Source organism: Sphingomonas sp. 1F27F7B (genome assembly GCF_005503355.1).
GTDB lineage: Bacteria > Pseudomonadota > Alphaproteobacteria > Sphingomonadales > Sphingomonadaceae > Sphingomonas.
In genome coordinates this window covers 1-103,953 of the sequence record NZ_SCMK01000018.1, presented here as the reverse complement: position 1 = coordinate 103,953, position 103,953 = coordinate 1, and the positions used below count along the sequence as shown (strand labels likewise).

Annotated in this window: 94 protein-coding genes and 1 tRNA gene; 54 read left to right on the top strand and 41 right to left on the bottom strand. The window is 68.1% G+C overall.

The window, feature by feature from the left end; translation table 11 throughout:
- Positions 1-515: 515 nt before the first annotated feature.
- Positions 516-1,994 carry a lipopolysaccharide biosynthesis protein gene (locus FFS08_RS16575; protein ID WP_137864759.1) on the top strand — a complete coding sequence of 493 codons (1,479 nt, stop codon included), beginning with the start codon at positions 516-518 and terminating at the stop codon, positions 1,992-1,994.
- Between the two features lie 23 nt (positions 1,995-2,017).
- Here the strand turns inward: FFS08_RS16575 and FFS08_RS16570 are convergent, their stop codons facing one another.
- The gene (locus FFS08_RS16570) at positions 2,018-2,446 is read right to left on the bottom strand and encodes a CBS domain-containing protein (protein ID WP_137864758.1); all 429 of its coding nucleotides are present in this window, start codon (positions 2,444-2,446) and stop codon (positions 2,018-2,020) included.
- 65 nt (positions 2,447-2,511) lie between these two features.
- Between FFS08_RS16570 and FFS08_RS16565 the strand changes: the two genes are divergently transcribed.
- Positions 2,512-2,811 carry a hypothetical protein gene (locus FFS08_RS16565; protein WP_137864764.1) on the top strand — a complete coding sequence of 100 codons (300 nt, stop codon included), beginning with the start codon at positions 2,512-2,514 and terminating at the stop codon, positions 2,809-2,811.
- A 56-nt stretch (positions 2,812-2,867) separates the two neighbouring features.
- Here the strand turns inward: FFS08_RS16565 and FFS08_RS16560 are convergent, their stop codons facing one another.
- The 5 genes from FFS08_RS16560 to hisS form a co-directional block, all read right to left on the bottom strand.
- Positions 2,868-3,581: a DUF4167 domain-containing protein gene (locus tag FFS08_RS16560; RefSeq protein WP_137864757.1), complete on the bottom strand. Its 714-nt coding sequence runs from the start codon at positions 3,579-3,581 to the stop codon at positions 2,868-2,870.
- A 269-nt stretch (positions 3,582-3,850) separates the two neighbouring features.
- Positions 3,851-4,666, bottom strand: coding sequence for a peptide chain release factor N(5)-glutamine methyltransferase (gene prmC, locus FFS08_RS16555; protein WP_137864756.1), 816 nt, complete (start codon positions 4,664-4,666; stop codon positions 3,851-3,853).
- Positions 4,663-4,956 (bottom strand): hypothetical protein, encoded by a 294-nt coding sequence (locus tag FFS08_RS16550; protein ID WP_137864755.1) that lies wholly within the window; start codon positions 4,954-4,956, stop codon positions 4,663-4,665. Before FFS08_RS16550 ends, prmC begins: the two co-directional genes overlap by 4 nt.
- Positions 4,957-4,961: 5 nt before the next feature.
- Positions 4,962-6,032: a peptide chain release factor 1 gene (gene prfA, locus FFS08_RS16545; protein WP_137864754.1), complete on the bottom strand. Its 1,071-nt coding sequence runs from the start codon at positions 6,030-6,032 to the stop codon at positions 4,962-4,964.
- Positions 6,029-7,264 (bottom strand): histidine--tRNA ligase, encoded by a 1,236-nt coding sequence (gene hisS / locus FFS08_RS16540; protein ID WP_137864753.1) that lies wholly within the window; start codon positions 7,262-7,264, stop codon positions 6,029-6,031. The genes prfA and hisS overlap by 4 nt, the downstream gene beginning before the upstream one ends.
- A 309-nt stretch (positions 7,265-7,573) precedes the next feature.
- Between hisS and FFS08_RS16535 the strand changes: the two genes are divergently transcribed.
- The 6 genes from FFS08_RS16535 (at position 7,574) to hemW (ending at position 16,096) form a co-directional block, all read left to right on the top strand.
- Positions 7,574-8,728, top strand: a complete 1,155-nt coding sequence (locus tag FFS08_RS16535) for an efflux RND transporter periplasmic adaptor subunit (protein ID WP_137864763.1) — start codon at positions 7,574-7,576, stop codon at positions 8,726-8,728.
- A 6-nt stretch (positions 8,729-8,734) separates the two neighbouring features.
- Entirely contained in the window at positions 8,735-11,932 is a 3,198-nt protein-coding gene (locus FFS08_RS16530) for an efflux RND transporter permease subunit (RefSeq protein WP_137864752.1), read from the top strand.
- Positions 11,929-13,353 (top strand): efflux transporter outer membrane subunit, encoded by a 1,425-nt coding sequence (locus tag FFS08_RS16525; protein ID WP_137864751.1) that lies wholly within the window; start codon positions 11,929-11,931, stop codon positions 13,351-13,353. Before FFS08_RS16530 ends, FFS08_RS16525 begins: the two co-directional genes overlap by 4 nt.
- A 343-nt stretch (positions 13,354-13,696) precedes the next feature.
- Complete coding sequence (locus FFS08_RS16520) at positions 13,697-14,479, top strand: enoyl-CoA hydratase-related protein (RefSeq protein WP_137864750.1); 783 nt, start codon at positions 13,697-13,699, stop codon at positions 14,477-14,479.
- A 50-nt stretch (positions 14,480-14,529) separates the two neighbouring features.
- Positions 14,530-14,603 (top strand) — tRNA-Gly (locus FFS08_RS16515).
- 362 nt (positions 14,604-14,965) lie between these two features.
- Positions 14,966-16,096 carry a radical SAM family heme chaperone HemW gene (gene hemW, locus FFS08_RS16510; RefSeq protein WP_502702044.1) on the top strand — a complete coding sequence of 377 codons (1,131 nt, stop codon included), beginning with the start codon at positions 14,966-14,968 and terminating at the stop codon, positions 16,094-16,096.
- Positions 16,097-16,460: 364 nt separating this feature from the next.
- Here hemW and FFS08_RS16505 read toward each other — a convergent pair whose 3' ends face one another.
- A complete protein-coding gene (locus tag FFS08_RS16505; protein ID WP_137864748.1) occupies positions 16,461-17,657 on the bottom strand; it encodes a penicillin-binding protein activator in 1,197 nt (398 codons plus the stop codon).
- Positions 17,658-17,669: 12 nt separating this feature from the next.
- Here FFS08_RS16505 and rsmI point away from each other — a divergent pair, with 12 nt between their 5' ends.
- A complete protein-coding gene (rsmI, locus tag FFS08_RS16500; protein ID WP_137864747.1) occupies positions 17,670-18,503 on the top strand; it encodes a 16S rRNA (cytidine(1402)-2'-O)-methyltransferase in 834 nt (277 codons plus the stop codon).
- A gap of 130 nt (positions 18,504-18,633) precedes the next feature.
- Here rsmI and FFS08_RS16495 read toward each other — a convergent pair whose 3' ends face one another.
- Complete coding sequence (locus tag FFS08_RS16495) at positions 18,634-18,813, bottom strand: hypothetical protein (RefSeq protein WP_086130656.1); 180 nt, start codon at positions 18,811-18,813, stop codon at positions 18,634-18,636.
- 90 nt (positions 18,814-18,903) lie between these two features.
- On the opposite strand from FFS08_RS16495, the gene FFS08_RS16490 reads away from it, so the two are divergent.
- The 3 genes from FFS08_RS16490 to FFS08_RS16480 are packed head-to-tail and all read left to right on the top strand — an operon-like array spanning position 18,904 to position 20,867.
- Positions 18,904-19,272, top strand: coding sequence for a YraN family protein (locus FFS08_RS16490; RefSeq protein ID WP_137864746.1), 369 nt, complete (start codon positions 18,904-18,906; stop codon positions 19,270-19,272).
- Between the two features lie 43 nt (positions 19,273-19,315).
- Positions 19,316-20,272: a glutathione synthase gene (gene gshB, locus FFS08_RS16485; RefSeq protein ID WP_137864745.1), complete on the top strand. Its 957-nt coding sequence runs from the start codon at positions 19,316-19,318 to the stop codon at positions 20,270-20,272.
- A gap of 10 nt (positions 20,273-20,282) precedes the next feature.
- Complete coding sequence (locus FFS08_RS16480) at positions 20,283-20,867, top strand: DedA family protein (RefSeq protein ID WP_137864744.1); 585 nt, start codon at positions 20,283-20,285, stop codon at positions 20,865-20,867.
- On the opposite strand, the gene FFS08_RS16475 is transcribed toward FFS08_RS16480, so the two are convergent.
- From FFS08_RS16475 to FFS08_RS16460, 4 genes are all read right to left on the bottom strand, one after another.
- Positions 20,845-21,324, bottom strand: a complete 480-nt coding sequence (locus FFS08_RS16475; RefSeq protein WP_137864743.1) for a GAF domain-containing protein — start codon at positions 21,322-21,324, stop codon at positions 20,845-20,847. The two genes, FFS08_RS16480 and FFS08_RS16475, sit on opposite strands and share 23 nt — an antisense overlap.
- A gap of 44 nt (positions 21,325-21,368) precedes the next feature.
- On the bottom strand, positions 21,369-22,262 hold the full coding sequence (locus tag FFS08_RS16470; RefSeq protein ID WP_137864742.1) for a tyrosine recombinase XerC: 894 nt from the start codon (positions 22,260-22,262) through the stop codon (positions 21,369-21,371).
- A gap of 171 nt (positions 22,263-22,433) precedes the next feature.
- A complete protein-coding gene (fsa, locus tag FFS08_RS16465; RefSeq protein ID WP_137864741.1) occupies positions 22,434-23,087 on the bottom strand; it encodes a fructose-6-phosphate aldolase in 654 nt (217 codons plus the stop codon).
- A gap of 25 nt (positions 23,088-23,112) precedes the next feature.
- Positions 23,113-23,511 (bottom strand): hypothetical protein, encoded by a 399-nt coding sequence (locus FFS08_RS16460; RefSeq protein WP_249341261.1) that lies wholly within the window; start codon positions 23,509-23,511, stop codon positions 23,113-23,115.
- A gap of 83 nt (positions 23,512-23,594) precedes the next feature.
- Between FFS08_RS16460 and FFS08_RS16455 the strand changes: the two genes are divergently transcribed.
- Entirely contained in the window at positions 23,595-24,263 is a 669-nt protein-coding gene (locus FFS08_RS16455) for a DUF2490 domain-containing protein (RefSeq protein WP_249341260.1), read from the top strand.
- On the opposite strand, the gene FFS08_RS16450 is transcribed toward FFS08_RS16455, so the two are convergent.
- Together FFS08_RS16450 and FFS08_RS16445 are read right to left on the bottom strand one after the other, a co-directional pair.
- Positions 24,260-24,664 (bottom strand): ester cyclase, encoded by a 405-nt coding sequence (locus FFS08_RS16450; protein ID WP_137864740.1) that lies wholly within the window; start codon positions 24,662-24,664, stop codon positions 24,260-24,262. The two genes, FFS08_RS16455 and FFS08_RS16450, sit on opposite strands and share 4 nt — an antisense overlap.
- Entirely contained in the window at positions 24,661-25,128 is a 468-nt protein-coding gene (locus FFS08_RS16445) for a hypothetical protein (RefSeq protein WP_137864739.1), read from the bottom strand. Before FFS08_RS16445 ends, FFS08_RS16450 begins: the two co-directional genes overlap by 4 nt.
- 74 nt (positions 25,129-25,202) lie before the next feature.
- Here FFS08_RS16445 and FFS08_RS16440 point away from each other — a divergent pair, with 74 nt between their 5' ends.
- The 3 genes from FFS08_RS16440 to FFS08_RS16430 all read left to right on the top strand — a co-directional run bounded on the left by FFS08_RS16440 (position 25,203) and on the right by FFS08_RS16430 (position 30,632).
- The gene (locus FFS08_RS16440; protein WP_137864738.1) at positions 25,203-27,371 is read left to right on the top strand and encodes a primosomal protein N'; all 2,169 of its coding nucleotides are present in this window, start codon (positions 25,203-25,205) and stop codon (positions 27,369-27,371) included.
- 91 nt (positions 27,372-27,462) lie between these two features.
- Entirely contained in the window at positions 27,463-28,998 is a 1,536-nt protein-coding gene (locus FFS08_RS16435) for a hypothetical protein (RefSeq protein WP_137864737.1), read from the top strand.
- Positions 28,999-29,087: 89 nt separating this feature from the next.
- A complete protein-coding gene (locus tag FFS08_RS16430; protein ID WP_137864736.1) occupies positions 29,088-30,632 on the top strand; it encodes a S1C family serine protease in 1,545 nt (514 codons plus the stop codon).
- Between the two features lie 345 nt (positions 30,633-30,977).
- Here the strand turns inward: FFS08_RS16430 and FFS08_RS16425 are convergent, their stop codons facing one another.
- Positions 30,978-31,445, bottom strand: a complete 468-nt coding sequence (locus FFS08_RS16425) for a DUF1203 domain-containing protein (protein WP_137864735.1) — start codon at positions 31,443-31,445, stop codon at positions 30,978-30,980.
- Positions 31,442-32,482, bottom strand: coding sequence for a bifunctional DNA-binding transcriptional regulator/O6-methylguanine-DNA methyltransferase Ada (gene ada / locus FFS08_RS16420; RefSeq protein WP_137864734.1), 1,041 nt, complete (start codon positions 32,480-32,482; stop codon positions 31,442-31,444). Before ada ends, FFS08_RS16425 begins: the two co-directional genes overlap by 4 nt.
- A gap of 406 nt (positions 32,483-32,888) precedes the next feature.
- Between ada and FFS08_RS16415 the strand changes: the two genes are divergently transcribed.
- Positions 32,889-34,139 carry an MFS transporter gene (locus tag FFS08_RS16415; protein ID WP_137864733.1) on the top strand — a complete coding sequence of 417 codons (1,251 nt, stop codon included), beginning with the start codon at positions 32,889-32,891 and terminating at the stop codon, positions 34,137-34,139.
- On the top strand, positions 34,136-35,755 hold the full coding sequence (locus FFS08_RS16410) for a glycoside hydrolase family 43 protein (protein ID WP_137864732.1): 1,620 nt from the start codon (positions 34,136-34,138) through the stop codon (positions 35,753-35,755). The genes FFS08_RS16415 and FFS08_RS16410 overlap by 4 nt, the downstream gene beginning before the upstream one ends.
- Here the strand turns inward: FFS08_RS16410 and FFS08_RS16405 are convergent.
- Entirely contained in the window at positions 35,730-36,164 is a 435-nt protein-coding gene (locus FFS08_RS16405; protein WP_171012656.1) for a PilZ domain-containing protein, read from the bottom strand. The genes FFS08_RS16410 and FFS08_RS16405 overlap by 26 nt on opposite strands.
- Positions 36,165-36,376: 212 nt before the next feature.
- Here FFS08_RS16405 and FFS08_RS23580 point away from each other — a divergent pair, with 212 nt between their 5' ends.
- Positions 36,377-37,795, top strand: a complete 1,419-nt coding sequence (locus FFS08_RS23580; RefSeq protein WP_171012648.1) for a hypothetical protein — start codon at positions 36,377-36,379, stop codon at positions 37,793-37,795.
- Between the two features lie 267 nt (positions 37,796-38,062).
- Positions 38,063-39,574 (top strand): DEAD/DEAH box helicase, encoded by a 1,512-nt coding sequence (locus FFS08_RS16395; RefSeq protein ID WP_137864211.1) that lies wholly within the window; start codon positions 38,063-38,065, stop codon positions 39,572-39,574.
- A gap of 34 nt (positions 39,575-39,608) precedes the next feature.
- On the opposite strand, the gene FFS08_RS16390 is transcribed toward FFS08_RS16395, so the two are convergent.
- Both FFS08_RS16390 and FFS08_RS16385 read right to left on the bottom strand, forming a co-directional pair.
- The gene (locus FFS08_RS16390; protein ID WP_137864210.1) at positions 39,609-40,268 is read right to left on the bottom strand and encodes a hypothetical protein; all 660 of its coding nucleotides are present in this window, start codon (positions 40,266-40,268) and stop codon (positions 39,609-39,611) included.
- Between the two features lie 69 nt (positions 40,269-40,337).
- On the bottom strand, positions 40,338-41,252 hold the full coding sequence (locus tag FFS08_RS16385; protein WP_137864209.1) for a tetratricopeptide repeat protein: 915 nt from the start codon (positions 41,250-41,252) through the stop codon (positions 40,338-40,340).
- A gap of 271 nt (positions 41,253-41,523) precedes the next feature.
- Here FFS08_RS16385 and FFS08_RS16380 point away from each other — a divergent pair, with 271 nt between their 5' ends.
- The 6 genes from FFS08_RS16380 (at position 41,524) to FFS08_RS16355 (ending at position 47,056) form a co-directional block, all read left to right on the top strand.
- Complete coding sequence (locus tag FFS08_RS16380; protein WP_137864208.1) at positions 41,524-42,078, top strand: F0F1 ATP synthase subunit delta; 555 nt, start codon at positions 41,524-41,526, stop codon at positions 42,076-42,078.
- Positions 42,079-42,088: 10 nt separating this feature from the next.
- A complete protein-coding gene (gene atpA, locus FFS08_RS16375; RefSeq protein WP_137864207.1) occupies positions 42,089-43,618 on the top strand; it encodes a F0F1 ATP synthase subunit alpha in 1,530 nt (509 codons plus the stop codon).
- 10 nt (positions 43,619-43,628) lie between these two features.
- Positions 43,629-44,246, top strand: a complete 618-nt coding sequence (locus FFS08_RS16370; RefSeq protein WP_249341232.1) for a LysE family translocator — start codon at positions 43,629-43,631, stop codon at positions 44,244-44,246.
- A complete protein-coding gene (locus FFS08_RS16365; protein ID WP_137864206.1) occupies positions 44,247-45,128 on the top strand; it encodes a F0F1 ATP synthase subunit gamma in 882 nt (293 codons plus the stop codon).
- A 24-nt stretch (positions 45,129-45,152) separates the two neighbouring features.
- A complete protein-coding gene (gene atpD / locus FFS08_RS16360) occupies positions 45,153-46,679 on the top strand; it encodes a F0F1 ATP synthase subunit beta (protein WP_249341231.1) in 1,527 nt (508 codons plus the stop codon).
- Positions 46,680-46,801: 122 nt separating this feature from the next.
- Positions 46,802-47,056 (top strand): ATP synthase F1 subunit epsilon, encoded by a 255-nt coding sequence (locus FFS08_RS16355; RefSeq protein WP_137864205.1) that lies wholly within the window; start codon positions 46,802-46,804, stop codon positions 47,054-47,056.
- A 123-nt stretch (positions 47,057-47,179) separates the two neighbouring features.
- Here FFS08_RS16355 and FFS08_RS16350 read toward each other — a convergent pair whose 3' ends face one another.
- Positions 47,180-47,608: a DUF6265 family protein gene (locus tag FFS08_RS16350; RefSeq protein WP_137864204.1), complete on the bottom strand. Its 429-nt coding sequence runs from the start codon at positions 47,606-47,608 to the stop codon at positions 47,180-47,182.
- Between the two features lie 83 nt (positions 47,609-47,691).
- Here FFS08_RS16350 and FFS08_RS16345 point away from each other — a divergent pair, with 83 nt between their 5' ends.
- The 5 genes from FFS08_RS16345 to FFS08_RS16325 all read left to right on the top strand — a co-directional run bounded on the left by FFS08_RS16345 (position 47,692) and on the right by FFS08_RS16325 (position 53,746).
- Positions 47,692-48,399 carry an AraC family transcriptional regulator gene (locus tag FFS08_RS16345; RefSeq protein ID WP_137864203.1) on the top strand — a complete coding sequence of 236 codons (708 nt, stop codon included), beginning with the start codon at positions 47,692-47,694 and terminating at the stop codon, positions 48,397-48,399.
- A gap of 69 nt (positions 48,400-48,468) precedes the next feature.
- Positions 48,469-49,947: a hypothetical protein gene (locus FFS08_RS16340; protein ID WP_137864202.1), complete on the top strand. Its 1,479-nt coding sequence runs from the start codon at positions 48,469-48,471 to the stop codon at positions 49,945-49,947.
- A 56-nt stretch (positions 49,948-50,003) separates the two neighbouring features.
- Positions 50,004-51,566, top strand: a complete 1,563-nt coding sequence (locus FFS08_RS16335) for a TadA family conjugal transfer-associated ATPase (RefSeq protein WP_137864201.1) — start codon at positions 50,004-50,006, stop codon at positions 51,564-51,566.
- A 26-nt stretch (positions 51,567-51,592) separates the two neighbouring features.
- Positions 51,593-52,747: an aspartyl protease family protein gene (locus FFS08_RS16330; protein ID WP_137864200.1), complete on the top strand. Its 1,155-nt coding sequence runs from the start codon at positions 51,593-51,595 to the stop codon at positions 52,745-52,747.
- A gap of 105 nt (positions 52,748-52,852) precedes the next feature.
- Complete coding sequence (locus tag FFS08_RS16325) at positions 52,853-53,746, top strand: retropepsin-like aspartic protease (protein WP_137864199.1); 894 nt, start codon at positions 52,853-52,855, stop codon at positions 53,744-53,746.
- Positions 53,747-53,757: 11 nt separating this feature from the next.
- On the opposite strand, the gene FFS08_RS16320 is transcribed toward FFS08_RS16325, so the two are convergent.
- The gene (locus FFS08_RS16320) at positions 53,758-53,946 is read right to left on the bottom strand and encodes a hypothetical protein (RefSeq protein WP_137864198.1); all 189 of its coding nucleotides are present in this window, start codon (positions 53,944-53,946) and stop codon (positions 53,758-53,760) included.
- 51 nt (positions 53,947-53,997) lie between these two features.
- On the opposite strand from FFS08_RS16320, the gene FFS08_RS16315 reads away from it, so the two are divergent.
- Both FFS08_RS16315 and FFS08_RS16310 read left to right on the top strand, forming a co-directional pair.
- Positions 53,998-54,819 (top strand): class I SAM-dependent methyltransferase, encoded by an 822-nt coding sequence (locus FFS08_RS16315; RefSeq protein ID WP_171012655.1) that lies wholly within the window; start codon positions 53,998-54,000, stop codon positions 54,817-54,819.
- 49 nt (positions 54,820-54,868) lie between these two features.
- The gene (locus FFS08_RS16310; RefSeq protein ID WP_137864196.1) at positions 54,869-55,924 is read left to right on the top strand and encodes a methyl-accepting chemotaxis protein; all 1,056 of its coding nucleotides are present in this window, start codon (positions 54,869-54,871) and stop codon (positions 55,922-55,924) included.
- 37 nt (positions 55,925-55,961) lie between these two features.
- Here the strand turns inward: FFS08_RS16310 and phaR are convergent, their stop codons facing one another.
- Positions 55,962-56,531: a polyhydroxyalkanoate synthesis repressor PhaR gene (gene phaR, locus FFS08_RS16305; RefSeq protein WP_137864195.1), complete on the bottom strand. Its 570-nt coding sequence runs from the start codon at positions 56,529-56,531 to the stop codon at positions 55,962-55,964.
- Between the two features lie 88 nt (positions 56,532-56,619).
- On the opposite strand from phaR, the gene FFS08_RS16300 reads away from it, so the two are divergent.
- The 3 genes from FFS08_RS16300 (at position 56,620) to FFS08_RS16290 (ending at position 62,324) form a co-directional block, all read left to right on the top strand.
- Positions 56,620-57,615: a polyhydroxyalkanoate synthase family protein gene (locus tag FFS08_RS16300; RefSeq protein WP_249341234.1), complete on the top strand. Its 996-nt coding sequence runs from the start codon at positions 56,620-56,622 to the stop codon at positions 57,613-57,615.
- Positions 57,616-57,653: 38 nt separating this feature from the next.
- Positions 57,654-58,835 (top strand): acetyl-CoA C-acetyltransferase, encoded by a 1,182-nt coding sequence (locus FFS08_RS16295; RefSeq protein ID WP_137864193.1) that lies wholly within the window; start codon positions 57,654-57,656, stop codon positions 58,833-58,835.
- Positions 58,836-59,099: 264 nt separating this feature from the next.
- Complete coding sequence (locus FFS08_RS16290; protein ID WP_171012654.1) at positions 59,100-62,324, top strand: TonB-dependent receptor domain-containing protein; 3,225 nt, start codon at positions 59,100-59,102, stop codon at positions 62,322-62,324.
- A 53-nt stretch (positions 62,325-62,377) separates the two neighbouring features.
- Here FFS08_RS16290 and FFS08_RS16285 read toward each other — a convergent pair whose 3' ends face one another.
- The 3 genes from FFS08_RS16285 to FFS08_RS16275 all read right to left on the bottom strand — a co-directional run bounded on the left by FFS08_RS16285 (position 62,378) and on the right by FFS08_RS16275 (position 66,372).
- Positions 62,378-63,394, bottom strand: coding sequence for an alanine racemase (locus FFS08_RS16285; protein WP_137864191.1), 1,017 nt, complete (start codon positions 63,392-63,394; stop codon positions 62,378-62,380).
- Between the two features lie 63 nt (positions 63,395-63,457).
- Positions 63,458-65,035, bottom strand: a complete 1,578-nt coding sequence (locus tag FFS08_RS16280; RefSeq protein WP_137864190.1) for an MFS transporter — start codon at positions 65,033-65,035, stop codon at positions 63,458-63,460.
- Positions 65,036-65,109: 74 nt separating this feature from the next.
- Positions 65,110-66,372 carry an NRAMP family divalent metal transporter gene (locus FFS08_RS16275; RefSeq protein WP_137864189.1) on the bottom strand — a complete coding sequence of 421 codons (1,263 nt, stop codon included), beginning with the start codon at positions 66,370-66,372 and terminating at the stop codon, positions 65,110-65,112.
- 182 nt (positions 66,373-66,554) lie between these two features.
- Between FFS08_RS16275 and FFS08_RS16270 the strand changes: the two genes are divergently transcribed.
- Complete coding sequence (locus tag FFS08_RS16270) at positions 66,555-66,857, top strand: fucose-binding lectin (RefSeq protein WP_171012653.1); 303 nt, start codon at positions 66,555-66,557, stop codon at positions 66,855-66,857.
- A gap of 18 nt (positions 66,858-66,875) precedes the next feature.
- On the opposite strand, the gene metH is transcribed toward FFS08_RS16270, so the two are convergent.
- From metH to FFS08_RS16245, 5 genes are all read right to left on the bottom strand, one after another.
- Positions 66,876-69,491: a methionine synthase gene (gene metH, locus FFS08_RS16265; RefSeq protein WP_137864187.1), complete on the bottom strand. Its 2,616-nt coding sequence runs from the start codon at positions 69,489-69,491 to the stop codon at positions 66,876-66,878.
- A gap of 21 nt (positions 69,492-69,512) precedes the next feature.
- Positions 69,513-70,037, bottom strand: a complete 525-nt coding sequence (locus FFS08_RS16260) for a GNAT family N-acetyltransferase (RefSeq protein WP_137864186.1) — start codon at positions 70,035-70,037, stop codon at positions 69,513-69,515.
- A 2-nt stretch (positions 70,038-70,039) separates the two neighbouring features.
- On the bottom strand, positions 70,040-71,086 hold the full coding sequence (locus FFS08_RS16255) for a homocysteine S-methyltransferase family protein (RefSeq protein ID WP_137864217.1): 1,047 nt from the start codon (positions 71,084-71,086) through the stop codon (positions 70,040-70,042).
- Positions 71,087-71,237: 151 nt separating this feature from the next.
- Positions 71,238-72,152 carry a methylenetetrahydrofolate reductase gene (gene metF, locus FFS08_RS16250; RefSeq protein ID WP_171012652.1) on the bottom strand — a complete coding sequence of 305 codons (915 nt, stop codon included), beginning with the start codon at positions 72,150-72,152 and terminating at the stop codon, positions 71,238-71,240.
- Positions 72,149-73,102 carry an ArsR/SmtB family transcription factor gene (locus FFS08_RS16245; protein WP_137864185.1) on the bottom strand — a complete coding sequence of 318 codons (954 nt, stop codon included), beginning with the start codon at positions 73,100-73,102 and terminating at the stop codon, positions 72,149-72,151. Before FFS08_RS16245 ends, metF begins: the two co-directional genes overlap by 4 nt.
- A gap of 118 nt (positions 73,103-73,220) precedes the next feature.
- Between FFS08_RS16245 and FFS08_RS16240 the strand changes: the two genes are divergently transcribed.
- From FFS08_RS16240 to FFS08_RS16235, 3 genes are read left to right on the top strand one after another with little or no spacing between them, the layout of a single operon-like run.
- A complete protein-coding gene (locus FFS08_RS16240; protein ID WP_137864184.1) occupies positions 73,221-73,475 on the top strand; it encodes a hypothetical protein in 255 nt (84 codons plus the stop codon).
- 3 nt (positions 73,476-73,478) lie between these two features.
- Positions 73,479-73,643 carry a hypothetical protein gene (locus FFS08_RS23575; protein WP_171012651.1) on the top strand — a complete coding sequence of 55 codons (165 nt, stop codon included), beginning with the start codon at positions 73,479-73,481 and terminating at the stop codon, positions 73,641-73,643.
- Positions 73,640-74,587 (top strand): aldo/keto reductase, encoded by a 948-nt coding sequence (locus FFS08_RS16235; protein ID WP_137864183.1) that lies wholly within the window; start codon positions 73,640-73,642, stop codon positions 74,585-74,587. Before FFS08_RS23575 ends, FFS08_RS16235 begins: the two co-directional genes overlap by 4 nt.
- On the opposite strand, the gene FFS08_RS16230 is transcribed toward FFS08_RS16235, so the two are convergent.
- The gene (locus tag FFS08_RS16230) at positions 74,588-75,430 is read right to left on the bottom strand and encodes a LysR family transcriptional regulator (protein WP_137864182.1); all 843 of its coding nucleotides are present in this window, start codon (positions 75,428-75,430) and stop codon (positions 74,588-74,590) included.
- Between the two features lie 87 nt (positions 75,431-75,517).
- Here FFS08_RS16230 and FFS08_RS16225 point away from each other — a divergent pair, with 87 nt between their 5' ends.
- Positions 75,518-76,282, top strand: coding sequence for a nuclear transport factor 2 family protein (locus tag FFS08_RS16225; RefSeq protein WP_171012650.1), 765 nt, complete (start codon positions 75,518-75,520; stop codon positions 76,280-76,282).
- 283 nt (positions 76,283-76,565) lie between these two features.
- Here FFS08_RS16225 and FFS08_RS16220 read toward each other — a convergent pair whose 3' ends face one another.
- Positions 76,566-77,702, bottom strand: a complete 1,137-nt coding sequence (locus tag FFS08_RS16220; protein ID WP_249341230.1) for a serine hydrolase domain-containing protein — start codon at positions 77,700-77,702, stop codon at positions 76,566-76,568.
- A gap of 185 nt (positions 77,703-77,887) precedes the next feature.
- Between FFS08_RS16220 and FFS08_RS16215 the strand changes: the two genes are divergently transcribed.
- Both FFS08_RS16215 and FFS08_RS16210 read left to right on the top strand, forming a co-directional pair.
- Positions 77,888-80,257 (top strand): TonB-dependent receptor, encoded by a 2,370-nt coding sequence (locus tag FFS08_RS16215; protein WP_249341229.1) that lies wholly within the window; start codon positions 77,888-77,890, stop codon positions 80,255-80,257.
- A 126-nt stretch (positions 80,258-80,383) separates the two neighbouring features.
- Positions 80,384-80,785, top strand: a complete 402-nt coding sequence (locus tag FFS08_RS16210; protein ID WP_212742028.1) for a hypothetical protein — start codon at positions 80,384-80,386, stop codon at positions 80,783-80,785.
- 7 nt (positions 80,786-80,792) lie between these two features.
- Here FFS08_RS16210 and FFS08_RS16205 read toward each other — a convergent pair whose 3' ends face one another.
- The gene (locus tag FFS08_RS16205; protein WP_137864178.1) at positions 80,793-81,200 is read right to left on the bottom strand and encodes a GFA family protein; all 408 of its coding nucleotides are present in this window, start codon (positions 81,198-81,200) and stop codon (positions 80,793-80,795) included.
- An 89-nt stretch (positions 81,201-81,289) separates the two neighbouring features.
- Between FFS08_RS16205 and FFS08_RS16200 the strand changes: the two genes are divergently transcribed.
- From FFS08_RS16200 to FFS08_RS16190, 3 genes are all read left to right on the top strand, one after another.
- Positions 81,290-81,976, top strand: coding sequence for a helix-turn-helix transcriptional regulator (locus FFS08_RS16200; protein ID WP_137864177.1), 687 nt, complete (start codon positions 81,290-81,292; stop codon positions 81,974-81,976).
- A 100-nt stretch (positions 81,977-82,076) separates the two neighbouring features.
- A complete protein-coding gene (locus FFS08_RS16195; protein ID WP_249341233.1) occupies positions 82,077-83,177 on the top strand; it encodes a DUF47 family protein in 1,101 nt (366 codons plus the stop codon).
- A 9-nt stretch (positions 83,178-83,186) separates the two neighbouring features.
- Positions 83,187-84,200, top strand: coding sequence for an inorganic phosphate transporter (locus tag FFS08_RS16190; protein ID WP_137864176.1), 1,014 nt, complete (start codon positions 83,187-83,189; stop codon positions 84,198-84,200).
- Positions 84,201-84,419: 219 nt separating this feature from the next.
- On the opposite strand, the gene FFS08_RS16185 is transcribed toward FFS08_RS16190, so the two are convergent.
- On the bottom strand, positions 84,420-85,796 hold the full coding sequence (locus FFS08_RS16185; protein ID WP_137864175.1) for a helix-turn-helix domain-containing protein: 1,377 nt from the start codon (positions 85,794-85,796) through the stop codon (positions 84,420-84,422).
- Between the two features lie 190 nt (positions 85,797-85,986).
- On the opposite strand from FFS08_RS16185, the gene aceA reads away from it, so the two are divergent.
- A complete protein-coding gene (aceA, locus tag FFS08_RS16180; RefSeq protein WP_137864174.1) occupies positions 85,987-87,273 on the top strand; it encodes an isocitrate lyase in 1,287 nt (428 codons plus the stop codon).
- A gap of 23 nt (positions 87,274-87,296) precedes the next feature.
- Positions 87,297-87,449 carry a hypothetical protein gene (locus FFS08_RS23570; RefSeq protein WP_167299535.1) on the top strand — a complete coding sequence of 51 codons (153 nt, stop codon included), beginning with the start codon at positions 87,297-87,299 and terminating at the stop codon, positions 87,447-87,449.
- Positions 87,450-87,556: 107 nt separating this feature from the next.
- Here FFS08_RS23570 and FFS08_RS16175 read toward each other — a convergent pair whose 3' ends face one another.
- Positions 87,557-89,017, bottom strand: a complete 1,461-nt coding sequence (locus tag FFS08_RS16175; RefSeq protein WP_249341228.1) for an MFS transporter — start codon at positions 89,015-89,017, stop codon at positions 87,557-87,559.
- Between the two features lie 151 nt (positions 89,018-89,168).
- On the opposite strand from FFS08_RS16175, the gene FFS08_RS16170 reads away from it, so the two are divergent.
- Together FFS08_RS16170 and FFS08_RS16165 are read left to right on the top strand one after the other, a co-directional pair.
- Complete coding sequence (locus FFS08_RS16170; RefSeq protein ID WP_137864173.1) at positions 89,169-90,314, top strand: acyl-CoA dehydrogenase family protein; 1,146 nt, start codon at positions 89,169-89,171, stop codon at positions 90,312-90,314.
- A gap of 125 nt (positions 90,315-90,439) precedes the next feature.
- Positions 90,440-91,228, top strand: a complete 789-nt coding sequence (locus tag FFS08_RS16165; protein ID WP_137864172.1) for an SDR family oxidoreductase — start codon at positions 90,440-90,442, stop codon at positions 91,226-91,228.
- Here the strand turns inward: FFS08_RS16165 and FFS08_RS16160 are convergent.
- The 4 genes from FFS08_RS16160 to FFS08_RS16145 all read right to left on the bottom strand — a co-directional run bounded on the left by FFS08_RS16160 (position 91,225) and on the right by FFS08_RS16145 (position 95,736).
- Positions 91,225-91,539 (bottom strand): UrcA family protein, encoded by a 315-nt coding sequence (locus FFS08_RS16160; protein ID WP_171012649.1) that lies wholly within the window; start codon positions 91,537-91,539, stop codon positions 91,225-91,227. The genes FFS08_RS16165 and FFS08_RS16160 overlap by 4 nt on opposite strands.
- Before the next feature lie 81 nt (positions 91,540-91,620).
- Positions 91,621-93,033 carry a M56 family metallopeptidase gene (locus FFS08_RS16155; protein WP_137864170.1) on the bottom strand — a complete coding sequence of 471 codons (1,413 nt, stop codon included), beginning with the start codon at positions 93,031-93,033 and terminating at the stop codon, positions 91,621-91,623.
- The gene (locus FFS08_RS16150) at positions 93,030-93,404 is read right to left on the bottom strand and encodes a BlaI/MecI/CopY family transcriptional regulator (RefSeq protein ID WP_137864169.1); all 375 of its coding nucleotides are present in this window, start codon (positions 93,402-93,404) and stop codon (positions 93,030-93,032) included. The genes FFS08_RS16155 and FFS08_RS16150 overlap by 4 nt, the downstream gene beginning before the upstream one ends.
- Positions 93,405-93,480: 76 nt before the next feature.
- Positions 93,481-95,736, bottom strand: coding sequence for an NADP-dependent malic enzyme (locus FFS08_RS16145; protein ID WP_137864168.1), 2,256 nt, complete (start codon positions 95,734-95,736; stop codon positions 93,481-93,483).
- Between the two features lie 226 nt (positions 95,737-95,962).
- Between FFS08_RS16145 and mutS the strand changes: the two genes are divergently transcribed.
- From mutS to FFS08_RS16125, 4 genes are all read left to right on the top strand, one after another.
- Positions 95,963-98,542, top strand: a complete 2,580-nt coding sequence (gene mutS, locus FFS08_RS16140; RefSeq protein WP_137864212.1) for a DNA mismatch repair protein MutS — start codon at positions 95,963-95,965, stop codon at positions 98,540-98,542.
- A complete protein-coding gene (locus tag FFS08_RS16135) occupies positions 98,539-98,766 on the top strand; it encodes a hypothetical protein (RefSeq protein WP_137864167.1) in 228 nt (75 codons plus the stop codon). Before mutS ends, FFS08_RS16135 begins: the two co-directional genes overlap by 4 nt.
- A gap of 266 nt (positions 98,767-99,032) precedes the next feature.
- Positions 99,033-100,775 carry a cellulase family glycosylhydrolase gene (locus FFS08_RS16130; RefSeq protein WP_137864166.1) on the top strand — a complete coding sequence of 581 codons (1,743 nt, stop codon included), beginning with the start codon at positions 99,033-99,035 and terminating at the stop codon, positions 100,773-100,775.
- Positions 100,776-100,909: 134 nt separating this feature from the next.
- Complete coding sequence (locus FFS08_RS16125) at positions 100,910-102,496, top strand: FAD-binding oxidoreductase (RefSeq protein ID WP_137864165.1); 1,587 nt, start codon at positions 100,910-100,912, stop codon at positions 102,494-102,496.
- A gap of 43 nt (positions 102,497-102,539) precedes the next feature.
- Here the strand turns inward: FFS08_RS16125 and FFS08_RS16120 are convergent, their stop codons facing one another.
- A complete protein-coding gene (locus FFS08_RS16120) occupies positions 102,540-102,836 on the bottom strand; it encodes an ester cyclase (RefSeq protein ID WP_249341227.1) in 297 nt (98 codons plus the stop codon).
- A gap of 655 nt (positions 102,837-103,491) precedes the next feature.
- Positions 103,492-103,953 (bottom strand): hypothetical protein (locus FFS08_RS16115; protein WP_137871840.1); only part of this gene is annotated, 462 nt, incomplete at its 5' end.

Below are 103,953 nucleotides of genomic sequence, written 5' to 3'. Positions count from 1 at the left end.
CCGGAAGACCCTGGAACGGCTTGTCTTTATCTGAGTACCCGACGCCTAGAAGCCGTCAGAACCCAGGGCCGCCGCCCACATGTCCCTTCATCAAATCAACCATGTCAAAGAGCGACAAAAACCGACGCACCGTCTAACCCCTTTTTCTCGGGGCGACCTGTGCGCCTGGATTTTGGTGACCGCCGCGTCGTTCCGGTGAGGAGCACCGCGTCGGTGGAGTGGCTTCTATGCGTGACCTTTCGACCCGTCAACAGCCTTGTGAAACTTTCTGTCTTTTTTTCGAAACAGAGCCCAGAAACCGCAGAAATCCGCGGTTTTCTATCGATCCGTCCGGCGCCGCGATGACGGTTCGATGACCCTTTCGGGCGAGAATCGCTCGAATCACCCCCGAATCACGCGCGAATCTGCCTTCGAATCCGAATTCCGGATACGGTTCACGCCTGCGAAACTGCGCAAATTCGCGCCTTTCGGGCGGTTTACGGCGCATAAACAGGAACGGGCGCATAGCGCGCGGGATGAGCGATACCATGCGGGCCAGTTCCGAAGCCGAAAGCGCCGCGCTGCGCCAACAGGTGCGCAGCGCCGTGATCTGGCGTTCGGGCACCCAGATCTTCGGCCAGCTGCTCACCTGGGCCTCGACCTTCATCGTCATCCGGATGCTCGGCCCCTCGGCCTATGGCCTGTTCGCGATGACTCAGGTGATCCTGGTCCTGCTCAACATGCTCAACGGCTATGGCCTGGCCAGCGCGCTCATCCAGCGCAAGGACGCCGGCCGCCACGCGCAGCGCCAGCTGTTCGGCATGCTGATCCTGCTCAACTTCGGACTGGGCGCGATCCAGTTCCTCGCGGCGCCCGCCGCCGCTGCCTATTATCGCCAGCCCATGGTGGCCGACCTGCTGCGCGTGCAGGCACTCCTATACATGGCCACCCCCTTCATCGCCCTGCCCCAGGCGCTGCTCTCGCGCGCGATGGACTTCCGCAGACAGGCGCTGGTCAACTTCGTCTCGGCGCTCGCCGGGGCGATCACGGCACTCGCCGGGGCGCTTGCCGGCATGGGGGTATGGACGCTGGTTGCCGCGCCGATCGCATTGTTCTTCACTCGGGCGATCGGCATGACGATCGCGGCGCGCTCGTTCCTGTGGCCGAGCTTCGACTTTCGCGGCGCCGGCGACATTGCCCGCTATGGCGGCGTGATGGCCACCGGCCAGCTCTTCTGGTTCGCGCAGAGCCAGGCCGACGTCTTCATCGCCGGCCGGCTGTTCGATCCGCATATGCTGGGCATCTACACGACCAGCCTGTTCCTCACCCAGATCTTCGTCTCCAAGTTCGTGCCCCCGCTCAACGAAGTCGCCTTCTCCGCCTATGCGCGGCTCAAGGACGACAAGGCCGCGGTCGCCGCCGCCTTCACCAAATCGGCGCGGCTGATCATGGTGGTCGCCATGCCCTTTTATCTGGGCATGGCGGCAACGGCCGACCCGCTGGTCGCAGTGGCGCTGGGGCCGAAATGGCTCGAGGCGGCCCCGGTGGTGCACTGGCTCGCGCTCGCCATGCCGATGATGACGCTGCAAGTGCTCTATGCCCCGGCCAGCGACGCCTGCGGCCGCCCGGGGATCAGCGCCCAGAACGCGGCAACCGGCGCGCTCTGCCTGCCGATCGCATTCCTGATCGGGGTGCATTGGGGGCTGATGGGACTCGTCGCCGCGTGGTTCGCCGCCTATCCGGTCTATCTCGCGGTCTCGACCTGGCGGACGCTGCCGGTGATCGGCGTGAAGCTCGGCGCGCTGCTTCGGGCGATCGCTCCGCCGGTATGCGCCGCCGGCGCGATGGCGCTGCTCGTCACCGGACTCGATTCGCTGCTGCCGCCGCTCCCGGCGCTTCCGCATCTCGCGCTGCTGGTGAGCGCCGGCGGCCTCATCTATGGCGGGCTGCTCTTCCTGTTCGCGCGCCCGGTCCTGATCGAATCGATCAACCTGATCCGCAACCGCCACGGATAGAATGGGCAGGGCCCCGCAAGGGATCACACCGCCTGGATATAGGCGCGCATCGCATCCGCTTCCGATTCGATGCGTTCGATCCGATACTTCACCAGGTCGCCGATCGAGACCAGGCCGATACAGGTATCGCCCTCGACCACCGGCAAGTGGCGGATACGGCGGCGCGTCATCAGCGCCAGCGCGCCGAGCACGCTCTCATCGGGCGAAACGGTGATCGCCGGCGCTGTCATCACCTCATGCACCTGGCGCGCGAGCGCCCCGGCGCCCTCACGATCAAGGCAATAGATCACGTCCCGTTCGGAAAAAATGCCGGCCACCGCGCCACCGGACATCACGGGCACGGCGCCGATCCGCTTCGCGGCAAGCAGCGCGACCGCATCGGCCACCGTCCGCTCGCCATCGATCGAGACCACTTCGTGCCCCTTGCCCCCCAGGATCGCTGCGATCGTCATCGCCATCACTCCAGATTCGGGTCCAGGCGGTTGAGTCTCCCATAGATCGCCCCCAATTGCAAAACATGGACGCGCCGCACGGCCTGGACGATCCCGAATATGCCGCCTTCGCCTGGGCGCGCTATCGCCGCATCCTGGGCTGGATGGCGCTGGCCGCGGCGGCCTCCGCCGCGCTCGCGATCCTGGTCCTGTGGCACTGGCTGGGCTGGCTCAACCTGACCGTGATCCTGGCCACCGCGCTCGGCGTGTTCTTCACGATCCTGCTGGGCGCCATGCTGATGGGATTGATGTTCCTGAGTTCGGGCACCGGCCATGACGCGCAGGTGGAGGATCGGCTGAAGGACGAAATAGAAATCGGCGACTGAGCCTTCGCCCAGCCGCCGATCCCGTTTCGCTGATTTTCAGGCGCGCGCAGCGCCGATCAGGCAGTCGCTTCCGCATCCTCGGCGCGGGTGCGGCGGCGACGCGGCTTCTTTACCGGCTCTTCCGCTGCCTCGGCCGGGGCCGGCTCGATCACGCCAAGCGCGGGCGGGAGCACCGCGGCGTCGATCGCATGGCTTTCCTCGACGGCCTGGGCCTCCTCGCGGCGCGGGCGGCGGCCACGGCGCGGTGCCGGTTCCTCGCGCGGCGCGCGCTCTTCAGCCGCGGCTTCGAAAAGCTCGCCTTCGACGGCATGGCCATTGCCATAGCCATTGGCGCGGCCGTTGCGGTCCTCACGCTCGCGGCGGGGCTGACGCTCCTCGCGCTCGCGGCGCGGCGGCTGCTGGGCACGCTGCTCCTGCTGCTCTTCCGCTTCCTCGGCGCGATTGCCGTCGGCCTCGACGTCGAAATCCTCGTCGTCGCCGTCGAAATCGTCGCGCTGGCGGCGCTGCTGGTTCTGCTCCTCGAAGCGCGAGCGGCTCTCGCTCAGCACGCGGAAATAATGATCCGCGAACTGGAGATAATATTCGGTGTTGACCCGATCGCCCTGCATCTGGGCGTCGCGCGCCAGATTCTTGTACTTCTCGAGCAGTTGGGCAGCATTGCCGCGCGCACGGTTGTCGATGCGATTCCCGTTACCCTGGCCGGGGTTACCGCCCTGGCGCTGCTGTTGCCCGCCACGACCACGACGGCGGCCGGCCTGACGATTGTTCATCAAGGTCTATATGTCCTGTCTTGTTTACGCTGTCCGTCGGTCCAATTCCTGGGTCCCGGATGCAGTTTACAAATGCGCGCCAACGCCTCGGAAGGCGCGACACGCCTGCCATGGCCACCGGACTGCAGCGGCTATCATGACCTGAATCGGGGCTGTGCTTTTCACGGCCCAAGTTTCAACGGCTTGGTTGAAAGTGCCCTACCCCGTCGCTGTCTTAGCCGGTGCAGCACCAATGTCCAAGCAGAAATATGTGTCGTTTTCGCGTCGTTTCAAGTCAGGAGCAGTGCGCGCGGCCGCTCTCCCAGATCCTTGTACAGAGTCACGGCAAAACCGCTATTCCGGGCAATCGCGGATACCGGCTCGGCCTGGGTCCAGCCGATCTCCAGCACGGCGGCGCCGCCCGGCGCGAGCAGGCGCCGCAGATCGGGGACGATACGGCGATAATCGTCCAGCCCCTCGGCCCCCGCGAACAGCGCCGAGCCCGGCTCATACCGGCGGACCTGCTCGGGCAGCGGCTCCTCCGTCCCGATATAGGGCGGATTGGCGAGAATCAGGTCGAAGCGGTCGTCGAGCCCCTGCCCCCAATCACCGCGCCGGAACCCGGCGCGCGCCGCCATCCCCAGCGCCGCGGCGTTGCGCCGGGCATAGTCGAGTGCAACATCCGAAGCGTCCACGCCCAGCCCGCGCGCCTCGGGCCATTCGGCGAGCGCGGCGAGCAACAGCGTGCCGGGGCCGGTGCCCAGGTCGAGGATCCGCGCAGGGGCGTTCGCCCCGAAATAGTCGACCGCCGCCTCGATCAGCGTCTCGCTGTCGGGCCGCGGGATCAGCACGCCGGGACCGACAGCCAGCTCGATCGTCCAGAAGGCGCGGCGGCCGGTGATGTACGCCACCGGCTCATGCGCCAGCCGGCGGGCGACCAGCGCTTCCAGCGTTTCGGGCACCGGGTCGCCGAGGTGGCGCAGGATCATCGATTCGCGCGTGGTGCCGAGGGCTTGGGCGGCGAGGAGTTCGGCATCGAGCCGCGGCGAATCGGAAACGGCTTCGAGCGCATGGGCAGCCTGGTTGAGGGCGGCGCGAACACTCATTGGTTGTTGCACGAAAAGGCCCAGACCAGTGCCTTGGCCGCGCGATCATCGATCCCGCCATGCACCTTCCGCAACTCCCGTACCGCCCATTCGCTGCCCTTCCATAGGCCATGCGTGCGCCAATCGGGCTGCATGTGGCCAAGCTCGCCGAGGATGCAAAGCATGGGGATTTCCACGGCCTGTGCCCGCGCGATGCCCAGTGCCTCGACGACCGCGGACCAATCGGCCTGCGGATGGCTCGCGCGCTGATAGCCCAGATAGGCGGAGATGGCCGTATTGATGTCGGCCATGTCGCTCACGAATCGAGCTGCGCCAGCCGATCCGCCTCGTCCTGGGCGACGAGCGCGCCGATCAGCTCGTCCAGTTCGCCTTCCATCACTTCGGGCAAGCGGTGGAGCGTCAGGTTGATGCGGTGATCGGTCACGCGGCCCTGGGGGAAATTATAGGTGCGGATGCGCTCCGAGCGATCCCCCGAGCCGACCATCGATTGCCGCGCGCCCGCCCGCGCCGAGGCGAGCCGGTCGCGCTCGGCCTCGTAGAGGCGCGTGCGCAGCACCTTCATTGCCTTGGCCTTGTTCTTGATCTGCGAGCGCTCGTCCTGCTGGATGACGATCGTGCCGGTGGGCAAATGGGTGATGCGCACAGCCGAATCGGTGGTGTTGACGCCCTGCCCGCCCGGGCCCGAGGCCCGGTAGATGTCGATGCGCAGATCCTTGTCGTCGATCCGGATATCGGCCTCTTCCGCTTCCGGAAGCACCGCCACCGTCGCCGCCGAAGTGTGGATGCGCCCGCCCGCCTCGGTGGCCGGCACGCGCTGCACCCGGTGCACGCCGCTCTCGAATTTCAGCTTGGCGAACACGCCGGTCCCGGTGACGCTGAGCACGACTTCCTTGTAGCCGCCGAACTCCGATTCGGAGGCCGAGATCAGCTCGATCTTCCAGCCCATGCGATCGGCATAGCGCTGGTACATGCGCAGCAGGTCGCCGGCGAAGAGCGCCGCCTCGTCGCCGCCCACGCCGGCGCGGATTTCGAGCATCGCCGGGCGCGCATCGGCCGCGTCCTTGGGCAGCAGCGCGAGGGCGAGGCCGCGCTCGGCATCGGCGAGCGCGGCCTCGTTGGCGTGCAGCTCTTCCGCCGCCAGCGCGCGCAGTTCGTCATCGGGCTCCTGCGCCATCGCCTGGAGCGATTCGCCCTCGGCACGCAGCCGCCGGACCTCGCCCGCGGCAAGCGCCACCGGCTCGATCTCGGCATATTCCTTGGACACGGCGACAAACCTGTCGCCGCTGAGATCGCCGGTCGCCATCTGCGCCTGCAACTCGTCGCGCCGCGCCTCGATCGCGGCGATGCGGTCGGCGGGGATCTTCATCGCGCAGCGACCAATGCGGCCACGGCATCCGAATCGACCGCGTCGGCACGGATCACGCGCTGGCTGATCAAGAGCTCGCCGTCGCGCGCCTGGAACGAGAGCGTCATCGCGGGCTCCGCCTTGAGCGCGCGGTCATAGCGCTTCTTGGCACTGCCGGTCGCGAACAGCTCGGCGCTGAAACCCGCGTTGCGGAGTCCGGCGAGCAAGCCGATCGCAGTCCCTTCGACACCCGCAGTCTCGACCACCACCGCGACCTGCATCCGCTCCGCCGCCGGCTCCGGGATCAGCATCGCCAGCCGCTCGACGCCCGCGGCCCAGCCCACGCCCGGCGTCTCGGGGCCGCCGAGATTGCCGACCAGCCCGTCATAGCGGCCGCCCGCCAGCACGGTGCCCTGCGCGCCCAGCCGGTCGGTGACGAACTCGAAGGCGGTGTGGCGATAATAATCGAGTCCGCGCACCAGCCGCGAATTACGCGTCCAGGCGACGCCGGCCGCGTCGAGCCCGTCGGTCACCGCCTTGAAGAAGGCCGCGGCCTCCTCGGTCAGATAGGCGTCGATGTCCGGCGCGCTGTCGGCGATCGGGCGGTCCTGCGGGTCCTTCGAATCGAGGATGCGCATCGGGTTCTTCTCGAGCCGGACCAGGCTGTCCTCGCTCAGCTGATCCCTGTGCGCCTCGAAATGCGCGACCAGCGCCGTGCGCCAGGCGTCGCGCGTCTCCGCGTCGCCCAGCGTGTTGAGCTGGAGTGTGACGCCCTCGATGCCGAGCGCGCGCAGCAGCTGGTCGGCGAGCACCAGCAGCTCGACGTCCGCCGCCGGCTCGGCGGCGCCGAGGATCTCGGCGTCGAGCTGGTGGAACTGGCGGAAGCGGCCCTTCTGCGGACGCTCATAGCGGAACACCGGGCCCGAAGTGACGAGCTTGAGCGGCGCATATTGCTGCCAGCCCTCGGTGACGTAGGCGCGGCAGATGCCGGCGGTGAATTCGGGGCGGAGCGTGATCAGGTCGCCGCCCTTGTCCTCGAAGGTGTACATCTCCTTCGAGACGACGTCGCTGGTCTCGCCCATCGAGCGGGCGAACACGCCCGTCGCCTCGAACACCGGGATGTCGACGCGCTGGAAGCAATAGAGCTTGCGGACATGATCGAATATCTCGAGCACGCGGGCGAACCTGCGCTGCTCGTCGCCGAAAATGTCCTGGGTGCCCCGGATGCGGTTGGGCGTTTCGATGCGTGCCATATTGGCGGGCGCCAATAGGCCGGTTCCGCGCCAGCCGCAACGCGGAGATTGATCGCCCCCATAACCGCAGGGCACGCTGCAACAAGCTGGCAATTGTTGCGCCAGGTAACCAATCGTGGAAACGTGCGGTCTGCGGGGCCCGCTTATCGCGTTTCCGGCATATTTCTTGTGTTGCACTGCACAGTGGGCTGCACAAGGAACATCGTCATTAAGCACCGCGCCGGAGTCGGCGCCTTGATCCGGGTTGAAGAATTGCGCCGAATCACCCTCGCCGGCTCCCGCCGACCTGCCTTTGTCCTGCTCTCGACCATGTTGCTGCTCGCGTCCTGCGGCAGCGGCAGCCAGACCGCCCAGAAAAAGGGCGCGGGCGGCCCGCCCCAGGTGGGCTTCGTGGTGGTCCAGCCGGGGCAGGTGCCGGTGGTCGCGGAACTGACCGGGCGGGTTAACCCCTATCAGGTCTCCGAGATCCGGCCGCAGGTGGCCGGCATCGTCCGCAAGCGCTTCTTCACCGAAGGCGCGATCGTCCGCCAGGGGCAGACGCTCTACCAGATCGACCCCAGCCTCTATGCGGCCAGCGTGGCCGAAGCCTCGGCCAGCCTGCAGAACGCCCGGGCCAGCGCCGAGGCCGCGCGGATCAAGGCCGATCGCTACAAGCCGCTGGCCGATGCCGAGGCGGTGTCGAAGCAGGACTATACCGATGCCGCGGCGGCGGCGCGCCAGGCGAGCGCGCAAGTCGCCCAGACGGGCGCGCAGCTGCAGACCGCGCGGATCAACCTGCACTTCACGCGCGTCCCCGCGCCGATCACCGGCCGCATCGGCCGCTCGCTCGTCACCGAGGGCGCGCTGGTGACGACCAACCAGGCCGATCCGCTGGCGGTGATCCAGCGGCTCGATCCGATCTTCGTCGACATCCAGCAGTCGAGCACCGAACTGCTCGCGCTGCGCCGCGCACTGGCGCAGCAGGGCGTGACGCCGGGCAGCGCCAGCGTGCGCCTGAAGCTCGAGGACGGCAGCGAATATGGCACGACGGGCACCGTCGAATTCTCCGAGGTGATGGTCGACCAGAACACCGGCACCGTCACGCTGCGCGCGCGCTTCGCCAATCCCGAGGGGATGCTGCTGCCGGGCATGTTCGTCCGCGCGGTCTTCACCCAGGCGATCGACACCCGCGCCTTCCTGGTGCCGCAACAGGCCGTGTCGCGCGACGCCAGGGGCACCGCCCAGCTCTGGGTGGTCGGCCCGGACAACAAGGCAGCGCGCCGCGACGTGACCGCCGAGCGTACCCAGGGCGCCTATTGGGTCATCACCAAGGGGCTCAACCCCGGCGACAAGGTGATCACCCAGGGCATCGCCAACCTGAAGCCCAATGCCGATATCCGCCCGGTCCCGGCCGACACGCCGCAGAAGATCGAGCAGCCCCGCAAGGGTCAGGACGCCGGCGCATCCAAGTCGAAGGGCAGCTGAGCACTCATGTCGCGCATCTTCATCGATCGCCCGATCTTCGCCTGGGTGATCGCGATCATCACCATGCTGATGGGCCTGGGCGCCGTCTTCTCGCTGCCCATCGCGCAATATCCCGACATCGCGCCGCCCCAGGTCAACATCCGCGCCACCTATCCCGGCGCGTCGGCGGAGACGGTGCAGAACTCGGTGACGCAGATCATCGAGCAGAACCTGACCGGCATCGACGGGCTGCTCTATTTCAGCTCCTCGTCCACGTCGCGCGGCCAGGTGACGATCAGCGCCACCTTCGACAAGGGCACCGATCCCGACATCGCCCAGGTGCAGGTGCAGAACCAGGTGCAGGCCGCACTCTCGCGCCTGCCCAACCAGGTGCAGCAGCAGGGCGTGCGCGTCACCAAGTCCAACCCGGACACGCTGCTGCTCGTCGGCGTCTATGACGAGACCGACAAGCGCACCAATCGCGACGTGTCCGACTGGCTCTCGTCCAACCTGCAGGACACGCTGTCGCGCCTGCCGGGCGTGGGCGACGTCAACGTGTTCGGCTCGCCCTATGCCATGCGCATCTGGCTCAACCCCTCGGCGCTCGCCAGCTACGGCCTGATGCCGAGCGACGTGGTGAACGCGATCACCAGCCAGAACACCGAGATCGCCGCCGGCGAGATCGGCGGCCAGCCGATGCCGGCCACCCAGATGCTCAACGCGACGGTGACCGCCCAGTCGCGGCTGCAGACGCCCGAGCAGTTCGCCAAGATCATCCTCAAGACCCAGACCAACGGCGCGCACGTGCTGCTGAAGGACGTCGCCCGGATCGAGCTGGGCGCCGAGAACTACAATGCGGTCAGCCGCGTCAACGGCCATCCCGGCTCGGGCATCGCGATCAGCACCGCGCCGGGCGCCGACGCGCTGAAGACCGCCGAACTGATCAAAGCGACGGTGGCGGAGGCGGCCAAGGAGTTCCCCGAGGGCTTCAACTACGCCTATGCCAACGACACCACCGAGTTCATCAAGCTCTCGATCGACGAAGTGGTGAAGACGCTGGGCGAGGCGATCGCGCTCGTCGTCATCGTCATGTTCGTGTTCCTGCAGAGCTGGCGCGCGACGCTGGTGCCGATGATCGCGGTGCCGGTGGTGCTGCTCGGCACCTTCGCGGTGTTCTATGCGCTCGGCTATTCGATCAACACGCTCACCCTGTTCGGCCTGGTGCTGGTGATCGGCCTGCTCGTCGACGACGCGATCGTCGTCGTCGAGAATGTCGAGCGCCTGATGGAGGAAGACCCCGAGCTTTCCCCGCGCGAGGCGACGATCAAGTCGATGGACCAGATCCAGGTGGCCCTGGTGGCGATCGCGCTGGTGCTGTCCGCCGTGTTCCTGCCGATGGCGTTCTTCGGCGGCTCGACCGGCGTGATCTACCGCCAATTCTCGGTCACCATCGTCTCGGCGATGGTCCTGTCGGTGCTGGTCGCGCTGATCCTGAGCCCGGCGCTGACCGCCACGGTGCTCAAGCGCAAGAAGGACATGGCCGAGCCCGGCTCCGGCTGGTTCTCGCGCCGCGTGCCCCTTGTCGGCCGCTGGGGCCGCATCGGATCGGAGAAGTTCAACCGCGGCTTCGAGTGGACGGTCGAGCATTATACCCGCACCATCTCCTATGTCGTCGATCGCAAATGGATCTTCCTGCTGATCTACCTGCTGGTCTGCGCGGTGCTGGTGCTGATGTTCTACCGGCTGCCCACCGGCTTCCTGCCGACCGAGGACCAGGGCGCCGCCAGCGTCCAGTTCCGCCTGCCCGCCGGCGCGACCCAGGCGCGCACCCAGGAAGTGCAGCTCGCGGTCGAGAAATATCTGCGCGAGCAGGAGGGCAGGAACGTCCGCACCATCTTCACTGTCACCGGCGGCGGCGGCGGCGGCGGTGCCAGCGGCCAGAATACCGGTCAGGGCTTCGTCAACTTCGTCTCGTGGGACGATCGTCCGGGCAAGGAGAACAGTGCCGACGCGATCGTCCAGCGCGCAGCCGGCGCCTTCCGCAACTTCCGCGACGCCCAGGTCTTCGCGCTGGTGCCGGCCGCGATCCGCGGCCTCGGCCAGTCGAACGGCTTCACCCTCGAGCTCCAGAACACCAGCGGCATGTCGCGCACCGACTTCGTCGCCGCCCGCGACAGGCTGCTCGCCGCGGCCAATGCCGATCCCGATCTCCAGGCCGTGCGCCTGTCCGACCTGCCCGACGTCTCGACGCTCAACATCCAGATCGACCAGGAGAAGCTCGCGGCGCTCGGCCTCACCCAGGCGGACGTCAACAACACGCTGTCGACCGCCTGGGGCGGCCGCTACGTCAACGACTTCATCGATCGCGGCCGCGTGAAGCGCGTCTATGTCCAGGGCGACGCGCCCTATCGCGCCGAGCCCCAGAATCTCGGCGAGTGGTTCGTGCGCGGCAGCAACGGCACGATGACGCCTTTCTCCTCCTTCGCGACGATCAGCTGGGCGACCGCGCCGACCACCGTGTCGCGCTTCCAGGGCATCTCGTCCTTCGAGTTCCAGGGCCAGCCGGCCCCGGGCAAGAGCTCGGGCGACGCGATGAAACGCATGGAGGAACTCGCCGCGCAGATCCCCGGCACCAGCATCGCCTGGGCGGGCCTCTCCTATCAGGAGCGGCTGGCCGGCGGACAGGCGCCGTTGCTGTACGGCGTCTCGCTGCTCATCGTGTTCCTGTGCCTGGCGGCGCTGTACGAGAGCTGGTCGATCCCGGTCGCCGCGATGCTGGTGGTGCCGCTCGGCCTGATCGGCGCAGTGTTCGCGGTGACGCTCCGCGGCCTCCAGAACGACGTCTATCTGCAGATCGGCCTCCTCACCACCATGGGCCTGGCCGTGAAGAACGCCATCCTGATGATCGAGTTCGCCGAGCGCGCCGAGAAGGAAGGCAAGCGCGTGATCGAAGCCGCGATCGAAGCCGCCCGCATCCGCTTCCGCCCGATCGTGATGACCAGCCTGGCCTTCATGTTCGGCGTGCTGCCGCTGGCGATCTCCACCGGTGCCGGCGCGAACAGCCGCATCGCGATCGGCACCGCGGTGATCGGCGGCATGCTGACCGCACTGATCCTCGCCATCTTCTACATCCCGCTGTTCTTCGTGCTCGTCCGCCGCGGCGTGCGCGATGCGCTGAAGGCGCTGCGCGAGCGACGGGCCCGCAAGCGGGAGGCACAGGCATGAAGCGCGCGGTCCTGACCCTGCTCCTCAGCACGGCGCTCGCCGGCTGCTCGATGGAGCCGAAATATGCCCGGCCCGAAGCGCCGGTGCCGCCCGGCTGGCCGGCGGGCGATGCCTATCTCAAGGCCGATGAAGCCGCGCTGCCCAGCGTCACCTGGCAGGACATCTTCAAGGACCCGCGGCTCCAGAAGCTGATCGGACAGGCGCTGGCCAACAATCGCGACCTGCGCGTCGCCGCGGCCAATATCGCCGCGGCGCGCGCGCAATATCGCATCCAGCGCGCCGACCGCATTCCCGAGCTCGATGCCGGCGCGGGCGCGACCGTGGCACATGGCAGCAGTACCGGCGCCGCCACCACCGGCGGCACCCGCGCCAACTTCTCGGGCAATGTCAGCATCCCCGCCTTCGAGCTCGACCTGTTCGGCCGCGTCGCCTCGCTCACCCATGCCCAGCAGGACCGCTGGTTCGCGACCGAGGCGGCGGCACGCGCCACGCGCCTGACGCTGATCGGCGACATCGCGGCCGCCTGGCTCAACCATGCGGCGGACGCGAGCCTGCTCAAGATCGCCCAGGACACCGCGGCCAATGCCGAGCGCGCGGTGGCACTCACCGATCGGCGCTTGCGGGGCGGCATCGCACCGCGCACCGACCTGGCCCAGGCGCAGCAGACGCTCGCCACTGCCCAGGCCGACGTGGCGACGCAGAAGACTGCGCTGGCGCAGGACGTCAACGCGCTCCGGCTGCTCGTCGGCGCCGATGTCGATGCCGCGCTGCTCTCCGCCGCGATCGAGGAAGCCGCTCCCACTGTCGCCGAGCTGCCCGCCGGCCTCGATTCGGGCGTGCTGCTCCGCCGGCCGGACGTGGTGCAGGCCGAATATACGCTGCGCGCCGCCAATGCCCAGATCGGCGCCGCCCGCGCCGCGCTGTTCCCCCGCATCTCGCTCACCGGGCTGCTCGGCTTCGCCAGCAACGCGCTGACCGGACTCTTCTCGGGCAACGGCTTCAACTGGTCGGGCGGCGCCAGCGCCAGCTATCCGATCTTCAACGCCGGCGCCGGCCGGGCGGGCGTGCAGCTGAGCGAGGCCCAGCGCGACGCGGCGCTCGCCACCTATGAGAAATCGATCCAGACCGCTTTCCGCGAAGTCGCCGACGCGCTCGCCCGGCGCGGCACCATCGCCGATCAGCTGAAGGCCAATACGAGCAACCTGGCCGCGGCGCAGGACAGCTATCGCCTGGCCGAGGCGCGCTATCGCGGCGGGATCGACAATTTCCTGGCGAACCTGGTCGCGCAGCGCTCCTATTACACCGCCCAGCGCGGACTGGTGAGCACCCGGCTGGTCGAGGCGACCAATCTGGTGACGCTCTACCGCACGCTGGGGGGTGATTCGCTGCTCACCGTCACGCCCTCGGGCCCGCAGCCCTAGGTTGGGGACTCATATTCCTTCAATCGTCATCCCCGCTATTCCTTCCTTAGTCATCCCCGCGAAGGCGGGGATCCAGGGTAATGCGGGATATCGGCACCACCGCGCGAACGCCATCCGGAGCGGGCAGCACCCCGCCATCTCGGCTCCGCACCTGGCCCTGGATCCCCGCCTTCGCGGGGATGACGACGGAAAATCAGATACTTGTTTGGGTTCTCAACCTAGGACGTATCGACAGTCAATAGATCCTCCCCCGGAGGGAGAGGAATGCAGGCAATAACAGCTCCCACCCTTCCGCCCGCTCCGCTTCGCCGCTATCGGTTGCGAAGCGAAACGGGAGTGGAAGATGGCCTACGAGACGATCCTGACCGAACGTGCCGGCGACGTGCTGGTGGTCACGCTCAACCGGCCCGATCGCCTCAACGCGGCGCCGCCCGCGATGTTCGACGAGATCCGCGACGCGCTGGCGAAGCTGGACGGCGCCCGCGCGGTGCTGCTCCAGGGTGCCGGCCGCGCCTTCTGCTCGGGCGCCGATGTGGCGAGCGGCGCGCTCGCCTCGGCCGATCCCGGCACGGCGACCCATGCCGCGCTGACCGATCACTATAATCCGACGATCCTCGCCGTCACGCGCCTGGGCGTGCCGGTGGTGAGCGCAGTGCGCGGCCCCGCCGCGGGCATCGGCTGCAGCCTGGCGCTCGCCGCCGATTTCTGCGTGGCGAGCGACACCGGCTATTTCCTCCAGGCCTTCGTCAATATCGGGCTGGTGCCCGATGGCGGGGCGACCTGGCTGCTGCCGCGCCTCGTCGGCCGTTCGCGCGCGGCGGAGATGATGCTGCTGGGCGAGAAGCTGCCCGCGACGAAGGCGCGCGACTGGGGGCTGGTGCACAGCGTCGTCTCGGACGAGCAGCTCGAGCATGAGGCACTGGCGCTCGCCGCCCGCCTCGCCGCCGGCCCCACCGTGGCGCTCGGCATGATCCGCCGGGGGATCGCCCAGGCCCTCGAATCGACGCTGGAGGAAACGCTGGCGATGGAAGCGAATCATCAGCGCAGCGCGCGCGGCACTGCCGATTCGATGGAGGGCGGGCTGGCCTTCCTCCAGAAGCGCAAGCCGAACTTCACCGGGAAGTAGCGCGCGAGGTTGACCGGCCGGGGGCGGCTGTGGCAGTCGGCGCTCGGCTAGCGGGTATAGCACAATGGTAGTGCAGCAGCCTTCCAAGCTGAATACACGGGTTCGATTCCCGTTACCCGCTCCAACTTCCCCCGCCCGGCGAACCCGCGTCCCCTGGGACGCTCCGCCCTGCCGGGCTATGCTGGGGGTTCGATTCCCGTTACCCGCTCCAACTTCCCCCGCCCGGCGAACCCGCGTCCCCTGGGACGCTCCGCCCTGCCGGGCTATGCTGGGGGTTCGATTCCCGTTACTCGCTCCAGCTTCCCCCGTCCGGCGAACCCGCGTCCCCTGGGACGCTCCGCCCTGCCGGGCTATGCTGGGGGTTCGATTCCCGTTACCCGCTCCAGCTTCCCCCGTCCGGCGAACCCGCGTCCCCTGGGACGCTCCGCCCTGCCGGGCTATGCTGGGGGTTCGATTCCCGTTACTCGCTCCAGCCTTTCCATGACGATGCCCACCGACACTCCTCCGCTCGCACTCTATGTGCACTGGCCGTTCTGCGTGTCGAAATGCCCCTATTGCGACTTCAACAGCCATGTCCGCGAGAGTGTCGACCAGGCCGCCTGGCGAGTGGCGATGCTCGCCGATCTGGCGCATGAAGCGGAAGCACTGCCCGGACGCCGGCTCGGCTCGATCTTCTTCGGCGGCGGCACGCCCTCGCTGATGCCGCCCGAGACGGTGGCCGCAGTGATCGCGGCGGCCGAAGCGCATTGGGGCTTCGAACCCGGCATCGAGATCACGCTGGAGGCCAATCCCTCCTCCGTGGAGGCCGCGCGCTTCGCCGACATCGCTGCTGCCGGCGTGAACCGGGTCTCACTCGGGTTGCAGGCGCTCGACGATGCCGATCTGCGCTTCCTCGGCCGGGCGCACGGCGTGGACGAAGGGCTGGCGGCATTGGAGACTGCCCAGCTGGCCTTTGAGCGCGTCAGCTTCGACCTGATCTATGCCCGGCCCGGCCAGACGCCGGCGGGCTGGGAAGCCGAGCTGCGCCGCGCCCTTTCCTTCGGCACCGAGCATCTCTCGCTCTACCAGCTCACCATCGAGCCCGGCACGCGCTTCGCCACGCTGTTCGAGAAGGGCGAACTCAAGGCCTTCGACCCGGACGAAGCCGCCGATCTGTTCGAGGTGACGCGGGCAATCACGGCGGCAGCCGGGCTGCCGGCCTATGAGGTCTCCAACCATGCCCGGCCGGGGGCGGAGAGCCGCCACAACCTCACTTATTGGCGCTATGGCGACTATGCCGGCGTCGGCCCGGGCGCGCATGGCCGCCGGAACGGCGTGGCCACGCTTCGCCGCAAGAAGCCCGAGAACTGGCTCGCCGCGATCGAACGCAACGGCCACGGCATCGAGCGCGAGGATCGGCTCGAGACGCGCGACCGCGGCGTCGAGGCACTGTTGATGGGCCTGCGCCTTGCCGAGGGCATCGACCTTGCCCGCATTCCCGATGCGCCGATCGACCCGGGCGCGCTGACGGGGATGGCGGCGCAGGGGCTGGTGGAACGCGAGGGCAGCCGCCTCCGCGTCACCGATGCCGGCATGCCGGTGCTCGAGGCGATCCTGCGCGAGCTGGTGATCGCCTGAACGCATGATTCGGGCTCGGCCCACCGCGCGGAAGTTCGGGAAGTTTGGATTAGGGGGCTCCGTTTTCCCCGCCCGCACCAGCGCTGGTGGCGGATAGGATCGACAGGGCGAAGCGCGCCGGGTTGCACACGCCGGCATGGAGCAACCGAAAACCTGCACTGCAACGTGCCACCATCCCGGCGAATGCGCGGGGATGACGGTCATCGGGCGCTTATCCCCCCCGAGACAAGTAACCTTGTTTCGTCATCCCCGCGCAGGCGGGGATCCAGGGTTTCTCTACCGTATCGCCCGTGATTCTGGATCCCCGCCTGCGCGGGGATGACGGGATTGGCTGAATAAATCCTCGACCTAATGAATCCTCGACCTAGCCTCCGAACCCCGTCGGCGCGGGCGAGATCGTCACCGTCGTCCCCCCCTTCACTTCCTGCACTTCGAGCGCGCGCTCGGCGATGCCGTCGCGGCCGAAGCGGAAGGCGCCGTCCAGGCCGCCGAACCCGTCGGGCGCGACCAGGCGGCGCTCGGGGAAGATGTCGCCCGGCCGCCATTCGCGGGCGATGCGCACGGTGAGCAGCACCGCGTCATAGCCCAGCGTCGACAGGCGATAGGGCGCCGCGCCGAAGCGCGTGCGATACTTGGTCGCATAGGTCCGATAGTAATTGTCGGGCACGCTGGCGAACCAGGCGCCGTTCAGCACGGCGTTCGAACCGATCGCCGAATCGGTGTTCCACAGCTCGGTGCCGAGGATGCGCGACGCCTTGCCCCCCGCCGACTTGCGGATGATCGGCGCCGCCGTGACGCCGCTCGCGCCCGAGCCGGCGATCAGGATCGCCTGATAGGGCGTACGCGACAGCTTGGTGATCGCGCTGGTCATCGAGCCGGGGCGACCATCATAGGTCTCCATCGCCAGCACCTTGCCGCCCTGGTCCTCCACGGCGCGCAGGAAGCTGGTCGAGGCGCGCTCGCCATAGACGCCCGACGTCATCAGCCCGACGAAATTGGTGACGCCCTGCGCCCGGGCATAATCGACCACGCGCTCGATCGACTGGGCCGGCGAATAGCCGAGCAGATAGGTGCCGTTGCCGGCCACCGCAGTGTCGTTCGAGAAGCTGAGCACCGGCACGCGCGCCGCCCGCGCGATCGGCGCCACTTCGCGCGCCTCCTCGGCGAGCAGCGGGCCTAGGATCAGCTTGTTGCCATCGGCGATCGCCTGGCGCGCGGCGTTGGCGGCTCCGCCGGCAGTGTCGTAGGTGGTGATGCGCAGCACGTCCGACTTGGTGTCGAGAATCGCCAGCTGCGTCGCATTGGCGAGCGACTTGCCGACGCCGGCGTTCGGCCCGGTCATCGGCACCAGCAGCGCGACGCGGTGGCGCTCCACGTCCTGCGGCAGGCCCGGCGATATCGGGCGAGTCGAGGGCCGCTCGCGCGGCGCCTCCACCGTCGGCGCGGGGCGCGTCTCGGGGATCACCCGCGGCCCGCTGGCGCAGGCGGCGAGAAGGGCGGCGAGGCCCAAAGCGGCCCAGCGGAGGATGCCCCGTTGCGGATTCACGGTTGGGTCTGCCATTTACTCTCCCCGATGCACGCTGTTCTTACGCCCGGCCTCTATATCGTCGCCACCCCGATCGGCAATCTCGGTGACTTGTCGCCGCGCGCCTCCGAAATACTCCTGGGCGCCGATCTGGTTGCCGTAGAAGACAGCCGTGTGACGGCCGGCCTCTTCCGGCACCTGGGCGCGAAGGGGAAGATGATCCCCTATCACGACCATAATGCCGATGCCGTCCGCCCCGGCCTGGTCGCGCGCATGGCGACCGAGGCCATCGCGCTGGTCTCCGACGCGGGCACCCCGCTGATCTCCGATCCCGGTTTCAAGCTGGTGCGCGACGCGCGTGCCGCCGGCCATCCGGTGACGACGATTCCAGGCCCCTGCGCGGCGATCGCGGCGCTGACGCTGGCCGGGCTGCCGACCGACCGCTTCCTGTTCCTCGGCTTCCTGCCGCCCAAGCAACAGGCCCGGGCCGAAGCGATCGCCGAGATCGCCGGCGTGCGCGCCACGCTCGTCCTCTACGAATCGGGGCCGCGGCTCTCGGCCTGCCTCGCGGCGCTGGCCGAAGGGCTGGGCGACCGCGAGGCGGCAGTGGCGCGCGAGATCAGCAAGAAGTTCGAGGAATGCGTGACCGGCTCGCTCACCCAGCTGGCCGCGCGCTATGCCGAGGCGCCGCCGAAGGGCGAGATCGTGGTGGTCGTGGCGCCGCCCGGCGCCCCGGCTCCGGCCAGTGCCGACGATGCCGATGCCGCGCTCGCCGAGGCGCTGACTCGCCTGCCGGCCAGCAAGGCGGCGGGCGAAGTGGCGAAGAAGCTCGGGCTCGACCGCAAGACGCTCTATGCGCGGGCGATGGAAATGAAGGGGTAGCCCGGCACGGATAGAAAACGCCCCAAACCCGTCATCCCCGCGAAGGCGGGGATCCAGGGCTACCTCGCGCATCGTCCCGGACTCTGGATCCCCGCCTTCGCGGGGATGACGAAATAGGGCAAAGGCTCCCTCAGGCGTATTCCTGTTCGAGCACCCGCATCTCGTCCGCGCCGGTAAGCTCGGCAAGGCGCTTGAGATAGGTCTCCGCAAGCTGGCGACGGCGCAGCGCGGCGGCCTCTGTCATCGCCCGCTTCGCGGCAGCAAGTTCCTGAGCGGCGCGACGCCGATAATAGCGTTCGTTGGATTCCATCAGAATGCGACCCCCCGAAAGCACCGATAAACCCGGTTCGGTGCGACTCGGTCTGGCGATGGTAACCAAAGTTATCCACAGGTGCGAGTCGTGAGGGGCAAAAGACCAACGGATCGCCGCGCTGCGGAAACGCGTGGCCGCGAAGGCGAGCGCCGTGCCGCCTGGTGGCTGTGGCTGAAAGGCTGGAAAATCCTCGATCGCCGGGTCCGCACCCCGGCCGGCGAAGTCGATCTGGTTGTGCGTCGCGGCAGCCTGATCGCCTTTGTCGAGGTCAAGACCCGCGCCACCGCAGCCGATCTCGATTTCGCGATCGACGAGCGCCGCCTCGCCCGCGTCGCCGCCGCGGCCGAGGTGCTGATGCCGCGCTATGCCGGCCCGGGCGACGATATCCGCGTCGACGTGATCCTCATTGCCCCGGGCACGCCACCTCGCCATATCGAGAACGCCTGGATGGGGTGACTTATTCGAATAAGTCACCTAAGGCGTTCCCGAAGGAGGCCGAATGTCGCTCATTGTCGCCGTGCAGATGGACCCGCTCGATGCGATCAACATCGCTGGAGACTCGACCTTCGCGCTGATGCTCTCGGCCCAGGCGCGCGGCCACCGGCTGTTCCATTACGGCGCCGAGGACCTCAACTATTCCGCCGGCCGGGTCTGGACCCGGGCGCATCCGGTGACTGTGCAGCGCGTGGCGGGCGACCATTTCCGCTTCGAGGCGCCGGTGTCGCTCGACCTGGGCGCGGACGCCGATGTCGTGCTGATGCGCCAGGACCCGCCCTTCGACCTGGGCTATATCACCGCGACGCACCTGCTCGAGCGGATCGCCGACCGAACGCTGGTGGTCAACGATCCGGCCAGCGTGCGCAACGCGCCGGAGAAGGTGTTCGTCCTCGACTATCCGCAGTTCATGCCGCCGACGCTCGTCACCCGCAGCCTGGACGAGGCGCGCGCCTTCCTCGCCGAGCATGGCGAGATCGTCATCAAGCCGCTCCACGGCAATGGCGGCAAGGCGATCTTCAAGGTGGGCCGCGACGGCGCCAACCTGTCCTCGCTGATCGAAGTGTTCAACACCGCCTGGCGCGAGCCGCACATGGTGCAGGCCTTCCTCCCCTCGGTGGCGGCGGGCGACAAGCGCATCGTGCTGGTCGACGGCGAAGTGGCCGGCGCGATCAACCGCATTCCGGGCGAAGGCGAGATCCGCTCGAACCTGGCAGTGGGCGGCAGCGCGGCCAAGACCGAACTGACGGCGCGCGAGCAGGAAATCTGCGCGGTGCTGGGCCCGGAGCTGAAGCAGCGCGGGCTGCTGTTCGTCGGCATCGACGTGATCGGCGGCGAGTGGCTGACCGAGATCAACGTCACGTCCCCCACCGGCATCGTCGCGATCGACCGGTTCAACGGCACCGACACCGCCGCGCTGATCTGGCAGGCGATCGAGCGCCGCGTCGCCGAGCGGAACTGATCGAGGCGCTATGTGGGACGCGGCTTCCTGGGGCTATTGGGGCATCTTCTGGCTGATGGTGCTCGAGAATGTGATTCCGCCGGTGCCGTCGGAAGCGATCATGAGCGTCGCGGGCATCGCCGTGGCGCGCGGCGAGATGAACCTGGCGCTCGTGCTGCTCGCCGGCACCGCGGGCACCGTGCTGGGCAATCTCTTCTGGTGGGAGATCGGCCGGCGGCTGGGCTATAAGCGCCTGCGGCCGCTGATCGATCGCTGGGGCCGCTGGCTGACGCTCGACTGGCACGAGATCGAGAAGCTCAAGACCTATTTCGACAAATGGGGCGGGCCGACCGTGCTGATCTTCCGCTTCATGCCGGTGGGCCGCACGATCATCTCGATCCCCGCCGGGCTGATGCACATGCCCTTCTGGCGCTTCGTCGGCTACACCGCCGCGGGCAGCGCGATCTGGAACGTCATCCTGGTGGGCGTGGGCTATGCGCTGGGCGCCACGATCGAGGATATCGAACATTGGGTGGGGCCCGCGATCATCGCCATCGTCGCCGGGATCGCGCTGCTCTATGTCTGGCGGATCCTCACCTGGAAGCCGCGGGACTGACGCGATCGAGCTCGGTCGCGATCCGCTGCGCATAGGCCTCCATCTGCGGCGCCAGCGCCGCCAGGCCCAGGCGCGACTGCGGATCGACCGCGCACAACGTGCCGAAGAAGCTGCCGTCGCCGCGCACGATCGGCCAGGAGATGTAGCTCTTGATGCCATAGAGCGCGGGCGTGTGATGCGTGCGCCAGGCGGGATCGGCCTCGACGTCGTTGATATAGATGCCCTGGCCGCTCGCGCGGATCTCGTCGCAGATCGTTGTCTTGATCGCCAGCTCGTCGCCGGCGTCCAGCCCGAACTCGATCTTGTCGAGCACCTGGCAGGCGACCCAGCGATCCGCGGTGACGCGCGCCACCGCGGCGAAGCCCATGCCGGTCCGCTCGCACAATTCGGCGAGGATAGTCTCTACTTCGGGAATGCGCTGGATGTCGGCGACGTCGGCGAGATAGGGATCGTGCATGGCCCCGCTCTAGCGGACGGCTGCCCCGGTGTAACTAATCGGGATCAGGCGCGCGGATGCGCGTTGCGATATACGTCCAGCAGGTGCGCGGCGTCGACCGCGGTATAGACTTGAGTCGAGCTGAGGCTGGCGTGGCCGAGCAGCTCCTGCAGCGCGCGCAGGTCCGCGCCCCGGCCCAGCAGGTGCGTGGCGAAGCTGTGCCGCAGCGCATGCGGCGTCGTCCGGTCCGACAGGCCGAGCGCGGCGCGGGCGGAACGGACCGACTTGCGGATCACTCCCGCCGGCATCGGGCCCCCCTTCGCGCCGCGGAACAGCGGGGCATCGCGCGCGATGCCATAGGGGCAGGCACGGGCATAGGCCTCGATCGCCTCGCGGACCTGGGGCAGCAGGGGAACGATGCGGGTCTTGTCGCGCTTGCCGGTGACGCTCATCGTCTGGCCCAGCGGCAGGACGCCGCCGGTCAGCCCTACTGCCTCGCCGATGCGCAACCCGGCGCCGTAGAGCAGCAGCAGCACCGCCCAGTCGCGCAGCCCGATCCAGGGCTCGCGTGCTTCCTCGGAAACCGTCTCGGCGAGCGCGACTGCCTCGTGCGGGGCAATCGGGCGGGGCACGCCCTTCTTGACGCGCGGCCCCCTGAGCCGGGGAAGCTCCGCATCCTCGCCGCCGGCGAACTTCAGGAAGCCGCGCACCGCCGAGAGCTCGCGCGCGGCGGAGGCGTTGGACAGGCCCTCGCCGCGGCGATGGGCGAGATAGGCGCGCAGGTCCGCGGCGCTGGCGCGGCCGAGCGCGTCGCGCGTGACGGGACCGCCCCAATGCCGCTGGAGGAAGGCGACCAGCCGCTCGGCGGTGGCGCCATAGGCCCGCACGGTGTGCGCGGACCGCCGCCGGTCACGCGCGAGATGCTGCGCATAGAGAAGCGGGAGGGCGGGTTCGGTCATGGGGAGATAGTATAGCTCCTCCCCGAGCTTGTCGCGGGGAGGGAGGTCGCCGGCCACAGGTCGGTGGTGGAGGGGCGCGGCGGATCTCCGCCGCGTGCCGCGGCCGCCCCTCCACCACGCGCCATGCGAGCGGTCCCCCTCCCCCGGCAAGCCGGGGGAGGAATTGGGAAATCACCCGATCTTCTGCCCGGTCTTGGCCCAGTCGGCCATGAACGCGGCGATGCCGTTGTCGGTGAGCGGGTGCTTGACCAGCTGGCGGATCACCGAGGGCGGCGCAGTCATCACGTCGGCGCCGATCTTGGCGGCCTCGAGCACATGGATCGGGTTGCGCACGCTGGCGACCAGGATCTCGGTGTCGAAGGCGTAATTGTCGTAGATCGTGCGGATGTCGGCGATCAGGTCCATGCCCGGATAGCCGATATCGTCGTGCCGGCCGACGAACGGCGAGATGAAGGTCGCGCCGGCCTTGGCCGCGAGCAGCGCCTGGTTGGCCGAGAAGCACAGAGTCACGTTGACCATGGTGCCGTCGTCGGTGAGCGCCTTGCACGCCTTGAGGCCGTCGATCGTCAGCGGCACCTTGACCGCGACATTGTCGGCGATCTTCCGGACGATCTCCGCCTCACGCATCATGCCCTCGAAATCGAGCGCGACCACTTCGGCCGAGACCGGCCCCTCGACGATCTCGCAGATCTCCCGGACCACTTCGAGGAAATCGCGGCCCGCCTTGTGGATCAGCGAGGGATTGGTGGTGACGCCGTCGAGCAGGCCGGTGGCGGCCAGGTCGCGAATGTCGGCGGTATCGGCGGTGTCGGCGAAGAACTTCATCGGGAATCCCTTATGACATTTGCTGTCAGTCGTGCGTGAGCATCAGCTTTGCACGGCCGCCCTTAAGCCGATTCACCGTGACGCGATAGGTGCCCGGGCGCATCCGGTAATAGAGGATCTTGTGGATCGTCGAGCAGCGCGGGCCCCGGCGCTCCGACGCCATGCGCAGCGCGCGCGGGCTGCCGGCAGCGAAGGCGTCGATCCAGCCGGCGCGATCGATTGCGATGCCGACCGTGCCGGCCTTGCGGATGGCGATCTGCGCCTCGACGCTGCCGCCGCGCACCGGCAGCATCGCCGCATGGCCGGTATCGAGCCCGCGCCCCTCGCGCGTCCAGCCGGCGAGCGGACGCGGAAGCCGCGTGTCGAGCGCCGTGCAGCGGCCCTGCGCCGCCATGCCCAGAGCCAGCGCCGTCATGAGAATCATCACTCTTCTCCCCCTTTGGATGGCAGCGATGTTCCATGGATGTTCCGGAGCCGGCAAGAAGAGCTTGCACCGGAATGAAGACGATGCGTTTAGACGCGATGCGCTCGTGCATCGTCCTGCCCCTGTTCCTCGCCGCCGCGCCGGCGTTCGCGCAGCGGACCGACGACCAGCTCTGGCTGCAGGCGAGCGGCGTCGTCCGCGTGAGCGAGCATGAAGAGGCGACGGTGGAAAGCATCGCCCGTTTCGGCGACCGCGCCCGGGGGCTGGCGCATACCGAGATCGGCGGGCTGTTCGCCTGGAAGCTCGGCAAGGTCGAGCTCGCCATCGGCTATCGGCACGTCGAGGATTTCGTCGGCGACCGGACGCTGCCGAACGAGGAGCGGCTGCGCCAGCACGTGATCGTGCCGCTGGGCGCCGGCTTCGCCACGCGGATCCGGCTGGAGCAGCGCTTCAACAGTTCGGGGCCGGAGATCGGCCACCGCGTGCGCGGCCAGCTGCGCTTCAACGCGCCGCTGGGCCGGACCGGGCTCGGCCTGTTCGCCACGCACGAGACCTTCCTCAATCTCAACACCACCGGCTGGGGCCAGCGCGGCGGGATCGAGCGGGTGCGGGCCAATGTCGGGCTGGGGGCGCCGGTGGGCCGCCGGCTGCGCGTCGAGATCGGCTATCTCAACCAATATCGCTTCGGCCGCGCCGGCGCGCGCGATCAGATGGACCATGCGATGACGATCGGGCTGACGCTGCGGCCTTAGTCCTGGCTCACCTGCCGGACGATCGCGGCGGAATCGCGGGCGCCCCAGCGCTCGGTGATCTTCCCGTCCTCGAGCCGGAACCATTCCATCGCGGCTACCTCATAGGGCCGGCCGGTCGGCTCCAGCCCGCCCATGCCGCGAAAGGGGCCGGCGAAACGGCCGGTCTCGCGTAGACGGGCCGCCACCGTATCTCCCTCGGCGACCAGGTCGAGTATCTCGAGCCGCATCTCCATCCCTTCGTGCAGTTCGCGCCAGATCCCCATCGCCATGTCGAGCGGTCCGGCGCCCAGCACGCCCCAGATTCTCGCTTCGGGCGCGAAGAGCCGGTTCAGCCGGGCGACATCGTGCGCATTGAACGCATCGACATAGGCGCGGACAGCCGCCTTGTTCGCCGCGCTCATTCGCCGGCCACCAGCATCGCCTTCACTTTCGGCGCCGACAGCCCCGAGACGTAGAGCCGGTAGATGCCGGGCCGGAGCTCGAAGCGGACGATCTTGCGGATCGTCGAGCATTCGGGGCCGTGGCCGTGCCTGACCGAGGCGAGCGCCGCGCCGCCTTCGATCCCGGGAAGCACGTCGATCCAGCCGCCCTGATCGAGCGCGATGCCGTAGACCCCCGCGGTTTCGATCCTGAAGCCGATCGTCGCCGCCTTGCCGGGCTTGCTGCCGGCGGGCAGCCCCTTGAGCGCCGCGCCGTCGCTCGTGTCGAGCGCCACTGCCTTGCCCGGCATGAATTCATCGCCGGGCTTCGCCCAGCCGAGCAGCGAGACGGGAAGGCTGGCGTCGGTCGCCTTGCACTGGGTGGTCTGCGCGGCCGGGGCGGCGGGAACGGCCTGGGCGAGCAGCAGGACGGTGGCGAGCAGCATCTTCGATCTCCTTGAAGCCCCAACCCGATACGGGGATTCCGTTTCCCGCGCAAAAGCCCATATGAGGACGCCTCATGTCCCGCGCCCGCGTCCTCGTCCTCCATCCCGCGCTCGGCCCGCTCGACTATCGCGTGCCCGCCGGCATGCAGGTCGCGCCGGGCTCGATCGTCGTCGTGCCGATCGGCCCGCGCCAATATGCCGGCGTGGTCTGGGAGGCCGAGCGGCTGCCGACCGAGGAGATCGGCGACAACCGGCTGCGCAACATCATGGCCGTCGCCGACGCGCCGCCGATCCCCGCATCGGTCCGCCGGCTCGTCGAATGGACCGCGGACTATTATCTGAGCCCGCCCTCCGCCGTGCTGGCAATGGCACTGCGCACCTCCGCGGCGTTCGAGAGCGCGCCGACGATCACCGAATATCGCGCGACCGGCGTGGTGCCGGGCCGGCTGACTCCACAGCGCGCCCAGGCCCTGGAGCGGATCGGCGAGCGCCAGGGGTTGGTCCGCGAGCTGGCACTGGCCGCCGATGTGTCCGACGCGGTGATCCGGGGGCTGGTCAAGACCGGCGCGATCGAGGCGGTGGTGGTCGACACCGACACCCCTTATCCGCTGCCCGACCCCGATTTCGCTCCGCCCCGGCTCAATCCCGAACAGGCGGATGCCGCCGCGGCCCTGCGCCGGGCAGTGGACGCCGGAGCATTCCAGCCCTTCCTGCTCGACGGGGTGACGGGATCGGGCAAGACCGAAGTCTATTTCGAAGCCATCGCCGCGGCACTGACGGCGGGCAGGCAGACCTTGGTACTGCTGCCCGAGATCGCGCTGACCGAACCCTTCCTCACGCGCTTCGAGAAGCGCTTCGGCTGCGATCCAGTCGCCTGGCATTCGGGGCTCAGGACTTCGCAGCGCCGCCGCGCCTGGCGGGCGATCGCCGGCGGCGAGGCGATGGTGACGGTGGGTGCCCGCTCGGCGCTGTTCCTGCCCTATCCGAAGCTGGGCCTGATCGTGGTCGACGAAGCGCACGAGACCAGCTTCAAGCAGGAGGACGGCGTCCATTATCATGCCCGCGACGTGGCCGTGATGCGCGGGCGATTCGAGGAATGCCCGGTGATCCTCGCCTCCGCCACCCCGGCGATCGAGACGCGCCACCAGGTCGAGCTGGGCCGCTATGCGGAACTCAAGCTCCCCGGCCGCTACGGGCTGGCGGAGATGCCCGAGATCATACCCATCGACCTGATCCAGGCCCCGCCCGAGCGCGGCCGCTGGCTGGCGCCGCCGCTCGTCAAGGCGATCGACGAGACCCTGGCCAGGGGCGAGCAGTCGCTGCTGTTCCTCAACCGGCGCGGCTATGCCCCGCTCACGCTCTGCCGGCATTGCGGGCATCGTTTCCAATGTCCGAACTGCACGGCCTGGATGGTCGAGCACCGGCTGCTGCGGCGCCTTTCCTGCCATCATTGCGGGCACACCATCCCCGCGCCGAGCCTGTGCCCCGAGTGCAAGAGCGAGGACACGCTCGTCGCCTGCGGCCCCGGAGTCGAGCGCATCGCCGACGAAGTGGCGGCGCTGTGGCCCGAGGCGCGCACCGCCATCGTCACGTCGGACACGCTCTGGTCACCCGCCAAGGCGGCCGAGTTCGTCGCGCGGATGGAGCATGGCGCGATCGACATCGTGGTGGGCACGCAGCTGGTGACCAAGGGCTATCACTTCCCCAACCTGACGCTGGTCGGGGTGGTCGATGCGGACCTGGGCCTCGACGGCGGCGACCTGCGCGCCAGCGAGCGCACCTTCCAGCAGATCATGCAGGTGGCGGGCCGCGCCGGCCGGGGCGAGAAGCCCGGCACCGTCTATATCCAGACCCATGCGCCCGACGCGCCGGTGATGCGGGCGCTCGTCTCGGGCGATGCGGAGAGCTTCTACGCCGCCGAGGCCGAGGCGCGGCGCGACGCCGATGCGCCGCCCTATGGCCGCTATGCCGCGATCATCGTCTCGAGCGAGGACCGCGCCGCCGCCGAGGAAACCGCACGGATGATCGGCCGCACCGCGCCCGAGATCGGCGAGGACATGCACGTCTATGGCCCGGCCCCCGCCCCGCTGGCGATGCTGCGCGGGCGCCACCGCTACCGGCTGCTCGTCCATGCCCGGCGCAGCTTCGACGTGCAGCAGGTGCTGCGCGACTGGCTGGGCGGCCTGGCCTGGAGCCCCAAGGTGCGGGTGGCGGTGGACGTGGATCCCCATAGCTTCGTCTGATCCGAGGCGAACACGACCGCGGACCCGGCCACACCACAGATTGACGACTCCGCTACGAACCATAAACTCGGCCGATCGGGGGAGAAGACTCATGCGTCGTCATCTTTTGCTCGCTACTTCGCTGCTGCTGCCGTCGTTCGCGCACGCCGCCGACTGGTACGAAGGCAGCTCCAAGCATTTCATCGTCTATTCGGAAGGTTCGCCCGAACAGGTCACCGCGGCGACCGAAGCGCTCGAGCGCTTCGACCAAGCGCTGCGGACGATCACCGGCACGCCGGACAAGCCGATCAGCCCCAACCTGCGCGTCACCGTGTTCATGCTCGACGACGTCGCGGCGATCCGGAAGCTCTCCGGCGACCAGTCGATCGCCGGCTATTTCCAGCCACGCGCCTCCGGTCCGATGGCGTTCGCCCCCCGCAAGACCGCCGGCGAACTCAGCGCGCGGGCGATCCTGCAGCACGAATATGCCCATAGCTTCATGTTCTCGAGCTGGCCGAGCGCGGTGTTCGCCAAATGGTTCGTCGAGGGGTTCGCCGAGTTCGTCGGCACCGCCACCTATCGGACGGACGGCACGCTCACCTTCGGCGCGCCGCCGGAATATCGCAAATACGGGATCAGCCAGATCAACCAGATCCCGGCAAGCCAGCTGCTGATGCTCAATCCGGGCAAGCTCGACGAATTGCAGACGCATATTCTCTACGGCCGCGGCTGGCTGCTGACGCATTATGCGCTGCTCGGCGGGCACGGCAAGGAGCTGGCCGAATACATAACGCTGAGCAACGCGGGCAAGGCTGCCGAGGCAGGCCGCGCCTTCGGGAATCCGAACGACCTCGACCACAAGCTCAACCGCTACATCTCGGGCACGACGCTGCCGTTGCTGCGCCTTTCCAGGGAGCAGGTCGCGGTGGGCAAGGTCACGCTGCGCAAGCTCAGCGCCGGCGAGGTCGCCACGCTGCCGGCGCGGACACGCTCGAGCAATGGCGTCGACGCGAAGGCCGCGCCCGAAGTCGCCGAGCTCGCGCGCCGGCTGGCCGCGCCCTATCCCACGGACGCCGCGGCGCAGAACGAGCTCGCCGAGGCCGAATTCGACGCCAAGAACTATGCCGCCGCCGAAGCGGCCGCGGACCGCGCGCTGGCCGCCGATCCCAACTCGATCCACGCGCTGCTGTACAAGGGCATGGCGCAGATGGCAGTCGCGAAGGCGGCCGGCGACACCAATCCCGAGCGCTGGAAGGCGATTCGCGGCTATTTCCTGAAAGCGAACAAGCTCGATACCGAATATCCCCAGCCGCTGATCCTGTTCTACGAGAGCTTCGCGGCGGCGAAGCAGGCACCCACCGTCAATGCCAGGAACGGGCTGCTCGGCGCCTATGTGCTGGCGCCGTTCGATACCGATCTGCGCGTCATGGCGGGCAAGGTGCTGCTCGAGACGAACGACGCCAAGGCCGCGCGCGTCGCCTTCGAACCCGTCGCCTACAGCCCGCATGCGCCTGCCGACAATGTCGCGCTGAAGGTGCTCACCGCGCTCGATGAGAAGGGGCCCGAGGCTGCGCTCGCCTTGCTGAACGAAGCCGAAGCCAAGGCGAGGAAGGCGGCGGAGGACGTGGAGAAGAAGAAAAAGAGCTGAGCCCCGCCGCCGCTGCTACAGCCCCCGGCTTGAACCGCCGGGGCTTTTGCCCGAAAGCTGCCGGCCTAACGGAGGTTCGGGGTTCGATGATGCGTCGGTTGCTTATCGTGGTGGCGCTGCTCTTCGCATGGGCAGCCCCGGCGCATGCCGACGACATCTCCGCTTCCGCGCGCGGCGTGGTGCGCATCGTGACCATCGCGGTGGTCGATGACGAAGTGGTCGGCTTCGGCCATGGCAGCGGCTTCGCCGTGGGCCCCAACCGCGTGATCACCAACGCCCATGTCGTCGAGCTCGCCTCGCGCTATCCCGACAATGTCGTGATCGGCGTCGTCCCTTCCGAAGGCGACAAATCCTATCAGGGCAAGGTCATCAAGATCGACCAGGCACGCGACCTGGCGCTGATCGAGTTCAGCGGCGTGCGCCTGCCGCCGCTCACGCTGTTCGGCGGCAAGATCTCCGACGGCGATTCGCTCATCGCGCTCGGCTATCCAGGCAATGTCGACGTCGCCACCGCCCGCTCGGCGGCGGATTTCATCAAGCCCCAGTCGCCGGTGCGCTCGCAGGGCGGGTTCGCCGGCCTGCGCCAGCTGAGCGGGGTGAGCGTGCTGCTCCACACCGCCAGCATCGCGCGCGGCAATTCGGGCGGGCCGCTGCTCGATCGCTGCGGCCGCGTGCTCGGCGTCAATTCGGCGATCACGCACAATGACGACGGCGATTCGACTTTCGCCTTCGCCATCGCCGGCAGCGAGCTGGCCGCCTTTCTCGGCGAGGCGAAGCAATCCTTCGCCACGGTCGACATTCCCTGCACCTCCGTCGAGGAGCAGATGGCGCAGGAGCGCAGCGCCGACGAGAAGGCGCGCCTGGCGGCGGACGAGGCATCGCGCGCCAATGCCGCGAGGGCCGAGGCCGAGCGCGACGACGCGATCACCCAGGCGCGCAACCGCGCCGAGACCGCGCGCGAGAACTATATGGCCGGCGCCGCGGTGCTGCTCGTGCTCGGCGCGCTGGCAGTGGGCGGGGCGGGGCTGCTGCTCTCGCGCGAGCGCAGGCGCGAAGCGATCTGGGTTGCGGCGGGCGGCGGCGTGCTGATGCTGGGCGCGGCCGCGCTGTTCCTGAGCCGGCCGGGCTTCGACGAAACCAAGGTATTGCCGGTGCCCAAGGCGGCCGCGGCGGCAGCCGGCGGCACGACGAACACCGCCGCCCAGGGCAAGCTGGTCTGCACCCTGGTGCCCGAGCGCAGCCGCGTAATCGTCTCCCCGACCGACAGGGTGGACCTCGACATAGGCGAGGACGGCTGCATCAACGGCCGCACCCAATATGCCGAGTCCGGCACGCACTGGCAGCGCATCCTGGTGCCGGATCAGGAAGCCAATGTCTCGGTGCTCGATTTCGATCCCGCGACGGGCACCTACACCAACACGCGCTACCTCCTCTCCTCCGAGCAGATGAAGCAGGCGCGGGCGCTGCGGAAGGGCGTGCCGCTCAAGGAATGCTCGTCCGACCAGGCCAAGCGGGCCGAGCTGGCAACGCAGCAGCAATCGATCCGCAGCGCGCTGCCGGCAGTCTACAACGAGAAGCTGGTCTATAGATGCGCGCCGGGCGGCGAGCCTCCGGCAGCGGCGGCGGCCAAATAGGTCCGGCCGCGCCGGACCGCACTTCATTCATCGCCTCCGCCAACACGGGAGGACGGGCTTCGCTGAACGAGGCTCCGCCCTAGGTTGGGGGACTCATATTCCTTCAATCGTCATCCCCGCCTGCGCGGGGATGACGACGGAAAATCAGATACTTGTTTGGGTTCTCAACCTAGGGCGTATCGACATTTGGGCGTGCGATGAGAGCCGGACAGCCCTTCTTGCTCCCCGGCGAAGGCCGGGGCCCGGTTGCGACATCGTTCGAGGGGTTCGCGTATCTCGATAGCATCCCGATACTGGGCCCCGGCCTTCGCCGGGGAGCCACCGGGGACCGCCAGTCTCGTAGGCCTAGAGCCGGTCCACCCGCGCTGCGAAACAGCCGGGTTTGGCATTGTGGACGTGGAGATACGCGACCGCCGGATCCTTGAAGAAGCGCGCGATCAGCGGCTCGAGGTCACGGCCCTCCACCACATCGGCATTGGTCATCATGCCGGCATCGTCAAAGGCGCGGACCGAGAGCAGGCGGATCGCCAATTGCTCCGGCACGGCATTCTCGAAGCGCGCCGGCACCTCGGCACCCTCGCGCACGAAGATGGCATGGGTGCCGCGATAAGGCGAGGCGACGGGCAGATGCTCGTGATTGAGCAGCAGCACCGTCTCGCCGGGCTCGGCATCGGCCAGCGTCACGCGGCAGGGCGCGCCGGGCTTCTTCGCCACGGTCCTGCGGACGGCGTGCCGGGCCGCCAGCGCCGCATCCGACAAGCCATAAAGTGCGCGGAACGGCGCGGGGTCGAGGCCCTGGATCACATAGCTCATTGGTCGGCTCCTTCGCGCCTCAGCAGCGCCTTCTTGCGGTCCACGCCATAGGCATAGCCGCCCATGCTGCCGTCGGAGCGGAGCGCGCGGTGGCAGGGAATGACCACCGGCACGTGATTGGCGCCACAGGCCGTGCCCGCCGCGCGGACCGCGCCGGGACTGCCGGCGGCAGCGGCAAGCTGGGCATAGCTGCGCGTCTCGCCCGGCGGAATCGCGCGCAGCGCCTGCCAGACCGCTTCCTGAAAGGCAGTGCCCTGCACGTCGAGCGGCAGGTCGGTGTCGCGCCCCGGGCTCTCGACTTCGGCGACCACCCGCGCGGCGAGCGCCGCCAGCGCCGCGCCGCCCTGGACGATCTCCGCCGCCGGGAAACGCCGGGTGAGATCGAGGGCATTTTCCTCGAAGGCGACGCGGCACAATCCCTTGTCGGTCGCCGCGATCAGCAGCGGGCCGAGGCTGGTCTCGGCAAGAGTCCAGCGGATCGTCACGCCCGCGCCACCACGCTTCCACACGCTGGGGCTCATCCCGAGCCGGGCGTTCGCGGTCTCGTAGAAGCGGCTGGGCGCGGAATAGCCGGCTTCGTAGATCGCGCCGGTAACGCTCTCCTCGCCCGACAGTGCCTCGGCGGCGCGCTTCGCCTTGAGCCCTCGGGCATAGGCGGCAGGCGTCACGCCGGTGGCGCGCTTGAACAGCCGATGGAAATGGTGCGGCGCATAGCCGACCGCAGCGGCAATCCCGTCGAGCGGGACATTCTCCTCCGCCGCCTCGATCAGCGCCACCGCCCTTGCCACTGCGATCCGGTCGCGGCCGACTTCGTCGGGCTTGCAGCGCAGGCAGGCGCGATAGCCGGCGGCGCGGGCCGCATCGGCATCGTCGAAGAACTCGACATGCTCGCGCTTCGGCCGCCGCGCCGGGCAGGTCGGCTTGCAATAGATGCGCGTGGTGGTCACCGCGACGATCAGCCGCCCGTCAAAGGCGCGGTCGCGCGCTTCGAAGGCAGCCCAGGCCGCGTCTTCGGAGAGGGAGAGTGCGTGGGTCATGCAAGTGATATAGGGCACGCCCCTCCCGCTCACATCCCGGCGATTGCGGCCAAACCGATCCTCCTGCCACGGCATGCCGACCCTGGTCCTGATCGGAGCTTGTCCCCTTGCGGCAGCTATTCCTCTTCCGTCATCCCCACGCAGGCGGGGACCCAGGGCTTCTCCGCCGTATCGCCTGTGACTCTGGATTCCCGCCTGCGCGGGGATGACGAGAGGTGGGGCGCGGAGAGGACGAGAGCGCGGCGGTTGTCCCGATACGATGAGCGCCAGGCAAGTTCGAGGGGATGAGGGAAGCCACTCTCACACGAAGAGATATAACTCAGACAATATTCTCTTGCCCTATCCTCCCGAACCCGCCACCGTTAGCGCTAACGGGCGCACCCCGACGCCCGCTCGGGAGAGAGCAATGTCCCTCTGGCGACGCACGCGCGCCCTGCGCTGGTGGATCATCGCGATCGTGATGCTCGGCACGGTGGTGAACTATCTCACCCGCTCGACGCTTGCCGTCGCGGCCCCCGTGTTCATGCCCGACCTGGGCATCGACGAGCATCAATATTCCTGGATCACCGCCGCCTTCCAGGCCGGCGTGATGCTGCAGCCAGTGGTCGGCTATATCCTCGACACGATCGGGCTCCGGACCGGCCTCGCCGTCTTCGCCAGCTGCTGGGGCCTGCTGACCATGGCGCACGGGCTCGCCTTCAACTGGCAGATGCTGTTCGGCCTGCGCGGGGCGCTGGGCTTTGCCGAGGGGACGTCGCATACCGGGGGACTGAAGGTCGTCTCCGAATGGTTTCCCGCCCGGGAACGCGGGCTGGCGGGCGGCATCTACAATCTGGGTGCCTCGGCCGGATCGGCGCTGGCGGCGCCGCTCGTCGCCTGGTCGATCTGGATGTGGAACTGGCGCGCGGCCTTCGTGATCGCCGGCGCCCTCGCCCTGTTCTGGGTGCTGCTCTGGCTGCGCTTCTATCGCCCGCCCGCCGAACATCCCGAGATCGGCGAGGAAGAGCGCGCCCATATCCTGGCCGGGCAGGAGCAGCATATCCAGGCGGCGGGGGCACGGCCCTCGATCCTGTCGATCCTGCGCCAGCGCAACTTCTGGGGCATCGCCATCCCGCGCTTCCTGGCCGATCCGACCTGGGGCACGCTGACCTTCTGGCTGCCGCTCTATCTGGTGAAGGTCCGCCATTTCGACCTGGCCGAGATCGCCGTGTCCGCCTTTCTGCCCTTCGTCGCCGCCGATCTGGGCTGCCTGTTCGGGCCGACGCTGGTGCTGTGGCTCCAGCGCCGCGGCATCGACCTGATCGATGCGCGCCGCTGGACCTTCACCCTGGGCGCGGTGCTGATGACGGGCATGTTGTTCGTCGGCACGGTGGAGAGCGCCTGGGCGGCCGTCGCCCTGCTTTCGCTCGGCGGCTTCGCGCACCAGACTCTGTCGGTCACGGTGATCACCATGGCGAGCGACCTGTTCCGCCGCGACGAGCTGGGCACTGTCGCCGGCCTGGCCGGCACCTGCGCCAATGCCTCGATCCTGATCTTCTCGCTGCTGATGGGCAGCCTGGTCGCCTCGATCGGCTACACGCCTTTCTTCATCGCGCTCGGACTGCTCGATCTCGTCGCGGCGGCCGTGCTCTGGACGCTGGTGCGCAAACCCGCATGATTCGCAATCCCATCCTTCCCGGCTTCAATCCCGACCCGTCGATCGTCCGGGTGGGCGACGATTATTACATCGCCACCTCCACTTTCGAGTGGTTCCCCGGCGTGCAGATCCATCACAGCCGCGACCTGGCGAACTGGAAGCTGATCGCCCGGCCGCTCACTCGCGCAAGCCAGCTCGACATGCGCGGCGATCCGGACGGCTGCGGCGTGTGGGCGCCGTGCCTTTCGCATGACGGCGCGCGCTTCCACCTGATCTACACCGATGTGAAGCGCTATGGCCGCACCACGGTGGGCGGCGCGTCGGGCGCCAGCCTGCGCGACTTTCACAATTATCTCGTCACCTGCGAGACGATCGACGGCGAATGGTCCGATCCGATCCACCTGAACAGCAGCGGCTTCGATCCCTCGCTCTTCCATGACGAGGACGGGCGGAAATGGCTGCTCAACATGCTCTGGGACCATCGGCCGGGCCGCAACCGCTTCGCCGGAATCGTGGTGCAGGAATATTCGCCGGCGGCGCGGCGCCTGGTCGGCGAGCGAGTCAACATCTTTCCCGGCACCGCGCTGGGGCTCACCGAGGCGCCGCATCTCTACAGGCGCGACGGCTGGTATCACCTGCTCACCGCCGAAGGCGGCACCGGCTGGAACCACGCAGTGACGATGGCCCGCTCGCGCAGCCTGACCGGCCCTTATGAATTGCATCCCGACATCCACATCCTCTCCAGCCGCACCCGCCCCGACGCGCCGCTCCAGCGCGCCGGCCATGCCGATCTGGTCGAGACGCCGGCGGGCGAGCCCTGGCTGGTCTATCTCTGCGGCCGCCCGCTTCCCAATCGCGGGCGCTGCGTGCTGGGCCGCGAGACCGCGATCCAGCCGATGCGCTGGGACGCGGACGGCTGGCTCCGCGCCATCGGCGAGCCCGGCATGCCGATGCTCGAAGTGCCCGGCCCCGACGGCCGCGCGCCGGCCGATGCCCACGCCGACTTCGACGAGGCGGCATTGCCGATCGACTTCCAGTGGCTGCGCACGCCCGAGCCGGAGGCGATCTTCAGCCTTGCCGCGCGCCCCGGCCATCTGCGGCTATATGGCCGCGAGTCGATCGGCAGCCTGTTCACCCAGGCGCTGGTCGCGCGGCGGCAACAGGCATTCTGCTATTCGGCCTCGTGCCTGCTCGAGTTCGCGCCGCGCCATTTCCAGCAGGCCGCAGGGCTGGTCGCCTGGTACAATGCCGCCAAGTTCCACTATCTCCACGTCAGCCACGACGAGGAATCCGGCCGCCATCTGCGCGTAATGTCGGCGCTGCCCGATTCGCCGCAGGCCGATGCGTTCACCGCGCCCGTCCCGCTTCCGGAGGGGCCGATCGAGCTGCGGGTCGAAGTGGATTACGAGCGGCTGCGCTTCGCCTGGCGCCCGCCTGCCGGCGCCTGGCACTGGCTGGCCGAACAGTTCGACGCCTCGATCCTGTCCGACGAAGCGAGCGCGCCCGGCCTGCCCAACTTCACCGGCGCTTTCGTGGGGATGGCATGCCAGGACCTGTCCGGCGCGGGCCTCCACGCGGACTTCGACTGGTTCGCCTATCGCGAACGGGACTTCAGTCCTCGCGGGTCGGACGCCTGATCAGCCGGCGGAGCGGCGGGATCGTCGGCTTGGCATGCGCCTTGCCGCTGCCGAAACGCGCGGCGAGCGCGGCCGAGAGATCGGCGAGCACATGCTCCTGGCCGCGAAAGGCGTGCGCGATCTCCTCCTCGGTGAGCGCCTTCATGAAGGCGCAGCCATAGGTATTGCCCGAGCGGCGCACCACCTTGGCGGCGCGCGACCCGGCACCCGAAAGGCCGAGCGAGACGAGCGTGCCTTCCGGCAGATCGAGCTCCGAGGAGAAGCGAAAGCCCGTGCGCGAGAAATCCTCGACCTGCACGTCGATCGGGCCGCCGTCCGGCGTGCGCAATGTCGAGGGCGAATCCGTGTCGAACCGGATCGCACCGCGGCGGTCGATGTCTCCGAGGATCTCAAGCTTGGCGACGAGCAATTTGGGGCTCCGTGGTTGGCGCCTCGAGCCTAGCGGGCGATGCGTTAACGAGTGCTTTGCGGAAGCGTTCACCGGCGTTAATTTCACCTGCGCAACGGCAAGGCCCGCGCCGCGTCATTTTCGTCGCATGAAACTCCGTCTCGGTCGCAGTCCCGATTGGCGCGGCCGCCGGGCTCCGTCCTCCCTGCGCACGCACCGGACGAGGACGGAACATGTCACGACGCACATCGCTGCTCCTGCCCCTGCTGCTCGCCGCCTGCAGCGGCGGCGGGGGTGGAGGCACCGCCCCGCCGGGGCCCGCCCCCACACCGACGCCCAGCCCGAGCCCAACGCCCAGCCCGTCGCCGACCGGCGATCCGCTCGACCAGGCGATCAACGACGCGGCGGCCGCCATCCTCGCCGACACTTGCCGGCCCGCCGGCCCCAACTGCGCCTGGACCGATCGCGCCTACAGCCCTGCCGAGTTCGCGATGGCGCCGGGCAATGGCGAAGCGGTGCTGATCATCGACAATCTTCCGCGTCTGCCCGTCCGCGCGATCCGCTTTCGCAAGCACATCAAGGGCTATTTCCGCCTGGGCGAGGGCGGCAGCGCGAATGCCGCCACGACCGGCTGGCGCATCCCGACGGCGCTGTGGAACGCGCTCGACCGCTTCTCGGGGCCCACCCATGTGCCGAGCCAGCGGCTCGTGCCGATCGGCGACGCGGCGAAACAGGCCTATCCCGACATCGCCTTCGACAATGTCGGGCATGGCAGCACCGTCTTCTCGCTGCTCGCCGACAACGTCCCGGCGCAGCCGCTGGTGCTGCTCGATTCGATCGACCTCGAGGACATCGCGCCCGCACGCTATTGCGACGCCTCGGGCGCGGCAGCGGTGCAGGCCGAGCTGGTGCAGGCGGCCGGACGCGCAGCGGACGCGATCGTCGCACTGATGCGCGCGAACCATGTCCGGTTCGTCAACTACAGCGCCGGCCACACTTTCCAGACCGTCCGCGACGGCTGGCAGGCGGCTTGCGCGAAGCCGCTCCCGGGCGAGGACGTCCTGCGCGACAAGCTCGCCGCCTATGCGCCCATCTATGCCGCGCTGTTCGGCACGCCGGGCGTGCTGACGGTGCAGGCCGCCTCGGAGAATGACGGGCTCCACGACGCGCCCTACGACCAGCGCGTCGCCGCCCATTACAACCGGATCCGCGTCGGCTATTTCACGGCGCTGACCTCCGGGCTCGACGATGCCGGCCGCGGCGACATCGCCGCGCTGCCGGGCTGGCCGGCCAGGGCGGAAGCCGACATCTTCGTCAACACCGGCGTCCTGTCCGCGCGGCCATGGCCGTTCAACCGGACGCCGCTGCTCCAGTCGGACGATTTCTCCACGGCGCTCATGCCCGTCACCGTGGCCCACACCTCCTGGGTCACGCCGCTGGCGCTGGCGCGGATGATCAATCTGCGCTTCGCCCGCTTCCCGGACCGGCCGTTCGACGACGCGCTGATCGCCGCGATATTCGATGCCGCCACGCCGGCGCTCTGCCTCGGCCAATGGGACAATCGCTGCGCCTTCCAGGACCCGATGCTCCACGGCCAGACCGAAGCGGTGCGGCTCGGCCATCGACCGCGCGAATATACAGGGATGCCATAGGGGCGCGCAGCGGCGCAGCAGCCGCGCAGGCGTCGCGGCCCGGGACCCCGGCGGCCGGCTTCCTTGACTAAAATCGTTTTCATCGCCATATGGCCGCCATCCGAGGCGTCACGCAGCGTGATCGGGCATGCGGGTTTACCCCAAGGGCCCAGGCTCCGCCTCGATTGTTTTCCACGGCTTCCCTAGTCACGCGGGTCGTCATTTTTGACCCCGCCTTCGCACCTGGGCTCCGTCCGGCGTGCGCCGGCCGTATGCACAGGATTTATAATGCAGTTCAATCAACTCGGTCTCTCGGAGACCGTTCTCGCCGCGCTTGCCGCCAAGGGCTATAGCGAGGCGACGCCGATCCAGGCCAAGGCGATCCCATCGCTCCTCGAAGGACGCGACCTGCTCGGCATCGCCCAGACCGGCACCGGCAAGACCGCCGCCTTCATGCTCCCCTCGATCGACCGGCTGGTCGCATCGGGCAAGCGCGCCCAGCCGCGCGGCTGCCGCATGCTGGTGCTCGCCCCGACGCGCGAGCTGGCCAGCCAGATCGCCGACCAGGCGCGCCATTACTCAAAGGGCACTCGCCTGAGCGTCGCCACCATCTTCGGCGGCACGTCGATCCACAAGAACAAGACCGACCTCGCCAAGGGCGTCGACATCCTCGTCGCCACGCCGGGCCGCCTCGTCGACCTGATGGACCAGTGCTACGCGATCCTGATGGGCCTCGAGATCTTCGTGCTCGACGAAGCCGACCAGATGATGGACCTGGGCTTCATCCACGCCCTCAAGCGCATCGTCCGCGAGCTGCCGGCCAAGCGCCAGTCGCTGTTCTTCTCGGCGACCATGCCCAAGACGATCCGCGAGCTCGCGGGCCAGTTCATCAAGGAACCGGTGGAAGTGAAGGTCACGCCCGAGGCCACCACGGCGGAGCGTGTCGAGCAGCGCGTCACCTTCGTCCAGCAGGCCGAGAAGCAGGCGCTGCTCACCATGATGCTGCGCGAGATGGAGATCGACCGCGCGCTGGTCTTCACCCGCACCAAGCACGGCGCCGACCGGGTCGTCCGCCTGCTCGCGGGCAACGGCATCGCGGCCAATGCGATCCACGGCAACAAGAGCCAGCCGCAGCGCGAACGCGCGCTCGGCGAGTTCCGCGCCGGCAAGGTGAAGATCCTCGTCGCCACCGACATCGCCGCGCGCGGCATCGACGTGTCGGGCGTCAGCCACGTCTTCAACTTCGAGCTGCCGAACGTGGCGGACCAATATGTCCACCGCATCGGCCGCACCGCGCGCGCCGGCAATGACGGCATCGCGATCAGCCTGTGCGCCGAGGACGAGCGCCCCTATCTGCGCGACATCGAGCGGCTGATCCGCCAGAAGCTCGCCGTGGCGCCGCTGCCCGATGGCTTCGTGGCCGCCGCCGAGAAGATCAAGTCGAGCCGCGTCAACGTGCCGCAGAGCCGCGACCAGCAGAACGGCCAGCGCGGCCGCGAGATGCAGCGCGACGGCCGCCGCCCGGGCCAGCCGCAGCGCGGTCGCCCCGGCGGCCAGCGCGACGATCGCGCGCGGGGCGATCAGCCGCGCCGCCATGACGAGCGCGGTCCGCGTCCCGAGGCGGCCGGTGCGGCCGCCGGCGAGCCGCGCCCGCGCCGCTTCGACGCGCCGCAGGGCGAGCAACCCCGCAACTATGCCCGCCCCAAGCGCAAGTGGCAGCCGCGTCCGACCGGCAGCGGCGGTGGGCAGCGCCAGGGTGGCCAGGGCGGCGGCCGTCAGGGCGGCAATCGCGGACGCTGAGCGATGGGCCGCCCCGGCGGGGCGGCCCGATCGATCAATGGGCGGGCGCGCCTTGCATCGACAACGCCATCGCCTTGACATCCGGCAGATACCGGGTCGCGTTGGCGGGGTCGGCACCGTCGCTGTAGCGATAGACGTTCACCGCACGGCCACCCACGGCGGTCAGGCAGCCACTGACGGCGTGTGCGCTGTCGCTGGCCGACGTCTTGAAGGTCATGACGCCGGCCAGATAAACGCAGACCTCATCATGACCGAGCCAGCGGATGCCGCCGTTCACGGTCGGCTTCTCGCCGACCACGGTTGCAAAACTGCGCTCGACCTCGGGATTCACCTTGGCCGGATCTATTGATTCCTTCACCGCTGGCTCGTCCAGCGCCTCGACCACTTGCGCAATCAAATCCTCACGCGAGACGGCGAGCGCCAACAGTATCTTGCTCGTCTTCAGAATATAATAGTCCATGAAGCGCGTCTCGTCGCCGCACTGATGCAAGGTCAGATTGGTGACATTGGCGTCGTCGGTCGCAGCGACAAGCTGCGACACCGTGACGCCCTTTCCCTGCGGCAGGCAATAGCCCTTGGGGATCGGCAGCGAGATTTCGACGCCGGTCACCTGGAAACGCGCGGTGCGCGCGTCCTGCGCAAGCGCCGGCATCGCCGATGCGATCGCCAGCATGCCCGACAATATCCGGATCATATTCCCCCTCTCGCCAGCACCGGGCCAAGCGATCTCAATAGACCTGCCGGCCCCGCCGGCAAGCGAGGCTCAGCGCCACCGTGCCCGCACCTGTGCGTCCTCGCGGCCGGCGATCAGCCGGATCGCGCGGTCGGCGCCTTCCTTGCCTTCATACGCCCCCACCCGCGACGCGGCATGGTAGAGTTCGAGCGCCTTCTCGTAATTGCCCGCCTGCTCGGCGCAGAGGCCCAGATTGAAGGTGATCGAGGGATTGTCCGGCACTTCCCCCGCAAGCGCCGACCAGCCGGCACAGGCCCCGCGCGCATCGCGCTTGGTCAGCTTCACCAGATCCTTGAAGCGCTGCGCCTGGTCCTTGCCCATCCCCTTGTCGCTTTCGCGCACGCGGATGCGATAGGTCGAGAGAGTTGGCGCGATGTCGCCGCGCACCGAATTGCCGAGACCGCGCACCGCATCGGCGATGACTTCTTCCACCGGCGCCGGGCGGGTGTTGTCGCCCTCGCACGAGCTGAACTCGTTGATGAACGGCTTGGTGGTCGAATAGACGATCCGGCCGTCGCGGTTGCGCACCAGGCGCAGATCGGCCTTCACGCTGACGACCCGGCGCCGGCAGCGGACTTCCACCTCGGCGTGCCGGATGCATTTCTTCTGGTCGGCGCTGTCCTTCTCGACGCAGCGCCTCTCGAGCCGCTTGAAATTGGATTCGTCGACGCCCGTCGTCACGCCGCCGGCGAGCGAGCCCTCGGCATTGCCCCGGCCGGCATGGCCGCCCATCAGCGCGAAATGCGTGCCGGCAAGGCCCTGCTCGATCGCGCGCGCCAGCGCCTGGCCGTCCTGCCCCTCGATCCGGTCGACCGAGATCGAGCGCAACAGGCTCGCCTCGCGGTTGGGCGCGGCAAACTCGCCGGTAATCTCCAGAACCTCGGCGCGCGCGATGCCCGCGACCAGCATGGCGGCGGCGGCGCCGACAAGAATCCGCTTGTTCATTTCCCCTGTCCTTCCCCCCAAAGGATGTCGCGGGCGTCGTTTACCACATGAAATGATTCGGTACATGGCCGTGTCGGGGCTCGGTTTCCCGAGTCTTCGATGGAGAGCGACTCGGAGTCGGGTTGCATCCCCGTGACACCGATGCTAACCGCGCCGCGACCCATAGGGGGCCGTATGGGGCAGCCGTCAGAGTAATACTTTGATGGAGCCGGAAATCGGCCCCCAATTCATATGGGGCTGAAACCCGAACCTCCGAGAGGAACCCGATCGCGTGGAGAATTCCGCCGGTATCCAGGCAAGCCTAAGCGGACGCTACGCTACCGCCCTGTTCGAGCTCGCGCGTGATTCGAAGGCCCTGGCCCAGGTCGAGGCCAGCCTCGGCACCGTCGCCCAGGCGCTGACCGAATCGGCCGACTTCAAGGCGCTGACCGCCAGCCCGCTGGTTTCGCGTGCCGACGCCGCCAAGGCCGTCGCCGCCGTCGCCAAGAGCCTGAAGCTCGACGCCACCACCACCAGCTTCCTGGGCGTGCTCGCGCAGAACCGCCGGCTGAACCAGCTGTCCGCGGTGATCCGCGCCTTCCGCCAGCTGGCCGCCGCCCATCGCGGCGAGACCACGGCCGAAGTCACCTCCGCCCATCCGCTTTCCGCCGATCAGGTCGACGCGCTCAAGCAGCAGCTGCGCACCCGTATCGGCCGGGAAGTGGCCGTCGACCTTTCGGTCGATCCCTCGCTCCTTGGCGGGCTGGTCGTGAAGATCGGCAGCCAGATGATCGACAGCTCGATCAAGACCCGACTCAATTCCCTCGCGCACGCGATGAAAGGCTGAAGGCTAAGACATGGATATCCGCGCCGCAGAAATCTCGAAGGTCATCAAGGACCAGATCGCCAATTTCGGCTCCGAGGCCCAGGTTTCCGAGACCGGCCAGGTGCTCAGCGTCGGTGACGGCATCGCGCGCATCCACGGGCTCGACAACGTCCAGGCGGGCGAGATGGTCGAGTTCGCGAACGGCGTGCAGGGCATGGCGCTCAACCTCGAGGCCGACAATGTCGGCGTCGTGATCTTCGGCTCCGACGCCGAGATCCGCGAGGGCGACACCGTCAAGCGCACCGGCACCATCGTGGACGTGCCCGTCGGCAAGGGCCTGCTCGGCCGCGTCGTGGACGGCCTCGGCAACCCGATCGACGGCAAGGGCCCGATCGTCGCCGAGAAGCGCAGCCGCGTCGAAGTGAAGGCGCCGGGCATCATCCCGCGCAAGTCGGTCCACGAGCCGGTGCAGACCGGCCTCAAGGCGATCGACGCGCTCGTCCCCGTCGGCCGCGGCCAGCGCGAGCTGATCATCGGCGACCGCCAGACCGGCAAGTCGGCCGTCGCGATCGACACCTTCATCAACCAGAAGACGGTCAACGCCGGCAACGACGAGAGCAAGAAGCTCTACTGCGTCTATGTCGCCGTCGGCCAGAAGCGCTCGACGGTCGCCCAGCTGGTGCGCACGCTCGAGGAGAATGGCGCGATGGAATATTCCATCGTCGTCGCCGCCACCGCGTCGGATCCCGCGCCGCTGCAGTTCCTCGCGCCCTATACCGGCTGCGCGATGGGCGAGTATTTCCGCGACAACGGCATGCACGCGCTGATCGTCTATGACGATCTGTCGAAGCAGGCGGTCGCCTATCGCCAGATGTCGCTGCTGCTGCGCCGTCCGCCGGGCCGCGAAGCCTATCCGGGCGACGTCTTCTACCTGCACAGCCGCCTGCTCGAGCGCGCCGCCAAGCTCAACGACGCCAATGGCAACGGCTCGCTCACCGCGCTGCCGATCATCGAAACCCAGGCGGGCGACGTGTCGGCCTATATCCCGACCAACGTGATCTCGATCACCGACGGCCAGATCTTCCTCGAGACCGACCTGTTCAACGCCGGCATCCGCCCGGCGATCAACGTCGGCCTCTCGGTGTCGCGCGTCGGCTCCTCGGCCCAGACCAAGGCGATGAAGAAGGTGTCGGGCTCGATCAAGCTCGACCTCGCCCAGTATCGCGAGATGGCGGCGTTCGCCCAGTTCGGCTCGGACCTCGACGCCTCGACCCAGAAGCTGCTCAACCGCGGCGCGCGCCTGACCGAGCTGCTCAAGCAGCCGCAATTCTCGCCGCTGCCGTTCGAGGAGCAGACCGCGTCGATCTTCGCCGGCACCCAGGGCTTCCTGGACGCCGTGGCGGTACAGGACGTGGTGCGCTACGAAGCGGCGATGCTCGCCGACCTGCGCGCGAACCATGCCGATGTGCTGAAGGACATCCGCGAGTCGAAGGACCTGTCGGACGGCGCCAAGGCGAAGCTCAAGGCCGCCCTCGAGGCGTTCGCCAAGACCTTCGCCTGATCGCCAGCCAGTGGCCGACCATTCCCTCCTCGCATGGACGCTGCTCAGCGTCGGCCTCGTGCTGACGCCGGGGCCGGACACCATGCTCGTCGCGGGTCACGCGGCGCGGGGAGGCGTGCGGGCCGGCCTGGCGGCGGTCTCCGGCGTGGTACTCGGCGGGCTGTGGTACATGGCACTGTGCGGCTTCGGCTTCCTCGCCGTGCTCACCGTCTTCCCGGCGCTGTTCGCGGTGGTGAAGACCGCCGGCGCGATCTACCTCGCCTGGCTCGGCTTCAAGCTGATCCGCGGCGCGGTGAAGCCGGCGCCGGCCACGGCCGACGCCCCGGCGCTGGGCAAGCCCTTCTGGCAGGGGCTGCTCACCACGGCGCTCAATCCCAAGGTCGCGCTGTTCTTCCTCGCCATCCTGCCGCAGTTCGTCGGCACCGGCCCCGATGCCCCGCTCAAGGGCGCACTGCTGATCGCGGTGCCCTATGTGCTCGGCGGCTTCTGGCTCACCGGTATCGTCTTCGTCGCCGCCCGTGCGGGCCGCGCCGCCAAGCAGAGCAGCGCGATGCGCTGGATCGAGGGGGTTCTCGGCGTGGCATTCGTTGGTCTCGCGGGCCGTCTGGCCCTTGCTCGGAATTCGTAAATGGCAAGTTTGAAGGCCCTCAAGATCCGCATCGGCTCGGTGAAGTCGACGCAGAAGATCACCAAGGCGATGAAGATGGTCGCCGCCGCCAAGCTGCGCCGCGCGCAGGAAGCGGCCGAGGCCGGGCGCCCCTATGCCCAGCGCCTCGAAAGCGTCGTCGCCAGCCTGGCCGGCAAGGTGAGCGTGAGCGAGAGCTCGCCCAAGCTGCTCGCCGGCACCGGCAAGGACCAGGTCCACCTGCTCGTCGTCGCCACCAGCGACAAGGGCCTGGCCGGCGCGTTCAACACCAACATCGCCCGCCTGGCCCGCCGCCATGCGCAGGAGCTGCTCGCGCAGGGCAAGACGGTGAAGATCTACACGATCGGCCGCAAGGGCCGCGCCGTGCTCAACCGCCAGTTCCCCAAGAACATCGTCCACTCGATCGAGCCGGGCGACCTGGGCAAGCTGGGCTTCGCCGATGCCCGCGGCTATGCCGACGACCTGATCGCGCGCTTCGAGGCGGGCGAGTTCGACGTGGCGACGCTCTTCTACTCGACCTTCAAGTCGGTCCTCGCCCAGGAGCCGACCGCGCAGCAGATCATTCCGGTCGCCGTGCCCGCGGCGGCCGCCGAGGCGCCGGGCAGCGGTGCCGCGGTGACCTATGAGCCCGACGAGGAATCGATCCTGGCGGACCTGCTGCCGCGCAACGTCGCCATCCAGCTCTACCGCGCGATGCGCGAGAATGCGGCGTCGGAGCAGGGCAGCAAGATGACCGCGATGGACAATGCCACGCGCAACGCGGGCGACCTCATCAAGCGGCTCAACACGCTGTACAATCGTCAGCGTCAGGCCGCGATCACCACCGAGCTGGTGGAAATCATTTCGGGCGCCGAAGCGCTCTAAGACCGTTCGAACGAGGAAACAGCAATGGCAACCGAAGCTCCGATCGCAGAGAAGCCCGCCCGCAAGCCGCGCGCGGCCAAGCCGAAGGCGGATGCCGCCGGCACTCTGCCGACCACGACCAACAATGGCGGCCGCATCAGCCAGGTGATCGGCGCCGTCGTCGACGTCGCCTTCGAAGGACCGCTGCCGGCGATCCTTTCGGCGCTCGAGACCGACAATAACGGCAACAAGCTCGTCCTCGAGGTCGCGCAGCATCTGGGCGAGAACACCGTCCGCACGATCGCGATGGACTCGACCGAGGGCCTGACCCGCGGCCAGGTCGTCACCGACACCGGCAGCCAGATCAAGGTCCCGGTCGGCCCGGCCACGCTCGGCCGCATCCTCAACGTCGTCGGCGAGCCGATCGACGAGCGCGGCCCGGTCGGCACCGACCTGCGCGCGCCGATCCACGCCGAGGCTCCGCTCTTCGTCGACCAGTCGACCGAGAGCGCGATCCTCGTCACCGGCATCAAGGTCATCGACCTGCTCGCCCCTTACGCCAAGGGCGGCAAGATCGGCCTGTTCGGCGGCGCCGGCGTGGGCAAGACCGTGCTCATCCAGGAGCTGATCAACAACATCGCCAAGGGCCATGGCGGCACCTCGGTGTTCGCCGGCGTCGGCGAGCGTACCCGTGAGGGCAACGACCTCTATCACGAGTTCCTCGACGCAGGCGTCATCGCCAAGGACGCCGACGGCAACGCGATCTCGGAAGGTTCGAAGGTTGCCCTGGTCTATGGCCAGATGAACGAACCGCCGGGCGCCCGTGCCCGCGTCGCGCTGTCGGGCCTGACGATCGCCGAATATTTCCGCGACGTCGAAGGCCAGGACGTGCTGTTCTTCGTCGACAACATCTTCCGCTTCACCCAGGCGGGCGCCGAAGTGTCGGCGCTGCTCGGCCGCATTCCCTCGGCCGTGGGCTATCAGCCGACCCTGTCGACCGACATGGGCGCGCTGCAGGAGCGCATCACCTCGACCAACAAGGGCTCGATCACTTCGGTGCAGGCCGTGTACGTTCCCGCGGACGACCTTACCGATCCGGCCCCGGCAACTTCGTTCGCCCACTTGGACGCGACGACCGTGCTCAACCGCGCGATCTCGGAGCTCGGCATCTATCCGGCGGTGGATCCGCTGGACTCGACCAGCCGCGTGCTCGAGCCGCGCGTCGTCGGCCAGGAGCATTACGAGACGGCCCGCGCAGTCCAGTCGATCCTGCAGAAGTACAAGTCGCTGCAGGACATCATCGCCATCCTGGGCATGGACGAGCTCTCGGAAGAGGACAAGCTGACCGTCTCGCGCGCCCGCAAGATCCAGCGCTTCCTCTCGCAGCCCTTCCACGTCGCCGAAGTGTTCACCGGCATTCCCGGTGCGTTCGTGCAGATCGAGGACACCATCAAGTCGTTCAAGGCGGTGGTGAACGGCGAGTATGACCATCTGCCGGAAGCGGCCTTCTACATGGTCGGCGGCATCGACGACGCCATCGCCAAGGGCAAGAAGCTGGCCGAAGAGGCGTAAACCACTCCTCCCTCTCCTCGCTCGCGGGGAGAGGGCCGGGGAGAGGGGCCTGAAGCCGGGCTCCACTCTCCCCTCTCCCCCGCCCTCTCCCCGCAAGCGGAGAGAGGGAGTAAGGTAAGAAAATGAGCCTCCACTTCGAACTCGTGACTCCCGAAAAGCTCCTCCGCTCGGAGGAAGTGCACATGGTCGTCGTCCCCGGCACCGAGGGCGATTTCGGCGTGCTCGAAGGCCATGCCCCGCTGATGTCGACCATCCGCGACGGCAATCTTGAGATCTACCGGGCCGGCGCCACCACGCCGGAGACGATCCGCATCGAAGGCGGCTTCGCCGAAGTGAACGAGAAGGGCCTGACAGTCCTCGCCGAAAAGGCGGGCTGAGAATAAGGGAGCCGAAGGCGGATCCCGCCGTTCGGCTCCGTCATCCCGGCGAAGGCCGGGATCCTTCCGGGAAGCTCTCGTCCCGCTTTCGCGGCCCGGGATCCCGGCCTTCACAGGACGGGATCAGTTCCCCGTCCGCCGATAGGCCCAGCGCATCGGCTTGCTGCCATCGGCCAGCGAAATCTCCGCCATCAGCAGTTCGCCCTCGCGCCAATAGCGGATGCGCTGCGGATAATCGTGCGCCGCGTTGACGAACTCGACATTCCCCGGTGTCGCGCCGTCCGCGGTGAAGTCGGTGGGCGCCTGGCCCGGCGGCTCGGCGTGGAAGACGAGCTTGTCCGCCCCGCGGGTGATCCGCATCGGCTCGCGCCGCTCGCCCTTCGCCGAGGTCGTGACGGTCTCGCCGCGCATCACCTGGTCCGATCCCATCCGCTGCCAGGTCTCGCAGACCGTCCGGCCGTTCACCGGCTCGGTGCACCATTTGCCGACCAGCCAGTCCAGCGGCTCGGGCGACAGTCCCAGCCCGGCGAGCAAAATGATGTTCGCGATCATCCTTGATCCTCCCTGTTCCCTCGCCGCGATACGCCCCGCCGCTCTCTCTGGCTTGAACCAACGCGACATGCGAGGCTGATGCCATGGACTATGCCGAGCTGCCCCTGCCGCCCGCGCTCGACGGGCTTGTCGCCGCGGTGTGGACGCTCGCCGCCAGCCGGCCGGAATGGGTGGAGCACGAAGCGACGCCCGATGGCTGCATCGAGCTGATCCGCCGCCATGCCGGCCGCTCCGAATGGCGGCGCGACCAGCCGGAATATTTCGCCACCGGCCTGTCGGAACGCCCGATCCGGTTCGGCTTCAGCGGCGATGCGCGCTTCACGGCGATCAAGCTCTGGCCCTGGGCCTGGCATGCCCTGGGCGGCGCCCCCTGCCCGCGCTTCGCCGACGACTGGATCGCGGTCGCCCCGGATTCGCCGATCGCCGCGCTGCTGGAGGGCGATCCGGTCGCCAACCTCGCCCGTGCGCTGGCGGGCATCGCGCCGCCGCCGCTGGCCCGGGCGATCCTCGCGGCGGACAGCGTCGCAGCGATCTCCGCGCGCGCCGGCCTGCCGCATCGCCGGCTGCAACGCATCTTCGCTCGCGAGCTGGGGTTCGCACCGCGCACCTATCTGCGCCTGCTGCGCTTCCGCGAGGCGCTGCAGGACATCCAGCGGCGCGACGACAGCCTCGCCGATACCGCCGCTGCCCGCGGCTATGCCGACCAGGCGCACATGGCCCGCGACTTCCGCGCCCTTGCCGGCATGCCGCCCAGCGGCGCCCGCATCCGGGCGCGGGGCCCCTTTCTCTAGGCGCGGAAGCTACCCGGCCTTAACCCTGTGCGCCTATTTGTCCGTCCGGCGAACGGGGGATCGGAAACCATGGCAAAGGCGAGCTGGCAGGGCCTCGAGCGCTCGCGTTCCGTCCAGTTCGCCTTGTTCCTGCTCGTCGCGCTGGCGGCGCGCTGGCCGGCCTATGGCGAGTGGAACTATGCCGTGGACGACCAGTATTTCGCGCTGGTCGGGCGCCGGCTGCTCGCGGGCGACATTCTCTATGCCGACATCTGGGATCGCAAGCCGCCGCTCCTCTACCTCACCTATGCCGCGATCGCCCGCGTCCATGCTTCGACGCTGGCCTATCAACTGGTCGCCACGGCGTTCGCCGCGCTCGGCGCCTATGGCACGGCGCGCATCGCCCGACTGATCGCGCCGCTTCCGGCCGCGCTGATGGCCGGCATCGCCTATTGCGCGCTGCTGACTCGCTTCGGCGGCGGCAACGGCGAAGCGGCAGTGTTCTACAATCCGCTGATCCTCGCCGCCGCCTGGTCGATAGCCTCCAGTATCGAGCGCTTGCGACAAGGACTGCTGCCGCGCCGCGTGCTGCTCGGCATGCTCGCCGCCGGGCTTGCCATCGGCTTCAAGCAATCGGCGGCGTTCGAAGCCGTTTTCTTCGGCGTCGCGACGCTCGCGATCCTGGCGCGCGGCGGCATGCGCTGGCCCGCCCTGGCGATCCGCGCCACGGCGATGGCCGGGCTCGGCGCGCTGCCCATGGTCGCGATCGGTCTCGTCTATTGGCGGATGGAGCATTTCCCGCAGCTGTGGCAGGCGCTGGTGCTGTCGAACTTCGCCCGCACCTATGACGCCGGCCGGATCACGCGCGCGCTGGCGCTGGCCGGGCTGCTGTGCCTGCCGCTCCTGTTCGCGCTTCTGGGCTATCTGCGCGGCCGCGCCGAGCGATCCGCCCCGCTCGGCTTCCTCGCCTGCTGGGCGGCGGCCGCGATCCTCGCCGTCGCGATCTTCCCCGGCCTCTATCTCCATTATGCCCTTCCCCTGCTGGCGCCGCTGGCGGTGCTGAGCGCCCCATTCTTCGCCAGGCCGGGGATCGGCACGCTCGGCTTCGCAGCCCTGGTCATCCTCGCCCTCGCAACGTCGGACATGTTCGACCTGCGGGTCCGCGCCCACGCCCGGCCCGCTGCCGCCGCACTGGTGGAGCAGGTGCGCCGGGTCACGCCGCATCGCAGGCTGCTCGTCTTCGGCATGCCGAGCTATCTCTATGCGGAGATCGGCGCCGCCCCGCCCAGCGTCCTGGCCTTCCCCGCCCATTTCTACGAAGGCGCGGAATCGCGGGCGAGCGGCATCGACGAAGTCGCCGAGCTTCGCCGGGTGCTGCGCGCGCGGCCGGAAACCGTGGTCGTGCAGGAGCCGCTTCCGGCCGCCCCGCTGAACGAGGCGAACGTCGCCCGGATCGCCGCCTATGTCCGCCGCTGCGAAGCCGTGCGGCGCATGACGATCTATGATCACGAGGGGGAGAAGCGGATGGCGGTCCATAGCGGCTGCGCCCGCGCCGCGACGGGGGATTAGGCAAATCTCAAGCCTTCGCGGTTAACGCTCGCCATTCGAGGGGACATTGGATTCTGATGAGCGCTTTCGGACGACGCAGCGGATTGGGTGGTGGACCGGCGGGCCGTCCGGCGTTCGGTGTCGCACGCCCGATGCAGGGCGGCGGACCGCTGCCGCGCCCGGTGGACCCCGCGCCGCTCGGCGGCGAGCAGTTCCCGCCGATCAACTCGGTGCCGCTGCCCGGCCAGGGCGCCGCGCCCGAGGGGTTCGAGCAACGGGATCCGAACGGCCCCAGCGTCGCCAGCGCCGACGCATTGCAGCGCCTCGCCGAGCGCCAGGCTGCCGCCGGCGAGCAGGGCAATTCGCGCGTCGAGGGATTCGAGGCTTCGATCCACCGCATCAAGGAACAGGTGCTTCCGCGCCTGCTCGAGCGCGTCGATCCGGAAGCCGCCGCCACGCTCAGCAAGGATGAGCTGGCCGAGGAATTCCGCCCGATCATCGGCGAAGTGCTCGCCGAGCTGAAGCTGACGCTCAACCGACGCGAGCAGTTCGCGCTCGAGAAAGTGCTCGTTGACGAGCTGCTCGGCCTGGGGCCGCTCGAGGAGCTGCTCGCGGATCCCGCCATCTCGGACATCATGGTCAACGGCCCCGAGCAGACCTTTGTCGAGCGCAAGGGCAAGCTCGAACTCGCCAACATCCAGTTCCGCGACGAGGAGCACCTGTTCCAGATCGCGCAGCGCATCTGCAACTCGGTCGGCCGCCGCGTCGACCAGACCACCCCGCTCGCCGACGCCCGCCTCAAGGACGGCAGCCGCGTCAACGTGATCGTGCCGCCGCTGAGCCTGCGCGGCACTGCCATCTCGATCCGTAAATTCTCGGCCAAGCCGATCACGCTCGACATGATGGCCCAGGGCGGATCGATGTCGCAGAAGATGGCGACGATGCTGAAGATCGCCGGTGCCAGCCGCTTCAACATCGTCATCTCGGGCGGTACCGGCTCGGGCAAGACGACGATGCTCAACGCCCTGTCGAAGATGATCGACCCGGGCGAGCGCGTGCTGACGATCGAGGACGCGGCCGAACTCCGGCTGCAGCAGCCGCACTGGCTGCCGCTCGAAACGCGCCCGCCCAACCTGGAGGGCCAGGGCGAGATCACCATCCGCGACCTCGTCAAGAACGCACTGCGCATGCGGCCGGACCGGATCATCCTGGGCGAAATTCGCGGCGCCGAATGTTTCGACATGCTCTCGGCCATGAACACCGGCCATGACGGCTCGATGTGCACGCTCCACTCCAACTCCCCGCGCGAGGCGCTCGCCCGCATGGAGAACATGGTGATGATGTCGGACATCAAGGTGCCGAAGGAAGCGATCTCGCGCCAGATCGCCGATTCGGTCGACCTGATCATCCAGGTGAAGCGCCTGCGCGACGGTTCACGCCGCGTCACCAACGTCACCGAAGTGATCGGCATGGAAGGCCCGGTGATCGTCACCCAGGAACTGTTCAAGTTCGAGTATCTGGACGAGAGCGCCGACGGCAAGATCATCGGCGAATATCGCTCGATGGGCCTGCGCCCCTATACGCTCGACAAGGCCAAGCAATATGGCTTCGACCAGGCGCTGCTCGAGGCGTGCCTCTGATCGCCTGACCGGCTAAGGCTGTGCCGGTGCTTTCGCTTCTCCTGCCCCTCGCGCTTGCCGCCGCTCCTCCCGTTCCGGCGGGCGAGGAAGCCAGGGACGGCATCACGCTCGCTTCCGACAGCGAGGCCCGCTGGATCGCGTTCGACCTGACGCCCTCGAACCAGATCCGCTTCGAGGCGGTGCTGAACGGCCGCCCCGTCCGCGCCGTGCTCGACACCGGACTCACCAACACGCTCGCGACCCAGGACTTCGCCGCGCGGGCGCGGCTCGCCGCCGGGCGCCGCCAGCCCGCGCTCGCGATCGGCGGCGGCGTCGAGGTCGCCTGGGCGCCGGGCGGCACGCTGGTGATCGGCGGGCTCACGCGGCGCGGCGGGCGCATCGCCATCCCCGACGCGCCCGGCCAGGACCGGTTCGGCGCAGACCTGCTGATCGGCAGCGACGTGCTGAGCTGCTGCGCGCTCGACATCGACTATGCGGTGCGCCGCTTCCGCATCCTGCCGACCGGCCGCCTGCCCTTCGCCGGCACCACAGCGCCGCTCGCGCTCCAGCGCGATACCGGCGTGCCGGTCACCGAGATCCGCCTGGCCGGCGCGCGCCTGCGCCCGATGATCGTCGATACCGGCGACGGCGCTTCGGTGACGCTGAGCCGCGCCGCCTGGACCGGCGCCGGCTATCGCGGCGCTACCATCTCCACCACGCTCGGCTGGGGAATCGGCGGCCCGCTGGTCAGCGAAGTCGCCGTGCTGAACGGCTTCACGCTCGGCGGCGCCGCCTTGCCGGAGACCGAACTGCGCATCGAAGGGGACGGCGGCTATTCCGCCGCGGCGGGGGCGGCCGGGCGGATCGGCACCGGGCTGCTGCTGCGCTACCGCGTGCTGCTCGATCCGCGGGCCGGGCGGATGGTGCTGCAGCCCGGCGCCATGGCCGCCGCGCCGGTGCTCCGCTCGACCAGCGGGCTGCTGCTCGGGGCCGAGGGCACGCATCTGCGCGTGCTCCATGTGATGCGGGGCTCGCCCGCCGCCGAGACGGGCTGGCGCGAGGGCGAGACGATCTGCGCCGCCGATGGCGAACCCGTCGCCGGGCGCCCGATCGAATGGAGTGCAGGCACGCCCGGCCGCACCGTGGCGCTCACGCTGTGCGACGGCAGCGCGCGCCGGCTGACATTGCGCAAATTCTACTAGGGCACACAGGGCCGGCCACCCCAAGGCCGTTGACCCGTCACCGATATAGTGCATTATATCGGCAACACACTTGACTGGCGGGGCTGAGCAATCATGGGCTGGATAATGGCGCGAAACCTTGCCGCTTCGATCGCCGCGGCGGGGATCGGATCGAGCGCGGCCCTTGCCGGCCCCGGCCAGCCGCCGGTTTGCGCGCTGGTGGAGAAGGCGCGTGCCGATGCTCTGCTGAGCGTGCCCTTCCGCGTCGTCGACGGGCGCATCTATGTCGATGCGCGCGTCAATGGCAACGGGCCCTACACCTTCGCGGTCGATACGGGCGCGAGCGGCATGGGCCGCGCCGATGCCAGCCTGGTCGCAAAGCTGAAGCTGCCGGTCACCGGAGCCGCCGAGACCTCGGATGCCGTTGCCTCCGCGCGAGTCGATACCGTCCGCCTGGCATCGGTCGAGCTTGGCGGGCTGGTCCGCCACGACATCGAAGTCATGACGCGCGACTATAGCAGCAGGATGGCGCCCGAGGCAGCGTTCGCCGGCATCCTGGGGCGTGCCTTCTTCGCCGACGGGCTGCTGGTGATCGACTATCCGCAGCGAAGGCTCACCTTTACCCGGGGCCCGGGCCTGACGCGCGGCGCGCCGGGTGTGCTCGGATATGAACGCGCCTTCCGAGTGCCCGTGACGATCGGCGCGACTTCGACCGAAGGCAATCTCGATACCGGCGCCAATGTCAGCTTCGTCCTGCCCAAGGCGCTCTTCGATCGAGTCGGCGGCGGCACGGTCGTAGCGGCGGGCGACGGAAAGCTGAGCAACACGGCCGTGAAGACCGGCAGCGCCGCGCTACACGGCCCGTTCCGGATCGGATCCGCGACTCTCTCCGACATGACGGTGCGGGTTTCGGACAAATATCCCGAGCTTCTGGTGGGCGCCCATGCCCTGCAGCATTTCGCCCTGCTCGTCGATCAGCGCTCCTCGAGCGTCGCGCTTTGCTCGGCCGGCGCGCGCTAGGGCAGCGCGGCTCAGCGCAGGTTGAGCGCCACGCTGGCCAGGATCACCGCGCCCAGCATCGCCATCACCTGGAGGAACTGCCAGGGCACATAGCCGACATCGTCGATCCGGGTGCGCCGCCGCCGGCGATGCTCGCCCAGGGCGCTGACCACCGCAATCGCTGCCGCACCCGCCGCGCCGAGCCAAAATTGTTGTTGCATCGAACCGAAGAACCCCCACATGCGCGGACGTCATCTAGGGAGGGAATTCGCGTGCGCCAGACCCTGACCATTCTCGCGGTGCTCACCACTGCCGTCGCCGTGGCCAGCGTCGCCACCGGAGCACCACGCACGCAGCGCTCGGCCATCGCCGAAGCAGTCGCCTCGCCCAGCCGCACGGCCGCCAATGTCGCGCGCGATCCGTATCGCCATCCGGTCGACACGCTCAACTTCTTCGGCGTGAAGCCTGGCAACACCGTGGTCGAGATCTGGCCCGGCGGCGGCTGGTACACCGAGATCCTCGCCCCGCTCACCCGCGCCAAGGGCAGTTACTATGCCGCGGTCGGCCCCGATTTCCCCGGCAGCGGCAAGGCGGTAGAGGCACTGAAGACCAAAGACCCGGCGCTCTACGGCCATGCCAAGCTCGTCGCCTTTCCCGCCGAGGCCGGCCAGCCCAGGGTGCCCGACGGCACCGCCGATATCGTCCTCACCTTCCGCAACGTCCATAACTGGCGAATGGGCTATAAGCGCGGCAACACCGACTATGCGCCCGAGGCGTTCAGGCAGATGTTCGCGATGCTCAAGAAAGGCGGCACGCTCGGCATCGAAGACCATCGCCTGCCCGAGGCGGCGAGTGCCGAGCGCGAAAGGACCAGCGGCTATCTCAAGGTCTCGACCGTCCGCCGTCTGGCCGAGCAGGCCGGCTTCGTCTTCGTCGCCGCTTCCGAGATCAATGCCAATCCGCGCGACACCGCCGATTGGCCCGACGGCGTGTGGACCTTGCCGCCCACCTATCGGCTGAAGGATGTCGACCGGGCGAAGTATGCCGCGATCGGCGAGAGCGACCGGATGACGCTAAAGTTCAGGAAGCCCTGAGCTTTTCGTGCTAAACGGGGCATTAACCGTCGCGTCTTATGACTGACATGTGCCACGCCGAATTCGAACCCTTCTGTCGGTCCTCCGCGAGGAAGTAGACAGCTATGCCGCGACCAGCGAGGAAATCGCCGCGCGTACCAATCTGCTCGCGCTGAACGCCGCGATCGAAGCCGCCCGCTCGGGCGAGGCCGGGCGCGGCTTCTCGGTGGTGGCGCAGGAAGTGAAGGCGCTGGCGCAGCAGGCGCGCGGCGCCTCGATCGAATTCCGCTCCGAAGTGCGCGAGCGCCTGGCCATGGGCGCGGGCATCGCCGACGAGATGGTGAGCGAGATCGAGGGCACCCGCCTCGTCGAGCTCGCCCAGGCGCTGATCCAGAACGTCTCCCGCCATCTCTATGGCCGCAGCATCGATCTGCGCGTGATGGCATGCGATGCCGAAGTGATCGCCGCGCTCGAGGATCCGAACCCGGAGACGATCGCCGCGGCGGATGCCCGGCTGGCGCTGCTCACCGAGATATCGCCCTATTACCTCAACGCCTTCCTCGCCAATGACGCGGGCAAGGTGATCGCTTCGTCCGACCCGCATGCGCGGGTGCGCAGTGTCGACCTGTCGAGCGCGCCACAATATCTGAACGCGATCCGCAGCCACCGGCGCGACGAATGGTTCACCGACGAAGTGTGGCTAAACCCCTATTCGGATCATCGCGCGGTGCTCATCTTCGTCACCGGCGTGCGCCCGCGGGGCCGCGACGGGCGGCCGCTCGGCGCCTTTTATCTCGAGTTCGACTGGGAAGGGCACATCCCCGCGATCATCTCCGACCGATCGCTGTTCGGCGAGCGCGACTGGGGCCGGACCAGCATCTCGATCGTCGACGAACAGGATCGCATCGTCGCCACCTCCGCGGGCAAGCGGCACGGCGAGCATGTCGCGCTGCCGCCCAATGCGGTGCGCGGCGCCGAAGTGCGCGGCGACAACACGATCGCCTTCGCCAGCGCCACGGATTATCACGGATTCGGCGGGCTGGGCCTGCGCTGCGTGATCGAACAGAAGATGCCGACGCTGGAGGAAATCCGCGCGGCGCTGGGCGGACTGCGCGCGCGGGGGTGACTATCTTCCTCCCCTCCCTGGGAGGAAGGGGGAGACGCTATTTGGCCAGCTTTTCGATTTTGTCCTGGAGCCGGGCGAGCTCGGCCTTGAGCGCCGCGACATCGTCTTCGCCACTCGCCGCGGGCGCCGGCGCAGCGGGCGCCGCCGGCGCGCCCGGATTCGCCCCGGGCTTGAACGCCTGAGTCGCCGCTTCAAAAATTTCCATGTTGCGCTTGGCCATCTCGGCGAAGGGCGAGTTGGCGAAGGCGCCTTCGACCGCCGACTTGAACTGCTGCTGGTTGCGGCGGAAGCTCTCCATCGACGCTTCCAGATAGCCCGGCACCATCGCCTGCATCGAATCGCCATAGAGCGCGATCAGCTGGCGCAGGAAGTTCACCGGCAGCATGGTCTGGCCGCGCTGCTCCTCTTCCATGATGATCTGGGTGAGGACATTATGGGTGATGTCCTCCTCGGTCTTGGCATCGACCACCTTGAAGTCGCGCCCCTCGCGCGTCATCGCCGCCAGATGGTCCAGCGTGATGTAGGACGAGGTTTCGGTGTTGTAGAGTCGCCGGTTCGCGTACTTCTTGATGATGACCGGACCGGTGCCAGCAGCGCTCTTCTTCATCTAAGGCCCCCAGGTGAGTGAAACATATCTATCATCGTTTCATTCTGCGGCGCAACACGGACCGCGTCCGCTGCCGCTGTTCCTTTCGCTGTTGCGCAGCGAGACCGCAGCATCGCCGGAGCGCCGCGCCGCCGCGCTCGCCGGATTGAAGGCCTATCAGGACGCGGAACGCCCCCCGGAGCGGGCGCCCCGGCCCGCGATCGCCACCGCCGGGCGCGCCGCGCTGCGCGACTATGGCGGCAACGGCCCGCCCGTCGTCTTCGTGCCGTCGCTGATCAACCCGCCCTTCATCCTCGATCTGGCGCCGGGCAATTCGCTGCTCGAATGGCTGGCGGCCCAAGGGCTTCGGCCGCTGCTCGTCGATTGGGGCGCACCCGCGCCGGAGGATCGCGGCCAGGGCATCGACCATCACGTCGCCGGGCTGCTGCTCCCCCTGCTCGACGCGCTGGGCGAGCCGCCGCTGCTCGCCGGCTATTGCCTGGGCGGCACGCTGGCGACGGCGGCGGCGATGCTGCGGCCGGTGCGCGGGCTCCTCACCATCGCCGCCCCGTGGCGCTTCCGGCGCTATGGCGATCCCGCGCGCGCAGCCATTGCAGCGCAATGGGAAGCCGCGCAGCCGTCCTGCGCCCAGCTCGGGCTGGTGCCGATGGAGGTACTGCAGGCCGGCTTCTGGCAGCTCGATCCGGCGCGCACGATCGCCAAGTTCGAGCGCTTCGCCCGGTTGCAGCCCGGCAGCGACCAGGCCAGCGCCTTCGTCGCGCTCGAGGACTGGGCCAACGCCGGCGCACCGCTCACTTATGCCGCCGGCGCGGAGATGTTCGAGCGCTTCTTCCGCGCCGACCGGCCGGGCGCCGGCCGTTGGTGGGTGAACGGCACCCGCATCCTCCCCTCGCGCCTGGCCTGTCCCGCGCTCGAGCTGCTTTCGATCACCGACCGCATCGTACCCGCCGCCACCGCAGCCGGCCTGGCCGAGCGCCGGAGCCTCGCCCTCGGCCATGTCGGGATGATCGTCGGCGGCCGCGCGCGCGCGATGGTGTGGGAGCCGTTGCGCGACTGGCTTCTTGCCGCAGTGCACACTAGATAGCCCGCGACACATAAGACCATCCGCAGGAGTCGTTTCCCATGGCCAACCCGACCGACGTCGTCATCACCGCCGCCAAGCGCACCCCCGTGGGCAGCTTCCTCGGCGCCTTTGGCAGCACCCCCGCGCACGAGCTGGGCCGCGTCGCGATCGAGGCGGCGCTGGAGCAGGCCGGCGTGAAGGGCGAGGAAGTCAGCGAAGTCATCCTCGGCCAGGTGCTCACCGCGGCGCAGGGCCAGAACCCCGCCCGCCAGGCCTCGATGGCGGCGGGCGTGCCCAAGGAAGTGCCCGCGTGGAGCGTCCAGCAGGTCTGCGGCTCGGGCCTGCGCGCCGTGGCCCTCGCGGCCCAGGCGATCCAGACCGGCGATTCGACCATCGTCGTCGCCGGCGGCCAGGAGAGCATGTCGCTCGCCAATCACGCCCAGGCGCTGCGCGCCGGCGCCAAGATGGGCGATGTCGCGCTGATCGACACGATGATCAAGGACGGCCTGACCGATGTGTTCAACGGCTATCACATGGGCATCACCGCAGAGAATCTCGCGGAACAGTATCAGGTTACCCGCGCCGAGCAGGACGAGTTCGCCGTCGCGTCGCAGAACAAGGCGGAGAAGGCGCGCGCCGAGGGCCGCTTCAAGGACGAGATCGCCCCGGTCACGATCAAGGGCCGCAAGGGCGACACGATCGTCGCCGACGACGAATATATCCGCGCCGGCGCCACGGTGGAGAGCGTCGCGGGCCTGCGCCCGGCCTTCAAGAAGGACGGCACCGTCACCGCCGCCAACGCATCGGGCCTGAACGACGGCGCCGCCGCGCTCGTGGTGATGTCGCGCGCCGAAGCCGAGAAGCGCGGCGCGCCGATCCTCGCCACGATCCGCAGCTGGGCCACGGCCGGCGTCGATCCGTCAATCATGGGCATCGGCCCGGTCCCGGCATCGCGCAAGGCGCTCGAAAAGGCCGGCTGGACGATTGCCGATCTCGACCTGATCGAAGCAAACGAAGCCTTTGCCGCCCAGGCACTGTCGGTCGGCAAGGAGCTCGGCTGGGATGCGGGCAAGGTCAACGTCAATGGCGGCGCGATCGCGATCGGCCATCCCATCGGCGCTTCGGGCGCCCGCGTGCTCACCACCCTCATCTACGAGATGGCGAAGCGCGACGCGAAGAAGGGCCTGGCGACGCTCTGCATCGGCGGCGGCATGGGAATCGCCATGTGCATCGAGCGCTGAACGGCTTCCGAAAGCTTCTCAAGCGACTCTATTCCGTTACAAAGTGTTTCCGGTGCAGATGTGACTTAGCGTATTGAAGCGCTAAGTCACATTCTGAATATTGCATGAACTATCACAGCCGTGAAATTTAACGCACGCGATCGTATCTTTTTTGCAACACCTCTGACATAATTGCGCAGCGCAATGTGTCCGTCCCTTGCGGCGCTGAAACACGTCCTGCTCACTCTCCCCTTCGGGCATTCCGCTCGAGGGGCAAAAGAACCAATGAAAATATCTCACTTGCTGAGCGCGACGGCGCTCGCCGGGTCGCTATTGTCAGCACCGGCGGCGTTTGCGCAGGATTCGCAACAGGTGCCGGCGGCGAACGAAACCCAGAAGCCGCAGGACGAGGAAATCATCGTCACGGGTTCGCGCATTCGCATCCGCAATACGATCGACGCCGCCGTTCCGGTGCAGACGATCACCGCGACCCAGCTGCTGGGCACCCGCGGCGACGTTTCGCTCGGCGACGCCCTGAACCAGCTGCCGCAGTTCCGCTCGACCTTCAGCCAGGCGAACTCGACCGGCTCGATCGGCACTGCCGGCCTCAGCCTGCTCGACCTTCGCGGCCTCGGCACCTCGCGCACGTTGACCCTGATCAACGGCCGCCGCGTCGTTTCGGCAGTGCCGGGCAGCTACACCCCCGACGTCAGCACGATCCCGTACGACCTCGTCGATCGCGTCGAGACGGTGACGGGCGGCCAGTCGGCCATCTATGGCTCGGACGCCATCGCCGGCGTCGCCAACTTCATCCTGCGCCGCGACTATGACGGCGTCCGCCTCCGCGCGCAGAGCGGCATCAGCACCTATGGCGACCGCGGCACCTATCTGGTCAGCGCGCTCGCCGGCAAGAACCTGATGGACGGCCGCCTGAACATCACCGCGTCGGCCGAGTACACGCACGCGAACGAGATCTACTACGCCGATCGCGAATATCTGGGCGCCTATGGCGGCGTGCCGGGCTTCATCACCTCGCAGATCACCACCGCGCCGAACCGCAACTTCGACGGCATCCCCAACACTGCCTTCGTCCCGCGCGGCATCGTGTTCGGCAACCGCTCGATCGGCGGCACCGTCGTGACCGCCTGCCCGACGGTGGCCACGACTGCCAACGCCGCGCAGCGCGCCGCAGTCTGCACCGGCCAGAACAACCCGACCGGCAGCCCGCTGCAATATTATTATCTGTTCGAGCCCAATGGCACGCTGATCAAGGATTCGCCGGCCACCACGGGCATGGTCGACAACCGCATCATCGGCGGCGGTGTGCTGTTCGGCAAGACCGCGTCCGGCGTCGAAGGCGCGATGCTCATGCCGAGCCAGGACCGCATCGTCGGCAACCTGCTGATCAACGGCGATTTCTCGAGCGCGTTCCGGCCGTTCGCGGAGCTCACCTATGCGCAGGTGAAGGTGCACCAGCAGTCGGTGCAGCCGAGCTTCACCGGCGGCGCGCTGTCCGGCACGTTCAGCATCAACAATCCGTTCCTGACCACCCAGGCACGCGACACGCTGACCACCATCCTGAATCCGGGCGCGACCAGCTTCACGCTCAACCGCTTCAACAACGACCTCGGCACCCGCGCCGAGTTCCACAACCGCAAGACCTATCGCGGCGTGATCGGCGTCGGCGGCGACCTCAGCAGCACGGCCAACCTGCGCTACGAGATCGCAGCCAATTATGGCCGCACCGAGAACTTCTATCGCACCGGTGGCAACGTGCTGGTCGCCCAGTTCAACCGCGCGGCCAATGCGGTGCTCGCACCGACCGGCTATGCGGGTTCGAACTTCGTGCTCAACGATGCCGGCCAGAAGGTCGTCTGCTCGGTCAACGCCGATGCCATCACGACCAATGACGACGCGGCCTGCTATCCGATCAACCTGTTCGGCGAGAACCGCTACGATCAGCGGGCGCTGAACTACATCCTGCACACCTCGACCCGCAACCAGTGGGCCGAGCAGCTCGATTTCACCGCCTTCCTGTCGGGCGATTCGAGCGGCCTGTTCAGCCTGCCGGGTGGTCCGGTCGGCTTCGCGATCGGCGGCGAATATCGCCGTGAGGACGCCTTCTCGGGCCAGGATGCGGTCACGGCTTCGGGCCAGACCTTCCTCAATCCGGCGGCGACCTTCGATCCGCCGGCGGTCAAGGTGAAGGAAGCTTATGGCGAGTTGCGCATTCCGCTGCTGGCCAAGCTGCCGCTCATCCACGAGCTGACCTTCGAAGGTGCCGCGCGCGTCTCCGACTATGGCGGCACGACCGGCTCGGTCTGGGCTTGGAACGCCGGCGCGATCTGGGCACCGATCCGCGACCTGCGCTTCCGCGGCACGTTCTCGAAGTCCGTCCGCGCGCCGAACCTGAGCAACCTCTACGCCACGGCGGCGCAGACGTTCCAGAACGGCCTGACCGATCCGTGCGACCAGCCGGGCGGCACCAACTCGAGCAACAACATCAATGCCAACCCGAACCGCGTGAAGAACTGCGCCGCGGCCGGCATTCCGACCACCATCACCTACGTCAACAACGACAATGTGACGGTGACGACGCCGTGGACCAACCAGCCGACGGCTGGCGTCGCCGGCATCAACTCGGGCAATCCGAACCTGGTGCCGGAGAGCGGCTACAGCTTCACGCTCGGCTCCGTGTACACGCCCAGCTTCGCTCCGGGCTTCAGCATCTCGGTCGACTATTACAATGTGCGCGTGAAGAACGTCATTTCGGGCCTGACGGGCCAGGCGATCATCAATCGCTGCTATGACGATCCCTCGGGCATCAACAACATCTTCTGCGCGGCGGTCTTCCGTCGTTCCAGCAGCAACGCGGTAGAGAACCTGACCTTCAACGGCCAGAGCAACCGCCAGATCCAGACGACGACGTTCAACTTCTCCACGGCCGGCAACGGCAGCGGCTTCATCAACCAGCCGTACAATTTCGCCAAGCTGGCAACTCGCGGCATCGACATCGACGTGGCCTATGACCACAAGTTCAATGACGATTTCGCGATCAACCTGCGCGCGATCGTCAGCTATGTGATGGACCGTCTGTCCTACAGCTACATCACGGAGCCGAACCGCTACGACCGTATCGACAGCACGCTGGGCGATCCGAAGTGGCAGGGCCAGTTCACGGCGAACATCAAGCTCGGCAGCTTCGACGTGAACTACAATGCACGTTATGTCGGCAAGCAGATCGTCTCGGGCCTGAGCTATGAGACCTTCTTCCCGTCGCAGGGCCGGTCGGCACTCAATCCGGATGCCCGTCCGTTCGTCTTCTACAATCCGATTGTCTACCAGAACATCCGGCTCGGCGTGAACGTGAACAAGGACTATCGTCTGTACCTCGGTGTGGACAATCTCACCAACCAGCTGCCGCCATATGATGCGACCGGCACAGGCAGTGACGCGATCTACCCGAACATGGGCCGCTTCTTCTATGCGGGCGCCCAGATTCGCTTCTGATCCTTCAGCCTGAATGAACTGGAAGGGCCGCCCCTAACGGGGCGGCCCTTTTCTTATCCCCAGATCCGGTCGTAGCGCGGACCCAGCCCGGTCAGCAGTTCATATTGCGAGAGGCCGCTCAGCGCCGCGGTCTCCGGCAAGCCATAGGACATCGTCACCCAATCGCCTTCGCGGAGCCCGGGGAGCGCCGTCACGTCGATCGCGGTCAGGTCCATCGAGACGCGGCCGATCAGCGGCAGCACGACACCCGCGGCCATGGCCAGGCCCTTGCCGGAGAAGCAGCGCAGATAGCCATCGGCATAGCCGAGGTTCAGGATCGCCACTTCGGTATCGGCCAGCGCGATCCAGGTCGCATTATAGCCCACGCTCTCGCCGGCGCCGACCCGGCGGCGCTGGAGGATCTGCGCCTCCGGCGTCGCGACCTGGCGGATCGCGTCATGCCCGGGCCGCTGCCGGCCGCCATAGAGCGCGATGCCCGGCCGAGTGAGATCGAAGGCATAATCGGCCCCAAGCGCGATGCCGGCGGAATTGGCGAGGCTCATGCGCTTCGCCGGCGTCCCGCCCGCGAGCGCACCGAAGGCGGCGAGCTGCCGGGTGTTGAGCGGCACGTCCTCGTCGGCCGAGACGAGATGGCTCATCAGCGTCTCGATCGCCAGCCCGTCGAGCAGCCCCGCGCCGATCTCGCCAGCCGAGACGCCGAGCCGGTTCATCCCGGTATCGACCATCACGTCGCAAGGCCGCCCGGTCGGCTTCCAGCGCATCACCTGCTCCGCCGTGCTCAGCACCGGCCGGACATGGGGGGCGTCGAGCGGATCTTCCGAGCGCACGCCGTGCAGCACGGAGACCGTAACGCCGAGCTCGGCCAGCGCCGCCGCTTCGGCCCAGGTCGCGACGAAGAAATCGCGGCACCCCGCCTCGGCCAGCCGGCGCGCCACTTCCGGCGCGCCGAGCCCATAGCCGTTCGCCTTGATCGCCGCGCCGCAAGCGGCCATGCCGCTGAGCTTCGCCAGGTGCCGCCAGTTCGAGACGAGCGCGGCGCCATCGAGCCGCAAGCGCAGGGGAGCAGTCATTCCCCAGCGGTTAGGAGGACCGCCCGGTCCCCGCAATGGCTGTTGCGAGGGACGGGTATGCCTTCAGTGCCTCCCGTGCCGCGGCGCGGCCGTCTCCTGGAGCCCCAGCGCCGTCACCACCAGTGCCATCGCCACCACGGCAATGGTATACCACAATCCCGCATAGGGATCGCCCGTGCGCGCGACGATATACTGGCTGATGAAGGGCAGGAAGCCGCCGAAATAGCCGGTGCCCAGATGATAGGGGATCGACATCGAGGAATAGCGGATCCGGCTCGGGAACATCTCGCTGAGCAGCGCCGCGACCGGGCCATAGGTGGCGCCGGCCAGCGCCATCAGCCCCAATATCGCCAGCACGATCACGGCGATGTTGCCCGCCGAGGGCATGATGCGCTCGAGCTTGTAGCCGGCCGCGGCGAGTGCGGCGTCGAGCCCGGCGGGGGTGGCATCCGCCACCGGTACCCCGCCGATCGTCACCACCACCGCCTCGGCCTTGTCGGTCTTGTAGGCGATGCCCTTCTTGGAGAGCTGGTCGAGGATCCGGCCACAGGCGTCCACCTGCTTGGCCGCGAAGGGATCATAGGCACAGTCGGGCCCCCGCACGACCACCGGCGTGCGCTTCGCCGCCTCCGCCAGTTCCGGATTGGCCGCCCCGCCGATCGCCCAGAACAGCGGGAACAGCAGCACCAGCGTCAGCGCATAGCCGATCACGATCGGCTTCTTGCGCCCGATCCGATCGGAGAGATGGCCGAACAGGATGAAGAAGCCGCATCCCGCCAGCGCCGATCCGCCGCAGATCAGCTGCGCGGTGGTCGGGTCCATCCGCATCGGCCCGGTGAGGAACGAGAGCACCGAGAACATCGAGGTGTACCAGATCACCGTCAGCCCCGCCGCGATGCCGAACAGCGCGACGAAGAGCCGGGGCAAGTTGCCCGGATAGGTGAAGCTCTCGACGAACGGATTGCTGGCCGTCTCGCCGGCATCCTTGATCGCCTGGAACACCGGGCTCTCGGAAAGCTTCAGGCGCATCCACAGCGACACGGCGAGCAGCAGGATCGAGAAGAGGAACGGCAGGCGCCAGCCCCAGGCCTCCCAGGTCGCGGCCGGCATCGGCGCCTTGAACGCGAGCACCACCGCCAGGCTCAGGATGAAGCCGCCGACCACGCTCGCCTGGATGAAGCTGGTGTGGAAGCCGGCGCGCCCGCCCGGCGAATGTTCGGCGACATAGATCGCCGCCCCGCCATATTCGCCGCCCAGCGCCAGCCCCTGCGCCACGCGCATCAGCAGGATCAGCAGCGGCGCAGCGATGCCGATCGCGGCATAGCTCGGCACCAGGCCGATGCCGGCGGTGGCCAGCCCCATCACGGTGATCGTGACGAGGAAGGTGTATTTCCGCCCCATCCTGTCGCCCAGATAGCCGAACAGCACCGCCCCCAGCGGCCGGAAGCCGAAGCCGACCGCGAACGCCGCCCAGGCGAGCAGGCTCGCCAGCACGTCGTTGCCGGCGGGGAAGAATGTGTGCTGCAGGATGCCGGTGGCGGTCAGCGTGCCCCAGATGAAGAAGTCATACCATTCGAAGATGGTGCCCAGCGACGATGCGCCGATCACCAGCCGGATGTCCTTGCCCGTCGGCTCCGCCATTGGGTCCCCTCCCGTGATTTTCGCGCGAGCTTAGCGGCTGGGGGATACGCGGCAAGCAGGGCCGCGTTGCCGCCTCATCGCCACACCAGCATCGCCACGGCCGCCGCGCCCATCACCAGCGTCGCCGCCCAGCCGAACAGCAGCAGCGGCCCACGGATGCGGAACGCGCCCATCACGCCGCGGCGCGTGGCGATCACCATCATCACCGCCATGATCGGCACCGCCGCGAAACCGTTGACCACCGCGCTCCAGAACAACGCCTGGATCGGCGGGATGCCCGACCAGTCGAGCCCGATGCCGAGCAGAGTCGCCAGCGCGATCACGCCGTAGAAGCCCGGCGCGTCGCGCACCCTGTGCTCCAGCCCGCAGCGCCAGCCGCGCGCATCGGCCACCGCGAAGGCCGCCGATCCGGCGAGCACGGGCACTGCGAGCAGCCCGGTGCCGATGATGCCGATCGCGAACAGCGCAAAGGCGAAGTTGCCGGCGACCGGCTTCAGCGCCGCGGCGGCATCGGCGGCGGTATCGATCTTCACCACGCCCTGCACGTGCAGCGTCGCGGCCGTCGCCATGATGATCGCGATGGCGATCAGGTTGGAAAAGGCCATGCCGACGAACGTGTCGACCCGCATCCGCCGGATCTCGCCCGGTGCCTGTTCGGGCGCTTCGTTGAGCGGCCGGGCCCCGTCATGGTCCTCGACTTCCTCCACTTCCTGCGCGGCCTGCCAGAAGAAGAGATAGGGGCTGATCGTGGTACCGAAGATCGCCACCACCGTGGCGATCGCCTGGGCCCCGGCGATCCGGGGCACCACCAGCCCCTTCGCCGCCGCCGCCCAATCGACGTTCACCACCAGCACCACCGCGACATAGGCGAACAGCGACAGGGTCAGCCATTTCAGCACATGCGCATAGCGATGATAGGAAATGAAGGCCTGCAGCATGAGGCAGAACAGCGCGAAGAAGATCGTGAAACCATGGTCGCCCCAGCCCATGACCAGCTGCGCCGCATCGCCCATCGCGGCGATGTCCGCTCCGATGTTGATCGTGTTGGCGACGAACAGGATCGCGACGAGAAGCGTGAGCAGCCAGCCCGGCAGCACTTCGCGCATGTTGCGGGCGAGCCCGCGCCCGGTCACCCGGCCGATATGCGCGCTCACCAGCTGCACCGCCGTCATCAGCGGATAAGTGAGCACCATCGTCCACAACAGCCCATAGCCGAACTGCGCGCCGGCCTGGGAATAAGTGGCGATGCCGCTGGGATCGTCGTCCGCCGCGCCGGTGATCAGCCCGGGGCCAAGCTGCTTTGTGACCGAGGTTCTTTCGTTGCTTCTCTCGGACATGCGGGCTCCGGCGATCGTGACGAACGCACAAGGTTACCAGATGGCGCACGATGCCGAACCAATCCAGATCGATCCGGCCACGCCGCACCGATCCGGACGCAATGGCGATTGCGCCGGCGCGGCGTACGCGGGAGCTTCCCCGCGGTTCGCCTCAGGGGACGCGAACCGCACAGGGAGGTTCTATGTCTGGAGACAATCCGAGCTATCCGATCAGCACGTGCTCGACGAGCTGGTTCGACAGCGCCCATGCGCTGCACATCCGCGTCTATTCGAGCGACGGCTACACGATCACCGAGCAATGCGCGGACGGCAATGGCTGGACCATCGGCGCAACCTTCCCCGGCTCCCAGGCATCGATCGTCACCTGGGCGGATTCGGCCGGGCAGCACCTCCGCCTCTATGTGACCAACGCCAACGTCACCACCGAATATTGCTCCGACCCGGGCACCCCGGGCTGGACCAAGGGCCAGTATACCCAGCCCTGAACGGCGGCGCGGCCGGCCTCAGTCGAGGTTCGGCCGCAGCCAGCGCGTCGCCTGTTCCAGGTCGACGCCGCGCCGCGCCGCATAGTCCTGGAGCTGGTCCTGCCCGATCCGCGCCACGCCGAAATATTCGGCCTGGGGGTGGCCGAAATAGAAGCCGGAGACTGCCGCGGTCGGCAGCATCGCGAAGCTCTCGGTCAGCGAGATGCCGGTGCGCTTGTGCGCGTCGAGCATCTTGAACAGGATCGGCTTCAGGCTGTGCTCGGGGCAGGCCGGATAGCCCGGCGCCGGGCGGATGCCGCGATATTCTTCCTTGATGAGCGCTTCGTTGGTCAGCTGCTCGCCCTCGGCATAGCCCCAGATCGAAGTGCGCACGAACTGATGGAGCCGCTCGGCAAACGCCTCGGCCAGGCGGTCGGCCAGCGCCTTCAGCAGGATGTCGCTATAATCGTCGATCGCGTTCTTGAAGCGCGCGAGATGCGGCTCGATGCCGTGGATGCTTACTGCGAAGCCGCCGATCCAGTCGCCCTGGGTATCGATGAAATCGGCCAGGCACATGTTCGCCCGGCCCTCGCGCTTGGCGATCTGCTGGCGCAGCATCGGCAGCGTGACATGCTCCTCGTCGCCGATATGGACGATGATGTCGTCGCCCTTGCGGCGGCACGGCCACAGCCCGGCGACGCCGCGTGCGGTCAGCCATTTCTCATCGATGATCCGGTCGAGCATCTTCTGCGCATCGGCGAACAGGCTGGTCGCGCTCTCGCCGACCACCTTGTCCTCCAGGATCGCCGGATAATTGCCGGCCAGCTCCCAGGCGCGGAAGAAGGGCGTCCAGTCGATATAGCCGCGCAGGTCCTTGAGGTCCCAATCGGGAAAGTCGTGCACCCCCGGCATGCGCGGCTTGCCCGGCTTGAGGCGCATGTCCGCCTCGAACCCATTGTCGCGCGCCTTGTCGAGCGGCAGCAGCTCGCTCTGCCCGCGCCCGGCCCGCGCCTGGCGGACCTGCTCATATTCTGCCGCGACCCTGGCGACATAATCGTCGCGCTGGGTATCGGAGACCAGCGCCGTCGCCACGCCCACCGCGCGGCTGGCGTCGAGCACATGCACCACCGGGCCGGTATAGGCCGGCTCGATCCGCAGCGCGGTGTGCACGCGGCTGGTCGTCGCGCCGCCGATCAGCAGCGGCATCGTCATCTGCGCGCGCTGCATCTCTTCGGCGACGGTGACCATCTCGTCCAGGCTCGGCGTGATCAGGCCGGACAGGCCGATCATGTCCGCGTCATTCTCGTTGGCTGCCTTCAGGATATCGGCCCAGGGCACCATCACGCCCATGTCGATCACTTCGAAGCCGTTGCACTGGAGCACGACGCCGACGATGTTCTTGCCGATATCGTGGACGTCGCCCTTCACGGTCGCCATCACCACCCGGCCCTTGGCCTTGGCCCCGGCTTCCTTCTCGGCCTCGATGAAGGGCATCAGGTGCGCCACCGCCTTCTTCATCACGCGGGCAGACTTCACCACCTGGGGCAGGAACATCTTGCCCGATCCGAACAGGTCGCCGACCACGTTCATCCCGTCCATCAGCGGGCCCTCGATCACTTCGATCGGGCGGGCACCGCGCGCCGCCAGCGCCGCACGGCACTCCTCGGTATCCTCGACGACATGCGCGTCGATGCCCTTGACCAGCGCATGCTCCAGCCGCTTCTCGACTGCCCAGCCGCGCCACTCCGCGGCCTGCTTCTCGGCCACCGCGTCGGTGCCCTTGAACTTCTCGGCGAGCGCGACCAGCCGGTCGCCCGCTTCCGGATCCTTGTTGAGGATCACGTCCTCGCAGGCCTGGCGCAGCTCGGGCTCGATCTGGTCGTAGACGTCAAGCTGGCCGGCGTTGACGATCGCCATGTCCATGCCCGCGGGGATGGCATAATAGAGGAACACCGAGTGCATCGCCTTGCGCACCGGTTCGTTGCCGCGGAACGAGAAGCTCAGGTTCGAGAGGCCGCCCGAGATGTGGCAATGCGGGCAGCGCTTCTTGATCTCGCGCGTCGCCTCGATGAAGTCGACGCCGTAATTGTTATGCTCCTCGATGCCCGTCGCCACTGCGAAGACATTGGGATCGAAGATGATGTCCTCGGGCGGAAAGCCGATGCCGACCAGCAGCTTGTAGGCGCGTTCGCAGATCTCGATCTTGCGCGCCTGGGTATCGGCCTGGCCCGTCTCGTCGAACGCCATGACGACCACGGCGGCGCCATAGGCCATGCACTTGCGCGCATGCTCGAGGAACTGGTCGACGCCTTCCTTCATGCTGATCGAGTTGACGATCGGCTTGCCCGAAACGCACTTAAGCCCCGCCTCGATCACGTCCCATTTCGAGCTGTCGATCATCACCGGCACGCGCGCGATGTCGGGCTCGGCGGCGATGAGCTTGAGGAAAGTGGTCATCGCCTCGTGCGCGTCGAGCAGGCCCTCGTCCATGTTGACGTCGACCACCTGCGCGCCATTCTCGACCTGCTGGCGCGCGACTTCCACGGCCCTGGCATAGTCGCCGGCCATGATGAGCTTCTTGAACGCCGCCGAACCGGTGACGTTGGTGCGCTCGCCGACATTGACGAAGTTGGTGGAGGAGGGAGTGTTCGTCATTTCTCTTTTCTGTTCAAAGGTTCAGGCCGCGAGCGGACGGGCCAGCACGACATCGTCGAAAAGCTGTCCGCCCACGTCGAAGCGGCGCTCGGCCATCGGCACGAAACCCTGTTTCCCGTAAAAGGCGAGCGCGCGGGCGTTGCGCGCATAGACGCCGAGCAGCAGCCGCCCATGCCCGGCCGCACCGGCCACCGCCGCCGCCATCAGTGCCGCGCCCGCGCCGGACCCGTGGAAGCGGGAGAGCAGGTAGATGCGCTTGAGCTCGATATCCCCCGGCACCGCGCCGGGCAGGTCAGGCGCGGTCAACTGCGCGAAGCCGACGGGCGCGCCGCCCGGCGCCGCCTCGAGGATCCAGCCACGGCTGCCGCTGGCGAAATAATCGGCGAAGCGTTCGGGCGCATAGGCATTGGCGCAATGCGCGACGATCGCCGCGCCGGGCAGCACGCCCGCGAAGGTTTCAAGGAAAGTGGCGCTCGCCACGAGCGAGAGCGCGGCGATGTCGTCGGCGCCCGCCTCGCGGATGCTCCATGGCTGCGGTTCCGCCATGCTCATGCCCCCATGGTGAACGGCTCGAGCCCGGCCAGCCGCGTCCGCACCTCCGGGGTCGGGATCGGGCGCGGGGGAAGGCTCGCCACCGCGTCCGCGATCGCCTTGATGTGCGCCGGCGTCGAGCCGCAGCAGCCGCCGAGCACGTTGACCTGGCCCGCATCGGCCCATTCCTTGACCAGCCCGGCGGTGGTCACCGGCGCTTCGTCATAGGCACCCAGCTCGTTGGGCAGGCCGGCGTTCGGATAGACCATGATCAGCGTGTCGCAGAGCGCCGACAGCGTCTTGACGTGCGGGCGCAGCTGCTCGGCGCCGAACGAGCAGTTGAGCCCGATCGTCACCGGCTTCGCATGGCGCACCGCGTGCCAGAACGCCTCGACGGTATGGCCCGACAAGTTGCGGCCGCTGAGGTCGGTGAGCGTCATCGACAGCATGATCGGCAAATCGCGGCCCAGCGCCTCGCCCGCTTCGATCGCCGCCATGATCCCCGCCTTGGCGTTGAGCGTGTCGAACACCGTCTCGATCAGCACGAAGTCGATCCCGCCCTCGACCAGCGCGTCGATCTGCTCGCGATAGACATGCTTGAGGTAATCGAAATCTATCTCGCGATAGCCCGGATCGTTGACGTCGGGACTGAGCGAGAGCGTCTTGTTGGTCGGTCCCAGCGCGCCGGCAACGAAGCGCGGGCGACCATCCTTCGCCTCGAACTCATCGGCGATCGAGCGGGCGAGCCTGGCGCTTTCGACATTGATCTCGCGCACCAGATGCTCGGCACCGTAATCGGCCTGGCTGATCCGGTTGGCCGAGAAGGTGTTGGTCTCGGCGATGTCCGCCCCCGCCTCGAAATAGGCGCGGTGGATCGACGCCGGCACCTCGGGCATGGTCAGCGCGAGAATGTCGTTATTGCCCTTCTGGTCATGGCCGAGGCCGAGATCGCCGGCATAGGCGGCCTCGTCGAGCTTCCAGTTCTGGATCTCGGTGCCGAACGCCCCGTCGGTGATCAGGATGCGCTTGGCGGCTTCGGCCAGCAGTTTCTCGCGTGCAGTCATCATCGTTCCTCGATCCTCCCCGGCACGGGGAGGGGGACCATGCGAAACATGGTGGAGGGGGCTCTCCGCATTCCGATCCGCTGGTGGAGAGCCCCCTCCACCACGCCGCTGCGCGTCGCGCTTCCCCTCCCCGCGCCGGAGAGGATCAGATTCATGCCGCCGCCAGCGCCGCCACCTTCGGCCGCACGCCCAGCAAGTGGCAGATCGCGTAGCTCAGCTCGGCGCGGTTGAGCGTGTAGAAATGGAACTGGCGCACGCCGCCGGCATAGAGCTTGCGGCACAGCTCCGCCGCCAGCGTCGCCGCCACCAGCTGGCGGGCGGCGGGATGCTCGTCCAGCCCTTCGAACAGCCGCTCCATCCAGCCCGGCACCTGGGTTCCGCACATGCCCGCCATGCGCACCACGCTGGCAAAGCTCATTACCGGCATGATGCCCGGCACGATCTCCGCATCGATCCCCGCCTTGGCCGCATCGTCGCGGAAACGCAGGAACGTCTCGGGCTCGAAGAAGAACTGGGTGATCGCCCGGGTCGCGCCCGCGTCGATCTTGCGCTTCAGATTGTCGAGGTCCGCCGCCTGGTTCGGCGAATCCGGATGGCATTCGGGATAGGCCGCGACCGAGATCTCGAACGGATGGAGCCTGCGCAGCCCCGCCACCAGGTCCGCCGCATTCTCATAGCCGCCCGGATGCGTGCGGTACTTCTCGCCCGCCCGCGGCGGATCGCCGCGCAGCGCGACGATGTGGCGCACGCCCGCCGCCCAATATTCGTGCGCGACCTGGTCGATCTCTTCCCTGGTCGCCTCGACGCAGGTGAGGTGCGCTGCCGCCGGGATCGCCGTTTCGCGCGCGATCCGCGCCACCGTGTTGTGCGTCCGCTCGCGCGTCGATCCGCCCGCGCCATAGGTCACGCTCACGAAACGCGGCCCCAATGGGCGCAGCGTCTCGACCGACTCCCACAGCGTCTCCTCCATCTTCTCCGTCTTAGGCGGAAAGAATTCGAAGCTCATGTCGATGTCGCCCGCCACGTCCGCGAACAGCGGCGCCGCCAGCGGGTCTATGATAGTCATGCGGCCTTCACCCCTTGCTTCTCTTCGCCCGTCTTGCGACCGAGCCACAATTTCACCGTCAGCTCGCCACCCTCCAGCGTCTCCACCTTCACCGGCGCGAGCCCATGCGCCTCGAACCAGCCGAGCACCTGCTCGTCCGAGAAGCCGAGGCGCGTATGCGCGTCCCTCTGCCGCAGCTCCTCGCGCTCGTGCGGCGCGAAATCGGCGATGAGCAGCCGGCCGCCGGGCGCCAGCACGCGCGCCGCCTCGCCGATCGCCGCGCCAGGCTGCTGCGCGAAATGGAGGACATGGTGCAGGATCGCGAGGTCGGCTCCGCCATCCTGCAGCGGCAGCGCATAGAGGTCCGCCTGCCGCAGCTCGGCATTGGCCAGCCCCTGCTCGGAAAGCTTCGCACGCGCAAGGCGCAGCATCTCGCTCGACCGGTCGATGCCTAGCGCGCGCTCGGCACGCGGCGCGAACAGCTCGAGCATGCGGCCGGTGCCGGTGCCGATGTCGAGGAGGCAGCCAACCGGCGCATCGCCCAGCGCCGCGGCCATCGCCGCCTCGACTTCGCTCTCGGCGACGTGGAGCGAGCGGATCGCGTCCCATTCGCCGGCATTGCTCTCGAACCAGTCCGCCGCCGCACTCGCCCGGTCGGCGCGCACCGCGGCGAGCCGCGCTTCGTCGGCCACCATCCAGTGATCGGCCTCGCTCAATGCGTCGAGCGCGGCGAGCACCGGACCGACCCTGGCCGCATCGCCCAGGCCGACGAACACCCAGCTGCCTTCCTTGCGCCGCTCGAGCAGCGCGGCATCGCACAATATCTTCACATGGCGCGAGACGCGCGGCTGGCTCTGCCCCAGCACTTGCGCCAGCTCGCCCACGCTCAGCTCCATCGAGCGGACGAGCGCAAGGATGCGCAACCGCGTCGAATCGGCAAGGGCACGGAAGATGGCTAGGGCTTGTTGCACGGCGATTGTAGATATAAAGATATCTTTATATGCGGTCAACGCACCGCATGCGCCTTGCGTGCGAGTCCGTCCCTCGGTTAGCCCTTGCGCGAACCATTCCGGCAAAGGGGACGCATCCATGCGCAAGGCGCTTTTCCTCCCGCTCGCGGTCGTCGCGGCGCTCGGGCTTTCGGCCTGCGGCAACAAGGCGAAGAACGAAGCGGCCGAGGCCAATGAATCGGTCGCGGGCGACAGCAACACGATGGGCGAGGCAGTGAGCGACGTGAACGCTGCCGAGAATGCCGCCTTCGCCGCCGCCGAGAGCAATTATGACCACGCCGTGCCGGTCGGCAATACCGCGGGCGAAGGCTCGGGCGACGAGATCACCGACTGATCCATGCGGTTCGCCCCTCTCCTCTTCCTGCTCGCCCTCGCCGCCTGTGGCCGCAGCGGATCCGACGACGCGCAGGGCGGCCTGAGCGCAGGCGAATCCCGCCAGCTCGACGCGGCGGCCGCCGCGATCGACGCGAATGCGAGCCAGTCCAACGGAGCAGCGGAATGAGCATGCGGCAACTGGGCACGAGCGGAATCGAGACGCCACCGCTGATCCTGGGCGGCAACGTCTTCGGCTGGACCGCCGACAAGGCGACCAGCTTCGCGGTGCTCGACCGCTTCGCCGAAGCCGGCGGCATGCTGATCGACACCGCCGATGTCTATTCGGCCTGGGTCCCCGGCCATCGGGGCGGCGAATCCGAGGCGATCATCGGCGAATGGCTCAGGCGTTCGGGCAAGCGCGGCGCAGTGAAGGTCGCGACCAAGGTCGGCATGCTCGACGGCGAGGGCGGCAGCAAGCTTGCGCCGGCGCGCATCGCCGCGGCGTGCGATGCGAGCCTCCAACGCCTCGGCGTCGAGACGATCGACCTGTATTTCGCGCATCAGGACGACGACGCCGTGCCGCAGGAGGAAGCGCTCGCCGCGTTCGACCGGCTGATCCGCGCCGGCAAGGTCCGGGCGATCGGCGCCTCCAACTTCCATGCCGCGCGGCTAAAATCCGCGCTCGACATCGCCACGCGTGACGGTCTGCCGCACTATCGCGCGCTGCAGAACGAGTACAACCTCGTCAGCCGCCACAAGTTCGAGGGCGAGTTGCAGGACCTGTGCGTCGGCCACAATATCGGCTGCGTGCCCTATTACGGGCTCGCCTCCGGCTATCTCACCGGCAAGTACCGGTCGGAAACCGATCTGGGGAAGAGCGTGCGCGGCGGCCGGATGACCGCGTTCATGCAGGGCAAGGGGCCCGCCGTCCTGGCCGTCATGGACGAGATCGCAGCCGAGACCGGCGCGACGCTCGCCCAGATCGCCCTGGCCTGGCTCGCGACGCAACCGGGCGTGACGGCACCGATCGCCAGCGCGACTTCGGTCGCGCAGGTCGAGGAGCTCGCCGGCAGCCTGAACCTGGCGCTCAGCAGCGAACAGCGCGACCGGCTCACGGTCGCCGGCGCCTGATCAGCCCGACGCCCCTGCAAGCCCGGCGATCCAGCGGGCATCCTCGGATGCCAGGCGATTGCCCATGCCGCACAGGATGAGCGTGTTGCGCGCCACCGGCCCGCACGGCGCGAAACCAAAGGCCCGCGCCGCATCCTCGGGCGCGATCGTGAAGCCCCGCCCCGCGCGCACGCCGAGCAGCGCCTCCTCCAGCTCGTTGCAGTGATCGCGGATCGTCAGGGCAGCCGGTTGCGCCTCCAGCACCTGATCGAACCAGCGCCCGAACACATATTCATATTCGTCATAGACGATGCACGGCATCTGGGAGAGACCTTCGCGGCCGGGCGGATCGCCGGCGGCCCCGATCAGCCATAGCGCTTCCTCGGCGACCGCGACGCTCTCGATCGGCGTTGCCGCCACGCCGCGATAAGTGACTCCCAGATCGATCACGCCGGCGCCGAGCCAGTCGATGATCTGGTCGTGCGAGCCCATGCGGAAGACGATGCGGCGAGCGCTCTCGGCGTCGCGGAAGAGCCGGGGGGCCAGGCGGTATCGGCCGAAGCCGGTGACGCAACCGATACGCAGCGGCACCACCGCCGGGGCTTCGCTGCGGACCTGCTCGGCGGCATGCGCGACTTCGGCCAGTGCCCGGTCGATCGCTTCGTACAGGGCCCGCCCCTCGGGCGTGAGCCGCAGCCGGCGGCCGACGCGCTCGGCCAGCGGCACGCCCGCATCCCGCTCGAAACGCCGGAAATCGGCATGGATCGACGGCGGCGACCTCCCTTCGATCCGGGCCGCCGCGTTGATCCCGCCCGCCCGCGCCACGGCATGGAAGGCGGCGGCCCGGCGCAAGTCGATCTTCATTCCGTTTTCCCGAGCGATATCGATGTATCTTACTAATATTTGAACGATCGGCAAATCGCTATGGCTGGCGGACGAAGGAGACCGGCGATGCTGATGACGATGTTCGCGGCCATGCTCACACAGGATTTCGCGACGCCCGGCGCGGCGATCGACGCCTATGCCGCCGCCATCGCGGCGAACGACCCGGTGAAGCTGGCGGCCGCGTTCCAGCCGAGCGCGATCATGTATTGCACCGACGGTGCGACGGTTCGCGCGACCAGCCAAGGCGAGTGGAAGCAGCGCATGCGCACCGGCAAGGCGCCCGACGGCCCGATTTCCACTCGGATAAGCTGGCTCGACAGCGGCGCGACCACATCGGTGGCGCGCACGATCTCGGTGCGCGGCGACAAGGAATATACCGATTACCTCCTGCTCGCCCGGCTCGCACAGGGCTGGCGGATCGTCGGCAAGCTCTGCCAAGACCGGGCCCGCCCCGATCCGGGCGCCGACGAAGGCGTGCGGCAGGCCGTCGATGCCAAGCTCGCCGCCGACCGTGCCTGGGACGACGCGCTGCTCGCCCACAGCATCGATCCGCGCGCCCTGGTGATGACGGTCGAGGGCGGCGAATTCGTCGCGGCCACGCTCGCCGAATGGCAGGCGCGCTATGTCGCCCGCAGATCGACTTCCGGCGGCAGCCCGGCAGTGCCGACCTCGATGGTGGTCGATGCGCGCGGCAGCATCGGCACCGCGCGCTGGTCCTTCCGCGGCACCGACGGCAGCGAATGGACCGATCGCGCACTGGTGATCCGCACGCCGGGCGGCTGGCGGATGTTCGCGCTGGCCTTTGCCAAGGAGCGGCCGAGTTCCAACTAGTCCCTGGGACTCATATTCCTCCCTCGTCACCCCGGCCTCGAGCCGGGATGGCGAGGGAAAATCAGATACTCGCTTGGGTCCTCACGCTAGGGTGAAAACTCATTCAGCGAACCCCGTCATCCCCGCGCAAGTGGGGATCCAGGGTAATGCGGGATATCGGCGCGACCGCGCGAATGCCGTCCGGAGAGGACAGGGCCCGCCACACCCGTTCCGCGCCTGGCCCTGGATCCCCGCCTGCGCGGGGATGACGCAGGAGAACCAGATACTTGTTTGAGTTCTCAACCTAATCCTTGAACCCATATTCCCAGCGATACGGCACGCCCGTCTCGCCCAGCGCCGCCTTGACCAGCTTGGGAAATGCCCGCTCGATCCGCACGTCATTGCCCAGGATCAACACGCAGCGCTGCCCGCGCTCGAGGCATACCAGGGTGTTCGCCGTCACGTCGTTGTGGCCGCCCTTGAACCAGCCCGCGCCCTGCGGCCCGGCGAAGGCGACCACGCCCAGCGCCGCCCTGGCACGAGTCCCCTCGCCCGGGCCCGCCGGGTTGTTCAGGGTCGGGAATTGCGTCCTGCTCTGGATCGCCTGGGTGCCGCGGGCATATTCGACGCGCCACGCCCTGGGCAGGCCATAGCCGCGCACCATTGCCGCCGCCATCTCGGCCAGATCATGGATCGTCGTGTCCATCGACCCCGCCGCGCGCACCCGGCTACGGTCGTCATGCGGCTCTGGCTTGCCGGTCTCGTCCCAGCCGTCCGCCAGGTTGGTGCCGAAGCCGTCCTGCCAGATCAGGCTGGTTCGCGTCATGCCGAGCGGCTGGAAGAAGCGGCGCTGCAGCTCCTTTTCCACGCTCAGCCCCAACCCCCGCTCGATGCCGAACTGGAGCAGCGAGATGCCTTCGCCCGAATAGGCATAGCTGGTGCCCGGATCGAAATGAAAGCGCAGCTTCTTGTCGGGTTCGAGAAAGGCGAAATTGGCGAAGCCGGTCGCATGGTTCAGCGCGTGGCGCGGCGTCACCTTGCGCCAGCGCGCGTCGCCGGCGAGATCGCCCCAATTCCCATATGCGTCGAGATTGCCATATTCGGGCAGCGGCCGCGGCAGCATCGCCGCGATCGGCGCGTCGAGGTCGAGCTTCTTCTCCGATGCGAGTTGGGTGACGAGATAGCCGAACACCGCCTTGGTGAGCGAGGCACCGTACAGGATCGTGTCGGCGGTCAGCGGCTCGCCCTTCGCGTTCCGTGCGCCATAGGTCTTGACCGAGACGACCTTGCCCCCGGCGATCAGCGCGACCGCCACGCCCTTTGCACCGGTCTGCGCCATCGCCGCCTGCACCGCGGCATCCATGGCGCCCGCCTGCGGCGCACCCGCCGAGACCGGCGCCGCGCCACCCAGCGCCAATAGGCCCGCCAACCCGAATCGCACCGATAGACTCATCCGCCACCTCCCTGTTCCGGACGGCATCCTGCACGGTCGTTGCCAATCTGCAACAGGCACAGCGCGTTCCGCATTGTCACTAAAACGTCGCACACTCGTAACGTTACCGACGCGAACCCGGCCTAGCGGCACCAGCGGGGGCGGCCCTTCGGTCGCCGGGATGGGAAATGATGATGACCGACTTTTCGCGCCGCCCGCTGCGCCACGCCCGAGCTCATGCCTTTCTGATGGCTTCGGCCGCGCTTGTCGCGCTGGCGCCTGCCGCGCACGCGCAGGACAGCGGCGCCCCGGCCGTCGAAGCCAATGACGAAGGCGGCGCCGAGATCGTCGTCGTCGGCAGCGGCCAGACCCGCTCGGTCTCGACCCTGGTGCCCCAGAATCTCGACCTGCTGCCGCCGGGCACCAGCGTGCAGAAGGCGCTCAACTTCCTGCCGGGCGTGATGGCGCAGTCAATCGACGCGCTGGGCGTGAACGAGCAGTCGCTCTCGCTCCAGGTCCGCGGCTTCAACACCACGCACCTCGGCTACACGCTCGACGGCACCCCGCTCGGCGACGGCGCCTACAACAACTATAACGGCCTCACGATCAGCCGCGCGCTGATCTCGGAGAATCTCGGCCGTGCCGATCTCGCGACCGGCATCGCCGGCCTCGCCATTCCCTCGACCAGCAATCTCGGCGGCGCGCTCACCTATGTGAGCCGCGACCCGAGCAAGGACGCGGCGCTGGCGGTCAGCCAGACCATCGGCAGCGAGAGCAGCCTGCGCACCTTCGTGCGCCTCGACACCGGCGAGCATGGCGGCTTCTCCGCCTATCTCTCGGGCCAATATGTCGCGCAGGACCTGTTCGTGAACCAGGGTGCCTACAAGAAGTCCACCGGCAAGCAGTTCAACGGCAAGCTCCAGTACCGGGCCGACGGCATCAAGATCACCGCTTTCGCCGACATCTCGCGCACCAACCAGGCCGACGACACCTATCTGTCGAAGGACATGCTGAACCGCCTCGGCTGGGACTGGGCCGGCTATGCCCCGAACTGGCAGGCCTATGTCGGCGTCGCCGCCTGCACGGTGACCACCACGCCGTACAAGTGCGCCGCCGCCCCGGCGCCGCAGAAGAACGCCGATGTCACCTTCACCAACGGCCAGATCCTGCGCAACGACAATCTCTTCTACCTGGCCGGCGACTTCGAGCTGGCCAAGAACCTGAGCGTCCGCACCCAGGTCTATCATCACAACGACAAGGGCGCCGGCAACAACTTCATCACCGGCCTGTCCAACCAGGGCACGTCGACCACGGCGGACGACGTGCCGGTCCAGATCCGCGATACGCGCTACACGATCGATCGCACCGGCGTGCTCGCCAGCCTGAACTGGAAGGTCGCCTTCAACGAGTTCCAGGCCGGCCTGTGGGTCGAGGACAATACCAGCAGCGCCGCGCGCTACATCTGGACCAACGTCACCGGTCCGTTCAGCCTGGCCCAGTATCTCGTCGGCCAGCCCAACACCGCCCAGTGGGTGCAGGAGACCCGATGGAAGACGCACCAGTTCTACGTGCAGGACACAGTGCGCCTGTTCGATGACGCGCTGAGCATCGATTTCGGCTTCAAGAGCACCTATTCCAAGTCGGATGCCCGGGCGATCCGCGGCATCGCCGCATCGGCACCGCCGGCCTCCAGCCAGTTCGCCAGCGGCACGCTGGTGGCCAAGGACAATTTCCTGCCGGAAGTCGGCGTGCACTGGCAGGTCGCGCCCGGCCATGAGCTGTTCGCCAGCTATGCCGAGAACATGGCCATGTTCCAGGGCGGCTTCAAGCTCGGGCCCCAGTCGGTCTCGCAGGCCGTGTGGGACGCGCAGGGCAAGTATCTGAAGCCCGAGACGTCGAAGAGCGTCGAGGGCGGCTATCGCTATGTCAGCGGCCCGTTGCAGGTCGCGCTGAGCGGCTATTACGTCAAGTTCAACAACCGCCTGCTCCAGTACAATCCCTGTCCGACCAACCAGCAGCAGAATCCGGGCTGCGGCAACAGCTTCCACAATGCCGGCAGCGTCACCAGCAAGGGTGCGGAGCTCGGCGTGCTGTGGAAGCCGACGCCGTGGCTGAGCTGGTACAATTCGGCTTCGTTCAACAAGTCGACCTATGACGAGAATCTCAACTGGTGCACCACCACCTGCGTGGTGAAGCTCACCGCCGGCAAGCAGCAGGTGGACACGCCCAAGGAGATGCTCGCCAGCGTGCTGACCGTGAAGCAGGGCGGCCTCTCGGCCTCACTGCAGGGCAAGTATACCGGCCGCCGCTACTATACCTACACCAACGACCAGAGCTTCGGCGGCTACACCACCTTCGATCTGGGCGTCAGCTACGACTATGGCAGCTTCGCCTATGTGCAGAACCTGAAGCTGTCGCTGAACGTCACCAACCTGACCAACAAGCGCTACGCGTCGAACTTCGACAGCAGCGTCTTCGCGCCGGACGATGCGGCGGGCACGATCCTGGTGTTCCACTCCTCGGCCCCGCGCCAGGCCTTCGTCACGCTCAGCGCCGGCTTCTGAGCCGCTGCGCCGCGCAAGGAGAAAGGCCGGGGTTCGCGCCCCGGCCTTTCGCGTTTCCTGCGGCCCAGCCTGCGGCGCGGAGACGTCGGATGTTGCCAGCCGCGGCGCGCGATGCCAGCATCCCGCATGCCCACACGCTATCAGGATCTCCGACGGGTTGTGGCACGGCTGGCCGAGGGTGCGGAGGTGCAGCACGCCTATCTCGAGTCGATCCTCGGCCATCTCACGTCCGACGGCGACGCATCGCACTACGGCAATGACGAACTCGCGCTGGAACTCGACGACATTTACCGTGCCGCCAACCACATGCACGAATGGGGCGAGATCAGCCGCGAGGAGATCGAGGCGATCCGCCCGCTCGACGCGATGCTGCTCACGCTGAGCGGAGAGGGGCATTCCGATTTCTGGCGCCGCGAAGCGCTCTGGTCGGATCCGCGCTGGGAGGAAGCCCGCACGCTCGCCCGCCGGGCGCTGGCGCAGCTGCCTGACGAGGAACGCAGAAGCAGCTGGCAACCCGGCGCGGATTGACCCCGCCTCACAGGACCGCCTTCTCCGCCGGCTCCTGCCACCAGGCATTGTGCAGCCCATCGGCATAGTTGACCGGCGCCGCTTCCAGCTCCTCGAGCGGGACATCGTCGAGGCAAAGCACCTGCACCGAAACGAACGCCCCGCCGATCTCCTCGACATAGCCGTCCCCGAACGGCGCGATGCCGCAGGTCTTGCAGAAGCGGTGATGCCCGCTCCTGGTGCCGAACTGATATTCGCCCAGCGCTTCCTGGCCCGAAAGCAGGCGGAATTGTTCGGGCTTGAGCAGCGCGCCCCAGTTGCGGCGCTTGCGGCAATAGGTGCAGTTGCACTTGCCGGTGCCCGCCGCGAGGTCGATGTCCGCCTCGAAAGTCACCGCGCCGCAGTGGCAGCTGCCATGATAGGTCTTGGTCGTCATTTCCTGGCTCCCGTTTGAACTGACGGGACTCGACCTACTGCCATGCTGCTGCCAGCATGGTGTCAGCAGCATGGCAGTAGAGCTATCGAATGCGCAAAGCGGATCGCCTTTTCCAGATCGTCCAGATCCTGCGCCGGGGCACCCGGCCGGTCACCGCCGACGCGATCGCGGCGGAGCTCGAGACGTCGAAGCGCTCGGTCTATCGCGACATCGCCGCACTGATCGGCCAGCGCGTGCCGATCCGCGGCGAGGCGGGCATCGGCTATGTCCTCGAAAGCGGGTTCGACCTGCCGCCGCTGATGCTCACCACCGACGAGATCGACGCCGTCGCGCTTGGCGCAACCTGGGTCGCGGGCCATGCCGATGAGAGCCTTGCGCGCGCCGCCGAGGATCTGCTCGCCAAGATCGCCGCCGTTCTGCCCGAGGAAATGCGGCCCTTTCTCGGCAACCCCGCCGCCCGTGCCGTGCCCGCCTGGGATCGGCCGCGCGACGGCATCGACGTCCCCCAGCTGCGCGCCTGGATCCGCGCCGGCCGCAAGCTGCGCCTCGACTATGCCGACGAGCAGGGCCGCGCCACCCAGCGCACGATCTGGCCGCTGATGATCGGCTATAGCGACGCGACTCGCGTCGTCGTCGCCTGGTGCGAGCTGCGCGCCGGCTTCCGCACCTTCCGCCTCGATCGCATCGCCGGCTCCGCGTTCCTCGACGCGGCGATCCCGGGCAGCCCCGCGCAGCTCCGCGCCCGCTGGCTCACGGAGATACGTGCGCGCGGCTAGTGAGGTGCGGCTGAGGCTTGCGCGTGACACCAAATTGTAACAAACGCGGCACCCGCCATCCCGGCGCCTCGGAGTCCGCGCCATCCGCCAGATCGCCGCCCTGCCCTATCGCACCGAAGGCAATGCCGTCGATGCGCCGGTGCGCGTGCTGCTGGTCACGTCGCGCGAAAGCGGGCGCTGGGTGATCCCCAAGGGCAATCCCGAGGCCGGCATGCCCGCCCACACCGCCGCGGCGATCGAGGCGGAGGAGGAGGCCGGCGTGCGCGGCCCCGTCTGCCCGCTGCCGCTGGGCTCCTATCGCTATCGCAAGAAGCGCGGCAACGGCGCTTCGCTGATGATCGACGTCGACGTCTTCCCCCTGTCGGTCAACCAGGAGCTGGTCGCCTGGAAGGAGCAGGGCCAGCGCGAGCGCCGCTGGTTCAGCCTCGCCGAAGCCGCGGCCGCCGTCGACGAGCCCGATCTGAGCGACCTCATCCGATCGTTCGGCCCGGCCGAGTTCAGGGCCGCGGCGCAGCGCAACGGCCTGCTCACCGCCGTCGCCCGCAAATCGAAAGTGCACCACATGTTCGCCTGGTTCCAGCGCCTGCTCCCCAAGACGGGCAATTTCTTCGAGATGTTCGAGCAGCACGCGCTCACCATCGTCGCCGGGGCCGACGCGCTCGCCCGGCTGCTCGAGGACGGCAATCGCGATCACATCCGCGAAGTGATCGAGCGCGAGCATGATGCCGACGAGATCATCCGCGAGATGCTGCGCACGGTGCGCGAGACTTTTCTCACGCCCTTCGATCGCGGTGCGATCACTTCGCTGATCGGCGCGATGGACGATGCGATCGACGAGATGCGGGCCGCCGTCCAGGCGATCGACCTCTACGAAGTCACGGCCTTCGACCAGGAGATGAAGGACATGGCGGCGATCATCGTCGATGCCGCCCGCCTCACCATGGAAGCGATGCCGCTGCTGCGCGACGTCGGCCGCAACGGCGCGCGCCTGCACGAGCTGACCGAGCGGCTGGTGCGGATGGAAAGCCATGCCGACGAGATCCACGCCGCCGGCCTCAAGCGCGCCTTCAAGGAGCTCGGCCCCAACGATCCGCTGGGCTTCGCCGTCCATCGCGAGCTGTTCAAGCATCTCGAGCGGATCGTCGACGCGTTCGAGGATGTCGCGAACGAGATCGACGGCATCGTGATCGACCATTCCTGACGCCGCCCGATGTACGAGCTTGCCTTTCCCCTGCTGGTCGGCCTGATCCTCGTCGCGCTGGCGTTCGACTTCCTGAACGGCCTGCACGACGCGGCCAATTCGATTGCCACCGTCGTCGCCACCCGGCTGCTGAAGCCGGTCCATGCCGTCGCCTTCGCCGCGGCATTCAACTTCGCCGCCTATTTCCTGACGATCGCCTTTCCTAGCCTGCACAAGGTGGCGGACACGATCGGCCAGGGACTGATCGACAAGAACCTGATCACGCCGGCGGTGGTGTTCGGCGCGCTGGTCGGCGCGATGTTCTGGAACGTGGTCACCTGGCTCAAGGGCATTCCCTCTTCGTCCAGCCATGCGCTGGTCGGCGGGATGATCGGCTCGGGCGTGGCGCATGCCGGGCTCACCGGCGTGAAATGGACCGGCCTCAACAAGACGCTGATCGCCATCGTACTCTCGCCGACGATCGGCATGATCCTGGCCATGCTGGTGATGCTGCTCACCTCCTGGCTGTTCATGCGCGCCAGCTCGCGCACTGCCGAACGCAGCTTCCGCATGCTGCACCTCGTCTCCTCCGGCGCCTATTCGCTCAGCCACGGCCTCAACGACGCGCAAAAGACGATGGGGATCATCACCGTGCTCCTCTATTCCACCGGCTATCTGCACGGGAAGTTCGAAGTGCCGCACTGGGTGGCGATCGCCTGCTACATCGCGATCGCGCTCGGCACGCTGAGCGGCGGCTGGAAGATCATCGAGACGATGGGCTCGCGCATCACCAAGCTTTCGCAGCACCAGGGGTTCAGCGCCTCGCTGGCGGGCTCGGTGGTGCTGTTCGGCGCCTCGGTGCTCGGCATCCCAGTCTCGACCACGCACACGATCACCGGGGCGGTGATCGGCGCGGGCACGGCGCGCCGTGCCTCGGCGGTCCGCTGGGGCGTGGCCGGCAACGTCATCGCCGCCTGGGTGATCACCATTCCGGCCTCCGCGGCAGTCGGCGCGCTCTTCTACCTGCTCACCCGCCTGTTCTGAGCCCGGGCGCGACGACGTACCGCTAGGGTCAAGACTCGTTCAGTAAACCTTGTCATCCCCGCGCAGGCGGGGATCCAGGACAGTGCGGGATATGGATGCCATTACGCGAGCGCTCTCCGGAGAGGATTGGACCTGCCGCACGCACCCCACCCTTGGCCCTGGATCCCCGCCTGCGCGGGGATGACGAACTAAAATCAGATACTTGTTCGGGCTCTCAACCTAGTCCCCCGCGAACCCGAACGGCGTCACCCCGCTCTCGCGCTCATTGGCCAGCGCCGCGCGCCCGGCCGGCGGGGCGGAGCGCTGCGCGCAGTCCGGCCGGGTGCAGGCACGGCAGCCCAGCCCCACCGGCACCGCTTCGCCCGCCAGGTCGATGCCGCGCGCCGCCGCCAGCGCCCGCGCCTCGGCCGCGGCCAGGCCGATCCCCAATGCGAAGCGCGCCCTGCTACCCCCGGCGCCCTGCGGCGTCCGCGCACGCGCCAGGGTGAACCAGCGCCCGCCCTCCTCGGTCGCGACCAGCTGCGCGAGCGTCTCGTCGGCGCGGCCGAACGCCTCGGTCAGGTTCCACAAGGGGCATAGGCCCGGCCCCTCGACCAGGGGCGAGCCACTCGCCCCCGCGAAGCGCTTGGAGACTTGCCCCGCCCGGTCCACGCGCATCAGGAAGAAAGCCAGCCCCCGCGCGCCCACGCGCTGCAATGTGGTCAGCCGGTGCGCCACCTGCTCGAAGCTCGCGCCGAAACGGCGCTGGAGCGTGTCGAGATCATAGCCGGTCTGCTCGCAGGCGCGCAGGAACCGGCCATAGGGCATCACCAGCGCCGCCGCGAAATAGCCCACCAGGTGCCGGCGATAGAGACGCTCGCCCGCGCGATCGAGCCCGGCGCCGCGCACCAGCGCCTCAATCTCCCCGCGCGCCTCGCTCGACAGCCACTCGGCCAACGCGAAGGTCCGCCCCGCGCCGTCGAGCAGTTCGGAGAGCTGCACCTGGCGCGCATGATAGTCCAGCCGCTTGAGCAGCCCGGGCATCACTTCCGCCGGCAGGATGCGCACCGAGAGCTGGTGCCGCACCCGCAGCCGCTCCGCCATCGCGCCATAGGGATCGCCCGCCGCCTGGCGCAACTCGTCGGCCAGCGCCTCGGCCACGGCGTCGAGATCGGCGAAATGGTTGCGCCAGCGCTCGATCTCGCGACGTACCTGCCAGGCCGGATCGCCCGCGCCCGCTTCCGTCGGCGAACCGCCGGCCCCGATCCGATCATAGGCACGCGCGAACGCTTCCGCACCGCCCGGCGCGCCGGCCAGCCATTCCTCCATCTGCTGCCGGTCGATCTCGAGATCGGCGAAGATCGGATCGGCGAGCCGCCGCCGCAGCGCCTCGATCCCGCCGCCCGGTTCGGCCGCGGCCAGCTTGCGCGGATCGAAATCATAGACTTCGGCGAGCCGCAGCATCAGCGTGGCTGAAACCGGCCGCTGGTTACGCTCGACCAGGTTGAGATAACTTGCGGACACGCCCAGCGCATCGGCCATCGCCGCCTGGGTCAGCGCCAGCTGCCGCCGCAACCGCCGCACCGCATGACCGGCAAAGAGCTTCTGTTCGGCCATCTCACGCCTTTATTCCCTCTCCCCCCTGCGGGAGAGGGGGAAGCCGCATCGATCTTGTAAATTATTTACACCTTTTCAAACCCAAGAAAACCCCCACTTACACCGTGACCCTGCCAGACACCCGCCGCCCCTCGCCAAAGGAGGCAATGTCTTTCCATACAAGCTGAGCAATTCAGTCAAGGAAATGACAATGCCGACGCGTTTCGAAGATCTGATCCCCGCCCCCACCGGCCGGTTCGACGGCATCGTGCGCCCCTATGCCCCCGAAGATGTCGAGCGGCTGCGCGGCTCGCTCGCGGTCGAGCACACGCTGGCCCGCCGCGGCGCGCTCAAGCTGTGGGAGCTGCTGCAGGAAGAGGATTACATCAACGCCCTCGGCGCGCTCTCCGGCAATCAGGCTATGCAGATGGTCCGCGCCGGATTGAAGGCGATCTACCTGTCGGGCTGGCAAGTCGCGGCCGATGCCAACACCGCCGGCCAGATGTATCCCGACCAGTCGCTCTATCCCGCCAATGCGGGGCCCGAACTGGCGCGCCGGATCAACGCGACGCTCCAGCGCGCCGACCAGATCGAGCATATGGAGGGCGGCGCACAGCGCGACTGGTTCGCGCCGATCGTCGCCGATGCCGAGGCCGGCTTTGGCGGCCCGCTCAACTGCTTCGAGATCATGAAGGCCTATATCGCCGCAGGCGCCGCCGGGGTGCATTACGAAGACCAGCTCGCATCGGAAAAGAAGTGCGGGCACCTCGGCGGCAAGGTGCTGATCCCCACCCAGGCGCATATCCGCAATCTCGACGCGGCCCGGCTGGCCGCGGACGTCGCCGGCGTGCCGACGGTGATCTGCGCCCGCACCGATGCGGAGAGCGCGCGCCTGATCACGTCGGACGTCGATGAGCGCGACCGCGAGTTCCTCACCGGCGAGCGCACCCCGGAAGGGTTCTTCCGCCTCAAGGAGGGCACCGGCGTCGATCACTGCATCAAGCGCGGCCTCGCCTTTGCCGAGCATGCCGATCTGCTGTGGTGGGAGACCTCGAAGCCCAACATGGACGATGCCCGCCGCTTCGCCGAGGCGATCAAGAAGGAATTCCCGAACAAGATGCTGGCGTACAATTGTTCGCCCAGCTTCAATTGGGAGAAGAATCTCGACAAGGACGACATCGCCCGCTTCCAGCGCGAGATCGGCGCGATGGGCTACAAGTTCCAGTTCGTCACGCTCGCTGGCTTCCACCAGCTGAACTACGGCATGTTCGAGCTGGCCCGGGGCTACAAGGATCGCGGCATGGCGGCCTATTCGGAGCTGCAACAGGCCGAGTTCGCCGCCGAGGCGAACGGCTATACCGCGACGCGCCACCAGCGCGAAGTCGGCACCGGCTATTTCGATGCGATCGCGACCACGCTGGCGGGCGGCAGCAGCAGCACCACCGCGCTCGCCGAGAGCACCGAAGCCGCCCAGTTCGTCACCACCCAAGCCGCCTGAGACCTGAGAAAGGAGTGATTGCCATGACCGAACCCCAGCGCAGCCGCGCCGTCTTCTCGACCGAGGATTTCCGCCTCATCCGCGAAGCGGTCGCCACGCATCTCGAAAAGGTGAAGGACGCACCCGAGTCCACGAAATACGCCAATCTCTATCATCGCCTGGGCCGAGTGGCCTGAATGGAAGAACCCCTCCCTCGTCATCCCCGCGCAGGCGGGGATGACGGATAAGGGGCGGCGTGCCCGATCTCGACTTTCCTGGGGAGGAAAGGATGTCCGTCGGAAGGTCAGCTTCCGGCGGACATTTCCGCATTGCGGACGGCGAGCGCCGCGATCCGCGCCTCGTGCTCCGCCTTGCCGAAGGGGAAGAAGCGATAGAGGACCGCCGCCGCGACGGCGAGCACGCCATAGACGACGAAGAACAGGATGGTCAGCCGGTCCACCGTCGCCATGGGCACCTGGCCCGGCCTGGCGGCGGCGGGGAACGCGACCAGCTCGAGCAACAGGCCCGTCGCCCAGATGCCCAGTCCGCTGCAGCATTTCTGGATGAAGAAGGACCCGGCGAAGAACACCCCTTCGTTGCGCCGGCCGGTCTCGATCTCGGAATGCTCGACGACATCGGCCATCATCGAGGCGCCGAGGATCGTCGCGGAAATGCTGCACGCGACGTTGAGCGCATAGATGGCGAACAGCGACGGCAGCAGCCAGGTCGTGCCCGGCGCCGGGAACAGGCCGACGAGCCGCAGCACATAGGGCAGCGCCACCCAGAAGGCAGCCGCCGCCATCAGCCCCATCGCCGCCTTCGGCTTGCCGAACCGGCGCGAAGCGCGCGGCGCGACGAAGAAGGCGAGAAAGGCGCCGACCAGCAACGAGAAGGCGATGATCGTGAAATCCTGGTTCTGAAAGCGCCAGACATGAGCATAGAGATAGCTCGACAGCGCGAAGCTCACGCCCTGCGCCGAATAATAGCAGAGCCCGGCAGCCATCAGGATCAGGAAGGCGCGGTTCTTCACCGTCTCGCCCAGCTCTGCGAAATGGGCGCCCAGCGACTGGCGCGCGCGCTCCTCCGACTGGGGCAGCCGCTTGATCTCGCCATGCGTTCCCAGCGCCGAGACGAGAATGGCAAAAGCCATGATCAGCGCGCTCGCCAGCGCGAAACCGGGATAGTTCTCGCGGACCAGCTGGCCATTGGGATGGCCCGGCGAGGGCCCGAGCAGCCAGGCATAGGCGAGAATCATCATCCCCAGCCCGCCGGCCCAGCCGAACAGGAAGCGATAGGCCATGATCCGCGTCCGCTCCTCATAATCAGCGGAAAGCTCGGGAGTCAGTGCCTGGCTCGGCACTTCATAGGCGCTGACCGCCGTGCGGACGAGCACCGACATGGCGAATACCCATGCGAGCATGCCCGCATGGGAAAGCGCAGGCGGGTTCCACAGCAGCAGCCAGCCGATCGCAATCGGAATGGCCGAAGCATACATCCAGGGATGGCGCCGGCCCCAGCGGCTCCGCGTCCGATCCGAGAGGAAGCCGATCGCCGGATCCGCCACCGCATCGAGCAGCAGCGCACACATGATCGCGAAACCAACTTCGGCGGCCGGGAGCCCCAGGACCTGATTGAAGAAGAACAGCAGGAAGGTCGAGAAGCAAAAGTCCTTCACGCCGTATGCCACGGTGCCGAAGCCATAAGCGAGCATGATCGGCGTACGGATTCGCCGCACCGGGGGCACTGTCGCCTGATTGCCGTCCATGCCCCTGCGCTCCCTCTTGGCCCATTTTTCCGCGCACCATATGTGCCGCAACCCGGGGGTCAACTACAAGCTGTTGGAATATCGGGTATGGCTTGCTCCAGAACATATGGTCGGTATAGCGTTCCGGTTCGAACCTGAGGAACGCGTGGCCATGGCGCTCGACCCGGAAACCTTCGATACGCTGATCGATACGATCCGCCGCTTCGTGCGCGAGCGCCTGCGCCCACTCGAAGCCGAGGTGGAGGCCGCGGACGCCATCCCCGCCGAGGTGATCGGCGAGATGAAGGCGCTCGGCCTGTTCGGCCTGTCGATCGCCGAGGACTATGGCGGCCTGGGGCTGACGATGCTCGAGGAATGCAAGGTCGCGATCGAGCTCGGCCGCACCACGCCGGCCTTCCGCTCCAGCTTCGGCACCAATGTCGGCATCGGCTCGCAGGGGCTGGTGATGGCAGGCACGACCGAGCAGAAGGCCGAGTGGCTGCCGCGCATCGCCAGCGGCGAGATCGTCACCAGCTTCGCCCTCACCGAGCCGGACGTCGGATCGGACAGCGGCGCAGTGAAGACCAGGGCGGTCCGCGACGGCGACGTCTATCGCCTCAGCGGCACCAAGCGCTTCATCACCAATGCCGACAAGGCCGAGCTGTTCACCGTGATGGCCCGTACCGGCGATGCCCCCGGCGGCCGCGGCGTATCCGCCTTCCTGGTGCCGCGCGACCTGCCGGGCGTGCGCATCGGCGAACCCGAGAAGAAGATGGGCCAGAAGGGCGCCCGCGTGGCGGACGTGGTGTTCGACGACACGCCGGTTCCCGTCGCCAACCGGCTGGGCGCCGAGGGCGAGGGTTTCCGCATCGCGATGCAGGTCCTCGATCGCGGCCGGCTCCACATCTCGGCGGTCTGTGTGGGCGTGGCGGAGCGGCTGATCGCCGACTGCGTCGCCTATGCAAGCGAACGCATACAGTTCGGCAAGCCGATCGCCGAGCACCAGCTGATCCAGGCGATGCTCGCCGATTCCAAGACCGAGGCGCTGGCGGCACGGGCGCTGGTGCTGGAAACCGCGGCGGCGAAGGATTCCGGCGCGAACACGACGATGGAAGCCGCGGCGGCGAAATATTTCGCGAGCGAGATGGTCGGCCGGGTGGCGGACCGCGCCGTGCAGATCTTCGGCGGCGCGGGCTATATCGCCGATTACGGCATCGAGCGGCTCTACCGCGACGTGCGGCTGTTCCGGATCTACGAAGGCACCAGCCAGATCCAGCAGCTGATCATCGCCCGCGAAACGCTGAAGCGCGGCGGATAACAATTCTCCCTCCCGAAGGAGAGAGGGCGGCAAGCGACACGAAGCCGGGAGAAGGGCAGCAGGAGACGGTGGCGATGCGCCCCTCTCCCCGGCCCTCTCCCCGCGAGAGAAGAGAGGGAGTTGGAATGGACACCACGACATTATTCCGCCTCGACGGGCGGATTGCCCTGGTCACCGGCGGGTCCCGGGGCATCGGCCGGATGATTGCCGCGGGCTACATCGCCCAGGGCGCCAAGGTCTATGTCTCGTCCCGCAAGGCCGAGGCCTGTGAGGAAACCGCCGCCGCGCTCGGCCCCAACTGCATCGCCCTGCCGATGGACGTCTCGACGGTGGCCGGCTGCAAGGCGCTCGCCGCCGCGCTGGCGGAGCGCGAGGAGCGGCTCGATATCCTGGTCAACAACGCGGGCGCGGCCTGGGGCGAGCCGTTCGAAGGCTTTCCGGAAAAGGGCTGGGACAAGGTGATGGACCTCAACGTGAAGTCCCCCTTCTTCCTGACCCAGGCGCTCTTCGAACTGCTCAAGGCCGGCGGATCGGCCGAGCGCCCGGCCAAGGTCATCAACATCACCTCGATCGACGGCCAGCGGCTGAACCCGTGGGAGACCTACAGCTATCACGCCTCGAAATCGGCGCTGATCTACCTGACCAAGCGCATGGCCGCTCGGCTGATCCGCGACCATGTCAACGTCACTTCGATTGCCCCCGGCGCGTTCGCCAGCGAGATGAACCGGGCCGCGCGCGACCATGGCGGCGATGTCGCCAAGGCGATCCCGGCCCGGCGCATCGGCGTCGACGAGGACATGGCGGGCGCCGCCATCTACCTCGCCAGCCGCGCCGGCGACTATGTCGTGGGCGACACGATCACGGTCGACGGCGGACTGGTCAACGCGTCGCTGGGCGTCAGCATCGACGGCTAGCGCCGATAATATCCGCGCCGCACCCTGTCGGGCATCTCGGCGACCAGCGACAGGCGCACCGACTCGAAGCAATATCCCGCCTTGTTGCGGATTAGCTGCGGGGCGACGTCCCGGTCGTTCGTCCGGCAATAGGTGCGTGCCGCACCGTCCACCCGCTCCCGCAAGGTGGCGCGGCCGGCCCTGGTATCCGGCGCCAGGTCGCCATAGGTGACCCGCAGCGCAGGCTCCGCCGCCTGCACCTGGCCGGGCAGGCGCGCCGGGCAGGCGCCGATGAGAACGAAGGACAGGGACAGGAACAGGATCGAACGCATCGTCATTCTCCCTTCAAGTCGCCGGGCAAGCCGGCCCCGTGGCGCGAAAGCCGCGCGTTGGTTCGGTGGCGAGGGGTTGGGCTAGCGGCGGCCCGCTATCTGCTGCAGTTGCTTCTCGAGCTTGTCGGCTTCATCCGCCAGCGATGCCGACACGTTGCGATAGCTCTTGCGGGTATCCAGCGACAGGCCGGGAGTCCGGGCGCGATCGCGATACTCCAGCGCGGCGGCGCGCAGCCGCTCCACCACGGCGAGCCGCTGTTCCACCGATCCGCCGTCCCCCGGGGCAGCGCCCGTGCCGGCGAATGACCCGCCAGGTCCGGGCGGCGGCGGCACCTGGACCTGAACCGGCGCCCCAGACAGCGCATGGAACTGGCGAGGTATCGCCATGGCTTCGGGGACGGGCGCCATACGCGGCACCGGCTTGTCGCGGCGGTACGGAAGCCCCTGAGCAACCCGGACCGCTTGCTTCCGCACCGAGCTCTCCAACGGCCTCGCCTCGGGAATCGTCTGTCGAGCCGCGGACTCCGCCCCCGGCGAAGCCGGGACAGCGGGGCGCGCGACGATCTGCATCGCGGCAAGCGGCGCGATCCCCAGCGGGATACCGGCAATCAGCACTGCGCATGCCAGCCCGCTCGCCGGTTTGCGCGGGGCCGTATCGAGCACGCGCCGGATCCGCCGCGCCATTGCACTGCGCGTCACCGCCATGCCGCATGCCGCATGCGCTCCGCACCCACCGGCGACAGCGAGCAGCGTCTGCGCGTAATCCGCGCGCGCGACATGCCTCACCGCCTCCTCATCGGCGGCCAGCTCGGTCTGGCGAGCCAGCTCGGCAACCAGCAGCCAGGCGAACGGGTTGAACCAGAACAGCGCGAGCGCGAGCCGCCCCACGAGCATCGCCAGCCAGTCGAACCGGCGGACATGCGCGATCTCATGCGCGATCACCGCCGCGGCACGATCGGGGCGCTGCTCGATATCCGGGTCAATCAATATCGTCGCCGGCGCGACTCCCAGGCTCAGGGGCGAGGCAATGCGAGGCGAGACGAGTAGCCGCACGGGCCGCCTCAAGGGTTCGGCGGCCCGTGCGAACACCTCCCGCCACACAGGGTGGGAGGCGGGCACCGCATGGCGGGTCCAGCGGTGCAACAGGAAGAGCCCGACGGCGAGGCGCAGCAGCACGAATGCGGCACCGCCCAGATACGCCAGCGCGATCCAATCGATCTTGGGCATGACGGGCGCCGCGACGACGGCCGACGCCCCGACCTCGGGCATGGCGGGCAAGACGGACGGCGCCGCAACGGCCGGCAGCGCCGCGATCTCGATCGCCGGCACGGTGAGGATCAGGATGGGAAGCAGCAGCAGCACGCCCGTGCCGGCACGCAGAACCGCCACACGCTGCGCCGCCGGCCGTCCGCGCAATGCCTGACTGGCAAGCAGCGCGACGGCACAGGCCAGCGCGGATTTCCAGCCGAGTTCGATCAGCAGGTCCGCGATCATTCCGCTTCTCCCCGCGCGTCGTCGATCGCGCGCTGAAGCTCATCGATCTCCTCGCGCGTCAGCGCCTTCTCCATGCCGAGCAAGGCCGTCGCGGCACGCACCGCAGATCCCTGGAAGAACGTGTGCACCAGCCGCTGCAGCGCCGTCTCCGCCACCGCCTCCGCCTGCGGCACGGGCGCATAGACATAGGCCTGATTGCGCGTACTGTGGCCGATCAGCCCTTTGGCCTCGAGCCGGCCGAGCAAGGTACGCACCGCCGAATCGCTCGGCGGATCGGCCAGCGCACCGCGCACGGCGATCGCCGTACCCTCGCCCAGGCTGCACAGCGCCTCGAAAACCTCGCGCTCGCGGCGCGGCAGCGATTCGATCACGACTCGGCCTCCTCCAACCTGCTACATTTGTAGTATGCTACAAATGTAGCAGGCAAGAGGCGCCGAACCGACTAGGTCAACGGGCGATTCCGCCGGCCGCCAGCACCGCCAGCGTCACCAGTTCGCTGGCGGTGGCCGTCATCGGGGCGATCTGCACCGGCTTCTCCATGCCGATCAGCATTGGGCCGATCGTCGAGTCGCCGCCCAGCTCGCGCAGCAGCTTGGCCGAGATGTTGGCCGATTGCAGGCCCGGCATGATCAGCACATTGGCCGGGCCGGAAAGGCGCGCGAAGGGATAGTTCGCCAGCTGGCGCTTGTTGAGCGCCACGTCGGGCGACATCTCGCCCTCATATTCGAACTCCACTCCGCGCCCGTCGAGCACCTTGATGCCGCCGCGAACATTGTCGAGCCACTGGCCTTCGGGATTGCCGAAGTTCGAATAGCTGAGAAAGGCGACGCGCGGCTCATGGCCCATGCGGCGCGCAACGGCAGCCGCGCCCGCGGCAATGTCGGCCAGTTCCTCGGCATTCGGCCGCTCGTTCACCGTGGTGTCGGCGATGAACACCGTATGCGACTGGCCCACCAGCACGTGCATGCCGAAGGGGGTGCGGCCCGGCGCGTGATCGATGACGCGCTTCACCTGGCGCATCGATTCGGCCCAGGTGCGGGTAACGCCGGTGATCATCGCATCCGCATGGCCGAGCTGGAGCAACAGCGCGCCGAAGATGTTGCGGTCGCGATTGACCATCCGCTCGCAATCGCGACGGAGATAGCCGCGGCGCTGCAGGCGGCCATAGAGGAACTCGACCATCTGCTCGACGAGCGGCGAGTTGACGCTGTTGTGCAATTCGAAATGGGCCGGATCGGCGCCGAGCGCCTTCAGCCGGTCATGCACGCTCTCGCGGCCCACCAGCACCGGCGTGCCATAGCCGCCGTCCTTGAAAGCGATCGCGGCGCGCAGCACGACTTCCTCTTCGGCCTCGGCGAAGATCACCCGCTTCGGATTGGCCCGCGCGCCTTCATAGGCGAGGCTGAGCACCGACGTGGTCGGGTTCAGGCGCGCGCGGAGCTGCTGGCGATAGGCCGCCATGTCGGTGATCGGCTTGGTCGCGACGCCCGAATCCATCGCCGCCTGGGCAACGGCGGCGGGAACCAGCTCCATCAGCCGCGGATCGAAGGGCGCCGGGATGATATAGTCGGGCCCGAAGCTGTGCTGCACGCCATATGCCGCCGCCACTTCCTCGGGCACCTGCTGGCGTGCCAGCTCGGCGAGCGCGGTCGCCGCGGCGATCTTCATCGCGTCGTTGATCGTCGTCGCGCGCACGTCGAGCGCGCCGCGGAAGATGAAGGGGAAGCCCAGGACATTGTTGACCTGGTTCGGATAGTCCGAACGCCCCGTCGCGATGATCGCGTCCGGGCGCGCGGCGCGCGCCTCGGGCGGCGTGATCTCGGGATCGGGGTTCGCCATCGCGAAGATGATCGGCTTCAGCGCCATGTGGTTCAGCAGCTCGGCGGGCAGCGCGCCTGCGGCCGAGAGGCCCATGAACACGTCCGCGCCCTCGAGCGCATCGGCCAGCGTGCGGCGATCGGTGGCGACCGCGTGCGCCGACTGCCACTGGTTCACGCCTTCGCGCCCCTGATAGATCACGCCGGTGCGATCGAGCATCAGCAGGTTGCCGTGCGGCAGGCCCATCGCCTTGATCAGCTCGGCACACGCGATCGCGGCGGCGCCGGCGCCGTTCATCACGACGCGCGTGTCCTTGATGTCGCGCCCGGTCAGATGCAGCGCGTTGATCAGGCCGGCCGCGGCGATGATCGCCGTGCCATGCTGGTCGTCATGGAACACCGGGATGTTCATGCGCTCCCGCAGCGTCTGCTCGATCACGAAGCATTCAGGAGACTTGATGTCCTCCAGGTTGATGCCGCCGAAGCTCGGCTCGAGCAGCTCGACCGCGTCGATGAAGCGATCGACATCCTCGGTCTTCAGTTCGAGATCGATCGAATCGACATCGGCGAAGCGCTTGAAGAGCACTGCCTTGCCTTCCATCACCGGCTTGGAAGCGAGCGCGCCGAGATTGCCCAGGCCCAGGATCGCCGTGCCGTTGGAGATCACTGCGACCAGGTTGCCCTTGGCGGTATAATCATAGGCCTTGGCCGGATCCTCGGCGATCGCGAGCACGGGCACCGCGACGCCCGGCGAATAAGCGAGCGCAAGGTCGCGCTGCGTCGCCATCGGCTTGGAGGCGATGACTTCGATTTTACCCGGCCGCCCCTCGGAGTGATAGAGCAGCGCCTCGCGCTCCGAAAACTGGACGTTCGATTCCTCAGACATTCTTCTCTCCAGATTGCCTCCCCTTTAGGGGGGCCGTTCCGCGGCCGCAATGTGCCGAATGCGACAGATTCCCATGCATCCGCCACGGATCGGCACGGATTGGCGCGCCCGGATGTGCGAAAATCCGCACATCCGGCTTTTTCCCCAGGAAAAGCCGTGCCGGGGTGTTGATCACGCAACGGGTTCCGCTACGCCGCAAGCCATGTCCTCCGCAGCCCCCACCCCCATGATGGCGCAATATCTCGCCTTGAAGGCAGAGGCGGAGGATTGCCTGCTTTTTTATCGGATGGGCGATTTCTTCGAGCTGTTCTTCGAGGACGCGAAGATCGCCAGCGCGGTGCTCGACATCGCGCTGACCGCCCGCGGCGAGCATGACGGCGAGCGCATCCCGATGTGCGGCGTGCCGGCGCATGCGATGGAAGGCTATCTTGCCCGGCTGATCAAGGCCGGCCACCGCGTCGCCATCGCCAACCAGACCGAGACGCCCGAGGAAGCGCGCAAGCGCATGGGCTCCAAGGCCCTGGTCAACCGCGCGATCATCCGCGTCGTCACCGCCGGCACGCTGACCGAGGAGTCGCTGCTCGACAGCCGCACCGCCAATTGGTGCGCGGCGATCGGCGAGGCGAGCGGCAGCGTCGCCATCGCCTGTGCCGACATCTCCACCGGCCGTTTCGAGATCATCGAGACCAGCGCCGACCGCGCCGCCGCCGAGATCGCCCGCCTCTCGCCGGCCGAAACCGTGGTCGGCGACGGTTCCGCATTCGACGAACTGGCCACGGTCACCCGGCCCCGGATCGACTTCGACAGCGCGAGCGGCGAAGCGCGCCTCAAGCGCTTGTTCGGCGTCGCGACGCTCGACGGATTCGGCCAGTTCTCGCGCGCGGCGCTCGCCGCCGCCGGCGGGCTCGCCGCCTATCTGGAGCACACTGCCAAGGGTTCGCTCCCCTTTCTGCGTCCGCCGCGCATCAGCCGTACCGAGGCCGCTATGGCGATCGACGCCGCGACGCGCGAAAGCCTGGAACTGACCGTCAGTGCAGCCGGCACGCGCCGGGGCAGCCTGCTCGACAGTGTCGACCGCACGGTCACGGGAGCCGGTGCCCGGCTGCTCGGCAGCGACATCGCCGCGCCGCTGATGGATCGCCCGAGCATTGAGGCCCGGCTCGATCTCGTCACGCATTTCCACGACGATGCCGGCCTGCGCGACATGGTGCGCGGCGCGCTCCGGGCGATGCCCGACATCGGCCGCGCGCTCGGACGCCTCGCTGCCGGGCGGGGCTCCCCGCGCGATCTCGGCCAGCTGCGCGACGGGCTCGACGGCGCCTGGCGCCTTGCTGAGCGGCTGGATGCCACCGGCATCCCGCCCCTGCTCGCCGACCTCATCCCCCAGATGCGCGGCCATGGCGCGCTGATCGACTTGCTCTCGCGAGCGCTCGTCCCCGAGCCGCCGGTCGATGCCGCGAACGGGGGGTACATTGCCGAGGGCTATGACGCCGCGCTCGACGATCTGCGCGACGCCGGCGCCGGCGGCAGGCGCGCGATCGCCGCGCTCGAGGCCGAGTATCGCACGCGCACCGGCATCGGCTCGCTCAAGATCCGCCACAATGGCGTGCTCGGCTATCATATCGAAGTGCCGGCCAGAAATGCCGATCCGCTGATGGCGCAGGATTCGGGCTTCACCCACCGCCAGACGCTGGCCGGCGTCGTCCGCTTCAACGCGCCCGAGCTGCACGAGGTCGCGGTCAAGGTCACCCAGGCCGGCGCCCATGCCCTCGCCGCCGAGGCCGCGCATCTCGAGGACCTCACCACCCGCGCCCTCGACGCGCGCGAACCCATCGCCCGCACCGCCGACGCACTCGCCCGGATCGATGTCTCGACCGGCCTCGCCGAGCGCGCCGCCGAGGGCGGCTGGGCACGTCCGCACCTCGTCGAACATGCCTGTTTCGAGATCGAGGGCGGCCGGCACCCGGTGGTGGAGGAAGCCGTGGCGAAGAGCGGCGGCCGCTTCGTCGCGAACGACTGCAATCTGTCCGAGAGCAGCCGCCTCTGGCTGGTCACCGGCCCGAACATGGGCGGCAAGTCAACCTTCCTGCGCCAGAACGCGCTGATCGCCGTGCTGGCCCAGGCCGGCAGCTATGTCCCCGCCGCCCGCGCCACATTGGGGCTGGTCGACCGCCTGTTCAGCCGGGTCGGCGCATCGGACAATCTCGCGCGCGGCCGCTCGACCTTCATGGTCGAGATGGTCGAGACCGCCGCCATCCTCGCCCAGGCGACGCCGCGCAGCTTCGTGATCCTCGACGAGGTCGGCCGCGGCACCTCGACCTATGACGGCCTCGCCATCGCCTGGGCAGTCGTCGAGGCGATCCACGAGGACAATCGCTGCCGCTGCCTGTTCGCGACGCATTATCACGAGCTGACCCGGCTGGCCGAGCGCTGCGATGCGCTCACGCTCCACCATGTCCGCGCGCGCGAATGGAAGGGCGATCTCGTCCTGCTTCACGAAGTCGCCGAGGGCCCGGCCGATCGCAGCTACGGCCTCGCCGTCGCTCGCCTCGCCGGCCTGCCGCCGGTGACGATCAAGCGCGCCAAGGCCGTGCTCGACAAGCTCGAGGCCGGCCGCGCCGCCACCGGCGGCCTGGCCGCCGGGCTCGACGACCTGCCGCTGTTCGCCGCCGCTGCGATCGAGGAGGAGGAAGCGGTCGATGCGCTGCGCAGCGAGCTCGGCACGCTCGACATCGACAGCCTCAGCCCGCGCGAAGCGCTCGAAGTCCTGTACCGGCTCAAGGGCCTGGCGGCGGAAGGCGCATGACCGTCGCCGACCTCACCGACCAGTTCCTCGCCATATTGTTGCGCGAGGTGGGCGGCACCCGGCGGCGCTGGCGCAACGTACTCGGCCCGGTGAAACTCTACAGCGCCTCGACCCATCCGCACTGCAACTGGTCGATCACCCCGGGCGGCGAGGCGGACGAGAATGCCGCCGTCGAGCGCGTGGCGGACCGCCTGCGCGACAAGCACCCGATAGTCGAGGGCTGAGCCCCTCCTCATCACCCTAGAACTTGTCTGGCGACTACCCCCTTCAGCCAAGTACCCCCGTTTCGTCATCCCGGCGCAGGCGGGGATCCAGGGGTTCCACGCCGTATCGCCCGTGACTCTGGGTCCCCGCCTGCGCCGGGATGACGGTTGCCGGACCATCCTTGCCTGAAGGGGATACGCCCCAAACCAGTTCGGCATGGCGGCTGGAGGAACGGCCTCCCTCGCGCTAGTCTCCCTGCAAAAGGCTATAGAGAGGAACCGCCCGGATGAAGAAGCTCGCGCTCGCCTTGCTCGCCTTCATGACAACGTTGCCAGTTTCCGCGCAGACCTTCCTCCGCACCGATGGCCAGCGCATCGTCGACGAAAGCGGCAAGGAAGTCCTGCTGCGCGGCATGGGGCTGGGCGGCTGGATGCTGCAGGAAGGCTATATGCTCCAGCTCGGCCAGCTGGGATCGGGCCAGCAGCATCGCATCCGCGCCGCGATCGCCGACCTGATCGGCGAGGAGAAGACGGCGGAATTCTACCGGGCCTGGCTCGACAACCACACGCGCAAGGCGGACATCGACATGATGGCGCGCTGGGGCATGAACTCGGTGCGCCTGCCGATGCACTATGATTTGCTTACCCTGCCGGTCGAGAAGGAGCCCGTCGCCGGCAAGGACAGCTGGCTCGAGGACGGCTTCCGCCGCATCGACGCGCTGCTCGCCTGGACCAAGGCGAACGGCATGTACCTGATCCTCGACCTGCACGCCGCGCCGGGCGGCCAGGGCAACGACCTGCCGATCGCCGATCGCGATCCCGCCAGACCCTCGCTGTGGCAGAGCACGGAGAATCGCCGCAAGACGATCGCGCTCTGGCGCGAGCTCGCCCGGCGCTATGCCGACGAGCCGGGCATCGGCGCCTACGATCTGCTCAACGAGCCCAATTGGGACTTTTCCGGCCCGGGCGGCGAGCATGGCTGCAAGGAGACGGGCAACGCGCCGCTCAAGCAGCTCTATGCCGACATCGCGGCGGCGATACGCGCAGTCGACAAGCGCCACATGCTCATCATCGAGGGCAATTGCTGGGGCAACAACTTTCAGGGCCTGCTGCCCTTCGCCGACCGGAATACCGCGCTCAGCTTCCACAAATATTGGAACCGCAACGACGAGGCCTCGATCGCTCCGTTCCTGGCGCTGCGCGAGACCTACGACATGCCGCTCTGGCTCGGGGAATCGGGCGAGAATTCGAACGTCTGGTTCCGCGACGCCATTTCGCTCGTCGAGAAGCACGGCATCGGCTGGGCGTTCTGGCCGCTCAAGAAGATCGGCTTCAACAACCCCTACGAGATCGTACCCAATCCCGGCTGGGCGAAGCTGGTCGCCTATTGGACCGGCAAGGGCCCGCGCCCGAGCGCCGACGAGGCCCAGGCCACGCTGATGCAACTCGCCCGGCGCGATATCCGCCACGAAAACAACCTCTTCCACCAGGACGTGGTCGACGCGATGCTGCGCCAGCCGCACGATCCCAGCCCGCGCCCCTCCGCGCCGTTGCGGATCACGGCGGAGGGCGGCGCGATCGACGCGGTGGACTATGACATCGGCCCGGCGGGCATCGCCTATCACGACAGCGACGACGCCAATTACCATGTCTCCACCGGCAAGGCGCGGACGCTGTGGAACAATGGCCGTACCTGGCGCAACGACGGCGTCGACATCGTCCGCGAGGACGGCGAGAGCCTCTATGTCAGCGATTTCGTGCCGGGCGAGTGGATGCGCTACTCGCTCTCGGCCGATGGCGGGGGCGACTATATGGTCGACGTCGAAGTGAAGTCCGACAAGGGGGGAGCGCTCACCCTCACGTTCAACGGCGGCGCCCCGGCGACGCTCGCGGTGCCGGCCGGCACCGGCTGGCGGCAACTGCGCCTGCCCGGCCGAGTCGCGCTGCTCGACGGCAACAACATGCTGGTGCTCGGCTCGACCGGGTTTGACGGCGGGGTGCGCGGCCTGCGCTTCGCATCGGCCCGGTGAAGGGGGCGTCGATGTTCCGGAAGCGACCGGCGTAGCGGCGCCGCGCGCCCGGGTTCATCCGATCCGGCGCCATCCTTTCGCACCAGCGCCGGATTTCGCGGCATATTCCCGCCCCGAACGGGAGGAGAATCGCGATGAGCAACTTTCCCACGCGCAGCGGCGCCGCAGTAACGATGAGCGACCGGCAGGGCTTCGTCCGGCGCTGGTACGCACCCAATCTCGACGCAGTCTATGTCCCCAACCGGATCGAAGACCTCGCCCCCTGCGTCCAGGCCGCGCTCGGCACGCACGGCCCCAATGTAAAGATCGTCTCGGGCCGGCATTGCTACGAGGACTTCGCCTATAACGGCACCACTCGCGCGGTAATCGACATGTCCGCACTCAACCGGATCGGCCTCGATCCCAGGCTGGGCTATTTCGTCGATGCCGGCTGCGAGAACTGGACCGTCTACCGCACCCTGCTCAACGGCTTCGGCAAGACGCTGCCGGCGGGCTCCTGCTATTCGGTGGGCGCGGGCGGGCACATCACCGGCGGCGGCTACGGCCTGCTCTCCCGGCTGCACGGGCTGACGGTCGACTGGCTGACCGGAGTGGATATCGTCACCTGGGACGCCGGCAGCGCCACCGCGACGCTGCGCCACGTCTCGAACGCCAGCAGCGACCCCGCCGAACGCGACCTGTTCTGGGCACTGCGCGGCGCCGGCTGCGGCAATTTCGGCGTGATCGCGCGCTATTATTTCGCCACGCTGCCCGATGCGCCCGATCATGCCACGCTCGCCACCCTGGCGTGGAACTGGAGCGAGATGTCGCTCGACAGCTTCGCCACGCTGCTCGCCGCCTATGCGGAGCTGGTTCGCGAAATGCCCGGCAGCGATTTCAGCCTGCTCAAGCTCAACCATGTCGCGGCCGGGCAGATCGGCATGATCTACCAGAGCGCCTCGCCGCCGGGCATCGGCGCCGACGAGCACCGGCTGCGCGCCGCCGCGCAGTTCCAGCAGGTTCGGCAGCGCTTCGACGCGATCCTGCCCTCGGTCCCGCTCGTGCGGCCGCTGGGCGGCCATCCCGGCATGATGAGCGGCCTGCTGCCGAGCGGCTCGGTCCAGCACCTCACCTATCTCGAAGCGGTGCAGACGCTGAACGGATCGGGCCCCAACCAGTTCGGCAAATACAAGTCGGCCTATATGAAGGCCGGCTTCCCCGCCGACCAGGTGCGCGCGATCTACCGGTGGCTGAACACCGTGCCGCCCGGCGTAGATGTCAGCGACATGGCGCAGAGCCTTCTCCAGGTCGACAGCTATGGCGGGGCGATCAACGACGTCGCCTCCGATGCCACCGCAGTGCCGCAGCGCAGTTCGATCCTGAAGCTGCAATACCAGACCTATTGGAACAACGCCTCGCCGCCGGGCGGCCCGCTCTCGCCCGACGAAGCGGCGCAGGCCCGGGCGCATCTCGACTGGATCGATCGATTCTACGCCGAAGTCTATGCGCCGAATGGCGGCGTGCCCGATCCAGTGCGCGATCCCGCCGGCGTGGTCGACGGCTGCTACTACAACTATCCCGACCTGTCGCTCGGCTCCTGGGCCGCGGGCGATGTCAATCAGGCGCTGCGGCTCTATTTCCTCGACAATTTCCGCGCCAACCCGCGCAACCTCGTCGCGGTGAAGCGATATTGGGACCCGCAGAACTTCTTCCACCACCAGCAATCGCTGCCGGTCCGTTGACTGCGGCTTGCCGCAGGGCCGGATCCACTCGCGCCGGTGCGGCTCAGCCCGCGGCCGCGTTCCGCTGCAATTGCTGGTAGACGCCGAGCCGGTCGGTAACCTGCCAGTGCCCGGTCAGGCGATCCCGATCGTCGAACCCATAGATCGTCAGGCCCGACATGCGAATGGTCTTGCCCGACGCGGGAAAGCCGGGAAGATCGCCCAGATGCGTGGCGGACCAGAGCCAGGCCATCGTCACTGCCCCTTCGTCCGCGAACAGGCCCTGGATCTCGAAGCGCTGGTCGGGAAACGCCGCCCGCGATTGCACCAGCCGCGCCGTGAAGCCGGCCAGGGCGAGCACCTGCCCATCCCAGGGATCGCCCGGATCATGCCGGATGGCATAGCTGGGGGCGAGATATCCGCCGCCGCCTCGGCATCGCCCTCGTCCCAGATCCGACGAATGAACTCCACCAGGCGCTGCTTGCGCGAATGATCTCTCGTCACGATCCACCTGTCGCAGGGATGCTCTCAGGCCCCTGAAATGCGGGGCTCACAAGATGGCGGAGCCCCCCAAAATGAAAGAGGCCGCCGGGGCGTCTCCCGACGACCCGGCGACCTCCGACATGGTCAGCGGCCGGAAGCTCCAGCCCGGGAGACCATGCGGACCGCTTTGCTTCGGACTGGCGCCGTTGATTGGAGGAGGATACCTCCCGCGCGCCTTACGATCGGAGGGCTTCCGATCGCGCCCTCAGCTCAGCGGTGCGTCTCCCGAACGAACTGAACCGACCCCATTGCTGAACCATGAGACATCGGATCACCTCCTTTCGCTAGTTGAAGAAGCACGTGCCCAACTGGACACGACAACTATTTGAATCACCGCGAGTCGCAGAACAAGTCTTGTATTAAATTTTGTTCTGGGCGAATCTGGAATTCTGGGCCCGAACCCTGGGCCTCGCCCCCTTCGCCGCCACCCGAACGCCGTGCATGGTGCATGCGTCCCGCCACCGCGCCCGAGTCTATCCCCGGCAATCCTCGGTGACGCGCAGCACTTCGGGATAGGCGGGCACCACCAGCGTGGGCAGGCCGCTGCCTTGGACGAGGAACCGCCCGCGGCTGAAGCCCATCGCGTCCAGCAGCGGATCGGCCGCGGCGAGATCGGCGGCGAGCCGGGGCATGGTCGCGCCCGACAGCGGCTGGACCGGGAGCTGGCGCAGCGTGCTGGTGGTCCGCACCGTGACGCTCGTCACCCCTTCGCCCTTGCGCGAAAGCACGACCCGGCCACGACCGGCATCGCAGCGCAGGATCAGTTCGGCCTCGCCGCCGGCCATGCCGAAGAACGCCACCGATCCGCGCCCATCCTGGCGATAGACCCAGTCGCCGGGGGTGAGCGGCCAGTCGCGCCAGTCCAGGCCTTGCGCCGATGGCGAAGGCGCCGGGGCCGGCGCTGGAGCCGGCGCCGGTACGGGCCGGGGCGCGGG

Excerpts from the sequence above, each read along its gene's own strand:
- FFS08_RS16240 (WP_137864184.1), top strand. The coding sequence starts at position 73,221 with ATGCGCAAGGCGCTTTTCCTCCCGCTCGCGGTCGTCGCGGCGCTCGGG.
- FFS08_RS16560 (WP_137864757.1), bottom strand. The coding sequence starts at position 3,581 with ATGAACAATCGTCAGGCCGGCCGCCGTCGTGGTCGTGGCGGGCAACAG.
- FFS08_RS16230 (WP_137864182.1), bottom strand. The coding sequence starts at position 75,430 with ATGAAGATCGACTTGCGCCGGGCCGCCGCCTTCCATGCCGTGGCGCGG.
- FFS08_RS16435 (WP_137864737.1), top strand. The coding sequence starts at position 27,463 with ATGCGTCGTCATCTTTTGCTCGCTACTTCGCTGCTGCTGCCGTCGTTC.
- FFS08_RS16390 (WP_137864210.1), bottom strand. The coding sequence starts at position 40,268 with ATGATCCGGATATTGTCGGGCATGCTGGCGATCGCATCGGCGATGCCG.
- FFS08_RS16125 (WP_137864165.1), top strand. The coding sequence starts at position 100,910 with ATGAGCAACTTTCCCACGCGCAGCGGCGCCGCAGTAACGATGAGCGAC.
- FFS08_RS16550 (WP_137864755.1), bottom strand. The coding sequence starts at position 4,956 with ATGGCCGACATCAATACGGCCATCTCCGCCTATCTGGGCTATCAGCGC.
- FFS08_RS16260 (WP_137864186.1), bottom strand. The coding sequence starts at position 70,037 with ATGGCGGAACCGCAGCCATGGAGCATCCGCGAGGCGGGCGCCGACGAC.
- FFS08_RS16430 (WP_137864736.1), top strand. The coding sequence starts at position 29,088 with ATGCGTCGGTTGCTTATCGTGGTGGCGCTGCTCTTCGCATGGGCAGCC.
- metF (WP_171012652.1), bottom strand. The coding sequence starts at position 72,152 with ATGACTATCATAGACCCGCTGGCGGCGCCGCTGTTCGCGGACGTGGCG.
- FFS08_RS16570 (WP_137864758.1), bottom strand. The coding sequence starts at position 2,446 with ATGACGATCGCAGCGATCCTGGGGGGCAAGGGGCACGAAGTGGTCTCG.
- gshB (WP_137864745.1), top strand. The coding sequence starts at position 19,316 with ATGTCGCTCATTGTCGCCGTGCAGATGGACCCGCTCGATGCGATCAAC.
- FFS08_RS16395 (WP_137864211.1), top strand. The coding sequence starts at position 38,063 with ATGCAGTTCAATCAACTCGGTCTCTCGGAGACCGTTCTCGCCGCGCTT.
- prfA (WP_137864754.1), bottom strand. The coding sequence starts at position 6,032 with ATGAAGATCCCCGCCGACCGCATCGCCGCGATCGAGGCGCGGCGCGAC.
- hisS (WP_137864753.1), bottom strand. The coding sequence starts at position 7,264 with ATGGCACGCATCGAAACGCCCAACCGCATCCGGGGCACCCAGGACATT.
- FFS08_RS16450 (WP_137864740.1), bottom strand. The coding sequence starts at position 24,664 with ATGAGCGCGGCGAACAAGGCGGCTGTCCGCGCCTATGTCGATGCGTTC.
- FFS08_RS23580 (WP_171012648.1), top strand. The coding sequence starts at position 36,377 with ATGTCACGACGCACATCGCTGCTCCTGCCCCTGCTGCTCGCCGCCTGC.
- FFS08_RS16145 (WP_137864168.1), bottom strand. The coding sequence starts at position 95,736 with ATGTCTGAGGAATCGAACGTCCAGTTTTCGGAGCGCGAGGCGCTGCTC.
- FFS08_RS16415 (WP_137864733.1), top strand. The coding sequence starts at position 32,889 with ATGTCCCTCTGGCGACGCACGCGCGCCCTGCGCTGGTGGATCATCGCG.
- FFS08_RS16525 (WP_137864751.1), top strand. The coding sequence starts at position 11,929 with ATGAAGCGCGCGGTCCTGACCCTGCTCCTCAGCACGGCGCTCGCCGGC.
- aceA (WP_137864174.1), top strand. The coding sequence starts at position 85,987 with ATGCCGACGCGTTTCGAAGATCTGATCCCCGCCCCCACCGGCCGGTTC.
- FFS08_RS16155 (WP_137864170.1), bottom strand. The coding sequence starts at position 93,033 with ATGATCGCGGACCTGCTGATCGAACTCGGCTGGAAATCCGCGCTGGCC.
- FFS08_RS16160 (WP_171012649.1), bottom strand. The coding sequence starts at position 91,539 with ATGCGTTCGATCCTGTTCCTGTCCCTGTCCTTCGTTCTCATCGGCGCC.
- FFS08_RS16200 (WP_137864177.1), top strand. The coding sequence starts at position 81,290 with ATGCGCAAAGCGGATCGCCTTTTCCAGATCGTCCAGATCCTGCGCCGG.
- FFS08_RS16460 (WP_249341261.1), bottom strand. The coding sequence starts at position 23,511 with ATGATTCTCATGACGGCGCTGGCTCTGGGCATGGCGGCGCAGGGCCGC.
- FFS08_RS16355 (WP_137864205.1), top strand. The coding sequence starts at position 46,802 with ATGAGCCTCCACTTCGAACTCGTGACTCCCGAAAAGCTCCTCCGCTCG.
- FFS08_RS16365 (WP_137864206.1), top strand. The coding sequence starts at position 44,247 with ATGGCAAGTTTGAAGGCCCTCAAGATCCGCATCGGCTCGGTGAAGTCG.
- FFS08_RS16290 (WP_171012654.1), top strand. The coding sequence starts at position 59,100 with ATGAAAATATCTCACTTGCTGAGCGCGACGGCGCTCGCCGGGTCGCTA.
- FFS08_RS16565 (WP_137864764.1), top strand. The coding sequence starts at position 2,512 with ATGGACGCGCCGCACGGCCTGGACGATCCCGAATATGCCGCCTTCGCC.
- metH (WP_137864187.1), bottom strand. The coding sequence starts at position 69,491 with ATGACGAACACTCCCTCCTCCACCAACTTCGTCAATGTCGGCGAGCGC.
- FFS08_RS16385 (WP_137864209.1), bottom strand. The coding sequence starts at position 41,252 with ATGAACAAGCGGATTCTTGTCGGCGCCGCCGCCGCCATGCTGGTCGCG.
- FFS08_RS16320 (WP_137864198.1), bottom strand. The coding sequence starts at position 53,946 with ATGCAACAACAATTTTGGCTCGGCGCGGCGGGTGCGGCAGCGATTGCG.
- FFS08_RS16350 (WP_137864204.1), bottom strand. The coding sequence starts at position 47,608 with ATGATCGCGAACATCATTTTGCTCGCCGGGCTGGGACTGTCGCCCGAG.
- FFS08_RS16445 (WP_137864739.1), bottom strand. The coding sequence starts at position 25,128 with ATGCTGCTCGCCACCGTCCTGCTGCTCGCCCAGGCCGTTCCCGCCGCC.
- hemW (WP_502702044.1), top strand. The coding sequence starts at position 14,966 with ATGCCCACCGACACTCCTCCGCTCGCACTCTATGTGCACTGGCCGTTC.
- FFS08_RS16535 (WP_137864763.1), top strand. The coding sequence starts at position 7,574 with ATGTTGCTGCTCGCGTCCTGCGGCAGCGGCAGCCAGACCGCCCAGAAA.
- FFS08_RS23570 (WP_167299535.1), top strand. The coding sequence starts at position 87,297 with ATGACCGAACCCCAGCGCAGCCGCGCCGTCTTCTCGACCGAGGATTTC.
- FFS08_RS16455 (WP_249341260.1), top strand. The coding sequence starts at position 23,595 with ATGCGTTTAGACGCGATGCGCTCGTGCATCGTCCTGCCCCTGTTCCTC.
- FFS08_RS16130 (WP_137864166.1), top strand. The coding sequence starts at position 99,033 with ATGAAGAAGCTCGCGCTCGCCTTGCTCGCCTTCATGACAACGTTGCCA.
- FFS08_RS16225 (WP_171012650.1), top strand. The coding sequence starts at position 75,518 with ATGCTGATGACGATGTTCGCGGCCATGCTCACACAGGATTTCGCGACG.
- ada (WP_137864734.1), bottom strand. The coding sequence starts at position 32,482 with ATGACCCACGCACTCTCCCTCTCCGAAGACGCGGCCTGGGCTGCCTTC.
- FFS08_RS16530 (WP_137864752.1), top strand. The coding sequence starts at position 8,735 with ATGTCGCGCATCTTCATCGATCGCCCGATCTTCGCCTGGGTGATCGCG.
- FFS08_RS16190 (WP_137864176.1), top strand. The coding sequence starts at position 83,187 with ATGTACGAGCTTGCCTTTCCCCTGCTGGTCGGCCTGATCCTCGTCGCG.
- FFS08_RS16170 (WP_137864173.1), top strand. The coding sequence starts at position 89,169 with ATGGCGCTCGACCCGGAAACCTTCGATACGCTGATCGATACGATCCGC.
- FFS08_RS16505 (WP_137864748.1), bottom strand. The coding sequence starts at position 17,657 with ATGGCAGACCCAACCGTGAATCCGCAACGGGGCATCCTCCGCTGGGCC.
- FFS08_RS16325 (WP_137864199.1), top strand. The coding sequence starts at position 52,853 with ATGGCGCGAAACCTTGCCGCTTCGATCGCCGCGGCGGGGATCGGATCG.
- FFS08_RS16255 (WP_137864217.1), bottom strand. The coding sequence starts at position 71,086 with ATGACTGCACGCGAGAAACTGCTGGCCGAAGCCGCCAAGCGCATCCTG.
- FFS08_RS16215 (WP_249341229.1), top strand. The coding sequence starts at position 77,888 with ATGACCGACTTTTCGCGCCGCCCGCTGCGCCACGCCCGAGCTCATGCC.
- FFS08_RS23575 (WP_171012651.1), top strand. The coding sequence starts at position 73,479 with ATGCGGTTCGCCCCTCTCCTCTTCCTGCTCGCCCTCGCCGCCTGTGGC.
- FFS08_RS16520 (WP_137864750.1), top strand. The coding sequence starts at position 13,697 with ATGGCCTACGAGACGATCCTGACCGAACGTGCCGGCGACGTGCTGGTG.
- atpA (WP_137864207.1), top strand. The coding sequence starts at position 42,089 with ATGGATATCCGCGCCGCAGAAATCTCGAAGGTCATCAAGGACCAGATC.
- FFS08_RS16475 (WP_137864743.1), bottom strand. The coding sequence starts at position 21,324 with ATGCACGATCCCTATCTCGCCGACGTCGCCGACATCCAGCGCATTCCC.
- FFS08_RS16425 (WP_137864735.1), bottom strand. The coding sequence starts at position 31,445 with ATGAGCTATGTGATCCAGGGCCTCGACCCCGCGCCGTTCCGCGCACTT.
- fsa (WP_137864741.1), bottom strand. The coding sequence starts at position 23,087 with ATGAAGTTCTTCGCCGACACCGCCGATACCGCCGACATTCGCGACCTG.
- FFS08_RS16235 (WP_137864183.1), top strand. The coding sequence starts at position 73,640 with ATGAGCATGCGGCAACTGGGCACGAGCGGAATCGAGACGCCACCGCTG.
- FFS08_RS16135 (WP_137864167.1), top strand. The coding sequence starts at position 98,539 with ATGACCGTCGCCGACCTCACCGACCAGTTCCTCGCCATATTGTTGCGC.
- FFS08_RS16470 (WP_137864742.1), bottom strand. The coding sequence starts at position 22,262 with ATGACCGAACCCGCCCTCCCGCTTCTCTATGCGCAGCATCTCGCGCGT.
- FFS08_RS16345 (WP_137864203.1), top strand. The coding sequence starts at position 47,692 with ATGGACTATGCCGAGCTGCCCCTGCCGCCCGCGCTCGACGGGCTTGTC.
- FFS08_RS16270 (WP_171012653.1), top strand. The coding sequence starts at position 66,555 with ATGTCTGGAGACAATCCGAGCTATCCGATCAGCACGTGCTCGACGAGC.
- FFS08_RS16175 (WP_249341228.1), bottom strand. The coding sequence starts at position 89,017 with ATGGACGGCAATCAGGCGACAGTGCCCCCGGTGCGGCGAATCCGTACG.
- FFS08_RS16210 (WP_212742028.1), top strand. The coding sequence starts at position 80,384 with ATGCCCACACGCTATCAGGATCTCCGACGGGTTGTGGCACGGCTGGCC.
- rsmI (WP_137864747.1), top strand. The coding sequence starts at position 17,670 with ATGCACGCTGTTCTTACGCCCGGCCTCTATATCGTCGCCACCCCGATC.
- FFS08_RS16205 (WP_137864178.1), bottom strand. The coding sequence starts at position 81,200 with ATGACGACCAAGACCTATCATGGCAGCTGCCACTGCGGCGCGGTGACT.
- FFS08_RS16285 (WP_137864191.1), bottom strand. The coding sequence starts at position 63,394 with ATGACTGCTCCCCTGCGCTTGCGGCTCGATGGCGCCGCGCTCGTCTCG.
- atpD (WP_249341231.1), top strand. The coding sequence starts at position 45,153 with ATGGCAACCGAAGCTCCGATCGCAGAGAAGCCCGCCCGCAAGCCGCGC.
- FFS08_RS16340 (WP_137864202.1), top strand. The coding sequence starts at position 48,469 with ATGGCAAAGGCGAGCTGGCAGGGCCTCGAGCGCTCGCGTTCCGTCCAG.
- FFS08_RS16280 (WP_137864190.1), bottom strand. The coding sequence starts at position 65,035 with ATGGCGGAGCCGACGGGCAAGGACATCCGGCTGGTGATCGGCGCATCG.
- FFS08_RS16165 (WP_137864172.1), top strand. The coding sequence starts at position 90,440 with ATGGACACCACGACATTATTCCGCCTCGACGGGCGGATTGCCCTGGTC.
- phaR (WP_137864195.1), bottom strand. The coding sequence starts at position 56,531 with ATGAAGAAGAGCGCTGCTGGCACCGGTCCGGTCATCATCAAGAAGTAC.
- prmC (WP_137864756.1), bottom strand. The coding sequence starts at position 4,666 with ATGAGTGTTCGCGCCGCCCTCAACCAGGCTGCCCATGCGCTCGAAGCC.
- FFS08_RS16440 (WP_137864738.1), top strand. The coding sequence starts at position 25,203 with ATGTCCCGCGCCCGCGTCCTCGTCCTCCATCCCGCGCTCGGCCCGCTC.
- FFS08_RS16335 (WP_137864201.1), top strand. The coding sequence starts at position 50,004 with ATGAGCGCTTTCGGACGACGCAGCGGATTGGGTGGTGGACCGGCGGGC.
- FFS08_RS16275 (WP_137864189.1), bottom strand. The coding sequence starts at position 66,372 with ATGTCCGAGAGAAGCAACGAAAGAACCTCGGTCACAAAGCAGCTTGGC.
- mutS (WP_137864212.1), top strand. The coding sequence starts at position 95,963 with ATGATGGCGCAATATCTCGCCTTGAAGGCAGAGGCGGAGGATTGCCTG.
- FFS08_RS16480 (WP_137864744.1), top strand. The coding sequence starts at position 20,283 with ATGTGGGACGCGGCTTCCTGGGGCTATTGGGGCATCTTCTGGCTGATG.
- FFS08_RS16495 (WP_086130656.1), bottom strand. The coding sequence starts at position 18,813 with ATGGAATCCAACGAACGCTATTATCGGCGTCGCGCCGCTCAGGAACTT.
- FFS08_RS16575 (WP_137864759.1), top strand. The coding sequence starts at position 516 with ATGAGCGATACCATGCGGGCCAGTTCCGAAGCCGAAAGCGCCGCGCTG.
- FFS08_RS16185 (WP_137864175.1), bottom strand. The coding sequence starts at position 85,796 with ATGGCCGAACAGAAGCTCTTTGCCGGTCATGCGGTGCGGCGGTTGCGG.
- FFS08_RS16295 (WP_137864193.1), top strand. The coding sequence starts at position 57,654 with ATGGCCAACCCGACCGACGTCGTCATCACCGCCGCCAAGCGCACCCCC.
- FFS08_RS16410 (WP_137864732.1), top strand. The coding sequence starts at position 34,136 with ATGATTCGCAATCCCATCCTTCCCGGCTTCAATCCCGACCCGTCGATC.